Consider the following 115070-nt stretch of genomic DNA (forward strand, 5'->3'; position numbering starts at 1 on the left):
TGCATCTTCCGCCGTACCCGATATAGAAAATTTATCGGAAGTAACATTTGAAGGTATGGGATTGATTCTTAGGACTGGGGGGGTGGTATCCGGTGGCAATGTGGGAGCAACGGTGGGGGTCTCGGGTATCGGAGCTCCGAATGCATACACGTACCCATCCCGTGCTGTGGCAAATAACATGTTATCCGATAGGGCCAGGGCGATTACCCCGCTTCCTATCATATATTTATCCATTAATGTCCCATCTGCCGCATCCAGAGCATATACTGTCCCGTCTTTTGATCCTGCATATACTATTCCCTGCGTTACTACGGGAGACGATTCGACCCGGTCAGAAGTCTTAAATTTCCAGAGCCAGTCCCCGTTGTCGGCATTCAGCGCATAAAATGTATTATCATTCGATCCTACATATACAGAATTCTCAAGAACAGCAGGTGAGGATCTGACCCAATCATTTGTTTTCTTGCTCCATTTCAATTCTCCGCTGCTGGAATCTATGGCGTAAATGTTATTATCGTTTGATCCCACATACAAAACGCCGTTCATTACAGAAGGTGAAGAAAAGACACTTCCACCCGTCTTGTATTTCCACCTGAGATTATTTCCAGCATCCAGAGCATATATGTTATTATCATTTGAACCGACGTAGAGTAACCCCTGGGCTATTGCAGGTGAGGATTCAACAAAGCCTTGAGTTGAATATTTCCACTTTAAACTTCCATTAATAATGTAAATTGCATAGATGTTCCTGTCAAAGCCGCCATAAAGAATATTATTATAGGAAATTGGCGGTGAAGCAGAGCTGCTTCCTGTATTATATTTCCATTTAAGGTTCCCGCTATAATCCAGAGCATAAATATAATTGTCAAAAGAAGGTGCGAATACGATTCCATTCCTGGCTGCCGGGGTATAAATCTTTCCAAGACCTGGATATTTCCATTTCAATTTTCCCGATGCTGCGTTTATCGCGTACAGATTGTTGTCATCAGATCCTGCGAACAGGGTCCCGGAATCAATTATCGGCGCAGAGATATCAGAATCCCCTATTTCATATTTCCACCTTAATTCAAGGGGGACAGTTTGACCTTCCGAATATCCACTGTGCTGCAGGTCCCCACCAACATTCTGCCATTTGCCAGAAGAATTATAAGAAGAGAGGAGTATAAAAATTAATATCAAAACTGAAGGCCATTTTCGCATGATTTTACTACATCATATCCTATTTTAAAACTATGCACGCAGGCATGCAGTCTTTAATAATTAAATCTATCAGGCAGCGGAATAGCTCAAATCTTTGGATTGTATTTATTCGAGTATTGTAGTATAACATTTATAACAACCTTGCAGATTTATAGTACATGCAATAAAGTATATGTAATTATGATTATGCTCATTATTATTAGTATCATAATTATTTTAATCATTTTAAAAATCGTTAACTATAAATACCGGAATACAGTATACTAATTATACCCAAATTAAACCCAAATTTGGAGTAATGGATAGGATAGGAGTAAAAGCAAAAAAATGATGCAGACGTATTCTGTTCTTGAATTACTGCTTTGGGAAGATGGGCTATATTAACAATAGATAGGAAGGATGAAAAAAATATGAATGCAAAATTTAGTTTAGCCTTAATTGCGTTAGTTGGAGTAGGCGTGTTCGCTCTGCCATCCACGATGGCATTGTTCGCAGGGCAGCACTCATTCTACAACATCGACGCAACAGGCAATCAGGTACCGTGTCAGAAATGCCACGGTGACGTGAAAGCAGAATTGAGCAGTGGAGCTTCAGCGACCACAGGCACCCCAGGACCCCACGCAAATTTCAAATGCGAATATTGCCACAGGGCTGAGGCAGGCGCAGCAAGCGGTGACGATGCATCAGCAGAGATCAGTTATAGGGCAGTGGCCCCGGATACTGGGAGTATTAAACTCGTAACTACAGTGCAGAATTTCGAGAGAGGGAACTTCCCCAAGAATATCACTTATAGGACTGGCATGACCGTGGACAACTGGAATGCGACACCTTCAGATATACAAAATCTGGACGGCTCAAATTTCAATGACCAGTTAGCATACCGGGATAACAGTGCTAAGTACAGGGGCAGCCTGACCACCTTTGGTACCAATGGTGTAAAATACAGCTATTCCGGCTCCTCTGAAGTAGGACTTCGGCCTAACGGAGTGCCGAAAGATACACAACTGACGACGCAGAACACGGCGTTCAATCCAAGAGCGGTAAATTTCACTGGAGTGACGACTGCAAACTATGATTTCGCAGGTTCAAGAGAAGTCACACCGGGTTCACAGTACCATGCAGCATCTCTCGTCTCATGCCTGGAATGCCATGGCGGAGAAAAGGAAACGGGTATTGCAGGATACGAGATCGAAAGCGGACCTCCCTATAAACACGAGTCATGGCTACTTAACGGCGAAGGCGGAAGCAGCTGCAATGACTGCCACTATGGTGGAAGTGCACTGAGGGAGCGGAATCTCGCTGCAGGTGGATTCGGCTTGACCCCATATGGCAACGACACCGGCGCAATAGAAGCCCATAATGCCTTCGTGAAGACGGATGACGGCCTTGACAGGTTCGGCTACGGCGCATCCAATGGCGCATGCATCGCATGCCATACGCACGTTGCAGTGGACATCACCTTCCAGAAGGGCTACACGCTATCCTTTGACGCAATCGAGAACTCAGGTACATACAGCGTTGGCAACTTCGCTGTCGGAGGACAGGTCAATGTCGAAATATACGGCAATGGCTCAGGCCAGACATTCGCAACCGGCAACAAGACCTATACCTGGACGCCAAGCAGTACGCTGTATCTTAATGGAAACAGTACACAGGTCAGCGGTCTAAATGGAGATAATAACGACACTGCAGCAGCTTTAACATCCCCGTAAATGAAATGGGTAACCCCCATTTCTCTTTTTCTTTTTTAGTTGCATTTACTTGATTTATCGATACTCTTCTAATTATCACGATTAAAAATTCTTGATGCTTTTCATCCGGTGTAAACTTTATATACTTTAGTAACAAATATTACTTTTGTGATAGGATGAAAGTAGTGAGAATAGAGGATACGGATAAGATCCACTTTGATAATCTCAAAGCGGATTTCAAGAACCGATTTTCGAAAGAGCCAGACTGTGATGTGAAAGAGGTCAGCACATTAAAGGATTCATGTTTTTTGAATATTCTTCTTGAGGTCTGGAGAATGACCCCGTATGAAGAAGCTGTTAGGAAACTTTCAGAATCTCAGGTGTTCAATAATTATAAAAAGTGAATGTGAATGAATAAAAACGCTGTATATCCCTGCCTTGTCTTAATCTCCGTTTTACTTACCGCAGGGGCCGTAAGTGCGGATATTCCGCCAGGGCATAAACCTATCCCATGCTTTGGATGTCATGCAGAGACGCTGAACGCTGATTACGGACCTGGTGAATGCGGGAACTGCCATGATTACATTCTGGGGGAAGGAGGAGGCTTCAATGTGCCTCTTCTGCAATCCCAGCATAACCCGAACATCTGTACAGCATGCCATATGGGGAATACACTGGTCAATGCAAGCGCAAGAGACATTTTCCACAACGGTCATAACGCAGTAGAATGCAAACAGTGCCATGAGACAGGGAACTCCACGATTGTGAAAATCCAGGGAATTGAAGAAAAAGGATATCCCTGCGTGGCATGCCATGGCAATCAGATTCATTCGATACATATAAAGAACCTGGATAAGATCTGCTCTATATGTCACGGTTCATGGGCAAAAGACAAGGTTTATGCAGGCAACTCTGCCTCTTCTCCATCGAACAATTCTCAAAAGAACCTCGAAAAATTCACCATATTCGATCTTATAAAAAACTTATTTAATGCTATATTTGGAATGATATAAATGCACCAGGAAAAAAACTTTAAATACAAAATTTTACTGCTGATACTTTCAGTATATGGATAGGAGCGAATGTAAATGGATAAGAAAAAAATCTTAAAATACACAGTGGTAGTGCTGTTGATACTTTCGGTATCAGGGTATTACCTATACCAGCATGCTTTAGATATCGGCCTGGAAAAACCAGCACTTGTACTGACGGTCTCTACGAATCTGACAGATAAGGGTACCCCAATAATCAACAATGTCACATTCGAGGAATCCAGTGTGATGTTCTTCTATAAGAGAGCGGATACGCCTGCGAATTTCCCGGAAATAGACGCTAACGCCCGAATCAATAAGCTTGCCGCAATTCCTGCGAGCTTTTGGGCTTCAATTCATCGCCCAAGCGAAGGCGTGTATACCCTGAGGATGTTCTTCAGGGACGGTATGGAACCTAAAAAAGGCGATGTCCTGATCATACCGATCCGCCTTGTAAGCCATACGGGAGCCATCCAGTACAAAACAACAGCTTTCTATTGCTGGAGTTGTGAGGAATGAGATGAAACTGATGTGGGTATTGCTTGCGCTGGGCGGGATTTCATTATGGGTTATTCCCAATACCCTTTCCCTCTTCAGCGGAGGGCATGCCTACTATAACATTGATGCCAATGGTTCACAGGTCCCATGCCAGAAATGCCATGGGGATATCCAGATAGAGATCCATACGGGCTCCATACATTCCAATTTTACATGTGCCGACTGCCACCGCGTCCAGAATGGCGTACAGTACGCAAGCGGCGACGATGCATACGAGCGGCTCATATATATCAACGTGACCGGGCCGACGAACATAGGGAACAGGGTTCTTGCAACAACGCTGGGGAATTTCCAGAGAGGTAATTTCCCAAAATCAATAATCGGTGAAACTATGATCGACCAGTGGGCAGTCTCCGGAAATGACGAGGTGCAGTTCCGGGATGCAAATAATCAATATGCTGGCGCCATGACACCCGGCGAAACAGGCATATTATACAACTACGCATATGCAGAAGAGATAAGCACGTATTTTAATGGAACACCAAAAGACACAGACCTTTTCACCCAACAAAATATGCTTGACCCAAGATTGATTACTGTGAACCCGAACCGTTTGGGTTCGGACGATCTCATAGGCGCGGGGTCCAGAGTGGTTACACCCGGGACATTGGCCCATGCAGCATCGACTATCCTGTGCGAAGAGTGTCACTCAGATTATCTGGCCAAAATGCCTGACAATATACATGAAGCTTTCATCAAGTATGGTATGGAACACGATACAAACGAAAACTGCATCGCATGCCACACTTCAACAGCCGTATCAATTAACTGGACCCGTCCGAGCACACTGGGCATTGAAACAGGCTCTGATGGCTACAATATCACAATCAAGAAGACCTACTCGGCTTTCAATGAAAAACTTGAAACTTTTGGAAATAAGGAAGGTAATGTTTTCGCAGTATCGAATGTGACAATAATATAAATATTCAAGTGCTAATTATTTAAAAAATGTATAATAATAGAAATAAATTGTGTTCGATTGTATGAAAAGAATTATCGTATTAATATTCACGCTAATGCTATTGTCGCAGACCGCATCAGCTCTGGGCGAGTTCAGGTTTGATTTTGCAACTTCGGTCGCTGGGGTTAGTAACTACACAAAGCACTGGTCAAATACCTATCCTCCCGATCCAAAAGCGGACATTATAATTTATTCAGCGGCCTATAATATGTCCTACAAACGCATATCAGCTGTCACGTTCCTCTATACCGTCTATGATCCGTATGACAATGTCGTGAGCGTGCAAACGATAGACTCTTTCAAGCGCGGTTATGACCCGAATGTGGTTTATTATAATCTGCATCCCGGATCCGACTGGATAGAGGGGATATATAAACTCAACATCGTTGTGTACGACAGGATCGACCGTGAGGCATACGATGAGAAGATCACCAAAGATCCTTTTGGTATTGGCATGAATCCTGATGCGTATAAAACATTCTATGAGACGGGTGCTAATGCGCAAGATATGGGCATTCTTCTGGGTCGAGGGAATCCGGTAGCTCAGGCGGTACTTAATTTCAAAATAGACAAATCGGTCACTATCTATCCACCGGACAGGTTCCTCCTTCATGATGTGAGGTTCGTCGATGACAACAATGAGCGTATACTCGGTGAGAAACTCAACATAGAGGTAAAGCTCGATAATAATTACAAAGATGAGGGTACTGTCAAACTGGCAATGCTGGTGGATAATAATCTTGTTTCCACGCAGGAAGTCACGGCTAAAGGACAAACAACCACAACGGTCAACTTCGATGCCAAAGCAGGTAAGGTCGGCACCTTCAAATTACACTTCGGGGCAGATACTCCTGATGTAAAATATCAGAACGCGGAGTTAACCTTCACAATCAAGAACGAGACAGATACAACCAGGTTGGATACCCCCAGGATCACCATTACAGGAATGAACGTTAACAAAGAGTTCGTACCTATTGGTGAAAACGTAATTGTATCTGTAGGCGCGATAAATAACGGTCAAGCCGGAAGCAAAACGATTACCGTTTATTCGAATAAAGTACCCGTTGGATCGGCGCAATTGCAGCTCCAGAGTCTTGAAGAAAAAACAGTAGAGATCCCCATAGATTTGAAAAACATGGGGATAAATAAGATCACCGTATCGGATGCGCCTCAACTTTTCAGGAACGTATTCGTGCAGGAGGCAGACGCATCGGCGATTAAGGGGAATCAAGTCCTAAACCGGGTTACTGAAAGCCCCTTGAAAGTTTCGATGGTAGTTGTGTTCCTTGTTTTTGCAGGGACCCTTTACTATATGAGGAATAAGTTAAAGGAAGAAGAATCCCCGCCGAAAATCCCCGTCGAAGCGGTTAAGGAAAATCATCCAAGCAAAGTGGTTTTAGATGACACGATAATGAAAAGAGCGTCCTATTTGAGAGAGAAGCTGTCTGACAGGATGAGGGCAGTAATGAAAAATAAACCGCGCCCCTGACCCGATATGAAAGAAATAGACTATACAATACCCCTGATCGTTTCATTGATTAGCTTAGTATTGCTTTCGGTCTTTTACCTCTACAAAACAGAAAACGGTACATTGATGCGCATATTTTCATCCTGGGTCATGAAGACAAGATACAGTCCTGCCAAGTACCAGAAAGATACACGCGGGCAGGATTCTATTCTGCTGGTTGTATTGACCATATTGATCTTTGCATTTGCTCTGAAAATTATCTCTTTTGCTGTGGTCATATCGGATTCCATGCGACCAGAGTTCCAAAGAGGCGATATCGTCCTTACTCAAACCATATTCAAAGATCCCCAGAAAGGAGATATTGTCACCTTCAAGGCAAGCGGCGTCCAGAATCCCATCACCCACAGGGTTGTTAATGTTCAGCAGGATATCGTGACAACGAAAGGTGATAATAATCCTCTTGTCGATGATTATGGGACTACCAGGCAAGACGTTCTTGCAAAAGCCGTCGTAGTGGGCAGTCATCCTCTCGTGATAAAGGGTGTAGGTTCTTTATTCATTCTGGACTTTTCCAAAGAAGGTAAACTCAATAAATTCGGCGACCAGTTCACCTTCCTCCAGCAGGTGTTTGTAACTATAAGAACATGGGGATACGTCATTACAATAATAGCCTTCAGTGCGTTGATAATGTCTATGATGGGGAGTAAGAGATGAACCGGAAATTATACTTGCTGGTGATACTGGCAATTATTATAACCACATTGAGCCAGACATTTTCCTTTATTAGCGGAGACCATCAGTTCTACGAGACAGTACAGGATAAATGCGTGAAATGCCACGGCGATATCAAAGTCCAGTTATCCACATCAGCCAACCATTCGCAATTCTCCTGCACGAGCTGCCATACCCAGTCGGCAACTAACCATACAAATACGGTACCTAAGTGCGAATATTGCCATACGATCACGCAATTGAATGATACGCTTGAAGCACACCCTGATTTCTTGTCTCTGGGTTCACAAGGCTGCATAGCCTGCCACACAACCTACAACGTTCTTGTGAACTATTCCCGGCCGGAGTATATTGACTATGACATTACAAGCGATAATGGAAATTGGATTGTCTCTAATTTTACGACAATTGGAACGCTGAACCTTTCTTATAACACATTGAGACAGGGCGGGACCCATAACGAGAAAAGTGTATCATGCAAAGACTGCCATAAAGACATCTTCGATTCGATTTCCGTGAAAGGTCATGCGGTAGTCCTTGATAAGAATGGGATGCAAGTGCCCAGTCATAGTACGAGCAACTCCCCGAACCTGGAAGAATGGTGCCTGACCTGCCATAGCCCGAATGATACCAGGTTCCCAACACAGCAGCATGCTGCGCGCAAAACCACGTGTGACGAATGCCATGAAGCTTATAATTTAGCGCCCCATCCCGGCAATTTCTATGCAAATATCAAGACAGTTCCGCATTTATATCGGAGCCTCGTTTGCATATCATGTAAATCTGTGGGATGGCAGGTACCCAACGCAACTTTACATTTCAAGGTGCGTGAAGAGCCTTATTTCGACGTGGTGGTGACATAGAATGAAAGATAAAATTGCGGTTTTTAGCGCCATTCTGTTGGGCCTGGTCGTAGGATTATTCGCCACCATATCGCTCATAATCGATGCGTTCATTGTTGATAACTTATTAGGAACGATCATAGATCTCATAGTAATAGGTTTTTCTTACATGACAGCCTGGATTGGTATCCGGTATGTCCTGATGGAGAAAATTGCGCGGGATAAAATGGACCGGGAATGGGATTATAAAATACAGCCACTGGCCAATCTGATGACTGACACGATCGGACGTTTTAATGCGATGGAACTTGAAATCATGAAGACCAATCGCAAAGTGGAAACAGCTCTTGATTATGTGACAAAAATGCAGGATATGGATGCCTCATCTGTTTATATTCTTCCGGGTGCATCCTTTAAATTCATAACCAAAGTCCTTGTGCTGATAATCTTTACGTTCTCGGCATTGATTTATGTGGCCCAATATCCTCTGGGATTTGTTCATTACTTCATTCTGGTCATCTACTTATTATGGTGGGCACTATTCACTTCAGAATATCATCTCTTTGATAACAAAACAGCGTGGATATGGGCTCTGGCACCCATAATGATTATTCCGGTCGGGGGAATTATCCTTGATGCCACACTTGGAATAAACAACATGGTTGGCATACTCTTCTTCTTCATGTTCATCTACGCTTATTCCTATTACACGTGGACGACGTCAGTGACCATTGGATTCAAACTCTTCGACATCCAAAAGATCAAGGATTATTTGATCAAGAAGATCGAATCTGAGATACAGCAGGAGAAGGTGGAGCGGAAGATAAACAGGAAATGGATCGATGTAGGGATTCTTGCATCTATTGTGATCGCGGGAGCGGTTGCAGTATGGATCTTTCTGTAATGGCTGGCATAGACAAATATCACGAAACTATTTCATAAACGGGTTGCTACGCCAGACCCCCGGATGCGTCGCTTTCAGCAGGCATATTGCTCTTTTCATTGTTACATATCCGGGTTCAACAGTAGCTCAAGGAGAATATCACTAGGCAGATTTGGATGCATTTTGTCACATAGATGAATTTAATATGGCGATGATGGATGGTGGTTCAAGACCTTTTTAATAAGCTTGTCATCAGCACTTGTTCTTAAATCACTGGAAGCCATACGGGAATCAGGAAATCAGGAGTGCATATTTAAGTCAAGTGATAGCCCTTAAAGATTAAGAATCCTGGCAGAGGATTCGTTAGCCGAAATTGCTATTATAACCAGACTCAAATCAAATCCCGGTTCTTTCACCGTTCCCGGTTCTTTCACTGTTTCCATTTCAATTTCTGCGCCTATGCTTGCTGATGGTTCTGGTGATATATATTTGCGACTGTACACGAAATCCACATATGACAGATAGTTTCATTGCTGAGTGAATAGAAGAACAAAAGGTAGATTAATATTCAGGTTAATATAATGGCTGGCTGCTCTGAGGTATATGGTGACAGGGCATGCGATAAGATTGAGGATGGAAAAATGTTAAATGCAAATCTATCGGTGCATGAGGAGCGATAGTATGAATCGACCAAACGCTCTTCCGATCAGACAGGAACCAAAAATGAAAAGCTTTCAACTGATCTGGAAAGTGTTTCTGTTCATCGGCGCTTTGCTTGTAATAATGCTTCCTTCAGGTATTGCTGGAAGCATCGCTGCAGCCCAAAATCAGGATGTGGTGTATGACGATAAGATTGCTGAGCAATGGGCTAATGGCACATGGGACTGCGCCAGCGGCGGTTCGCCTGAATATAATCTCTCGCAATCTGAGGTTGTCCACAGCGGCAACTACGCCATCGAGGTCAACCATTCCAGCCCTTACTGTCAAGGTGGATGGGGCGCCCTTGATTTAGATAGAAGAAATGAACAATGGACTGCTCTCTACTGGATGTATCCCAATCAGTATAAGAACCTCTCCTTCTACTTCAATCCCGGACACAGCCTCGATAATCTGGGTGCACTGAGCATCACTGCAGACAACGGCTATACTGTGAGGTTAATAGACTACATCAATGGAACAGCAAGTCCAGATACCTGGTATCACATCAATATCCCCCTTGAAGATTTCAATCGGGGAAACAAGTTTTTCAGGATTGTTTTCTGGTTTACCTCATCTGGCAATCTCCACTACTATCTCGATGATATCTCCCTGGAATGGATAGATGACCCGAATCCGCCTCTGATTTCCAATGTATCGGTCACAAATATTACCTGGAAAAGCGCTGAGGTCAGATGGCAGACTGATGAATATACCAATTCTACCCTTTACTCTGTCGCAGGGGATAACAATTTTTCTTATGAAGAGACGGACTATACCAGAGAGCATAAGATCATACTAACAAATCTTACCCCAAGTACCACCTATCGTGTCCACATCATTTCCAGGGATCACCAGGCCAATGCTTCTGTCTCTGCGAACATTGCAGAGAATTATAGTGAATTTACCACCGCCCCTCCGGATGTAATACCTCCAGTGATAAGCAATGTGTGGGTTTCAGATATTAAATCAGATCGTGCATCAATTTACTGGACGACCGACGAACCTGCAGATTCAAGAGTTTATTATGGTGAAAATAATTATAGCGCCAATAAGACAGATGACAGCCTTACCACCAGCCATCGCGTTGTTATAACTGGACTCAAACTGCTGAATTCGTATCAATATAAGGTAGCTTCCCAGGATGAATCAAGGAACCTCGCTGCTTATGAAGAAACTCCACCGATGAATTTCACAACCACCGCTTATCCAGCAGCCACGCTGCAGGTAAATGCTGCCAATAAGACCCGTCCATTCAGCAGGAATATCCTGGGGGCTGGTCTTGGCAACTGGGCTTTTTGGTGGGGAAGACCATATCCAAATGATTCGCTAAAATTGCGGGAGCTGACCAAACTTATCAAACCGGGAGTTTTGAGATATGCAGGAGGTCTTGCGTCCAACAGTGTCACCTGGGACAGGAATAACACGCAACATTACGCGGCGGGATTTTACGATAAGAATGGCGTATTAACCTGGGGCCAACGCCAATACTATAATCCTGGGGATCCTTTAACGGTCGGATATGACCGCTGCAATGGTACAACGCCCATCAGGGTAGAAAATGCCTACGATAAGGGTTACCAGAAAGATGAGATCGATGCCTTGGCAGCCTTTGCAAAATACGTGGGGGCAGATGTAATGATTGAAGTAGATATTAGCACCTGTGACCCTGAACTCTGGGCTGATATGCTTAACTACACAAATGTTGAGAATAATTATAATTTCAAATACTGGGAACTTGGGAATGAACTGGATCTTGAGAAAGCAGCTGGAAAACCCGTGCCTTTTGGTTCGGAATATGTTTCCAGGTTTAAGAAATACTCCAAGGCATTAAAGGCCGTGGATAATAGCATTCTCATCACTGGTCCGACCACGGCATCGTATTATAATGAATCTTACTTCCGGGCATACATAGATTTCATCGATCCCCTTACATTGGATCCGGAAATCCAGCAGAACAAATCCCTGGATGTTCTAAGTTATCACTATTACCCGCTATGGAACCATGACGGAGGTGTGAAAAGTTATGAGGATATGTTTGCCTTTGACTCTCGTAAGGAAATGGATTCCGACGCAAGGGACAAGAGGGAACTTTTGGATAATCGCAATCTTACAAATACCAGGATCGCTATCTCGGAGTTCAATTCCATGGCAGCCGATCTGGCAACCTCTTATACATTTAACCATGCCAATGCTCTCTATATGGCTGATACACTGGCAAGGCAGGCAAATAGCGGCGCAGATATGATCATGCACTGGGAACTTTATGATCAGCCCTACGACTCTACAGGAAAATTAGATACAAGTTACGGGCTGCTCAATTACAATGGATCCTCTATCAGCATAGGTTACCCGCCGTCAAGAGAAATAACTATAGAAGACAAGTTCTTCCCCATGCCTGTTTATTACACGTATTTCATGTATGCCCAGTTTTTTGGAGACATGCTGGTGCGATCCTCCAGTTCCATGGAGGATAACCTCTCGATCTGGGCAAGTACTGATTCCGCCCAGCCAAATACCTTAAAACTGATGGTCGTCAATCTGGCTGACGAATCTGTTAATGCCACCTTAAACTTAAGTGGTTTTCACCAGACAGGCGGCAGATACTTCGAGATGACTAACGATGACTTTGTGACTGCTCCAGATAAAGCAAAGGTTTTTGGTGGAACGAAAATCAACGGTCTGGAAATTAACAGCAGTTCTGCACAGAGCATTATCGACTCGGCACAAAGGATCATTGATTCTGGTAGACCTGTGAGCGACATGGGAAATTCTTTCAACCATGTTTTCCCGGCCTATTCTGCCACTGTCATCGTGCTTAACACTACTGCTTCACAAATCCAGGGTGTCACAAATCTCAGCAATGTAAGCTATGCCAGCAATTATATCAACTGGACATGGACTGACCCTGCAGACCCGGATTTCGATAAAGTAATGGTATATCTTAATGGAAATTTCCAGAGGAATGTAACCAAAGGTACGCAGTATTACAATGCCACTGTGGCACCAGGAACATACACCATCGGCACAAGAACAGTGGATACTAATGGAAATATTAATGCTACCATGGTGACGCATACTGCAACCACGGTACTCCCATCGATAAGGTTCATTAACGGCACTGTGATGGACAGTGTCAATAAAACGGGAATCGCTGGTGTGAGTGTATCAACCAATACCAGCCTCTCAACAACGACTAATTCGACAGGGTTCTATTCGTTTGCAGTTGCTGAAGGCACATACAGCCTTACGGCAACTTTTGATATATCATATTATACGAATAGCACAATTGTCTCAACGATTGGAAGCGCTGTTGTGGTGAAGGATATTGAACTGGTAAAGAAGCCCACCGGAACTATCACTGGTAGTGTTACAAGTACTTAGTTAAATATTTTTTACGTCCCAGATCTATGATGGTGCGCAGTATTGCATTATAAAGGCGCAACTACTCCAAGATTTTGATATTAAACTTTAATATATATTTCTCAAAACTTCTTGGGAATAGTCACTATAATGCCAGTGCACTTCCAGTGACTCTTCCGCAAAAATCATCGACATACCGGGGCTGAACTCCTACACTCACATGATCTTCTATTGCCTTATCGGATAGTGATTTGTGAAGTTTAAGAAAACGTGCGAAATCTGACTTTGAAAAATCCTGGGTATGGTACGGAGCGCTTTTTTGAAAAGCGCTATGGGCCCGCTGCGATTTGAACGCAGGACCTCTCGGTTATCAGCCGAGCGCTCCAACCTGGCTAAGCTACGGGCCCGAACCAACGCCAATATAACGGCATCTAATTTAAATCTTGTCTTTAAGCATATGGAAAATTGAAAAAGTCGTTCTAAAAAGGTTGAAATAATCGATACCTTTATCTAAGTTTATGCACTATGCAACTCACCTTACTGGGCCGGTAGATCAGGGGTAGATCGCTCCCTTGGCATGGGAGAGGCCTCGGGTTCAATTCCCGACCGGTCCATGTTTTTTTTCATCATTGTTTTTCCCGACCTTTAGCCTTATATTAGTAGACAACAATATCGACAGGAACATAATAAGCGGTACTGAAGTGATTTATTTTGTGGCGGAATATTCTCGCGGACGAAGGAAGGAATATCGCGAAACAGGCAGAAAAAGCCCATGAAGCAGGAGATTACAGTCATGCGAGGGAACTCTATCTAAAAGCAGCCACAAAATTCAGGAATGCGGTTGAGATTACAGAGGATTTCAATGAAATCGGGATATTAAGAACCCTTGAGAATAGTATGAAAATCTCTGCGCAGAAACTCGATGCGGAAATAAGGTTCGCCTCAACCGATAAACTCCAGATTATAGCTGCAAAAGCAGAGGAACCCAAAACAAGTGTGAACGATATTAAAGAGTTCCTAGAAGGCACCGGGATAAGCGAGCAGGTCTTTGAAGCAGTATTGAACGTAGCGCGTGAGATCGGAATTGAAGGGAGAGAAGGCCATGCCATAGGCACAGCGTTTATTGTGGGCGATTCAGAGAACGTCATGGCTAAATCCCGACAGCTTGTATTGAATCCATTTGAGGGGCACAGAAGGGAAAAAAGATTGATCACCGACCCTGAAAATAGGGGCAACCTAAAAGAATTCGCACAGCTGGACGGCGTTTTCGTAATTTCAGGGGACGGAGCGGTTGAAGCCGGGGGGCGGTATATTACCATCGATACCGCGATGGTAAAAATCGCAAGAGGTCTTGGGACCCGGCATTCATCAGTTGCAGCCATTACAGCGGTGACACGGGCTATAGGCGTTGTGGTCTCGCAGAGCGGCGGGGTTATCAGGGTATTCAAGGATGGAAAGATGGCTGCAACAGTTAAACCTTAGAAACATTCATGTTATATATTGACCTTTGAGTGGAAAGGATGCTCAAAGATGGTAGATATCCGACCTTTTAAAGCAACAATACTTAATCCGGAGTTGGAAATCGATAAGCTTGTCTGCCCGGTCTATGACACAATAGACGCTGCCCAGTACCAGAGATTTGCCCGTGAGAAAAATAATATCATCCATGTGACATCGAGAAGAAAGGACATGGAAAGGGATGAATTCATAGAACATGCAAAAAAGAACCTGGACCGTTTTGTAGATTCTGGGATTCTCGTAGAAAGAGAAAAACCCGCTTTTTATATATATGGGATCATGTACACACTCCAGCCTGAAAGCCTTGACCAGCTCCCTGAAAACGAGAGGAGAAGCCAGTATTTTGCTTTTGGATTGGTATGCCTTGCAAGGGTCGAAGAGCTCGGCAAAGGGAACATAGCAGGGCATGAGAATATCTTTGCCGTGAATACAAATGAGAGATACAGGCTAATGAAAGCAGCCATGATGAACTTCTCACCGGTCGCAGCTGAGTACAGCATGCCTGACCACGGGTTGAACAATCTATTTGAAGAATATTTGGGGTTCAGGCGCCCGAAGTTAATAATGAATCCTTTAAGAATGCCGCTTGTAGACGTTACTCTCAACGGCAGCCGGCATTTGCTATGGGAGATCACGGATGATGCTTTCATAGAAAAAATAATAAAGATGGTGTCCGGGCTAAAGCTCCTCATACTCGATGGGCATCACAGGTACACCGCTTCCTATACGATGCGGGAAAAGGATGGCATTGATTATACCCTGATGATGCTGATGGAGGGAGGAGACAGGGCTTTACTTTTACTGCCATGGCATAGAGCTGTCCGGAATTTCAGTGCCCAGAGCCTTGAACGCAAAATAAGGGAGAAATTTGAGATAATGCTGGAGAGCGATAGAAACGATGAAGTGTTCTATTTAAAACTGAGGGAGCGCAAAAACGAATATGATATCAGGCTTGGCATGTATGACGGAAAAAAGTTCAGCATAATCGGGGCTGATGAAAAAGCGGTGAAGAAACTTTCCGATATGCGCGGTGAGGTCATCGGACTTGACCTGATAGTCCTTCATGACTGGTTGATCAACCCTGTAATAAGGGGAAAGCCTGAGGAAGATGTTTCATTTAATGCAAGTCCGGGTGAAGCCATAGCCAGGGTGGATAAGAAAGAATTTGACGTGGCTTTCCTCTTGAACCCATTCTCAAAAAAGGATGTTGAGAGAAAAGCATTTGTTGAGCGCAAGAATTTTCCCCAGAAATCCACGCTTTTCCTGCCAAAAGTTGCCGAAGGGATCGTGATGAGGAAGATAAAATAAAAAATAACTGATTATTTCTTTTCCTTTATTATCATCTTCACGATCGCGAATATCACAAGAGCGATTATTGTGAAATCGATAAGCGCCCCGACAAAATCGCCAATCATGAACTTTATATCGCCGATGTTAAGTGTCGCTGATCTCCAATCACCGCCCGGGATCACAGCCCCGATAATGGGCATGATCAGGTCGGTAACAAGCGCTGTTACAAGTTTTGTGACGGCTGCGCCCACTACAAACGCAATAGCAAGCCCGATGATTCCGTACTTATTTAAAAAATCCATGAATTCCTGAATAAAAGACTTTTTTACTTCAGAATTTTTTACTTCAGCCATAAGTTTTCACTCCTCCCTATGCAATTTTGATTCTATGTTATATGAATTTATCTTACGGTGAACTCAGTAATTGTTCTGCCTTCATTATTATGAAATTTTTCTTGTTTGCATAGACAACCTTGAACCCAAATTCTTCTGCGATCCAATCAAATGTACGCATACAAAAGAAGCATATATGTGTGGGATCGCTTTTATACCACCATTCCCCAAAATTCCCGGCGTTGTCATGAAATAATGTCATTACCGCAAGAAATCCGCCAGCAGCCAGAAGTGATTTAATTTTTTTTATCTCCGCTTTTCCGTTCCTGAAATGCTCGAACACTTCTGTCGATATCACGAGGTCGTACTTTTTTTCCGGGTATTCCGGAAAGAAATACGGGTCGTAGAAATCGCAATCAAAACCATCCCTTTTCATCAATTCTGCCAGGACTGGCTCTGGACCGCAACCGTAATCCAGAACTGATCGGATACCTGGACAATACTGTTTTATAAGGTCTATCTTCTGCAAAAACATCCCGACATATCCTTCATTCGAAAGTGTGTTCTCATGAAGCCTGTAACGCGCCCTCTCATCCTCGGGGGAAAGATGGAAACAATCCGGTACAAAAATCAGCCCGCATACCGGGCATTGCAGATAATTGCGCTTCTGGTGCTTCTCAGCAGGGTTTGAAAATTCGAGAGGAAGAACAGAGTTGCCTTCACAGAGAATACATTTTTGAGGCATACAGGGATCAGCCTATATACCGGAGATCCTCGTCTGATGAAACCGGAGTCTTGCCTTCTTCCATCTCCCGCAGTTTAGCCACTATCTTTTCCATCTCTGAAGCACGCGCTTCAAGAGCAGCCATATCCACCTCTATGTCGAGAATTTTGCAGAGGACTTTCAATACTGCCTGGGCACTTTTCGGGTCGACAAGGTAGCCTGAGGTCACACCCATCAAGCAGGCGGCGTCTATGCCCCGAAGCGCACCTAAACCCAGAAGCAATCCCGAAGCCCCAACGATACCCCCGCCTGGTTCGTTCGCCCTGAATTCAATGCCGTATTCTTTGAGTTCCTTCACGAGTTCGATGTTATTAGCGGCCCCGAGGACCGATTCGGTCTCAACAAGCTGACCAACGCCGTAGCCTCCGAGCGCGTATATCCTCTTTACCTTGAATTCTTCCACAATATCCAGGAAAGCACCGCATAGCTCATAATGCCCTTCGTTCGATGTGCTCTGATGATCTCCAACCAATATCAATAAATCATTTTTACCTTTTGATTTATAGGCATATACCTCATTCCTGACAAGCCTGATAGTCCCATCTTCTTCGACTATTACCTGAGGGGGGAAATGCGGCGAGTATATCTCCATAATCTTTTTTGCTCCGAGTTCCGCCACCATATGCTCGGCAACCAGTTTTCCGACATGCCCGACCCCGGGCAACCCTTCTACAAGAACTGGATTCTTAAGTCGAGGTTTTTTGAACCTAAAAATAATTGTTTCTTTCATTCTTGCCTCTTGGCTAACCGCCTGTATTTTCCGTATCTGTCTTCAAGAGAAAATCTCGCAGGCTGGGAATATTTTGTCTGCAGGCCGCATATGGGGCATACTTCTTTGAGTGTATATCTTCCACACGCGCATTTTCTTATTTTCGATACCATAAATTTGCGGCATTAGTATCAGGTGTTTTCCGGAGTATACCTGTGGAACTCTCCCGTCCCATCTGACTTTTCGATAATATCAATAGCGGATTGCGCGGATTTTTTCAGGATGCCTTCAGCCTTTTTGTAGTCGGGGGCTACCACATGTATCCTGTACCTGGGCGCTCCCGTATAGCTGATCTCGACACTTATGTCTTCCCCATTGACGTTCCCGGCCGCTTTCAGTGCCTTCTTTATATGTTCTATCCCATCAGGCAGAGAACATGTGAGGTCTATATACCCGGCGATTTCCACCTGCGGCTTTTTCAGGTTCTCCTCGGCAACCTTTCTGATCATTTCGGCGATTTCTTTACCGATGCCGATTTCTGTCAGGGGCGAGATGCCATTTCTAGATTTTTCAAAAGCTGAAAAAACGTTGCCAAACTTTTCATAGATCAGTTTTATCAATCCATCCAGGTCTTCCTGGTTTGTCTTTGTGATCTTTGCAACGTATTGTATCCATTTCTCCGCTTTTTGTTCGTTCTTCCAGAGGCGGATCTTTTCCCGGCGCTGGTGTTCATTTACGTCCTTGAGCGAAAGGTCGATGTGATGTTTGCTCTCATCCACATAAAGGACTTTGCAGACTATCTTCTGGCCCTCCCTCACGTGGTCCCTTATGTACTTGACCCAGCCTGAAGCGACTTCCGAGATATGTATCAGGCCTTCCTTATGCCCGTATTCATCAAGTTCTACGAAAGCTCCAAAATCCGTGACCTTTTTGACAGTACAGACTACAAGGTCACTTTCCTCAGGCCATCCGCTCCTCTCCATTTTACTCCAGTACTTCTATTATCTGGGTTTTAACAAAGGCCTTGCCGCCAGTTGGTTCGGCTATGGTCCTTCCGCACACAAGACAGCTTACCGTTGTGCTTGCGCATCCGAAAATGACCTGTTCATTCTCGCAATCATTGCATTTGACTTTTAAAAACCTGCTTCTCGGTTCCATATTCAGCTCTCCACTAATTCAAATTTCCCTGCTCTGAAGCATTTGCTTTTGAGATGTGCCTTTTTACATGTAGAACATCTGTATCTCAGGTTCACACGTTTTGTTGGCTTATCCCCTCCGGGCACTTTTGAGAACTTACCCGAATTGCCAATGCCTGTATGTCTGTATTTTTGCCTCGTTATTCTGGTTAACGTGGAAGCCTGTCCTTTTTTCACCCTTTCCACCACATGCGGCGTATGGGTCCTGCAAACAGGACAGTATGTATTGAATTTCTTTGGTATTTTCACGATGATCACCTTTTAACCGGGATTTGGACGGCTGCTTTGCGATTGATCAATGCTTTAGCGTTCACTGCCGATAGAACAGCAATATCTTCTTTTGCTAAAGTATAATTGCGTCCGTCTACTCCGACAAATGTCGGAATGTCTTTCAGCAACCGCACCACAATGTACTCCTTGCTTATATCCTTTTTGCCTTCAGTATCGCCTTTTACTTCAATGACGCTTCTTATTTCATTAGTTGTCTCTGCGTTCTTTTTTTCCACCGGTGCGTCTTCCTTTGAAGTTATATCCTTTGTTTTTCCCAGGATCTTTTCAGAAAGTTCCCCGCGCCATCCGGTCATCACTTCAAGCAGCCTGTTATAGAATATACGCTCCTCCAGCGTCATCGATTCAAGGTCCTGCTTTTCCTTCTGCTTCGAAGATGCGCGAAGCGACGCTTCTGTGATTATTTTTTTTGTTCTCCTTTCGATAATATGATCTATGACTTTCCGCGCGGTCTTCAGTTCATCCTCGATGATCTCATATTTTGTGCCGTATTTATCCGCAATTTTATGTTTTTCTTCCTCAAGTTCCTGGATCTGCTTTCCAACTTTAGAATAAAAATCCTTTTCAAGGGGAACGAGTTTTGATTTTCGCTCTTCCCTGAGGATATCGTTGAGGTTTATTCTTGCTTGGTCAGGCATATTCTGCTGCTCCGCGGCACATGAGGTATATCGCCGCATATTCAGGCAGGGTGTTGATACCTTCTGTCACTGTAAAGCTTTTTCCTTTCATCTCCACGCAGGAGTTCTGCGGCTTAAGCGGGGATAAAATCTCTATTTTGGTTTCCTTTTCGCTGAAAACCACAGCGTCGTTCAAAGGCTCGAATTTCTCAAATCCATCAAGCGTGAGCGGAACAACACGCATTCCCGACCCGCCGTGCAGCGAGGTGGGCATTCGGATGAGACGTTTGACGTCGGCGGTGACGGGTTCGTCTGTATGAGCGCTTCCTAAATTAATACTGTTTTCTTCGATAGCTTTTTGGACGATCGCATCAAAAATATACGAATCACCGATAATACCTTTATTTTCTATATTCTCCATAGCTTCAGGATTCTGCGCAATCTCTCTCAGGTCTTTTAGTTTGGAGATGGCTTCGGACCTGAAATCCCATAGATCGTTCATTATCAGAATATCTCGAACTATATTGGTGGAAATACCGACCTCACCTGCCATTTTTTGCAGGCCGATTTTTCGGTTCTCATTTTTCATGTTGACAATACGTGTCTTGATATCTTCTGGAACCTTATATGCTGAAACCAGACTGGATTTATAGTGTTTAATTAAACCTATGATCTCATTTTCCGCCTCGGTCTCATCTTTGATTGAAATAGCCTCCAGGAATTGAATTATGTATCGGCTGATACGTTTTCCCCAACCGAACCCACCAGGAACCTCATCAAAAGAATTTATTTTCCTGGGGGATTCCAGTTCTTTTTTCCTGAATTTTCCAGAGTCGTAGACTTTATGTTCTGCTGATTTGAATAAAAAGCCAACGGTCAATCCCGTGCCGCTGACATAATCCACTATCTCCCTCCGTTCCGCACTCTCAAGCGACAGCACCTTCGGGTCGCGCACATGTATGTGGTACCCGCGCCCTCCTGAGAACACAATGCTCGTATTATCCTGTGAAAATCCAAAATCCTCAAGAAGAAAATCAAGGAGCTTTTTCGTTTCAGTTTTCACATTGGAAAGCATCTCTGCATACGACCTTGCTTTCATCGGCAGATGGTCTGCATCAAGGTCAAATATAAGATCTGCCCCCTGCCACTGCTTTTCCTTCATGGTCGCAGCGCCCGGGAACTGGTAATATGCCGCCGAATGATATACATGCGCCGGAACCATGGCCCTGAGATACTCAAGCGTCTCGTCCTCACCTGAAAAAGCCTTGTGACGCCGCATCACCACCTCAGGCAGCTCATCAAAGAAGATAAAACCCCATTCCCGCCGCGTAAAATCGGTAGGCAGAACAAGGCTTGCATTTCTGTAATAATCCCCGAACCTTTTCCGAAGATGCTGTTTTGTCCTGAAGTTCATGAGATTTTGCTTATTGTTTTCTACCCATAAAACCGTAATGTATTTCAGGCCTGTGAAATATCCTTGAGTGTGTACCGTGTTAATGCGAACGATTTTAACCTTGACCATACGCTCTCATGCGGCCAGGTTTTCAGGTGGGAAAAAAAGGAAGATTGCTGGGTGGGTGTTGTCAATGGCGCGGTTGTCAGGGTAAAACAGAAAGGCGGAGAACTTATAATCAATTCCTCACTGGGCGCGGAATTTATCAGGCATTACTTCAGGCTTGACGATGACATGGAGCGCATATATTCTGAAATCAACAAAGATAAGGAAATGGATTCATTGATCCAGAAATACAGGGGGCTGCACCTCATTCGCCAGGATCCGTGGGAATGCCTTGTATCGTATATATGTTCGAGCAATAATACGATCAAAAACATCACGAATTCCATGAGGCGCATGTGCGAATGCTTTGGCATGGAGATTGAGAAAGGTTATTATTCGTTCCCGACCCCCCAGGCGCTTGCAGAAACAGAACAGTGTGACATGGAACAGTGCAGGATGGGTTTTCGCGCTCCCCGGGTACTTGAGGTTGCATCCATGATAACAAAAGGTGAATTTGACCTGTGTGGGATAAAAGACCTCTCCTACGACAAAGGGCGCACGGAACTTGTGAAAATAAAGGGCGTGGGGAACAAGATAGCGGATTGCGTGCTGCTCTTTGCCTTCGGGAAACTTGAATCCTTTCCTGTGGATACGCATATCGAACAGATCATGGACAGGTTCTACGGCGAAAATTTCAGGAACGCAAAGAAAAGCAAGAAGAGGGAGGCGATAGCTGAGTTCGCGCACAGATATTTTGGGAGATACTGCGGGTATGCTCAGGAATATTTGTATATGGAGGATATCGGGTAATTATGAAATCGAAGCTTTATATCACAAAAAGTCGAAGTGATATTTGATGGAAAAAGTTGATATTAAAACTTTGAAAGATTTGAAGAAGTTGAAGATCGGGGAGACCTATGAGGTTCATGAGTGGGGAATTGAACCGGAGATAATCGAAGAAAGAGATGCAAAACTGCTAATCAAGAACAAGCAGATTGAGATTCCGGTGAGCAGAGCAGTATACCGGAAACTGAAAGGTAAAAGGATTGTTTTCAAAGTACGGTGATATAGCTTTTTGCTCTTCAGAGGTTTTTTAATTAAGAACCATAAACCTTTTATCCGACCCTTTCTTTTTAGAACACCATGGTGAGTTTCGAAGAGATTGAAGAGGTCTACAAAAGGCTTGAGGGTAAACTCAAACCTGAAGAATTCAAGGCAAAGGTGGAAGAAAAAGTCACGATGATGAACGGCCTGTGCGACTCAAAGACCGCGGCGATGCTGGTCGCAAGCGAGATGGGGGTCAATGAGACCGTCGATATCAAGGATATGACGGCTGACAGGGGCAATGTGGTCTTCATGGCAAAGGTGCTATCTGTGAGCGACATCCGCGAGTTCTCGCGCGATAATGACACTGTCGGGCGCGTGGTCAACCTGACCCTCGCTGATGGCACGGGCTCCATTAAGGCCGCGCTGTGGGACGAGGCGGCCGACCTTGTCAAGATAGGAGATATAAAAGTCGGCCAGAGCCTCAAAGTGAAAGGATATATTAAAGGGGGGCAGAGGGGTCTTGAGGTCAACGTGGGCAGGGGTGGGGTGGTGGAGCATGTGGATAAAGAGGTCAGCGTGAGCCTGAAACCCCTGAAGATCAATGAGGTCAAAGCCGGAATGAACGGCCTGAACATTGCAGGCAAGATAGTAGACCTTGGAAGTGTGAGAACGTTCCAGCGCAAGGACGGGATCGCGGGAAAAGTAAGGAATATCACTATCGGGGATTCGACTGGCAAGATAAGAGTGACGCTCTGGGACGGAAAAGCTGATCCTCTTGATTTCAAGGTCGGGGATTCTGTGGAGCTGATGAACGCTTACTCCCGTGAGAACACGTTCAGCAACCAGACCGAACTGCAATTAGGATCGGGCGGGAGCATGGTGCACAGCAGTATTGTTGTTGATTATTCTGAAACCCTTACGCCCATAGCTGATATCGGGATAAACTCTGCCTACAGCGTAGCTGGGCATGTCTCCGGGCTTGATGAGATTCGGGAGTTCGATCGCTCCGATGGCACTAAGAGCAAGGTCGCCAACATCTATGTCTCCGATGACACGGGGCGCATAAAAGTGGCGCTGTGGGGCGAACACGCCGACCTTGTCAAAGAAATGGACATCGGGAGCGAGATACGCATCATCGATGCATATGCGAAGTCTGGAAGGAACGAAGAGGTTGAACTCAGTGCAGGCTCCCGGACACGCGTTCAGGTAATGCGCAAATGAACAATAATTATACAGATAGTATTACTTTCACCCCGCTCCGGGAAGGTATATAATATCGCGTGATGATTAAAAATATGATAATTGTGCACCAAACAACAAATAAAACGTGCACTGGAGAAAGAATATGGCAGAAAGAAAGGGATTAGAAGATCTACCGGGCGTTGGGCCCGCGACAGCAGAGAAACTCAAAGAGGCAGGTTATGGCTCGATCGAAGCTATAGCAGTGTCGTCATCCTCAGAACTTGCAAGCATTGCAGAGATCGGGGAATCGACCGCGCAGAAGATCATAAACGCGGCGCGGCTGGCAGCTGATGTTGGGGGGTTTGAGACTGGCGACCTGGTGCTTGAGCGGCGAAAACTCGTGGGCAAGCTCAGCTTCGGCACGAAAGCTTTTGACGACCTGATGGGCGGGGGCGTAGAGACCCAGGCAATAACCGAATTCTACGGCGAGTTCGGCTCAGGAAAGACGCAGGTGGGCCATCAGATGGCTGTTAACGTGCAATTGCCCACCAGTGAAGGTGGGCTTGGAGGTTCTGTGATAATCATCGATACGGAGAACACCTTCCGGCCTGAGAGAATAACCCAGATGGTAAAGGGGTTATCTGCAAAAAAAGGCGTGGACTACGATCCCGAAGAGTTCCTGAAAAACATCCATGTTGCAAAGGCATACAATTCAAATCATCAGATATTACTTGTAGATACCGCAATGGAGCTTGCGAACAAATTAAAGGATTCGGATAAACCCGTGCGTTTGCTGATCGTTGATTCTCTCACGGCGCATTTCAGGGCAGAGTATGTTGGCCGGGGAACGCTGGCAGACAGGCAGCAGAAGCTCAACAAGCACATGCACGAGTTGATGAAGTTCGGAAGCCTCTACAACGCTGCCATCCTTGTGACCAACCAGGTGATGTCAAAACCCGATGCGTTCTTCGGCGACCCCACAAAACCCATAGGGGGGCATATCGTGGGACATACGGCAACATTCAGGCTGTACCTTCGCAAATCCAAGGGAGAAAAGAGGATAGCGAGGCTTGTGGACTCACCCAACCTGCCTGAGGGAGAGGCTATATTCTCGGTCACCATGGAAGGGCTTAAGGATTAAAAGCTACATTATGGAGGTAAAAACCGCAGATAAACGCAGATGAACGCAGATTTATAGCGACGCATCTGGGTTTATCAGGTTATTCCGGTTAGTGTTCATAAATTGCCGAAATCTAAGAAATATGCTATAGCTATGTTGTTTTTCTTAAGGCTCTGAGGTTATGGAATTCAATGCAATCGTGGTGGACGTGGATGGGACGATTACCTACAGCGACAGGAGCATCGATTGCCGGGCAGTCGAGGCGCTGCGAAGTCTTCATGTGCCCGTTGTGATCGCCACCGGGAACATCCTGTGTTTTGCACGTGCGGTCGCGAAGCTCGTTGGAACGGGGGGCATCGTGATAGCTGAGAACGGCGGTGTTGTTGAATGCGGCATCGTAGAATCCGATACCTCACACATGAAGGAGTGTGAGGAAGCGTTTGAGTTACTGAAGGAACATTTTGACCTTGAGAGGCTTGACCCTGAATATAGGAAAACGGAGATCGGGTTGCGGCGGAATTTTGATGTGAGGGAAGCAAGGTTGCTTCTGAAGGATTATCCTGAAGTGGAGATCGTGGATACGGGTTTTGCTGCGCATATCAAGAGCAGGATGATAAACAAAGGCACAGGGTTAAAGCGAATCGCTGAACTGATGGGACTGGATGCGAAGGATTTTGTGGCCATCGGGGATTCGCCCAACGACATCGAAATGCTGAAAGCTTCGGGATTCGGCGTGGCTGTTGGGAATGCGCATCCTGCGGTGAAGAAGGTTGCGGATATGGTCACGGAGGAGGAGCACGGGGCAGGGGTGGCGGAGGCGGTGGGGTATTTGAGGGAGAGAGGAAGGATAAGATAAAATGGGAACAATTGACAAAGAAGAGATATTATTTTATATCACAAAAGAAACAATACAGTACGAAGCGATGAGGAAGATAGGCAGATATCTAACCGATGAAGAATTAGATGTAGCCAAAAAAGGACTAGAATGGGGTCTGATGACCGATATTGATACAGTTTACAATACTATTTTGTTTGAAATGATACAAACGCAATAATTATGAAAAAGATTTGCACAAAATTACATTTGGGCGATTGCAAAGAAGTTTTAAAAACGCTTGATAGTAATTCAATTGACCTGGTTTTCACTTCACCGCCTTATGCTGACCGCAGAATACATACATATGGTGGTGTTAAGCCAGAGAATTATGTTGAATGGTTTTTGCCTATCAGCGAACAACTTTTAAGAGTTCTTAAACCTGATGGAACTTTCATTTTAAATATTAAAGAAAAAGCCGAAAATGGCGAGAGACATACTTACGTCTTGGAATTGATTTTAACATTGCGAAAACAGGGCTGGCTATGGACGGAAGAACTTATCTGGCACAAAAGAAATTGTTATCCCGGTAAATGGCCTAATCGTTTTCGTGATTCCTGGGAAAGACTTTTACAATTTAATAAAACTAAAAAATTCAAAATGTATCAAGAAGAAGTTATGGTCCCTATTGGCGATTGGGCAAAAGACAGATTAAAACGTTTAAGTGAAGTAGATAAAATTAGAGATAATGCAAAAAATGGTAGTGGCTTTGGTAAAAATGTTTCGAATTGGCTAAATAGAGATAAAGCTTATCCAACAAATGTCTTACATTTAGCTACTGAATGCAATAATAAAAATCATAGTGCAGTTTTTCCAGAAGCTTTACCAGAATGGTTTATTAAATTATTCACTAAAGAAGATGATACCGTTTTAGACCCTTTCATGGGTTCAGGAACAACTATTGTTGTAGCACAGAGGATGAGACGGAATTCCATAGGCATAGATATTTTGCCTGAATATTTCGAGATAGTTAAAAATAAAATAAGTCCAGTTCAATATTACTTAGTTGAAGAAAAAGGAATTTATGAAACAAATAAATATGAACGATGTTCAGAAATATGTTGAAGAGAACATCGGAACTTTCCATTCAAAAAGGTTACAAAATCTTGAAAAACTCAAATTAAAGCGTGTCTTACAAAGAAAAAATCCGTATCTTTTTAAAGCTAAAAATATTTTAACTGCTCAAGATTTAGTACAAAATCTTCTTGATGCTTACTTATCTTCTCAGGAAGAGACAATTTTTGGAGATTTTCTTGAAGGTCTTGCAATTTTTATTTGCAGTAGGATTTATGATGGGAATAAGTCGGCAGCTGAGGGGATCGATTTAGAGTTCAGTAAAGATGGGATAAAATATCTCGTAACGATAAAATCAGGACCAAATTGGGGAAATAGTGGTCAAATCAAAGATATGAAGAAATCTTTCATTAAAGCGATAAAAATTCTAAATACCAATAATCCTAAAATTCATGTTGTTGCTGTGAATGGTTGTTGTTACGGACGATCGAAACAAATAGAAAAAGATGGCTATCGAAAACTATGTGGTCAAAGATTTTGGGAATTTATTTCAGGAAATGAAAACCTGTATACAGAAATAATAGAACCTCTTGGACATAAAGCAAAAGAAAAGAATGAAGATTTTTTAAAAGCCTATTCAAAATTAATTAATAAATTTACGTTTGAATTTGGAAGAGATTTTTGTTTAGATGGAGAAATAAATTGGGACGCTTTGGTAAAATTCAATTCATCAATTCAAAAGCCAAAATAAAAGAGCAATAGATACCAAAAACCTCCTCGAAAATCTATCTCCTCATTCCATATTTACCAACTCACACTGATGACCACCGAACCACTCTCCCTTGCAAAATATCTCGCTTCATCCCGCGCCGAGTTCGCGCTCTCCGAGATGAACCTGTACCTCAGCAGGAAATACGAAGAAAAAAAACTCTATGAGATCTTAAAGCCACACTTTTATGACCTCGATCTCTTTTGTGATGCAAGTTTTAAATGCTCGAAAATCGTTAAGCGCCCGCTCCCTGCTGACGAGCAGGTTATCAGAGAATTGGAGCGCTCCTTCAAATCACCTCGCCTTCCGGCGCGCATCGAGAAACTCATAGAATCCCATATCGAGCGCTCCTGCGGGAAAAACTGGCACAAGGGAGAAACGGCGCGGCTTATCCGCGAGAACATCGTGAAGCAGAAAGAAGAATACTGGAAAGGTGCATCGCAATATCCGAAGATCAGGATAATATCCTACCTGCTTTATCATTTCCCGGTTTACTTCTGTCAGTTCCAGTATCTGCTGCTTGACCTGTTGAAGAACGGGCTGCTTACCACAAAAATGAGCATCCTGGATGCAGGCTCAGGCCCGGGCACGATCACCCTGAGTACTATCGATTTTTTTGAGAAATTGCTTGACATTTACTCAAAGAAAAATATTGATGTGAAAATGAACATCAGGTTCGATTCCATCGAGAAAACTGAAGAAAACATCGATTGCTATAACGAACTTACTTCGGATTATCTCTCAAATATCGGGAACGCCAATATCTCCATGAACGAACCGATCCATGCGCCTCTTGAAACCGCAAAGCTCCAGGAAGATTTCGACCTGATTGTATTCTCAAATGTCCTTGCCGAGATGAAAATGTCCCCTGTAGAGCGCGCGAATGTTGTGGGAAGAATTGCACAGGGAAGCAGCACAACGATCATCATCGAACCTGCCGACCTTGTTAATTCAAAGGCCCTGCGCATTACCCAGCATGCCCTCGTTAAGAAAGGCTTCACAATCGTCAGCCCCTGCACGCTCATCTGGGGCATGGGCTGCAGCGGCGAGAACTGCTGGAGCTTCCAGGAAACCGGGAATATCCAGGTGCCCGGGTTCATGAAAAAAATAGCGGACACAGAGGAGCAGTACAGGTACATAAACACCGACATGAAGTTCTCATCCGTGATCCTCCGAAAAGACGGGATGGAAAAGCGCACCTACAAAGCAAAAGGGAAATTCGTGCGCCTCTCGAACCTGAAAAAACATATCGAAAAAAGGATCAATGTGGTTGCCTCAGTGATGTCGGGAAACCTCGGGGATGAGAAAAACCTTATGTTCAAGGTATGCGATGCCACCACTTCCATTCCAAGCTATGCCGTGCTTCCCTCCTACCACATCAATGAAAACAATAAAAAGCTCCTGGAGGCAGGATACGGCGACATCGTGGAGATATTCGGCACCCTTGTCAGGGAGAACAAGGAATTTTCTTCCTACAATCTCCTTATCACGCGAAACACCACAGTCATGCCTGTGGAATGATCATTTTTTAGAATGTGGTTATTTTATATAATCAAAGAAAAGAGTATTATGGAGTGATTATTATTGCCGAAGACCGTTACAGGTACATGTCCATCAGGCAGTTGCAGGATATTGTGGACGAACTGAAAGAGGAAGCAAAACATAACCCCGAGTGTGACGCTGAGCATCAAATAGCCTACAAAGCTCTGCAGGACAAGATCCGGGAAAGGGACAGGCATAGACCAAAATGCATCCCCACCCGATTCGAACACGAACTTGACCTGATGGAAGAGTTCTGAATACATATTGAATTGATGATGCCGGAAAAAATCGACCCTGAGATCGTAAGGCTTTTCCCCTCTGAAAAAAGCGGTGCAGTCGAGCGAGGATTGTGGAGGATCCCGCTCTATTTTGACAAAAGCTTCGGGAGGAACCGCGGATGCATCCGCTTGCGCCGATACATAGTCCACATGGCAGAGACGGGCGAGATAAAAGAAGCGATGATGGATAAGACCAATGAGATTTACGAGGAATTCCTGAAACTATTTAAAAAATACCCTGCCGATAAGGAAACAAACGAGCGACGCAAGGAACAGCTGGATAAATATATGATGGAATTCGTGGATGAGGTAACAGAACTGATAGCCGAGGGAGATTCAACCCGTGTTCATTGATTATCTCCCTTCGAAGAACAGAACCTCATCGGCATCTACCACCGTGGCTTCACCCAGCTCACAGCATTCGGAGCGGCGCACCCTTGCAGTTCCTTTCATCTCCAGCTGGAGGCGCGCCATCTGCACCTCGGCCTCCTCATAGAACTCCTCGGTTTTCTGGATCATCCTGTGCATTGAAACCTGTTTTTCGCGTATCTTTGCGATCACGCCGGCCGTTCCCGGCCTCACGTCCTCCTGGCTTGTCGATGTCAGGAAGATCACATCCCCTGCCTCCGTCTCGATCGCGGAAAGAAAATTATGGGGACTCCTGATCTCGATAGTTTTTACCTTATTATGTTCAAGCTCCCTTAAGACATAGGGGGATATTCCGCTCAGAACGATATATTTCATGGCATCACCCGTACATAGGGAACTCTTTCTTGGGGAGCGAAGGCGTTTCAGAGGTCTTGACCTGTTCAGCGAGTTTGGAAAGTTCAAGCTCTATTTGTTCTGCCTGGCTCAACAACTTTTCAGTATCGATAGATAAATCGAAAATTTTGTTAATAACTTTCAGGACCTCCACCGCCGCCCTTGGATCCGGGTTTGGTCCCGGGGTCTCTCCCAGCAGGCTCACGGCAGGAAGGTTTCGCAGGAAACATTCCGTCATTATGCTGCCAGAAATGCCTGAAATGGTGCCCACCTGGAATATTTCGGTCTTGTCCTTGATCTTTTCAAGCATCTCGGCGCTTGTTGCCCCGCCGAAAACCCGTCTCTCACCTGTCGTGGTGGCTATCCCGGCAATCGAAAGAATGCTTCTTGCCTTAATTGATTGCATCCAGTCGATAAGCGCTTTACTGATGTCATATGAAGCTGTGGGGTGTATGGGAATATCGGAGATCAGGACAACGATATTATTTTTTGCTGACTCGTATATCCGCACAGGCAGTGTGATGATCCCATTAAAAAGCACTGCAAGAGGCGGGAAGTACCTGGAATCGACAGAGCCAACGTATTTCATCTCAAGCTCTTCGATAATGTGCTGGCAGGTTATGTTCCCCACGAGACCGATTCCCGGAAAACCTGCAATGACCAATGGATTCTTTGATTTCAGAGGCTCATTTATGATTTTAACGAATTGCTGTTCTGCCGGGTCCAATGCCATTATTCCACCTGGTTACTAATTAGGGTTGGGATTAATAAAAGCATCGATGTGAACTTGACTTTTATAATTATTCTCCTTTATTCCACGATTATTCCCGCATATCCTACGACAGCGGATGCATCCCCTGTTGTATCGCCGCTGGTACTGTATTTTAGCAACGTGGCTTTCTTCGCCCCCAGGTTCTTTGTAGCAGCAAGCATTGCTGCGATCGGACCATATCCGCAAACAGTGGCATTGCGTTCGAACAGTCTTCCGTAAAAACCCGGTATGTCCAGGTTCAGAATGGATTCGATAAAATATCTGTCGTTTTCCCGGGCTATTTTATCGGGTCTATAGTGCGTGAAGTCGCTTGACGCAATTATCACGACTTTCCCGGCGACGTTGCGTATCGCTTCAGCAAGTTCCATGCCTACATCAAGCGCAGTCTCCTCATCCTGCATTCCCATGCAGATGGGGACTATCTTGAAATCGGAGAACCGGTATTGAAGGAAAGGTAGCTGTACTTCGATCGAATGCTCATGCCTGTGAGCAGTCTCATCGATGTCTATTATCTTTTTAGGAAGGGCCTTGATGAAATCTGCATCGGATTTTACTTCACCCAGGGGAGTGCTCCAGGTTTCACCCGAAACCGCTACAGGTGAGCCGTATCCTGTATGGTTTGGCCCCAGAAGGACAAAAGTATCGGCTTTCGGAAGCGCAGAATACACGTAGGCAGCCGTATTTCCCGAGTATATGTAACCCGCATGGGGTACAACTGCCCCGAGAACCGCTCTTTCAAGAGATGGTAATCCGGCAAAGCATCTGCTGAGGTTCCCATTCAAGTCGTTTTTACTGCCCGGATAGAACTGCCCGGAAACAGCCGGATTTCTCATACTTTTTTATAATTCAGCCTCGAAATCTGCCACCGTGTAATTCATCGTATCTCCTCTCTCTTCCAGCGTCTTTTTTGCAAGCAGCCAGTAGATCAGGGCCAGGGCTTTCCTTCCTTTATTGTTGGTCGGTATGACAAGTTCCACGTTGGATGTGGAGTTATTGGTGTCGCAAAGGGCTATGACCGGTATACCCACATTGACCGCTTCATTGACAGCCTGCATATCCCCGCTCGGGTCTGTGACTATGAGAATATCTGGCTCTATGTATATATGTAGTTTCGGGTTTGTCAAACTTCCAGGAATAAACCTTCCTGTGATGACTTTTGTGCCAACCGCCTTCGCGAACATTTCCGACGGATAGTGGCCATATTGCCTGGCCGACACGATCAGTATTCTTTGCGGGTCGTATTTTGCAAGCATTTTTGCAGCAAGCCTTATTCTCTGGTCTGTTGCCTGTATATCAAGCACATATAAACCATCCGTCCTCACGCGATACACAAAACGCATCATTTCTTTTGTCTTCTGCTGCGTGCCGATATGAATTCCTGCGGTGAGATACTCATCCTGGGGAATTATTGACTCATAACCCGTATCCTGTTTAACATCCTGTTTAAAATCGATAACGTCTTCCATTCTTTCCACCTTTAATCTGATGATTTCTGTTTCTTCTCTTCTTTCATTGTTCTTTTAACCGTAATCGGGATCACTCCCTTCTCCAGTTCCAGCATAGCAATATCTATAGGCTCTTTCCTGTCCACATCTATCAATACAGGAGCGCCCATGGAGATCTGAAGCGCCCGAGCGCCTATAATCCTGGCAAGCTCATAGCGTGTATACTTAACCTTAATCACCTAATCACCTCAAAACAAATCTGCTAAAGTTCAGTAAATGCAAGTTTATACTCATCCAATTTTTTTCTCAGAGTCCCTCTGAGAGTGGTTCATTGTTCTCTTCCATGCCATGTCCTGAGAAATGGGGTTGCTGAGATTTGAACTCAGGTCACGGCGTCCCGAACGCCATAGGATGGACCAGGCTACCCTACAACCCCTCCTCACTGGTACGGTGCAAGCAGGTCCACCAGCTCAACGTGAGTCAGCAGCATCCGCCTGCAGCAGTAGCGTTCGATTCCAAGGTCATCGAGTACTTTGCCTGGTTCTTCGGTCTGGATTCGCTTCTTGTACTCATCCCATACGCTTGATATGACTTTCCCGCATGTAAAGCATCGTACCGGTATCATGTCTCACCTGTATGATTTCTGTCTTCTCTTTCTGGCACCTCGACCGCCGAATTTCTTGGGCAGTTTATAGCGTGTATCGTTCACGAGCAAACTTCTATCATACTGAGCCAATGCATCTCTGAGCGCCGTATCATTGGTCCAGTCTACAAGACCTCTTGCGATGGCCGTGCGCACAGCGCCAGCCTGCCCGAAGATTCCGCCTCCGTGTACATTGACATCGATATCCACAGTCGGCATAACGCTCCCTGCAAATTCAAGAGGCTCTGACATCTTCAGCCTGACAAGTTCAGGCTCCACGATCTCAAGCGGCTTATTATTGATTCTTATCCGCCCTTTGCCTTCCCGCAGGGTTGCACGGGCTATTGCGGTTTTCCTTTTTCCTGATGAGTTGACGATTTTCATGTATAGCTCCTAAAATTTTGACCCTAATCTTCTGCTCAGGTCGCCAAGTACAGTGTAATTACTTGTGCTGAGGCGTGTTATGCTTGCATTTTCTATAGTGGTCGCCTGTTCTTTGGCGAGTTCTGGAGGTACTCCGATATAAACCCTCAGCCGGTTATATGCATCCCTTCCGGTCATTTTCGTGTGGGGGATCATCCCGCGTATTGTTCTTGCCACTATCTGTTCAGGTCTTCGCGGGAAACGCGGCCCGAATTCACGTGATCCGCGTGCGGCGTATTTTTTGTACCGCTCGAATGTAGTGTCCTTAATGCCTGAAATTATCGCTTTCTCCGCATTGATGATATTGATCTCTTCGCCGTTTAGCAATCGCTTGGCAACATTACTTGCCATTCTTCCCAGAATAAGATTTTTTGCGTCAATTACTACCATATTTTCACCCCATTATCTTTACTCTGGAACCTTCCGGGTTCTTTGCCATAAGCTCTTCGATGGTAAGACAGGACCCGCCTGCAGCCGTTATCTTGTTCCTTGCGCCCCCGCTGAAACCCAACGCTGCAACTGTTATCTGGTGATCCAGTTCTCCCGCTCCCAGGACTTTTCCGGGGACAAGTATGAGATCCTTTTCTTTCGTATACCTGTTGATCCTGCTGAGGTTGACTGCTCTCTGATTGCGTGTCGGGCCTTCAAGCCGCACAGCAATGTCGCGCCAGAGAGGTACTTCATTATCCCTGGACTGCTTTTTCAGGCCTGATATCAGGCCTAATAGTTGTATGTTCGTCTTGTAATTATTTTTCATTCTTTTCCTCCGTAAGACCTTTCCGGGTCCGACTCACGCAAACCGATATTTCGGTATTGGGGATATGCTAACATACCCTTGTTCAATTGAACCTTTTTTAGAGGTTTTGATGCGTTCGGATCGTTTCGATCCATACGCCACAGGCGGATGCCTGCTACGGTTTGTTTAGAATCATAAAAAGATGATTCAACCGCCTCCAGATAACTTTCATATTACATAAATGTAACGTACATAGAACAGGGTAAGGTAACTTCTTTATACATCAAGCTCACTTTAAAAATTATGCCTTTAAAACATGCCGGAAGCATGATCCGTGCGCTTGAGACTGACCCGGGCACAAAAGCATCCATGTTCAAATCCTTCGCGCGAAGGCTGGAACTCTTCGGAAATGATATTTATTTCTTCAACGAACCTTTCACCCCGGTCTCGCTGACCGGCACCCATTGCTCTCTTACATGCAGGCATTGCAACTCGTATTACCTGCGCCACATGCTGGATGGCTCAAATGGAAAATTGCAATTTCAGGGATCTCTGCTGGCAGGTAAGGGCGCAAAAGGGATCCTTTTAAGCGGAGGGAGTGAAGCGGATGGAAGTGTCCCAGCATACCTGTTCGCTGATACCGTCCGGAAACTCAAAAAGAGCACAAAACTCAAGATCAGCGCGCATACCGGCATCGTGAACCGTGAGCAAGCAGGGGCGCTTTCCGGATTCCTCGACATGGCTCTCGTGGACGTTCTGGGCGACGACGAGACCATTCACGATATCCTTGGCCTCGATGCCAATGTTATGGATTACGAGAGAACCCTAAAAGAGCTTTCTTCTGCCGGTATCCCCCTTGCCCCTCACATCATTGTGGGCCTGCATAACGGCCAGCTGAAAGGGGAGTTCAAAGCCCTTGAAATGGCGAAAGAATTCGATCCTGAGGTGGTAGTGATCGTGATATTTATTCCCACAAAAGGAACAGACATGGAGGGAACTGCGCCTCCGGCACTTGAGGACGTGGTCAAAGTGATCGCGAAGGCGCGGGAGATGTTCGATATCCCGCTTTCATTGAGCTGCGTGCGCCCCGGAGGCAGGTACCGCTCCGCACTTGACAAGTACGCCATCCTGAGCGGGATTGACAGGATAGCAGTGCCTTCGAGGAGCGCCTTCACAATAAGCAAGGAACTTGGATTGAATATCGTTGAAATCCCGAAAATGTGCTGTTCCTATAGCGTTTTACGATGAAAAAGATAGCGAGCCGCGAGGATATAGATATTTTTGCACCCCATAATTCAAGGTTTTCCTTCCTGAAAAGCCCGTACGCAGCCCATAAGACATTCAGTGCCGTGGATATTTATTACGGTGATTTCGGCAGCGAAGCCCTTTCCCCAGTTGATGGCAAAATTATTGACATCCGCAGTTTCGATACGCCCACGCCTTTTAAGAACCGGGATTCCAAAGAATATGTCATGGCCCTGGAACAGGGAGGACATGTAATTAAAATACTTCATATAAAACCCGACGTATCGATTGGAATGGAGATCTCAAAGGGAGATAAAATAGGGACATTCGTACGCAACGGTTACTTCATTTTCTGGAACGACCCCGTGATGCATGTCGAGGTCCGCAAGTCCGGGGATTATCTGCGCGCTTCGAACGATTTGCCGCTTACTCCGTATATCGAATGGGAAGATCTTCCTTCATCAAAATCACTCGAACTCGTATGCCGGGTTGAAAAAATTCTTGATAACTACTCACTCCTTTGCGCACCTTACGATACATGCGGCAATGTCATGGGATTTGCCATGTGTGGAGGATTCATTGACGGCTATATTTCCTCAGATCACGATGAAGGATTTTTTGGCATCGTCAATCCACAGGGATTTCTTAATCCTCAGGTGTCAGAGCTTGAGATCACAAGTGGTGGAAAGGAAATTAAATGCAGCGGCATCTCTTTCTGCCTCTCTTTGACCCAACCGCGGATCAAGGTGATACCGAAGAAATACGGTGATAAACCTTTTTCGCCGGATGAAGAGGTTCGCATCAGGATCAAAGTTTTGTAATGATCGGTTTCTTCCGAAGCCTCGTCCTCAACACATCCGCAGCGCTGCTCAGATCGGTATCATAGAGGTCTTTTATCTTCGAATTGTACAGGAACGTATATATTTTTTTCAGCTTTGCCTCGTTCCTGTCCTTCAATACCGTATTCTCAGGCGCTAAAATGGCATCAAAATCATGGTTTGCCAGTATGAATTCCCTCAAATGGTCCGCTGTCTTCATTTCAGGTAAAATCCGCAGCATCCAGATTATGGGCGGACCCCTGGTCTTTCGTTGCTTCGGGCCGTCGTGGATGTACAGCCCGAACCGCAGGTCTTTTTTTTCAAGGATAGCTGTCAGGGTCATAGCCCCTGCCCCGCTGCATACCTCCACCTTCTCGCTCAGGACGGCGTAACCCATTTCCGCCAATTCTTCTTTTGCGAACTGCAGAAGCGAGAGTTCGTATTCCTGCTCGGGAACGTCCCAGTAATCGCTCATGACATCCAGCAGGTATCGATGGATATTTATACCTATCTTCAAATCTAACGCACCATGAAGGCCTACGAATTCGAATTCCCGGAAGACAGGTATTACCTGAAAAACCATGTGTGGCTAAAGCCTGTGAACGGGGAGATCCAGATAGGCATTACAGAACTCGGGCAGTCCCTCTCCAAAGGGATAGTGCATATCGACCTTCCTGAAGTGGGTGAATCAATAAAAAAGGATGATATGCTTCTTGCTTATGAGACCATAAAAGCCGTATCGCAGATCTCCGTGCCTTTTGATGCCGAAGTCACGGAAGTGAACGAGAAGCTCTGGGATGACCCGAATATCATTAACGCCGATCCGTACAATGAATGGCTCGTGAAAATAAAAGCCAGGTTCAGCGAGCGCTCACTTATGAACGTGAAAGATGCCGTGGAATTCTATACGAAATTGATAGCCAGAGAGCGGGAACGATACGCGGGTACCTGAAATGCGCAAAGACCTTCTGGAACGATTATCAAATGCCCATGGCGTTTCAGGTTATGAGGGAAATGTAAGGAAGATCATAGAAAATGAGGTCAGACCTTACGCAGATGAGATCAGGATAGACAGAATGGGGAATCTCATAGCCACGAAATCCGGAGGGAACCCTGTGGTGATGCTGGCTGCTCACATGGACGAGATAGGCCTGATGGTAAAATACATCGATGAGAAAGGTTTCGCGTTCTTCGCAAAAACAGGGGGCTGGTTTGACCAGACGCTCCTCAACAAGAGAATGGTTTTGCACACAGAAAACGGTCCTGTTTACGGGGTAATCGGCGGAAAGCCCCCTCATGCTATGAAAGAGGAGGAAAAGAAGAAGCCGGTGAAGGTTGAGGATATGTTCATCGATGTGGGAGCAAGGGACAGGGATGATGCGGAAAAGCTCGGTGTGAAAATAGGGACACCTGTAATGCCTGATATGGAATTCAGGACGCTTGGGAATGGCATGGTCACGGGCAAGGCTCTGGATAACCGCGGGGGCTGTGCTGCGCTGATAGAAGCCATGCGGCGGATGGGGGAAGTGAAGGCCACGGTCCATGCTGTTTTCACAGTACAGGAAGAGGTGGGGCTGAAAGGCGCGCGGACATCAGCTTTCGGGCTGAACCCTGATGTTGCACTGGCGGTGGATGTGACATTTGCCGGCGACCATCCCGGTATAGAGAAGAAAGATTCCACACTTGAAATAGGAAAAGGCCCGGCAATAACGGTCAGTGATGCTTCAGGAGAGGGGATAATAGTACCTGAAGCTGTACTGAAATGGTTGAAGGGAACGGCGGAATCGAATAATATCCCATATCAGCTCAAGGTTGGAGCAGGTGGAACAACAGACGCCTCTATAATACACCTGTCGCGCGAAGGCATACCCACAGGCGTCATCAGCACGCCATCGAGGTACATCCATACACCTGTAACTGTAATGAATATGGACGATCTTGAAAACAGCACGCAGCTTATAACTCATGCAGTAGGAGCTGTGGGGAAATTTTTTTAGTGACATTTAAAAACAAATGTTAAAAATAACAGGTGAATGGATGGCAGTGACCGATACAATTGGTGTTGGTAGTTATCCTATTGTGGAATATATTACCTTAACACGGGATTAAGGTGAATTGTAGTTACATTTATACTTTTATACTTATTTGAACTCTCCATCAAACCAGTTATCCTAATATATATATTTCACAGAGGTTAATATCTCATCTCTAATTTGTCAAGTTTTTTCTCATATTCTCTATTGCTTTTTCAACAAGATCTACTACAAATTTATTGCCTTTATCACCTTTATTTTTCTCAATACTCAAAAGCTTACTTAACGGAGTTTCTAATGATTCTAAGACTGTTCTGAGTCCATTTTTCGCAGCACTTGCTTCGATATTATAGAATGATGCAGCTAATACTGGTAAACCAAGTAATTTATTTTTATCCACTATGTCTAGAATTTCTGTTAGTTCATTTATTGCTGATATTGTTGCATTTTCTCGCTTTTTGTTTGCAGTAGTAAAACCATTTTTGAACAGTACTTTGATTATTTCTATAATAATGTAATCATTTTCTTCCTTTTCAGCATGTTTTACAACGTTGTGCAAATGTTCAATAATATGCTCGATTATTTTCTTATCTTCATCACCCTTAAAATCATCTTTTTCAAAAATTTTATTAGTATGGTATCCAATCACATTCAATCCCTCTATTGCAGTCTCGGAATCATAATTCTTCAAAGAACTATGCACAATATCAATGACTGGCTGGATCGGATCTTTATCCTTGTTAACATAAGATTGAATATTGTAACCTTCAAACTTGTTGTTATTTAAGGCAAATAAAATATTCTCTTTGGTTATATCTTCTGATAAAATTCCCATTATCTTTGATGGTTTAAGCAAATCAAGAGTTTTCCGTAAGTAGGGGATTAAAGTGATGAATGCAATAGCACCAAAAGAATAAGATAAATAAATATATTTTTCAATGCTTTCTAAATTGCCCGTTTTAATCATTTCTAAAACAAACAAACCAAAAACAATAGACCATATATATATTATTATAAGTACCCAGAAGTCTGGATTCTTGAATTTGAATATATCTATAATTCTTGTTGAATACGATGATGCTGAATGTTGTACAGCAACTAATGTTAATGATATAACTATAGCAACTATTGAAGCTTCACATTGTACTAATGCACTGAGCATATAACGTGAGCTGTCATCATCAGTATGTACGAAAAAAGTTATTAAAATATATGTTAACACAAGAATAATTATCAAAAACATTATCAAATAATAACAGAGCTGTACAAACCAAATTTTATAATTAAAAGGTAAATATTCTTTAATTCGAAAAAACCATAATCTGCTTATACCTACCAAAAATCCAAAAAAATAGCCTAAAACAAATATTAATAAAATTGTTATTAAAATTTCTTGTAAATAATTTCTTTCAAATTTCATTCGAGGTAACAACAGTCGATATAATAATATAGATATCGAAAAGTGACATTAAATAAAAATCCCATCCTAGAAAAAATGCCAGTGAAGAAAAATTCAAAACCTCTGATTAGAAAAATTACACTTCTTTACAAAGAAGCTGTATTTCTATTCATAATAATACCTATAAGGTATAAACTCGTATTTTGTTTCATTTATAATATTTACTTTAAAAGTAGTTACAGTTACTAAAGGCTTTGTAACTTCTATAGTTTGATATCCAGAACCGGAAGATATAGAATAAATTATACTTTGGTTTCCTTTGTTAACTGTCGAATATTCTAATCTTATTGATGCAAGTAGTTGGTATTTACCATTTTTTGACAAATTGTATTTCTTATCTAGCTCGGAGTTGTCAAATTGTTCAACAATTTCTGTCCCAGGTAATAGATAGTCATCTACATTGTGCATTGATAAAGCCGAGAATGGTATTGGTATGAATACTGGATCATAAACAAATGGTCCAAGCCCAATACCTATTCGATCTATTTTGGCTGGCAATTTACCTATGTTTTTAGTACGAAACTTTAACGTTCCACTTGGAGAATCTGTACAAATTTCAAGATCATTACTACAAGGTTCAATAGAAATCCATGGTCGTGCATCAAGTTCATATAATGCATTATATTTTTGTGTTAAATTGGCTATTTGGTCATCAGATTTTGATAGCTCATAAGTATAATTTGCCAAATGTTGGGTATATTTGGCAACATCGGTTGTAGCTATATACAACCCATATGTAGCTACAACTAACATAAGGGTGGCTACGACTAACATAAAATTGGCTATGACTAACATCCAATCATTTAATTTCATGTTACCTCTTTCATCAGATTTCGTATTAAACATATCTAATTATTGTGAAATAATATTAAAGTTAACTTAATTTGATAGTAGTAGGATTTCTATGTTTGGATTGAGAGAACTGCATATAATTTTTGTAATATTCATTTTTTAGGCTCGCTTCAATTTACCAACACAAATTGAAAAGGATAACAACAAAAGTTATATACGACTATGTAATAACCAAAGGTCACGGAGAAAAATTATGGTAGAGATAGAGGGATATAATCTTCCTGATGAGTTGTATTACACCAAGGATCACACCTGGGCAAGAATCGAGGATAATGGCACGGTAACAGTAGGCATGGATGCATTTGGCGCAAAAGCCGCTGGCAACATCGAGTTTATAGACCTTCCCATGGAAGATGATGAATTCGAGGGCGGCGATGCGTTCGGCTCGCTGGAATCTGCCAAATGGGTTGGAGGCCTCCTTATGCCCGTAGGCGGGAAGGTCACCGGGGTCAATGAAACCATTGAAGATGACCTGGGACTCCTCTCAAAAGACCCTTATGGGGAAGGTTGGCTGATCAAGGTCAAGCCCTCCAATCTCAAAGAGGACACAAAGGCCCTCATTCACGGCAATGATGTGGGGCCGTGGCTCAAGAAAGAGATCGAAACCAGGAAGAAAAAATAACTACCAGTTCTCATTTTCTTCTTTGAACTTATAATCGACAACTTCGAGCTTTACCTGCTCCCCCTTATTATTATAGCACGTCCAGCTTGTCACATCATAAGGCGCCCCTGCGATGATATGAAACATACCTTTCTGGTCAAAGAGTTCCAGGTCTGCCTTTGAAGGTCTTCTGTTCCCCGAGGGGTGGCTGTGCACCGTCCCTATTGTGTGTATGTTTGGAAGCATGAATAATTGCATCACTGCACTTTCATCGCTTGACTCTGTTCCCGGGACGATGACCACGTCTGTAATGATGTCCCCGGTTGCAGAAAGCATGCCTGCGAACTCCCTGGGAGCGGAGGATTTGCTCACTTCCAGAATGAACAATAAAGTGTCTCTTGCGATTTTCATCCTGATCCCGTTATAATCCTTCTGAATGTAAAAATCTGTGCATTATGTTTTAAGCTACCGCAGGGATGCAATTACCAGCATGGTCAGAGCATGCAAGTTCCGACTCCGCTGCATGGCAGTTAATTATAAGTATCATTATTATCTTATATAATATCCTATGAATAAGACTAAACGCACTATCAGAGAGTTTTTTCCTTTTCTTGCATTCGCGATAGGTGCGCTGCTCAGAACCATCAGCTTATTATTTGAGCAAAATATTAATTCTGCATTCCTTGGCGCTATAACATTGATGTGCATGTCTGCGCTCATGATCCTGTTCTATTTTATTTCAAGATAGCAATACGAATATTTTTAAAATCAGAAGCCCTAAGGATACAGAAAGACTGACAGGGTTTCATGATAAAGAGCTTGAAGGATATACCACGGATCGGAGAAAAAACCGCACGCCGTTTTATTGAACATTTCGGCTCCGAAAAACTGGCGCTGGATGCCATAATTAATGGAGATGTGGCAAGTTTGTGCGAAATTGAGGGACTGACCGAAAAATCTGCCATATCCCTGGTCCTTGAAACATATGCGATAAGCGAAGGCGTGGGCGCCAGGGATTTTCTCAAGACAAAAGAGGCTTATGAAATATATGAGCGTCTCCTGGAATTGATTTCCGGATTTGCCCACACGGGATATGCGAAAACCAAATTACACCTGTATATCCCTTATCCTTCCTCCAAAAAAGACAGGATCAAAGGAATGCAGGAAGAGATATCAAAGGTCATCCAACTTACTGGGGGGGTGGATGAACAGGAAATCGCCGGATATCTTTCCCGTGTAAAACCCATAAGAACGGATTTCAATATACCGATGATCAGGGACAGGGTAATACTCGCGTCCACTCCTGAAGAATTCGAGGCCGCAAAGAGTTTTCCGGTCCCGGTCCATCATGTCGCTGATGCGAGGGAAGCAGCGGACGTAGCCGGCGGATATTCACATGCCATTCTGAGCACTGGTTTTGCGGGAATTGATTTCCCAGAACACATCGAGATCGATTTCATTGACATCAAAAGGGCGGAGATCTGGCAGGTTGCGCCCGAAAAGGAACTCGCGTTCTTTGCCAGGAATCTTGATTCAATAAGCTCTGGATGTTCTGTTGTCAGGATCATCAGGCAGCACCACCCGGATTTCTGTTCTGGAATAACGGATGGGGAAATAGAACGGCTTAACCTTGGCCTGTCAAAAATATCAAAAGATTCGGATTTGAAAAGCGGTGTGGACAATGAAGTGGACAGGCTCAGAGCGATATACAGCAGCCTGAACGAGACCATAACGAGCGTGGAGAAAAGAGCCAATCTCGAATTCGGTTCCCTCATTGAAAATAGCTCTGTCACTGTCAAGGGTTTCGATATACTGACCGCTATCGACGGAGGTGTCAACCGGCTTTTTGAGAAAGAGATAAGAGAAAAATATAACACAGTAGTAAGCAATGCCGCCCGAACATTATCGGCGGAGCTTAAGCTATCTGCGATGGAATCACAGTTCGTTAATAATTTTTTCCCTGAAGAACCTGCTCACCCGATCAAAGTAAACTCTCGCGGGGTGGAAGAGCTGAGAAACCACCTGCTTCGCACCATCAATTCCCGAAAACTGGCTATCTTAAGGGACAATGCGAAAGAGCTTTCAAAATTCAAAGAGACAGCGAACACAATAGTCCGTGCAGTTCTTGACTTTGATAGCGGTTACACAGTTGCTTGCTTTGCCCGGAGATTCGATCTGAATATACCCCAGATCCAGGACAAAAAAGGTATTGGTTTTATAGGAGGCACCAACCTTTTCCTTGATGCTCCTCTTCCCATCAACTACTCGTTGGGTTCCTCACGTTTCAATGAAGGGTTACACAGACTCAAGGACGCCCGGATAGTATTATTAAGCGGTGTGAATTCGGGAGGAAAGACCTCCACGATCGATCTTCTGGCGCAAATAGTGATACTCGCACATATGGGATTTCCAGTGCCTGCAAAAAAATGCAGCCTTGGTCTTGTGGATGAATTTTTCTATTTTGGAAAATCCAAAGGTACGATGGATGCAGGCGCTTTTGAGAGCACCATCAAAGATTTCGCCACAGTGGCTACTGGCAGGAGCAAGATCGTCCTGGCCGATGAGATCGAATCCATAACAGAGCCTGGGGCGTCCGCAAAGATCATATCAGGAATTCTTGAAGAGCTTGATGACAATAATGGAATGGGCGTATTTGTAAGCCATCTGGCAGAGTCGATACTCGAAAACACAACCTGTGAAATTCGTGTTGACGGCATCGAAGCAAAAGGTCTGGATGAGCACCTGAACCTTATTGTGGACAGGAATCCCAGGTATAATTACCTTGCCCGCAGCACTCCTGAACTGATCGTGGAACGGCTGGCGCGGAAAAATATGGACAACGAGTTCTATAGCAGGCTTTTAAAGAAGTTCAAATGATTTTCTCATAGCATTAAACAGGAGTGGTTGATTCCTTTCTCCTTCACTTTCTCGATAACTCTTTCCGCCATTCCCCCGGATGCGAAAATAACCACATCAAAACCCCTGAGCGCTGCAAGCATTCCAGACTGGATCACGTCAAATTCAAAATCGCACTTCATCTCCATCTTCTTAATCAATACTTTTGCAGATGTCCCCATCGCGCCGATCTTTTGATTCCTCCTGCTGTCAAGAATATCACGCACCTTATCGGCATCTGCAGCCCTCGTTCCTCCTTCCACAATCCCGGGAACCCTGATCACAGTAATACTTCCTGCCAGCTGCGTCAAATCGCCATGCACATCCTTCACCGCAATATCATCGCCCGCTTTGCCGTCGATTATCGCCGTTCCCCTTATTCCGTTTGAACCTTTGTCCGCGACAAGCATCCCATCTTTAATACGGAGGAAGATTTCATCACCTGCGAGAACATCGCATCCGGCTATCGCGCACCTGATGGTCAGGACCTTTGTATCCACGGATTCCATAAAATCGACAACTGAGAGAGGCATTTCTCCTCTGGAGATCCCTCGCGCGCGAAATTCCCGGAATGTCTGAACTATGACAGGATGTCTCAGCCCGGCCTCGGCTACCAGTCTTTCATCTGCAAAAATGTGTCTCGGCGCTCCTGACCTGAAAACTTTTCCCCTATTAAGTACATATACGCGATCAGACCATGATGCAGCGAGGTCAGAATCGTGTGTCGATATAATGATGGTTTTCCCTTCGTTGTTCAATTCATCCAGGAGCTCCATTGTATCCATAACTCCATGCATATCAAGTCCCGATGTTGGCTCGTCGAGCACAAGAATATCGGGCTCCATTGCAACCACCCCGGCAATGGCCACCCTCTTCTTCTGCCCCGCGCTCAAATTCGCGGGATTCTTCTTCGCGAGGTCTTCTATATCAAACCTGTGCAGCACCCATGAAACCCTGTTTTTTACCTCGCCAGGCCCTAGACGGAGATTTTTAGGGCCGAAAGCGATATCGTCAAACACGGTCGGTGCAAATAACTGGCTGTCCGGGTCCTGGAATACGAGACCCACGCGCTTCCTGATACTCTCGATGTTATTTTTGTTGATATTTTCCCCGAATACCTCTACTTCCCCGCGTGTGGGTTTGATCAAACCGTTAAAATGATGAAATAGCGTGGTTTTCCCGCTCCCGTTTGGACCGAGCACCGCAACTTTTTCACCGGGGCTGACTTCAAAATTCACTCCCGATAATGCAACAGTCCCATCCGAATAAGCATATTCAAGTTCAATGGTTTTTATCGCCGCCGTGATCATAAGAACCTGTCAAAAAATACCAGACAAATTATGCCTGAAGATAAGAGAATTCCAAAAATCGTATTTCTTCTGCTTAACGGCTGGATGTCGCAAGGGTATTGAAGCATCGGGCTCCATGCACGCGAGACCATGGCCCTGTAAACCTCTTCTCCTCTTGAAAATGCGCGCGTGATTAGCATTCCGATAATCGATGCTGTGTTGTGCATTCTATTTGTAAAGCCTGCGCATCCCGAGCATCTTGATTCCTGCGCTAATTTCAGGAGTCTTCCTTCTTCTGAAAAAGTCCTGACATAGCGCAACATAAAGCCGGATATCTCGATCATGGTCCCGGGAACCCTGAACCAGCGCATACTTTCTAGCAGTTCATTCTCCGAAGTTTTGCTTATCAAAAGTATGAGGATCGAAGTGGAGGCAATTACCTTTGTAAAAATAATGAAACCGTATTCCAGCCCTTCTGCGTAGAATGAAATGATTCCAATATCGATCACGTTCTTCCCGTAATTTAAACCCTGGACTGCAATAATAAATAGGGCCATTACGACTGGAAAAATGAGCTTTTTGCTGTAATCCCGAATTATCCCGAGTTTCAGGGCAATAGCAACGCACGATATTGATATTATGACTGGAAAGTACCAGTGTCTCATCAATGTGATCGCGATTATCAGGAGAAACGATACAAGGATATTGACTCTGGGATCTTTTCTGCTGCCCGATCCAGGAGCTAATATCTTATTTTTCCGAATGTATCTTCCTGCTATCATTGAAATAAAAAAAGCTATCGTAACTGCAAGCCCGTTTAAAGGGTCACGGGTGAGCCATTCCAGCATCAGGGCTTCCCCCTCAATTCTGTCCAGAAATATCCAGTGACCAGTCCTCCTGTTATTCCAACGAATACGAAACCAAGAGGTTCACCAAGGCGGGACATGAGCCTCACTCCGATTCCAGTTACGTACGCTGATGGTGCTGCAAGTGATTCTACACTGCCATCGGTCCCGCTCATATTTCCTCCTTTCAAATAGCCGAAATAAGCACCTGCAGCGATCACGGAAGCAATTATTATCATTAAAGCCAGAGCGGTTTTTGTGAACCTGTCAATCCGGGAGCCATCGCCGGAAAGGACTTCAGCCCTTGTCTCAAATACGTATTTTATTACATAGGCCGTGAAAGCGAATTCGGAAATCGAAAGCGGAAGTTGCGTGGGAATAAAACCCATGGAGTACAATTTCCAGAAGTGGAACACGTTATCAGGATTCAGGGAGAGGGCAAGCTCAAGGGCTGTGGTTACGTAGGTGAGAATGCTGCCCACAAGCCCTGCCATTCCTGCTGAGAACCATAATGGAGAGATATTTTTCAGTATTCGATAAACAAAGTAACCTCCAAAAGCCCCCACCACGCCCATTGAAAAAGTGTTCGCGCCTATGGTAGTAAGCCCCCCGTGACCTATGAATGCCTGAAAGAAGAGGGCGATGGCACTTATTACCACTGTGGCGAACGGGCCTATGATTATTGAGGCGAGAGGTGTTCCAACAGGATGGGATGATGAACCGGTCACAGGTACGGGAATGTGCCATACCGAGATGACGAAGACGACGGCACCTATCAGTGAGATTCGCGGTAGGTACGAAGGGTCAGCAGCGATGCGTTTGTTGATCATGCGCAATCCCAGCGCGATGAAAATCGCAGAGATAATGAACCAGAAAACAATCCACTGCGGCTCCAGGATCCCGTCTGAGATATGCATATTCACCACTAAATCAACTAAACTTGATTTCACTAAAGTTTACTTGATATAAATATGTGATGGTTGAAAAAACAAAAGTTTATCATAGTTCTGATTCCATGATTCGTCAATGCATGTAATTCTTGCTACTCCTCCTGAATACAGACGACTGACCACACCGGCACAGGTACTCGGTCCTCCTATCGGTCTCCTGTATATGGCCTCCTATGCCAGGCATTACGGATATTTAACCAGAGCAAAAGCCACACTTTCGGTCTTTGATGCTTTTACACGGCATATGGAAAGTGAGAGATTCGTAAAGGAATTGGTCGCAAAGAAACCTGATGTGCTTGGAGTCTCGGTAACCTCGCGGATGTTCCCTGTGACCATGAAAAGCCTGGAAAAAATACATGACGCCTTACCTGAAACAAAGATCGTTCTGGGGGGAATGCACCCGACCTTCATGGCTGAAAAAATAGTGAAGGCATTCCCTTTTGTGGACTGCGTTATTAAAGGCGAGGCGGAGCGTTCCTTCTCAGAACTTCTGGTCTCTTATTCGAATAACGATACTGACGTTTCGCGTATCAAAGGAATAACGGCTGTAAGGAACGGCAGGGTTATTGATAGTGACCCGGAAGTGATAATGAATATAGATGAAATCCCATTCCCGGCGCGGGATCTTGTAGAGGGTGTGAGCTATGGATATACCTGGAATGGTTTAGATCTTACGTTCGGTAAATTCACTTCAATCGTTACAGGGAGGGGATGTCCATTTGCGTGTAAATTCTGTACTAACTGGAAGTTCTCTGACAGGCAACTGAGAACCAGATCCATAGGAAACGTGGTAGATGAGCTTGAACTGCTGGAATCCCAGGGTTACAGGTCATGCGTAATACTGGATGACGTCTTTACAGCAGATAGGGATCGGGTCAAGGAGATGTGTGAGGAGATCAAGAGAAGAGATATCGATATTGTGCTTTACTGCGAAGGGAGGGTGGATTCGGCAGACCCTCAAATGTTCAGGAGCATGAAAGAAGCGGGTTTTTCATCCATATTGTTCGGTATCGAGAGCGGATCGCAAGAAATACTTGATTTTTATCAGAAGCACACCACCCCGGATCAGGCAAAAACAGCCGTGGCTAATGCAAAAGCAGCCGGTCTTACCGTGATCGGGGCTTTCATTATCGGAGCGCCGGTAGAAAATGCCGGGAAACTGGATGAAACACTTGCACATATATCCGAACTTGACCTCAATGCCATCGAGATCAATGCGCTGGGGTTGGCGCCCTGGGACCCGCTGTATATTGAGGCAGAACGCAACGGGAAAGTAGGAAGCAATGATTGGATGAGAGACCACCTCGTATCGGATTATTATGATAACCTGACGAAGGTGGAAATGGCAAAATGGGTGGAGAAAGCATATTACGCGTTCTTCAGGGCAGGTTTTTACTCCGATCTTGGAAAAATCAAGTGGTTCATTAACACCCGCGATGGCAGAAATGCGATAATAAAGAACCTCATGAACCCGTACTTATGGCGGCTTATTCTGGAGCGGGGGAAGGCTAGGCATAAGATAGAGGAGATAATGATGTCCGGGATTGAAGAAAAATTGTTTGGTTCAACGGAACGATAAAAGCATGAGAAAATGTGCATGGGAGGGAACATCTGAAATCCGAAGGGATCAAGGATGCATTTTTTCAAAACATTATTAACTATTTCATCATTAATATAATAAGCAGTAGACCGACCAACCTATTTATACCTTAAGAACAAATGTTATTATTACCTTAAATTCAAAAATAAGGCATCAAAAATCAAGATTGAATTGCCACTATAATGCAGCACTGTGGGGGTGCCATATGCCTGATTATGATGTGATTGTTGTAGGAGGAGGAATTTCCGGCCTTTTGTCTGCGCTGACTCTGGGAAAGAAAGGAAACAGCATCCTTCTTCTCGAAAAAGCAGACGCTCTTGGCGGAAACTGCAGGACATACGAACCTGAAGATTGTCCTGGCTGGCGTGTTGATACTGGCATCCATGCAATAACGGATCTCATTTATGGTCCGCTGAATCAATTGAAGCACTATTTCGATCCCGGAAAATTTCCCACATTCAGAAAGCATAAGGACTACTACCTTCGCAAAAAAAACGGACTGGAAAGATTTCCATCAACGCTCCCGGGCTTCTTGAAAATGGATGCACTTCCGGCAAAAGACAAGCTGATCCTTGCAGGAGATCTCCTGAATACGGTGATATCGCGTGCCGTTTTTGGGGAAAAACAAAGGGCTGTGTACGATGTCATATCAAGGCATCGGCTCAGCAGGAAAACAATGCAGTTCGTGGACGCGCTTTCTTATCTGTTGAGCGGCCTTTCGATGGAAAAGACGTCGGTATCCCGGCTTCTGGAAGGGTGCGGATTTGGCTCTTGCGGTAGGAGAGGAATAATCAGACGGATCGCTGAAATGATGAAGCTTTTCAATAATTCCGGATACCGCTCGCAGGGCTATCCTCTCGGCGGCATACAATCGATAACAGATGGCGTAATCACATCGTTTCCGAAGAACGTGGAGTGTCATACAGGAGAAGAAGTTCGAAAGATTGAAAAGGACGAAGGCGGTTTTTGCGTTTCGACATCGGAAGGAGATTATGTTTCCAACAAAGTTGTCTATTCCGGAGAGGTAAAAAAGCTACCTGGTATCATCGAGATGCCAGTGGAATGGAGCCAGCAGGTAAAACAACTGGAGCAGGCAACGGCAATGACGATCTGGCTCGGTCTCAAGGAACCTATGCCGGAGTTCAATTATAACGGTTCGGAAGTGTTTTGCGACGTCTGTGATACTGATAAAGAACTGTTCTACTGGCTCATGCCTGTGCCAGAGCTTGCGCCGCGCAATAAAGGTCTTGTGGGAGTGAGTACGATAATAGACCCGAAAAAATGCCATGATTCGGAGGAAAAACTTCTCAACACAATATTCTCTCTTGTGCCTGCAGTAGAGAAGAATATTGAGATGATACATACGCAGGTAATGGCCCCTGAGAAAGCAGCTGTTTCTCTCAATTATTTCCCTTCGATCAAAACCCCGGTTGATGGCCTGTATGTTGTGGGAACAGATACCGATATGCGAAGCATGGGCATAACCCGTGCAGGATACTCGGTGCTTGAGCTGTTAAAATCATTATGAGATGAGTGAATTCAAAAATCACGAACTCTGGAACGAATTCCAGGGCCACAGGTAGTTACTTTAATTATTGCCCAGGAAGATTGTCAATTAGCAGCATTGAATATTTTTGTATAATATATTGGCGGGTAAACAAGGAAGAGGATCGCTCACTCGTTGAACTTCTTGTAAAGGCGATTTGCAGCGATCTGGAAGATCAGGATGAAGATCACCAGCACCACGATATCCAGCAGTGGTGAAAAAAGCGACTTACCGGTATACGCGTACTCGATCATGTCATTTCCATAGGTAAGGGGGGATATCAGTGCGATCTCCTGACCGATCTGCGGCATGGCTGATATCGGGATAAAGACGCCTGAGATAAAGATAAGCGGTAGCCTGACCGTGTTGAGCATTGACATAACCTCTCCCACGTTCTCGGTGGGGTATGCCGCAAACAGTGTCCCAATCGTCGCGAAACAGAACGCCGTTAGTATCATGGCAATTACAAGAAACGGTGCATGTACAATAGGCGTACTGAACATGATGATACCGATGGCAAGCGGGAGACACGCGATGCCGAGACTGTAGAGAAATCCGCTCAGGCTCTCACCGGACACCAGCGAATACAGCGAGATCGGTGCCGAGAGCAGGCGGTCAAAGGTTTTTACCCGCCGTTCAATGGGTATCGAGACCGGCTCTATTGACGAGGCCGAGAATAGTAAGGTGATCGAGATCAGCCCCGGGATCAGGGTACCAGGCGGGGCGTTCTTCCCGATGGCAAAGGCCAGGAACATGAAGAGCGGGAAGAGGATGCCGGAAACGATGATGTTGGGTTTGAGGTAGTATATCCGCATATCTTTTCTGGCGATCGCCCATGCAGCGGACAACTCTCGGGAAAGACGTTTTGCAAAGCCCTCATGATCAGTCGATAGCATGGACTGCACCCCCTGTCCTCTGCAGGCCGGTCAACCGGATGAACACATCCTCGAGGCTCGGGCCAAGAGTCGTGATACTGATCACTTTGAGGTTATGGGTGCGGGAATAAGCCATAACCGCATCGATAACTTCAGATGGATCATGAGTATAGAGCTTAAACTTGTCACCTGCCTTCTTTGCGTCATTTACCATGGGTAAGCGTCGCAGCTCGTCCAGCTGATCAGCAGAACTGTGGTTAAACGATAACTCGATCGACTGCACACTCTGGATCGTCTTTTTCAAAGATTCCGGGGCGTCGATAGCTGCGATATTTCCTTTATTGATGATCGCGACCCGGTCACACATAACATTTGCCTCCTCAATATTGTGGGTCGTTAAAAAAACCGTGACCCCGTCGCGGACCAGATCCGTGACCACGTCCCGGATAATGAGGTTGCTCTGTACATCGAGCCCTGAAGTGGGTTCATCCAGGAACAGCAGGCGCGGGCTGTTGACGAGCCCCATTGCGAGCGTCAGCCGTCGCTTCATCCCCTTGGAAAACCCGTGCACTTTATCATTGCGCCGTTCGTGTAACCCGAATATCTTGAGTAACTCGGTCGTCTTTTTTTCCCGCTCTTTTCGTGCAACATGGTAGAGTTCAGCGGAAAATATCATGTTCTGCCATGCAGTCAGGTCATCGTACACGTTGGAATTCTCGGATACAATGCCCATGGACTGCCGTGCAGCAATCGTGTCGTGCTCAATATCATGGCCAAAAATGGATGCCGTCCCGGAGGTCGGGCTTGAGATCCCGGTCAGAATACGGATGGTAGTGGTCTTGCCTGCACCATTGGGACCCAAAAACCCAAAAGTCTCTCCCTCGCCAACAGAGAAAGTTATATCATTGAGCGCGGTGAGAGGGCCGAATTTTTTGATGAGATGAGATACTTCAATTGCCTGCATGTATTCCAGACATATCGATACGAATATATCAATTAGTTGCCTGAGAAACTATGATCAAATCCTTCTGGATTTAGGTCGAGAACTTGAATTTTTACTTTTTATTGATTCGAGCATAAAAAACTATATTTTCAGTCTTGGACTCTGCCGTGAATCGCGATGCATCGGCATGGATGCTCGATGGCACTTGAAATGAGTGGCTTTCCTGGCGGCATTCCGCGTTTAGCGGTCTTATTGTAATCTACCGCTCCATGAGAGCATGAGAAAATATGTATCCTCTGCAGTAAAATAAAAAGTAACGATCAGTCAAACGCTGAAGCGCTTACCTCTGTGGAAAAATTTTCTTCATTTTCATTGAGCATCGATTCCATCTGTGTCAAGTTGCCCTCGACTTCCGATACATAACTTGCAGGGAGTATCTCTCCCGGAGCTTTGGTCGATAAATTTTGTTCTTTTTTATCAACACATCCTGAAACCAAAGCGACGATCAGAAGCAATATGAATAAATAAATAGCCTTCATGTTGTTACACCCCCGCCTGTGCGCCTTGAATAAGCCGGTTTGTTTCCCCGAAGAACTCCCTCAGTTCGGCTATTGCATCTTTGAGTCTCTGGGTGTCTTGTTGTTGCTCTCTTACCTGCCTGATGAAATCCTGCGCGTTCCTGATATCTATTACCATTCCAGCTGAGTCAAACCCGGAATGATCCCTGAAGAGGTCAATGGTCTTATTATGGGTCTCTTTTGCCTGGTTCATAAGATTATTGAAATCCGATGCAATGCCGGCAAGTTTAGACGTATCCTTTCCATTCTCATTCAGCTTCTTCATTAATATCTCCATTCTGACAGAGGCGTCATCAGTTCTTGCAAAGAATGTATTCATATTGTTGTTGACCCCTATCCCTTTGTAGTAGCGTTTTTCAAGCTCGAATTTTTCTTTTATATCCTTAAGATCGCGATTAATATCCTCTATAGCCTGTTTATCTGAAGCCTGCTGAACTCTTGTCCTGATCTGTTCCAGTTCCATTAAATGTTTGTCCAGGGTGGCGGAAGCGTCAAATGGAAGGGCTTCACCGTTCCCGGTGAATTTTGCATCACATTTAAGAAGGTCGATATCCGCAATAAAAAGGTCTATTCTTCTCTCAAAGAATTCTTTCACTACTAATTGTAATTTATCCCCTTGAAGCTTTAATTCATCTCCTCTTCTCTTAAGCTCATCTTTTTTAGCATTTTTTTCTTCCTTGGTGAGCGATTGCTTTATGGATTCAAAGGCTTCCAATTCAGCCTTGAACTGCTCCTTCTTTGGTTCGAATTCTGCTTGGGCGACTTTAAGTTTGTCCTCGGCTTCCCTGAATGTGGTTATTGCAGTTTCGAATTTTTCCCCGGGCTCTTTGCATGTTATTGTAGGTGTTGCTGTTGGTGATATTGTTGGTGTTATTGTTGCAGTTATTGTTGGTGTTATTGTTGGTTTGGAATCCCCATCTAAAACAACAACGTGAATATAATCCCAATCCACATAGGAACCGGCGCCATTCCAAAGGTTCATGTCTATAATTGCCCTTTGTGTTGCCGTTACTGGCTTAGTAAGTAAGGCCGAAAAAGCAGTAGTATAGTTGATACCATCATTGCTGACCCGCACAGTTATCTTCTCACCATTCCTTGTAATTTCATACCAGTAACTTTCTCTAACCCAGCCATCGGTTCCGATTGAAGAAGGTGCACCGCTGAATTTTGCTACACTCACGCCATTACTAACAAGTTCCATGGTAAGGACGTTACTTTTATACCACCAATCCACACCGCGATAGATAGAGAGGTAATCATTTGTACCTTCTCCAAAAGCAATCCAGAAGCTCTGCCCCTGGGCACCGGTAGAACTGCCTCCGTTATGAGCGTGCAGGTTATAATCTACCTTTGTTCTTAAGGTCCAATTTTCCCCATCGAAGGGACGAATAAGTGTTAGGCTCGGTCTCCACGCCCCGGATGTTAGATAGTTATTTCTCCAACCGCCCATAGATCCCTGCGAACCTTCAAGGTAATACCTCAAGTACCCCGGGTTATCGGTTAAGGAATATCTTCCAAGCCCAGGAACTTTTTCTACCACCTGCATAGAAGAATCTAACAACTTGTTGTTAAAATCGTCTTCAAAGCCTTTCGTCGTGTCTGCTATAACTGGCGTTACGTATGTACCATTAAATCCTATGCTTCCTCCTGCTGAAAGCGTCCTGGTCTCAGACGGCGGCACATCGTAGCCCATTACGGTTCCATACGTTATCGTATAAGTACCGGCAGGCGCATTAGCTGTATTCCATGAGGGCGCATCTGTACTCCATGAGCCCATGCTTCCAGAATAAGACGAGGCGCCTGTGAGCGTGAAGGTTGCGCCTGCGAGGTTGGTTGATACGGTTATGGAGCCTGTTGTTGGTGGAGGTGTTGGACGTATTGGCGGTGTAGTATCTAGTATTATACTTGTGGTTTTTGTAATAGAACAGATCCCTATTTTTGCAGTAACTGTTACGGTATTTTTGCCTTCCGATAATGAAATGCTTCTTGAAAATGTATTTGTACTTGCATCAATATTTGCTGCTAATCCATTAACAGTTACTTCAAGACCACTTATACCAGTTCCACTCTTACAACCACTTGCCATTCCTGATCCACTTATCATTTGAGTGGAAATATTAGTTGGTGATTTTACTGGATTGATGTTCATGGTTATTGTTGGTGTTTGACCAGAACCACTTCCATCGCCAGAACCAGCGGATGCCGACATGCTCATCGTTACGATAACAATAAGAATTACTGTAATTATCTTATTTTTGATATCTATCATATTTTAGCCTTCTTGCAAAATCCGATGTTTTGATCAGGTTATAATGTTCATATATAACTCTTCACTATATAATAATTATCATTATAATGATGTTACTTTGAAAGATAACAAGAGACAACCGCATGCATATTTTTGAGGTGCTTCATTCGGTTTCCTTGCCAAGCATCCTCTAAACCTTCTTTGAAATGTTGTTCTGCTCGTACTCCTTAGGGCTGAAGATCGATAATTACTGCGCCTTCTTTCTCACGGTCAAGAAACTTAGGATTTTAAGAGGTTGTTACGAGAATTCATAGTCTTTCGAGAGCATGAGAATGGAGCATGATTGCAGCACAATATACCCCGTACGGTGTACGAGGCCTGAATATAGTGCTTTTAGCCTAATAGCCGTTTTATTCTCACAATTATGAAGATAAACAGCTAAATCCTGTGACGACAAAGTCATCAAATTTGATGTGAAGCGTTTCCACGGACGAAATATACCCTTACTTCCTCTTCTTACCCTCGTGCATCTTCTTGATCTCATCCTCAGCCGCCTGCATTTTAGCTTTGTTCTCCTCGTATATCTTGGAGATGTTCTCCATTGCCCGCTCAAGTCTCTTTTTGAGAACCACCAGTTCCTGTGTCGAGAGATTGTAGTTGGGGGTGTTCTCGATCCACAGCTGCTCTATGTCTATGAGGGCATTGAGGGCAGCCTTTGTCCTGTTGACGGTGTTCTCATCCATGAGGTGCTATAAGACTTTTGTTAAATTAAAGTTTGCACATGACATTATCATTTTTGACTTCATGAAATAAATTACCGATATTAACTGCAGATGTATAACAAACCTTAAACATAGGAATGAAAGAAGAAATATTAGAGATAGAAACGAAACATCTTGCCCAATCTGTTCTACGATTTGGCATTTCAGATATCCAACCACCTCATTTGAATTCTTCCGCTCGATAATAGTCCTGAGGTGATACAATCTTCCAAGAATCCTGTGATATTCTCTATTTCTTTAAGTTTAAGTATAAAATTATAAAAGCTTATCAAAAACATGCGCATGATAATATATGTAATGATTTAGAAAGATTTATGGGTTGTGAGCGCAATTCATAGAATAGCGTGTGTGGGTTACACAACGCTAATGGTGGTATCCCCACAAAAGTGAGTGGTTAAGGGGATTGTTAAGAATGGAGTGACATTCTCCCCGATCTCTTTAATTAAAACCATGCTTTAAGAAATCCGAGATGCATGGGGATTTGCCCGCAGGGGTGGTGTGGTGAATGCATCAGGCGCAGAATGTGATGCGCAATGGCACAGGCGAAGAAAGCCTTGCCAAGATACATAAACCATAGGAGGTATAAGAAATGAAAAAAATAGAGAACAAAGCGCTATTGAAGTTAGGAGTTGTAGCAATGCTCCTTATCTTGGGTATGGCGCTTGTAGAGGCAATGGCACTGAACTCGGTGCTCACCCCTGTAACTTGGACCTTCGCCACTGGAGGAGATGTCAACGTTTTTGACCCGAACGGTACGGCGAAAATCACGGTCTGGAATACAACTTCCCACGTTAAACTGTTGAAACTAGATTTGGAACCATTCTCTCCAAAATCATTTAATTTCACAGCTCCGCCGGGTAATTTGACCATCTGCCTCGTAGATGAGCAAAATAAAGAAACGCCACCCATGCCACCCGGAAGAGATGCCTGGATACTCAACTCAACAGGCACTTTTGGTCCTTTCCCTGGCGCTGGATTATGTAAACCCTCCGAGCATGAGGATGATCAAGGGGACCAGCAAGGGGACCAGCAAGGGGACCAGCATGGGAACCAGCATGGGAACCAGCATGGGAAGTGATGAAAGGCCCCAACAAAAACTCAGTAAAGTTTGAGAGGGAGCAAATCCCTCTTTTGATTTTTTATAAACTTGTTATTTCTTAAAATGAGAAAAAACAAGTTAAAATTTTGGAAGTTTAAGTATAAAATTATAAAAGCTTATCAAAAACATGCGCATGATAATATACGTTATGATTTAGAAAGATTTATGTGTTGTGAGCGCAATTCATAGAATAGCGTGTGTGGGTTACACAACGCCAATGGTGGTATCCCCACAAAAGTGAGTGGTTAAGGGGATTGTTAAGAATGAAGTGACATTCTCCCCGATCTCTTTAAATTAAAACCACGCTTTGAAAAATCCGAGATGCATGGGGGTTTGCCCGCAGGGGTGGTGTGGTAAATGCATCAGGCGCAGAATGTGATGCGCAATGGCACAGGGCAAGCCACAGGCGAGCCTTGTAAAAAGATAAACCATAGGAGGTAAATGATATGAAAATAGATAAAAAGCTGGCAGTAATAATGCTGGCAGGAATAGTGGTGGCTTCGGCATTTATGGCCGCAGCAGAGGCAAAACCGCCAAAACCAATGGAGGTGAAAGTAACATGCCCACCTGAGGGGCCAACAGTAACAATTGATCTTACTGCCGGCATTTCTGCAGATGCAGCCGGCTGCATGGTCAAAGTAGATAATCTCGCCCCATCTGATCCGTTTGATGCTGCTATCCTCTTGCCGGCCGATACAACGGACCTTCGTATTAAATTGGATCCAGCCGTCGTCATCATAAATGATGTGGATGGGGACAACGAATATATGGTAGAGGGCGATGCAGTAGGGCCTGACTTAGTAACATACAACGATGCCGCAGGAAATGACAAACTGGACTTCAAGGGCAAGAAGACCAGCGTCAATACACTGACCATAGTTGGGGCCGCCGGAGGCGGGAACAATGACTACAAAGCCGATAATATTGGCATTGATCCCAGCAGCGGTATGTTCGGCTTCAGCTATCTGCCTGGCGACGGGACGGATAAGATCAAGATAAATTAAATCACCAGCACATCAGGTTTGAGAGGGAGCAATCCCTCTTTTATTTTTTATAAATTTGTTACTCTTAAAATGGGATGGCTTGTTAAAATTTGGTTATCCTGTGAGCTTCATATCTCAGCTTATAAAAATGTTAGCATCAAGAGGATGATGAGCTTGGAAATGCGGCCATAGAAGTTCTCGAAGGAGTGGAGATTAAATCAGCCGGTCATAATTTCGGCAAAGGTGAAGATGAGGCACCGGAGCTGCTGACAGACGCGGATTTGCTGATTTCAGATGGTATAAGATTTGTAAAAAGGCATTCCAAAAATGAAAATATAAGCTTCAGTATTATATTATTTAGAATTTACTTGAGAAAAAGATCATAACAAAAAGACATTTTCTCAACGCCATTAATGTTTATGAAAAGGGAATGGCAAGAGAACCTTATCTACCTTGTAGCCAAAAAATATGCTTGAATAGGGGATCAAATCAAATGCTCCGCGATCCCCTCAGAGATCACGTGGTCGCAGTATATGCATCTCAGTTCCACAGGCTTCTTATTCACGGCAAACTTTGAAACAACCGGTTCATTCGTATTGGAAATACAGTTAGGATTTGAACATTTCACAATACCCTCGATACGCTCCGGGAGATCGACCCTGTATTTCTCGATAACCTCGAAATCGCGGATGATATTGATTGTGGCATTCGGCGCTATCAGCGATATCCTGTCCACTTCCTCCTCTTCAAGCTCCCTGTCCTCTACTTTGACGATATCCTTGAATCCCAGAAACCCGCTGGGCACATTCATGGCAGCGCTTACGACCGCAGTAGTAGTGCCAGATATCCCGAGTATTCGCAGCACATTGAGCGCCTGACCCGCCGTGATATGATCAATCACCGTTCCGTGCTTTATCCTACGTACACGCATCTCTTTTTTTGATGACCCGGAAAAAGAATTCAAATCTCCGGTTTCCTCAAGGTCAGTCATGCTGCCTCAAGCGCCATTGCCAGGAGCGCCATACGAACAGGCACACCGTAAAAGGACTGCTCAAAATACCGCGCATATTTTGTCCTGTCCACTTCCGGGTCGATCTCATCTATACGGGGCAGTGGATGCATTACTATAAGATCATCACGGGCTTTCTTCAGAAGCTCTTCTGTTACCCTGTATATTCCCGCCACTTTCTGATACTCAGCCGAGTCTGGGAAGCGTTCTTTCTGTATCCTGGTTACATACAGCACATCCACATCCCCGATCACATCCTCGATGTTCGTAGTCTCACTGACTACTGCACCCTGCTTTTTCAGGTCCTTTTTGATAACATCGGGCATCTGGAGCTGTTTAGGCGAGATAAGTGTCATGTCGGCGTGATACAGGGAAAGAGCATAAGCGAGTGAATGGACCGTTCTTCCGTATTTCAGGTCTCCCACGAGCGCTATCTTGAGCCCCTGAAGATTGCTCTCGCGCATGATAGTGTAAAGGTCAAGCAGAGTCTGGGTGGGATGATGCCCTGCCCCGTCTCCCGCATTGATTATCGGCACTTTTGAATACTCGGAAGCCATCCGGGCCGCGCCTTCCCTGGGATGGCGCAATATGATAGCGTCTGCATAATTCCCTATCACCCTTATGGTATCAGCGAGATTTTCTCCCTTGGCCACCGAACTTGACTCTATCGACCCCATGTCAATGACCTCCCCGCCGAGCCTCTTCATTGCAGTATCAAAGGATAATCTTGTGCGTGTGCTCGGTTCATAGAAAAGCGTGGCAAGAATCTTTCCTGATAGCAGATCGGATTTTTTACCTTTTGCAAATGGCTCGAATTCCTTTGCCCTGTTCAGAATGAAATCGATCTCATCTCTTGAAAAATCCCTCATTGAGATGATATGACGCAACATCACCTTTAATAAGTGATATTCTGATTTAAATTTATTGTACCCTCAAATACCCTCTCTGCGCTCCCCTCCATTAATGCTGCTTCATTCGTCAGGCTGATTCTCAATTCCCCCCCCTTTGTATTCACCTTGACCTTATCATCTGTCTTGCCAAGCCTGTGGGCCATTGCCGCACTGGCTACCGAACCCGTTCCGCAGCTGAAAGTTTCAGCCTCCACTCCGCGCTCATAAGTGCGAATGGTGATCTCATCGCGCGAATCCACATGCACGAAATTCACATTCGTCCCCTTCGGGAAAATGGGGTCGTAGCGTATCTCCGGCGCTTTTGAGATCAGCTGGTCGTCAAGCGAATCCACGAAAATTACCGCATGCGGGACACCTGTATTGACAGCCGAGACATCGAACCCGTGCATCTTGGACAAAAGGAACTCGCCTTTCCCTTTTGCCGGGATCTTTTCCCTGGCGAACTGGGGTTTGCCCATGTCCACGGTGATCCATGTTCTATCCTCAGTCCGCGAACTTATGGAAAGCACCCCACAAACGGTTTCAACTGTTGCCCTCTCTTTGATATACCCTTCATCCAGCGCATATTTCACAAGACATCGTATGCCATTTCCGCACATCTCGGCCTCTGTCCCATCTGAATTGAATATTCGCATCCTGAGGTCGGCTTTATCCGAGCTTCCAAGATACAGGACACCATCTCCCCCTATCCCGAATCTGCGATTGCAGTATATCTGTGCAAAAACTGCCTTTTCAGAAACGATCTCTCCATCGTATTCGTCTATCAGAATGAAATCGTTCCCGTTGCCATGAAGTTTTGTGAAATGGATCATATCACTTGGGTTTTTCTTTCTTCAAGGCGGAAGATATCATGGAGCCGGCTGTCTTCACAACCATGTATGCCCCGCCCACTATCAATACCGCCGGGGCAGAAACTATACCTGCAGCAACAGTTATTCCCGCGCCTGCAAGCAAAGCCATGTCATGGTTCGTAAGGAAACGGGAAACCTTGTCAAGTGTTGAGGGTTCGATATCCACCGAGTCCGTTTCTAGCACGATGTCCCCTTTCTGGAATACCTTTATCCAGCCGCTTTCCTCTGAAACCAGTACCGCCGTGATTGAATCATCGAATAAAGTTATACCTTTTGCAGCAGCATGTTTTGTTCCAAAACCGAGAAGTGTTTCTGATCTCAATATCCTTGAACCATATGCTACCAATTCCCCATGAGGTGTAAAGATCACGGCTCCGTCAAGAGTAGCCAGCTTTTCCACAACAGAATCCATTCCTCTGGTGAGGAGATTATCGGCAAACTGTAACTGGGGATAATGCGGCCTGTAATTACCCTGGATCTTTTCCCTGTCCGCAATGACAAAAAGAGCGCCCTGTTTTTCCTTGGCGAGGGCCTTTGAGATATTAAGGATAACCCGCATTACCTCAGGCTTAATATCCTTATTCTTGTCAACATTATCCATTGGTATCTACAGGTAATCAAGATATGTTATAAGTTTTGGTGAGGGTATTTTCCACAGGTTTTCTCAGACCTTGAATTCAATTCAACTTGATCCCCGTAATACTCGAAATATTGTTCTCCTGCATTGCCACGCCTACTGTCCTCCTGGCAGCCTCTATCATCGGCTTTCTGAGCGAAACCACAATGAACTGGGCTTTCGCCGCGGATTTCTGGATTCGCCTGGCCACCCTTTCCGCATTCACGCCATCAAGGAACATATCTATCTCGTCAAATGCATAGAAAGGAGCGGGTCTATATTGCTGGATTGCAAAAAGAAGCGACAAAGCGGTCAGGCTTTTCTCTCCCCCTGACATTGCCTCAAGGCGCTGCAGGGTTTTTTCCGATGGTCGGGCCTTTATCGTCATCCCGCCTGAAAATGGCTCGTCGGGCTTTTCAAGGAAAAGTTCACCGCTTCCATCGGACAGCTCCGCAAAGACCTGTTTGAATTGTTCATTCACTCCCTTGAAGCTGTTCATGAACGCCTCCTTTTTCATCTCTTCGCATTTCTTGATGCGCACCAGTATCTCTTCTCTCTCATGGAACAGGATATCGCGCCGTGATTTTAGGTCCTTCTGCCTGTTGTCAACCTCATTGTACTCATCGATCGCCCTCATGTTAACAGGTTCAAGCTTCTCCATCGCCCGCGTGAGCGCCGAGATCCTGGAAGCGATGGATTCAGATGACGGTATCTCTTCATCCCGGTTCAAGCCTCGCTCCGCGATCTCATTATCAAGGCCGATGATCTGCTCGGTGAGCGCATCTTTTGTTGAGGTCAGGGCAAGAATGTTCCTTTCCAGTTCGTTCAACAGCCTCTGGACATCCTCAAGCCTTTCTTTAAGCGATGAATATTCTTTTTGAACCTGTTCCCGATTATTTTGAAGTTCAAGGAGTTCGCCTCCGAGCTCTTTTTCCCTGATCTTCTTCAAGTTCAGGTCGGATTCCAGTGTTCTGGCCAGCTCTCGCTGGGCATTTATCTTATCCCTGATAACACCCTTCTTAGCGTCGAGAAGAGAAAGCCGCTCCTTTGTCTCATTTATTTTCTCCAGGGCATATTTCCTGTCAAGTGTTATGGCATTTAACCCTGCTTCGATATCCCGCAGCCTTGATTCAAATCGGTCGATCTCTTCCTCTATCCGGGATGCCTTGGCACCCAGCTCCGGGACTTCCGAGCCTTTCAGGAGCGCTTCGATCTTGCTGATTTCCTCTAATATTGTATTGATCACTGCATCCTTTTCGCGCTTTTGTTCCTCGATGCCATCCATCTGCTTCTTTATCTCGATGCGGGAATCCTCGATTTCCTTGATCTGTTTTCTTCTGGTTTCCATTATTTCTGCAAGCCTCGTTCCTCTGCTCTTGATCTCTACCATCTGCAGTTCAAGCTTCGTTATTTCATTATCGTAGTTCCTCAATTCGGTCTTGATCTCCTCAAGATGCCCTTCGAGTTTTTCGAATTTGGATACGGCGGACTTACGCCTCCCCTCGTATTCCGCTATCTGCTCAGCTATCTTCTTCAGGTTTTCCTCCTCCCCGCTTGCAAAAGTGAGCTTAGACCTGATAGTACCTCCCGTCATTGCACCGGCTTTCTCTATCAGTTCGCCGTCAAGCGTGACCAGCCGTTTCCCACCCATCATCTTCCTTGCGGTTGTCAGATGGTCTGTTACTAAAGTATCGCGGAAAACGTACCAGAATGCAGGGTCAAGCTTCTTATCAAAATCAACAAGGTTGATGGCGTAATCAATGACACCTTCCTTTTCCTTTTTTGAAAGGGGCTGAATTGCCTCCATTTTATTGAGAGGCAAGAACGTCACTCTGCCAAGACGTCTTTCTTTCAAATATGTAATAGCCCTGGCAGCGTCCTCATCATTATCCACCACTACTGCCTGCATCCTTGATCCCGCCGCGATCTCAAGGGCTGTGGCATATTCTTTATCAACTTTCCCAAGTTCTGCTATCGTACCGTAGATTCCCGGGAGCTCCTTGTTTTTCTTTGCGCGAAGTATCGAATCGACCGGCTCGCTGTAGCTCATATCTTTTGCCATCTTGATACGCGCTTCTGATTTGGCATACTCCTGCTGGAACGTCCGGAGCTGGCTCTCCAGGTCGCTTATCACGCTTTTGATCTGCACCCTGTTTTTCTCAAGATCAAATATGTCCTTCGCAATTTCCCGCTTTTTCGCATTTATCTCTTCTACTTGCGTTTTTACATTACCGGCATCAAAATCAGCGGATTGTATCCTGGACAGGGAATCTTCTATCTCAAGTTCCATATCCCGTGCTTCTGATGACTTCCGCCGTATCGCATCAAGCAGCCTGTCCTCCTCGCGCATGAGTTCATTCTTGCCGGTTTTGAGGGATTCGAGTTCTGCTTTTCGCTCAGCAAGCTTATCCCGGGTTTCGACAAATTGAGCATCGACTTCTGCAATCCTGCTCTTTACCACCAGAAGCTGTGTATTTTTGTCGTTAAGCTCATTTGAGAGCGTTTCAATTCTTAGGTTTTCTTCATTCAATTTGGTGTCATGTTCTGCTACCCTTCCCTGGGTTGAATCTACTTCCAGGAAGGATTTTCTTCGCTGGGATTCGATATCATTTATTTCGTTTTCCGCAAGTTCTATGGTGCCGAAGCAGCGGGATATCTCACCCTTGATGGATTCGATGTCTTTCCTGAGGGCGATCTGTTCGCCTTCACCTTTCTGCATTATAGCGGAATTCAGGTTAGCGAGTTTTTCTTCGATCCCACTGAGCTCGTTCCTGCGCTCTTCCACCAGTTTTACAAGTTCCTCTCTCCTCGTCTCCTTATCACGCATCTCTCCCGTGATTTTCTCCTGTTCGTTCCTTGCATCTTTGAGCTTCGCCAGCAGAACGTATCCCTCATATTTTCGTTTCTCGTCCCTGAGAGATTGGTATTTCAAAGCCTGGTCGCGTTCCTGCTGGAGCCTGGCCAGCTGGTCATACACTTCTGCCAGTATGATATCCACGCGTTCTATGCGCTCCCTGACGATCTCAAGCTCGTTCATGGCCTGGTCTTTTTTCTCATCAAATTCTGCCACACCTGCTATCTCATCGATTATCTTCCGTCTCTCTGTGGCGGTCATCTCTATGATCCGTGTGACATCCCCCTGCATCACAACGTTGTAACCTTCAGGCGTTATTTTGGCCCGGGAGAGATGGTTATGAATATCCGTCAGGCTGACTGGCGTATCATTAAAATAATAGTAACTGTAATATCCAGTTTCGGTCTGCCTCACTTTGCGCGTAATTACGATCTCATCAGAATCCACCGGCATCTCGCGGTCGGTATTATCAAAACGGATCGTGACCTGGGCATAATCTTTTCTCCCCTTATCGGCATTGTATATAAGGTCTGTGAGTTTCTCGGCCCTCATCACCCTTGAATTTGAAAGACCGAGGGCGAAAAGGATACCGTCGATAATATTGGATTTGCCGCTTCCGTTTGGTCCTGAAATAGTGGTGAAATCATCAAAAAAAGGGATTTTTACTTTTTTACCGAAGGATTTGAAGTTTTGAAGTTCTATCTCTTTGATATGCAATATTTACCTCTTTTTAGGAGTTTCAAATATTACCACACCTTCCTTCACGCTTTCACTTTTCCTGACCTCTTGCCTTTTTAAAGGTTTTTCTTCCGGCTTATTCTCCGATCTGGCCGGTACGTCATCTGCTTCTATGATAGCCTGCTGTTTTCTCTTATCTTTGGGCACGTAATTCTCAGCGATTATGTACTCGCCTTTTGGCCTTGGCTTCTCCAGAGGCTTTACCTCTTCCCTGGGTTTTGTCTCTTTGGGCTTCGGCTCTTCCCTAACCGCGGGCGGTTTTTTGGGCTTGAGTTCCTGGAGTATGGATTTCTGGTCAAGAAGCTCTTTCATGACACCATCATAAGAGCTGTTAAGTTCCATGAGACGCCTTTCTATCCGTTCCATCCTTTTTTCAGCTTCCCGGAGAACATCTGTCTCGGACTTTCGCTGTTCAAGCACTGAGTCCCTGAGGGATTTATTCATCTCTATGATCTCACTCGCCTTTTCACCAAATTTTTGCCTGAGATCATCCAGAGTGGATTCCCGAAGCTTGATCTTATCAGTGAACCTTTTTTCCATTTCAGCGATGATGGATTCCCGCCAGGATTCCTGCATCTTTTCTATCTCCAAGTCCCGGGCCGCCAGTTTTTGCTCAAGCCTCTCAATTATAATATCCCTTTCAGTGCTCATCTTTTCCCTCATTCTCTAAACAGTGGAAGCAGTCAAATAGATTTTGGTAGATCTGACTTTTTCATATTAGTCATATCCTATTAAGTTAAATATTTTATGGGGACAATCGTTTCCTGTCCCGCGGGAACAGCACGACCTCGCGGATATTCTCGATATCCAGCATTGTCATGAGAAGCCGTTCCGCTCCCAGGCCCCAGCCCGCATGCGGCGGCATGCCGAACTTGAATGCCTTGAGATAGAACTCGAACCCGTCGGGGTTCAGCCCCTGATCCGTTATCCTGCTGCGCAGCAGTTCGTACGAATGCACACGCTGTGCTCCCGAAGAGAGTTCCATGCGCGGATGCATCATATCGAACGCCCTGCAAATCTCAGGCTTATTCTCGTATGGCATTGCGTAGAAGGGCTTTATTTTTGTAGGCCAATCTACGATGAAATAATGCTCTCCTATCGCCTTTCCGATGGAGTGCTCGGATTCTGTACTCAGGTCATCACCCCATTCTATTTGTTCACCATTCTCCCGGGCTATGTTTATTGCCTCTTCATATGTTATACGCCTGAATGGGGTTTTTGGGATTTTCAGCTCCACACCGAGTTTTTCCAGATAATTTGCACCGTTCTTTGCAACGCCGGTATAAACATAATTGACAAGGTTTTCAAGTATGACCATCACATCCTCGTTATCAAGAAAACTCGCCTCGATATCGATCGAGGTGGCCTCATTCAAATGCTTTCGCGTATCGTGTTCTTCAGCCCTGAATATGGGGCCAATCTCGAATACGCGGTCAAGTCCGCCGGACATCATAAGCTGCTTGAACAACTGCGGGCTCTGGTTCAGAAAAGCCTCGCGTTCAAAATACGTTATCGGAAAAAGGGCGGTCCCTCCCTCGGTAGCGGTGGCAACCACCTTGGGGGTCGTAATCTCAACAAATCCTTCCCGTTCAAGGAACTCCCTTATGCTCTTCAGAATAAGGTGCCTTATCCTGAAGATCGCCTGGGTAGACGCACGCCGCATATCCATGAACCTCGCATCCAGCCTTGTATCAAGATCGGCATCCACTTTACCCGTGGTGTCCATGGGCAGCGGTGAATCCGCTTTACCAAGTACCTTCACATCGGTCGGGACAAGTTCATACCCATTAGGTGCCTTTGCCTCTTTTTTGACATTTCCAGTGACAGCAACCACCGACTCGCGGGAGATGTTCCGTACGATTTCTAAAACGTTCTTGTCTATGGTTTTCTTGAATAATGTGACCTGTACAAGCCCTTCCCTGTCCCTTACTACCAGAAAAGTGATCCCGCCAAGATCGCGTATCTCATGCGCCCAGCCGCAAATAGTGACTGTTCTTCCGTTCATTTCTGGTGTTATCTGAGTTGAGTAATGAGTTCTTATCATGACTATCTTCGCTCTTAATTGAGTAATTCTATTATTAATCTATTGTATGAAGATTGCAATCCATATTCAGAAGCTCCAGAACAGTATGACTTTGAATATTCCAAATGCTGGATCAATTTAAAAAAAGTGAATTACCTCTACTCGATTATATATTCCACCTGAACTGACAGCGTCACCATGGACTCACCTGGCAGGACCGGAGTTGCTGCTTTTTCTGCTAATACCGTCGTCTGGAATAATGGTTGCGGAAATCCACCCTCGCTTATCGAAGTGGCCCTGACGCTGACAATCCTGACATTCAGGCTCTCTGCAAGTTTTTTGGCCTTATCTCCAGCATCCTTTACCGCATTGACCAGCAGGTCATCCCGGGCTTGTTTCTGCTTTTCTTCTGATACCATAAAAGATATCCCGCTGACCTGGTTAGCCCCGGAATTCACCGATTTATCCACTATATCCCCAAGTTTATCAAGCATCTGGGTGGTTACCTGGACATTATTTGAGGCAGTATATCCCACAATCCCTTGTGTAATGCCATCCCTGCTATAGTTGTATACAGGCTGGACCGAAAGAAACGTTGTTCTGATCTCCTTATCCGCCAGCCCCAGATTTTTCAGCGCGCTTATTACGGCATTCATCAGAACAGCATTTTTTTCTGAAGCTTCACTTGCATCTTTTCCCTGGGTCTGGACGCCGATACTTAGGGAAGCCGTATCGGGAATTACAAATGTGGATGCCGAGCCAGAAACGGAAAGAGTATGATCTTCCTTCTGCGATACGGACGATTTTCCCCCGCCTGCCATAAAGGCGTACAAGCTAGCCGCTGTTAGCACAAGGGCTATTGAGAGTATAACTATGAATAAATAGATTCTATTATCGGATATTTCTTTCATATGAACCAACCCTGCTCCAGGGAGCAAAGTAATGTTGGTTCTTATAGGAGATAAACTTTATTTTCCAAATATCTCGTTTTTTCCTTTATCATTTATCTTCATTTTTTCCAAGGTTCTCGGGCGTCTCACCGATCTCAACCAGAACTTCTGCCGCCCTCTTCCTTACTGCAACGTCTCCTCCCTTCAGAGCCTTGATCAAGGGCCCAACCACCGGTTCTCCTATTTTCACCAGGGCTGCGGCTGCTTCCTCCCTCACATATTCATTCCTGTCTTTCAGGGCCAATATCAATGCTTCAACTGCTGGTTCTCCTATCTTTACCAGAGCCGAAGCCGCATCCTCCCGTACATATTCATTCCCATCCTTCAAAGCCGCTATCAAAGGTTCTACGGCAGGTTCGCCTATCTTTACAAGAGCTCCTGTCGATCTCCATCTGACATCCCAGTCCTCATCCTTCAGGGCGGAAATCAAAGGTTCTACCGCAGGTTCTCCTATCCTTACAAGCGCCTCGGCCGCTTCCTCCCGGATATCCGGGAAAATATCCCTTAAACAGAGAATGAGCGGTTCCACACTCTTTTTATCTCCAATCTTCCCGAGAGCTTCTACTGCTTTCTTCCGAACTTCAAGGTCACCATCCTTCAATGAATGAACAAGAGGTTCTATTGCCCTTTTATTGCCTATTTCCCCAAGAGCTTCTGCTGCTCTCTTTCTGACATACTCATTCCCATCCTTCAAAGCCATAATAAGAGATCCCACTGTTCTCTTATCTTCAATTTTTACTAGCGCATCTCCTGCCAAATCCCTTACATACTCGCTCCCATCTCTCAGGGCAGATATCAGGGGTTCCAACGCCCGTTTATCCCCTATCTTTCCAAGGGCTTCGGCCGCTTCCTCCCTTACATACTCGCTCCCATCCTTTAAGACAGATATCAGGGGCTCTACTGCTCTTTTATCCCCTATCTTCCCGAGAGCTTTTGACGCTTCCTCCCTGACATACTCGCTTTCATCTTTCAGGGCTGCGATCAGAGGTTCAACTGCTCTTTTATCACCTATGCTTCCAAGGGCCTCTACCGCTCTCCATCGAACATGTTTACTCGTATCTTTTAAAGCCGCAATGAGGGGTTCTACCGCCCTTCTATCCCCTATCTCCCCCAGAACTTCTGAAGTTCTTTTTCGAATATGGCAATTTTTATCCTTTAATGCCTGACTTAGGGATTCCACTGCTCTTTTGTCGCCAATATTGCCCAGAGCCCCAACCGCTTTCATTCGAACTTGCTCGTTCTTATTCTTCAGCGCCTCCATAAGTCCTTTTACATCACTTTTGGCCTCCATTCTTTCCACATCATGCTTAAAAAAATCAAGTAATCCCATTTATACGCACCCCTGAACAACCATCTTTTTTAAAATAACCACATATCATATACATTGATAACATCCCATATCTAACGACCTACTTCCTACGAGCGACCTCTTAAATTTAAGTATAACTTCTTGCTATATAAATTAATCAGTTTTCAAAAATAAAAATTAATATAATAATAATTATTATGAAACAAATTATAGTAAGAATTTCAATTGCGGTCTGGCCTTGATTCAAGCCTGGTTCCTGAGAGGATCTTTGAAATCCGATAGACGCTTGGGTAGAAATGTATATAACTCATTAAAGAATTTATTGTAGCCTGAGGGAAATGATTATGGATCCGAAAATTAAAAGCTATCTTCCTTTAATTATCATATTCTTTGTACTTGGAGTGGTAGCAGGATATTTATTGCATCAACCGGCAACAATAGAAAAACCCATTTATATAAACCAAACTATCGAAACAACAGTCGAAAAGACCGTAACTGCAACAGCCACACCTGCTTCAACGGCAATAATGACCCCAACACCAACGCTTACCGAAACACCTCAACCTGTTCCTGATTTTACTGTGAAGATCTGGAACCCGGATACGGATAATCCTACGTACACCATACAGCTGCGGAACCAGAAGGTTGACCCTAACACACTTTCCATAAACACGGGAGATACGGTTCTGATCAGGATAACCGATTTTTCAGTGTTCTCTCCAATGGAACTTATCATAAATTCTTCATACACGCAGAACCTCGGCACGAGCGGCGCAGTGGTCGTGACTTTCAATAATAAGGGGCTATACAGTCTGGACGCGATCATTCCCTCAGGCGATCCTAACGTGTTTCCGCGAATATACGGGCATGGAATGATAACCGTAAATTAGGAAAAATATCTCAGTGCACCCAGCGCGTTCACGACCTGCGGTTCAACAGGGATCGTGATTTTTTTCCCGATGATCTCCCTCAGGGCCGAAACCATTCCTTTATTTTTTACAGTTCCGCCAATCAGGACGATATGTTCGGTTTCAGGAACCATATATGAAATCCTCCGCGCGAACGCATAATGCATCCCTGCGATCACTTCTTCTTTTGAGTAGCCCGCTACAAGTTGCGAGATCATCTCTGAAATTGCGAAAACTCCGCACGTGTTATTAATATCAGGGATGCGCTCTGCTTGAAAGTGCAGCGAACCCAGGTCATCCAGCTCAATTTTAAAATAATTTGCCACGAATTCAAGGAATGCGCCCGTACCTGCGCTGCATTTGTCATTGATCACAAAGTTATTCCTTTTTATGTCTATGACTTTGGTATCCTGCCCGCCTATATCGACGATTACATCTGCTTCAGGATAATAATGGCGCACGCCGTAAATGGCGGCGGTTATTTCCGTCACCGATGCTCGATGCGGGACGGAGTTCCTGAAATAACCCGTTGAAACGATTTCGTCTTTATCCATCCCGCTCACAAGGTCCTTCCAGTTGTGCGTACCCGTTATGGCGTATTTGATATCGCCATTCTCTATCCGGACGATTTTTGCAGTCGTACTTCCCACATCAAGCCCTATCATAATTTCTCAAGCATCTCCCTGAATGCTTCAAGCCGCAGTCTTACCTGTTCCGGGGTATTACCCGGAAGGTCCCCCTGTATGGTCAATACGGGATAGTCCAGTTCTGCTCTTAAAATCTCATCCTCAAGCACATGATGGCATGCGAACTGGGTGTAATGTACAACTCCATCCACTTTTCTTTTTTCCAGTTCTTTTTGGAGAAAATCTATCCTGAAATCAAGCGGTCTTGCAAACGTATAATCGCAATAATCGAGCGCAATCTCACCAATATCATTTCCCCCATGCCTTACGAACTCATAGGGAAGTTCATCAAAAACGATGGAAATACCAAGTGTTTCTGCAATTTCATGAAAATCATGGTATATCGGGGGCACTCCCAGCAGTGCCACCCGGTTATTTTGCTGGATTGTTGTTTTGTCCGCCGATTCGATAACTCTTCTAAACTTATTTAGATCACCTGAAAGGTCGCTAAAAGAAATCAAGATGTTAAAAGCGTCTTTTGATGCGATCTTTCCCCTGCATCTTTTCGAATCGATCTCTTTCCCCAGTTTCTTAAGTCCTGCAATATCTTTTAATTTTTCGGGAGACTCCATGCCTCCAAGAAACCCTGTAAGCCTGTTCAATTGCGATTCCATGAATACGGGATCACCGTCGAACGGGTAGAAGAAAAAGTGCGTCGGTATTCCGCTCATCGCCACTTTCTGACCGTCCACAAGGGCATTATGGCAGTCACCTCCTGCCACCACTATAAGGGAGTCAATAGCGGTCTCTCTATTGACCAGCATCTCTTTCCATATCGCTGTCCATGCGCACAACTTGTTTTTCGGGTGTTTTCTGGATTCTGGAATGACATTATTGACATCCAGCGGTTCGTTGCCGGATGCAAATATCAATTCAGGAGGAACAAGTGCGGTTATTCCGATTTTTGGCACATGCATCCCCATTGTATACAGGTATTTATTCCTTTGTATTAAATATCTTTATAATGTGGCGAAAGATTTAGCGTGTGGCATTCTTTTTGACATATCGTGTGGGCAGACTCCATCCAGATATGATGTGCATGTATTTTTAAGATTTATACATAAAATATATAATTACTCTTGTACAATTAGTATTGCCATGGAAGATCAGATATATTCAGACCCTGTCCATAATCTGAATTGCAGGCTGCGTTTTACCTGCGGTGCGATGCATTGCTCAGGAGGATTCTTAAACGCAGAATTTTCAAACCCGGATCATCCCTCGTGCTATATCGAGAAGTTCAAACGCTATCAGCCGGAGAATGAGCTATGGTACAATAAAAGCTGGGAGGAGGTCAACAGGATCACCTGGAGAGAAGTCCTTGGTCTCCAAGAATCCTGGATATATGCTCTGCTTCTCATTATAATTATTGTTTTTATATTTATGGTAATGATATTAATAAAATTATTATTCAAGTTTTAACTAATATTATTGATTTCCTGCCTTAATTCCCCAAGTGTTGATTTGCGCTCAGCGAACGCATTATGCCGGTGGATACTTTCCTCGTTGATCTGCTTTATGGTGATGATCGAATCGTCCGGTAAATTTTGGAATTCCATTACGACCTTTTGCGCCATCGTGCGCACGCAATCTTCCACGAATTTGGGGTTCTTATGTGACCGTTCCACGATCGCGGCCTCATCTGACCTCTTTAATAGTTCAAACATCTGGGAACTCATTGAGTTCTCTATTATATTGATGATTTTTTCCAGGGAGACAAAGTTGCTGTCATGAACTTCGATTGAAATAATTCCCCGCCCTCTCTGGTTGTGCGTGGGCATGGGTACTCGGGCCAGAAACTTTTTGATGATCTCGCCTTCCACACCTAGAGACCTTAATTCATTCTTTGCTTTATCCCGCATGATTTCCTGGGCGCAGGGGCATGCAGTAATGCCAAGAACTTCGGCACCCACCAGTTTTCTTATAGTCAGGTTTTCGCCCCTGGTCGCTTTGGATTCCGCGAAAATATTCACCACTTCCTGACATTTTATTTTCGTGGCGGGGGTTTCTCTCTTTATGACATATTCACTTCTCATCCTGACCTCGGCGTTAAGTGCATATTCATGCCGGTCAATAAGCCTCTTTGCAACTTCGCCGCATAAGTCCTCTATCTCATAAACCGGCGCTGCGATCATTTCTTCAAGCACTGCATCTATCGCCTCAAAATTCCTGGATAGATTGGCGCCTTTGCGGTCGGAGGGTAAGTCAACAAAAATATCGAAGGTTGATACAAGCACGATAGGACGTTTATCCTTCCGTGCTACTTCAACGAGTTTCTTCACATCCGTTACCCCAACCCTTGTCAGAGTGAGGGGGATCTCGGGCCGATTTGCCTGGATATCGGGAAGATGTATGACGGGAAGTTCCATTTAATTAATTTCTCCAAAACAATTGTTCCAAACTCTCAATATTAAAGATGTTTTTTAATACCTGATTGTATTAAACTGTTGCTATTTGGTCTTAATAGAAATCTAATTGATATATCATTCTGCTCACATCATTCCCCTGACGATTTATCATAATTTGAAAATAGCATAACATATAAGCACATCAAAATACATAATTATACTTAAGGGAGGAAATTAGCATGGAAACCAGGATGCCGGTAAAAGAGATAATGACAAGAGACGTTGCTACGATAGAGATAAAAAGCGACGTACCAGTTTTGGCCGCAAAATTGCTTGAGCTTGACGTCGGCAGTCTTATCGTGACAGACAAAAATCGTCCTGTGGGAATAGTCACGGAGCGTGATATTGTAAGGAAGATCGTGTCCAGGAACATCAAACCAGGGGAAATTTCCATAAAGGAACTGATGACAACCCCGCTCATAACCATACCTGCTACTGAAGACGTCACAGAAGCCATGCGCAAGATGATGAAAATGCAGATCCGGCGGTTACCGGTGGTCGAAGGTGGAAAACTGGTGGGTATCGTGACGGACATAGATCTGATCGCGGTCTCAGCCGAAATGGGGGATATATTTTCAGACCTAATAAAGATGCACCGGGAAAAGATGTTTACAATGGAAACTCCTCAGACGGCTATTAAAGGCATCTGCGAGGAGTGCGGATACATTTTTGATAACCTGATGCTAGTGGATGGGAAAGTTCTCTGTGAAAGTTGCAGAGAAACTTTGGTTTAAATAACATATATATACACGGTAAAAGGAGTAAGTTCTATGAAAGTGGAAGAGGTAATGACAAGGAACCCTGTTTTTCTGCGCGACTCCGATTTCATGACCCACGCCCGCCAGGTGATGAGGGACCAGCATAAACGGACAATACCTGTCGTGGACAGCAAGAATAGGGTGATCGGGATACTGACGGAAAAGGATCTCCTGAATATATATTCTACAAGATCCAACGTTACGGTGGAAGGTTTTGCATCTGAATTCCCTGATGTTTACCCTGGGATGGAAATGATGCAAGCTGCAAAACTCATGATAGACGCAGGATTGGGACGTGTTCCTGTGTTAAAATCAGGGCAGGAGAAGACCATAGCAGGAATATTGAGTATTGTGGATATATTCAGGAACTTGAAACTGGATAAAATTCCGGCTAACAAGACCACAGAAAAAACGGTCATGGATATAATGGTCAAGGATGTGAAGACATGTTCTCCCAAAGACAGTATAGCTAAAGTATGGTTGAACATGAAAACATCGGGTTTCTCAGGATATCCGGTGGTAAGAGATGGTCAGGTGGTGGGAATGATAACAAGACGCAATATTATCAATGCAGGTTACGCAAGGATAGAGAGAGAAGATGACCACGGGACGAAATCAACCATGTCCCCGCCGGTTGAAAAAATCATGAGCACACCAGTGTATTCATTATCGCCAGAGACCACTTTAAAGGAAGCTATACAGGCATTCCTGAAGCTTGATGTTGGAAGGCTTTCAGTGGTGGATAATGGGAAACTGACCGGTATAATTGACAGAAGCGACATAATCAGAGCATTTATTTAATGGTGTTATATGAAAAATCAAAAGAGCACTGTAGCAAGAAAAGAGGTTCGAGATGGATATAACAAGAATATGAAACCTCTTGATTTCAAGTCCAGAATTTCCGAACATCCCGGAGATGTGATGTCCATCGCATCAAAGGACGTGGTGACCATTCCTCCAACAATGCCGATAATAGATGCGGTCAAATCCATGTCCGTTAACGGGTTCAGGAGGCTTCCAGTAGCGGATGCTGGTACGAATCGTCTCAAAGGGATCGTGACCTCCCAGGACATTGTGGATTTTCTTGGGGGTGGCCTGAGACACCTGATAGTAAAGAACAGGTTCAAAGGGAATCTCCTCGCAGCCATTAACGTAAGTATAAGTGAGATCATGGAAGAGAACGTTGTATGTCTGAATGAAAAGGATTCACTCAAGGATGCTTTCAATACCATGTTGAAGAAGAATGTCGGCGGGATACCTATCACGGATGACGATAGCGTAGTGAAAGGCATAATCACAGAAAGGGATTTTGTCTTTCTGGCCTCCGATATTATCACAGGAAAGTCGGTTGGAGAATATATGAGCAAGAATATCATCACAGCTCCACCCGACATGACCATTGCAACAGCAACAAAATCTATGATCAACAATGGTTTCAGGAGGCTTCCTATTATTCGGGATAACGTCCTTATCGGCATAATAACCGCCTCCGATATTCTGCGTTTCCTTGGTAGCGGCGAGATTTTTGAGCGTCTCGTCACCGGGAACGCTGGAGAAGTCTTCGAAGTTCCTATCCGTACCCTAATAAGGAGAGATGTCATTTTCACACGATCGGATGTGGATATAGGGGAAGCTGCGAGCATGATGCTCGGGAAAAATGTTGGCTCGCTTCCAGTTCTTGAGGGAGGCGAATTGAAAGGGATCATAACAGAACGCGATATTGTCAGGGCAATAGCGCAATAGAGGCACATTTATGAAAATCAAAGAAATAATGAGTTCACCGGTATACGTGGTATCGCCTGAAGAGAATGTAGCCAGGGCAAGGAACCTGATGCTTCGCCATAAGATCGGAAAACTGGTGATCGTCGAGGATAACAAGCCCATCGGGATCGTGACCAAGAAAGATATCAGTCGAAGGCTTGATCAGGCAGAACCGCAATGGCGCCGAAGACCCATAGACCACATTCCCATTCGAAAGGTCATGACAGAAAGCCTTATCACGATTTTTCCAGACGCCACGCCAAAGCAACTCGCTGAACTGATGATCGAGAATAATATCAGCGGATTGCCTGTGGTAAATGTCAGGAACGAAGTGATCGGGATCGTTACAAAATGGGATTTGATACGATATTTTTCAGAACTGGAATTGGATTTAACGGTACAGGATTTGAAAATAGAACCTGCGATCACTGTTCACAGGCACCATACCATCAGCCATATACTTTACGAACTTGATACAAATTCGACCGACAGGGCAGTAGTTCTTGAAGATAATGATAAGCCAGTGGGGATCATTACGAGTTCGAACCTGACGTTCACGGAAATGAAGGGAAAAACCGGCGACCTTCCCCATAAAGAAATAAAAATGACTCGCAAGGAAAGCTCCGCAGGAAGGAAACAGTACAGGTATGTTAAAGACATGCCTCTTGTCGCGGAAGACATAATGTCCTGCCCTCTACTGACCGTCAATATGGATGATCCGGCAACGCAGGCTGCGGGCATTATGGTAAAAGAAAGAATAAACGGTCTGCCTGTGCTAAATAACGGATTCATGGGGATACTGACCGGGGATAATATAATAAAGACAATAATGACGCTTTAAGGTGAGAACATGAAAGTAAAAGACATAATGACAGACCCTATTATTGTGCATAAAGCCGACACAATTTCGCATGCCATGGATTTGATGGAAAAACACGATACACGAAGGCTTCTTGTTGTCAATGGAAGCGATATCCTGGGTGTGATAACTATGCGAAGCATAGCCCGGAAGCTTGGAACATGGAAGAAGTCAAATCTTCCTGCCTCGTCCCTGCATGTCGCAACCGCTACTACTGATCTATTCTCAAAGGTACTTCCCGATACCAGCATAGAGGATGCGATAGCATTGATGGACAGGAAAGGTGGGATTCTCATTGTTACAGACAATGGAAAGATCCAGGGGTGGGTAACGCCTCATGAGATCCTGAAAAATGCAAAAGCCGCCATAAAGGGTTATGCGGCCGAGATAATGAAGGACCCGATATCTGTAAGTCCGGCCGAAAGGGTAGCGCATGCACGGCGCCTGATGCTGGACAATGACATAGGAAGGGTTCCCGTTATTAAAAATAACGATGTTGTGGGAATTGTTACGGAAAGGGATCTGGCAAGAGGAATGATGAGTTTCAGATCGCTTGTACCTGATAACCAGCAGGATGAGAGGATCCGGAACCTTATAGTGTCAGACATCATGACACAGAATGTGAAATCAGTCCGTACAAATACGCCCATATCGGAGGTTATCACGTTGATCCTGAATGATAACATAGGTGGTGTCCCAGTTCTTAACCTGAAGGACGAGATGGTGGGCATCATAAGCAGGAGGGCGATTATCAGACATCTGGCGGTAAAAGGATGAGACGGGATGTCTCTTCAGAACTGATCAATAAACTGGATATCGCAAAAATCTCGAAGCTGACGGGTATACCCGAATACAGGATCACTGGCGCAATACAGAGAAAGACGTTACAGTATATTAAATCAAAGCTTGAGCTTTTCAGGTTCGATAAGCCTATCTCAACAGTCGAAGGTGGCACTTCCATATTCCTTGAGCCCTTTGATATAATCCGGGGTTTTCCTAAAATATCCCGCACACTGATGCTGTATCCGGGTATTGCCAGGCATTTCTCTTCCTGCAAGAAGGTATTTGTGGAAGAGAAGATGAACGGCTACAATGTTCGCGTTGCCACGATTGGGGATCATATTGTCGGGCTGACGCGAGGAGGTTTTGTATGTCCTTATACGACCGAGAAGGCACGGGAATTACTAAATCGGGAATTTTTTCTGGATAATCCCGGTCTCGTGCTATGCGGAGAGATGGTAGGTCCGGACAGTCCATATGTTCCAAAATCATTCTACGATATAGAGTCACTCGAGTTTTTCGCATTCGATATACGTGATAAGATATCGGGGAATCCCATGCCTGTATTGAAGCGCCGCAAGCTCCTGGAGGAATACGGTGTCCAATCTGTCAGGCTTTTCGGGGAATACGATGTGGAAAATGCACATATCGATATAGCGAAGATCATTAAGGAATTTGGGAACTCGCTGCATGAAGGGGTTGTCATAAAAGACCCGGAAATGGCTCTGCCCGCTGTAAAATATACGAGTTCGCTCAGCAACTGTGCTGACCTGAAGTATGCTTTTGAATTTTACAACGACTATGGGAGGGACTTTTTCTTTGCAAGGGTATGCAGGGAAGCCTTCCAGTCCCTGGAATGGGATGAGGATGAACAAAGAAGACAGGAACGGTGCCTGAGGCTTGGTGAAAGCATACTTTTACCCATGATCAAGACCATCAAAAATAAGAAAGAAGGCGAGAGGATTTATGAGACTGTCCAGATAAGAGTTAAAAACCTGGATATTGCTAGGGAATTTGAGGATCATCTGAGGCTGCTTGGGGTGGATGCTGTTTTTGAAAAGCCTGAAAAGATCGGCGATGAATATCTTATCAAGATAAGGAAGATGTATCCAAGCACCAATGATAAAACTGAATCAATTCTGAGCGGGCAGCTGTGGAGTTGAGGCTGCTAAAAACTGTCCGGACGCACCAATATTTATATCACTCCTCAATCACTCTGTTATCTCATGGACATCCAGAAAATCCGCCGCGATTTCCCGGCGCTTTCGAAAAAATGGAACGGGAAGTATCCCATTTATTTTGATAATGCCTGCATGACCATGAAGCCAGGGCAGGTCATGGATGCCATGAACGAATATTATAATGAGTATCCTGTTTGCGGTGGGCGCTCCCTTCACAGGATGGCAAAGAGAGTGGATGAGAAGGTTACCTGGGCGCGTGACAAGTTCCAGAAATTCCTTGGAGCAGAGCGCCCTGAAGAGATCATATTCACGAGAAACACCACTGAAGGCTTGAATCTTGTCGCAAATTGCCTCGATTTCAAAGAAGGTGATATTGTCATCACGACCGACAGGGAACACAATTCAAACCTCATTCCCTGGCAGGTCCAGACCCACAGGAAGGGAATAAGGCACATTGTGGTATACTCAAATCCGGATAATACCTTTGATCTTCGCGGGTTCGAAGAAACAATGAATAAAACCAGGAATGTCCGGCTGGTCAGCATGGTACATACTTCGAACCTGGACGGCTATACAATCCCGGCCAAGGAGATAATAAAGATCGCCCACGACCACGGGGCCATTGTGATGCTGGACGGCGCCCAGAGCGCACCCCATAAACCGGTGGATGTCAGAGGGCTTGATGTTGATTTTTTTGCGCTTTCGGTACATAAAATGCTGGGGCCTTCTGGTATGGGCGTGCTGTACGGGAAATATGATTTGCTTGAAGAGATAGCGCCTTTCATTGTGGGTGGTGACACGGTGAGCGATACAACCTACGAAGGCGCTAAATTCTTGCCTCCTCCCGAAAAATTCGAAGCGGGACTTCAGAATTACGCAGGCATAATAGGCTCGGGAGCGGCTGTGGATTATCTTGCGAATGTCGGGCTTTCAAATATTGTAAAGCATGAGGAGGTATTGAACAGGATCATTACCGATGGGATAAAGGACATAGATGGATTGAAAATCATAGGCCCGCAGGACCCTCGACAGAGAAGCGGCATCATTTCGTTCACAGTGGAGTTCCCGAAAGGTGGGGATGCCCATGACATTGCAATAGTACTGGATGAGACGGAGAACATGGCTGTGAGGTCTGGAGCATTCTGCGTGCATTCGTGGTTCAATTACAGGAAATGTGAGGCTGCGGTGCGAGCTTCGCTTTATTTGTATAATACGGAAGATGAGGCAAAAAAATTTGTCGACGCCCTTCGAAAGATAATAAGCTTATTCAATCCCTGAGATGGGTCGTATATCGGTGATGAAGGAAATAAAACAAAAAATCTATATACCATGAATTTATTTAAGGTTTCAGCCTTTGCAGCAAAAAAGATACCACCACTCCTCAACCCACCTTCTTTTTTCTTCCTGCAAGGGCTCACTTTTTTTTATGTGTTTAAATGGTTTTACCCAAACTTCACCCAAAGCTTATTCAATGTCGACGGAAGGGCAATTTCCAATTCATTAAATTTTCGTATTAGATTTTACAGAAAGATCATAAATGCCATTTCAAATCCATATGTTGTTGATTTGAAGCGAATTACTTATTTTAGCAGCAGCGAATAAAACCTACAAATGGAACAAGAAAACGTCGGAGAAGCATTTGCGCCCTCCCATATTTCAGGCATTTTCGTTATCGACATTAAAAAAGATGCCGGGCATTCAGGTTCTACAGGCTGCGGTATCTGCCTTGAGGCCGGGGCAATAACGAAAGTATGCGCTTCGGAAAAAATGACATTGAGGATCAATGATGTTGTGAGCGAAGCACCCACCACATTTTCCGCGATCAGGCTCCTTACCTCGCAGCCTGTGCTTGTAGAAACCCGTCTAAATGTACCCATAGGCTGCGGCTTCGGGGCAAGCGGTTCAGGGGCATTGAGCACGGCACTGGCGTTAAATGAAGCATTGTCAATGAACCTGGCACTGAATGAGTTAGCCCGTGCAGCCCATATAGCCGAGGTCATGAACAGGACAGGTCTTGGTGACGTTACCGGGCAGACTTTCGGTGGAATCGTCATCAGGAAAAAGGCAGGGGCACCATCCAGCGCTAATATCGACAGGATCCCCTGCAAAGACATACCGATTTCCTGGGTGAGCTTTGGAGAGATCCCCACCAAATCCATTCTATCCGATAAACTGAAAAAGAAGGCCATCAATAAAGCCGGGAAATCCAGGCTTAAGGAACTCTTGAAAAGACCCACGCTTGAGAATTTTTTCCAGCAGTCATGCGCCTTTGCAGAGGATATCGAACTCATGGGAGCTAAAGTGAAGGATGCCATAGAAGCCGTAAGAGCGGCAGGCGGGTTTGCAAGCCAGGCCATGCTTGGGAACATGGTTTTTGCCATCAACGACAAAGGCGCACTATCAGAATTCGGGGAAGTTCATGAAAGCAGGATAAGCCATGCGGGAGCGCATCTTGTATGATCCCCAAAAGCCATCCAAGGTATGAATCCCTGATGACGCGGGAGTTGATAGTCGCGGGCGTTGAAAAAGGCATAACGAGCGTTCACGGGCTAATAGCGCAGGGGCGGGGGGAAGCTTTTGATTATCTCATCGGTGAAAGGACCGGAAGAAGTGCGCTGAAGGCTGAAAAAGCAGCAGCAGCAATGCTGCTTCTTGCAGAAAAACCCGTGATTTCAGTCAACGGGAATGTTGCTGCACTTGTTCCGGAAGACATCATAAAATTAAGCGGTTTCGTTAATGCTCCTCTTGAGGTGAATTTATTTCACCGCACTGAAGAAAGGGTGAATAAGATCATCGAACACCTGCGCTCCCTCGGGGCAAAAAGAATATGCACAAAAAGCGATGGTTTGATACCAGGTCTTGAACATGAAAGGGCAAAGGTGGATCTCGATGGCATATTCAGTGCGGACGTCGTACTTGTACCCCTTGAGGACGGCGATAGATGCAAAGCCCTTGTGGATATGGGGAAATCAGTGATTGCCATAGACCTGAACCCGCTTTCAAGGACTGCACAGACGGCTCATATAACTATTGTGGATAACATAACCCGTGCGATACCGAACATATCAAAATTCGTGAAAGAGAACAGATCATCGGATAAAAATGAGCTGCATAAAATGGTCAATGAATTCGATAACAGGAAAAATCTGGCTCATTCAATAGATGAGATTATTGCTCATCTTCGTTCTCTTCAACAACCAAGTCTGAAATAATCTCTTCCAGCTCTTTCTTTCTCTTCTTGCTCGATGACTCCACAGTCCCATCTGCTTCAACCACAGATACCATGACATTGAACCGTTCCCCTGCTGCGACATCGGCAGAGGACAGTATCGCAGTCGGCTCATTCGACGGCGGGATCCATGGATTCGCAAGGACCTCCCACTCCTGGAGGGTGGGTGTATATGAATGAATAACCTCAATTTTTCCTTCTTTTGTATGCTTATAGGCTCGGTAAAGTGACCTGTTCTGCCTGAAGCCCACATAAATCTCAAGTAGCGTGACACCAATCAGCGAATTTATGTGCTTTCCTACGACTAGGTCGCTGATTATCTTTTCCCCATTGTCGGTGTGGAGTACGAGGAACCCGCTCTCCTTGTTCTCGTTATTCGAGATCTCTATCATTCTTGCCAGGCATTCTGGAAGGGTCAAGTCTTTTGTCGGGATTATCCTGTCAAAATCCTTTATCGTCCTTGATATCTGGTCTTCATCATAATCAGCCACACCTTCACGGTTTATGATATCAGTAACTTTCGCTCCCTGGATACCCCACAGGTTCGATTCTATCCCATATTTCTTTTCTTTCTCCAAAAGTGACGACAAACGCTCTTTTGCGTCAAGGTGCCTCGCAAGTCTCCTTTTCACGAGCTCTTCGTCGCTGGCTACAAGCTCGATGGCTTTCGGGACAACGCCCAGTTCTTTTGTCAAAATCGTTATCTGCCTGATAAGTTCAGGCTCACCGAGTTCCATAACATCAAAAATGTTCTCAATAAGTAATCTCAACTGGTCGTAGACTGAGACCTCGACAAATATTGGCTCGTCGCCTTCGAATATTGGAAGCTTCCTTTTTTCGTAGAGTTCGTTTTTCATCTTCCCCACAAAATCCTTCCTGATAAGCACGACTGGCTGGGCTGAACGCGCCCTCCCTTCAAAATAAGCACCCACGTTCTCTGAAAGAAGCTTGATAGCAAGGGTGGTTTTTCCACCTCCCTGCGGCCCGGTCAATATTAGAATGGGATGTTTTTCCAATTCTTTTGAGAGGATCCTGACAGATTCTTCCTTTGTGTGGACCGAAGTATCCAGAATTTCCATCAATAATTTCCTAAAAAAGTTAGAACGGAATCCACGTATGCCCCGCAGGGCATACGTGTGTGCGCCCTCCAGAGGCGTGACTCTGGGCTTTAATCCATTCCTTCCATTCCGCCCATGCCTCCCATTCCACCTGGCATTCCTCCCGGTGGCATTCCTCCGCCCGGTGCTGACTTGCTTGACAGCACATCGTCTATGCGCAGGATCATGGTTGCTGCTTCTGTGGCCGAATCGATGGCCTGCGTCTTTACACGCAGCGGTTCAACGACCCCTTCCTTCATCATATCCACAACTTTGCCTGTGAACACATTAAGACCCGCTGTCTTATTGCCCTTCTCATGCTCGCTTCGCATCTCGGCGATCATATTGATCGGGTCAAGGCCGGCATTTTCTGCCAGGGACCGCGGGATAACTTCAAGCGCTTCGGCGAATTTTGTGACAGCAAGCTGTTCCCGTCCTGATAGCGTGGCTGCATATTCACGCAGTCTCAATGCGAGCTCAATCTCCGGAGAGCCTCCACCAGCTACTAGCTTCTCATCCTCGATCGCTACACCTACAACGCGCAGCGCATCATGTAGTGCGCGCTCGGCTTCATCCACCACATGCTCAGTCCCGCCGTGCAGGATAATCGAAACCGATCTGGGATTGTGGCATTCCGTGACAAAGGTCATTGCCTCATCGCCGATCTTCTTCTCTTCGACAACTCCTGCCTTTCCAAGGTCCGCCGGGTCTATTTCCTTGAGACTTGTGAGAATCTTTGCGCCTGTTGCGCGGGCGAGTTTCTCCATATCGCTCTTCTTGACACGCCGTGCCGCATATATGCCTGCTTTTGCAAGATAATGCTGGGCTATGTCATCAATTCCTTTCTGGACAAAGACAACATTGGCCCCGCAATCAATGACTTTGGTGACCATGTCATGTATCATCTGCTCTTCCTGGTCAAGGAATAACTGGAGCTGGTCGGGTGACTTTATCTGGATCTCTGCATCAACTTCGGTCTTCTTGATCTCCAGCGCTTCATTGAGGAGGAGTATCTTTGCTTTGGTGATTTTCTTTGGCATGTTGGTGTGCACGCGCTCCTTGTCTATCACCATGCCTTTGATCAGTTCCGATGCCTCGATGCTGCCGCCAACTTTCTTCTCGACTTTGATATCATCAACATCTACCGTGCGCTTACCGTTCTCGGTATTGACCACGGATAAAACTGCGCTAACGGTCAGGTTTGCGAACACGTCCTTGTGAGCTTCCGCCCCTTTCCCGGTTATTGCGGTGGCTGCTATCTTATATAACAGATCCTTCCTTTCAGCGCTCACCTTTACGGCAAGGGTCTGCAGGATCTCCTTTGCTTTTATTGATGCAAGCCTGTACCCGTTCGCAATCACCGTGGGATGAACGTTCTGCTCCAGCAGTTCTTCTGCGTTCTTCAGGAATTCGCCTGCAAGAACCGCCGCCGTGGTCGTGCCGTCCCCGACCTCATCGTCCTGGGTCTTTGCGACCTCCACGATCATTTTGGCTGCCGGGTGTTCGATGTCCATCTCCTTGAGGATGGTCGCACCGTCGTTCGTGATCACAATGTCCCCGAGAGAATCCACGAGCATCTTATCCATGCCCTTTGGTCCAAGGGTGGTCCTTACCGCTGCCGCTACTGCTTTAGCGGCCATGATATTGTTGTTCTGAGCTTCTCTTCCTTTCGTTCTCTGACTGCCTTCTCTTAAAATAAAGATTGGCTGTCCTCCTAATTGTCCTGCCATAGGTAACCTCCGATATGATTTATTTTTATTCTTTAATAGAATGTACAAATTTCGCTTGTACTGGGCGTTCTGATTGTTTGTGGTTCTATATAAGATTTGCTGTAAGCAGAATATATAAAATTTTTTACATATAATACAAAAGTTAAATGGAAAGAGCGAATATTAAGGACCTGCAAAAAAGTTTGATGTTTGGCAAATCCTTTGCGTACTTTGCGCCCTCTGCGGTGAAAAATCCTGCACCGCAAAGCACGCAAAGAGCCCAAAGTTACTTTATGCGAGATTTAACACTAAAAGATTTTACACACACAATTTTACAAAAACCTTATTATCTATAATGTGTATGTAGCCGTTCAACGCCAAGGTGGCGGAGAGGCTACGCAATCGCCTGCAGAGCGATTCCATTCCGGTTCGAGTCCGGACCTTGGCTTACAGACAAATAGTTTTTCTGCCATTTACAATTTCAATTCCTGTGCTTTCTCCCACATATCTTCGAAGTGCTCTTTCATTTCCGCAGCCAGTTTCTTGTCCCTCACATGCACGATGGCAAATAGTTCTTCTTTCTTTACAGGGCTGCTGATTTTCAGGTTTATCCTATCGTCATCGATCACATCGAATAGGGTTGAGGTGAACGTTGTTGTTCTGCAGTGTAGGTTTTTGCCAAGATATTTGAATATCTTCTGTCCTGTTTCATCCCTGGACTCTTCTGCATAATTGACACTCCTATCTATCAGCATCCTGAACTTCACTCCTCTTTCCAGAGCTCTCAGCAGTGCTTTTTTAGTATCGCTTTTTTCCGGATTCATAGATGGAAGATACTTTGAGAACTCAGGGTAACCTACAGTCAGGCACATTTCTTCATTCACCTGGTTGATCTGCTCTATAATAATATCAATTGTTTCTTCGGAACCCAGGGCAGCCGTCCAAAACTGTTTGTTCTGCGGCGATTGCTTTATTCCCAGAAGTTCCTTTTCAAGTTCTTCCACCATCTCTCCAATCTCCTGTGATGTCTGCTCAAGTTTAAAACGCTGGGCATCAAGAAGGTATTTTAATGAAGTTCCCGGCTCAACAGCTGCAAACTTGCGCGGTCTTGTTTCCTGGGAACGTACGATCCTTTTATCCTGAAGAGAGCTGAGAATTCCATATATCCGTCCCAGAGGAACACCAGAAGTTGAGGATATAAGATTGGCATCGGCAGAGCCCAGACGAAGAAGGGTTAGATAAACATCTGATTCGTATTTTGTGAGCCCGAAGCTTCTGAATTTTTCCAGCATCCAGATGGTCTTAGTCCGGCACTGTATATAAAATTATCTGAAATAAACCTATTATCCAGTTGTTTTCAGAGTGAAATCTTTATAAGAAGACAGGAGTAATTAGGTTAACTTTATAGAGATAAAATGGACCCCCTGCAAAAAGGACTGGTAAGACTTGCTGAAATTCAGAGAAAACACGCAAAATTACTAGCTGTATTCGTAATTATTTTTACAATTGTATTGGGGATTGGACTTAAGGATCTTACAATCAACTCCGATTTCAGGACAGAGATGCCAAGACAACTTCCCATATTTGCGCTCAATGACCGCATTTCGGATAAATTCGGGGGGCAGGATACAGTAATCGTAGCTGTGCAGATCGACGATTCGGTTGATCTGAAAAGTGCGGTCCGTGACATCAGAGACCCCAGGGTGATACAATCCCTTATTTTCTTAGACGGGGAGCTAAGAAATGAGCCAACAGTAACCAGCGTTGCTTCGCCTGCAAGTTTTTTCAGGGGAAAAGGGACAGTTACACCGGAAGAGATTACGCAGACCCTTAGCAACCCGCAAACCAATGCTTTTTTCAGCCGGAATTACAGGATGACCCTCATGTCTGTCACTGCAGATATCGGCTCGGGTGAGGGACAGATACAGAATTTTGATGAGCTTATCCAGAAGCGCATCGATTATACGCCAAAGCCGCCAGGTGTGAAGTTTGGCATAACAGGCGGCCCGATTCTCAGAATGACCATTTTCGATCTCCTGAGAAGCGATGCTGTTTTTACGCTGATTGTTGCCGCAGTTATTATACTAATATTGCTTTTCGTAATGGAGCGATCATATACGCAGGGTATTCTGATATTTGCTCCATTGTCGCTTGGATTGATCTGGACTATGGGCACACTGGGCTGGCTCGGGATACCGCTTTCGGTGGCGACCGTTGGCTTAAGTTCGATGCTACTGGGTCTTGGTGTTGAATACGGCGTGTTCATGTTGAGCAGGTATAATGAAGAAAGGGCCAAAAGGAATAGCCAGCTCGATTCCCTGAGAACCACTGTAAGGGGTATAGGCTCGGCCATAATCGGTTCAGGGCTTACTGTTATAGTGGGTTTCGGGGTGCTTGCACTCGCTACCGTGCCCATGATGCAGCACCTTGGCGAGACCCTTGCGCTTGGTATAGCGTTCTGTCTTCTTGCCGCTCTTTTTGTCAGTCCAGTCTTCATACTGCTGGAAGAAGACTATGAATACTGGAGCACGCACAGGAAACTTGAGAAACTGGCTGCCAAAAAAGAAGAACACGTCCTGAGGGGCAGGTAACATGACAAATAAAATAATCGAATCATATTCGGGATTAATCACAAGATTCCCCGTCTTGGTTCTGATAATCATGCTTGTGGTATCGGTATTTGCTATCCATATGGCAGGCACAATCCAGACAAAGAAATCCGATACCAAGTCAATGATTCCGCAGAACGTGGAAGCCATAAGCACCCTGAACAGCATCGAGAACGAATTCGGAAGCACGAATATAGTCTCCTTTGCAATTGAAATTGACCCTTCATATAAAGGGTCGAATGAGGTGCGGGATGTTAGAGACCCGAGGGTGATACTGTATATGGATCAGCTCTCAATGCTGGCTCTCCATACTGATAACGTGATAGATGTCACAAGCTCTGCCTCGGTTCTGAGAGGCGTCAATGGCGGGCGGCTGCCTCAATCAACCAGGGATATACAGGAGCTTACAAATAAGAACGGGCTTCTTGATAGGTATATCAGCAAGGATTATACCATGGCTCTAGTCACCATTCGCACCACTGATGATGTGGACCTTTCCAAACTCGAGCCCGAATTTGAGAAAATACTTATTGAAGTTCCCAAACCGCCCGGAATTACGGCAAGCCTCGGAGGGAGCGTGATGGAAAGCCAGAAAATGCAGCAGGCTATCGCGCCCGATATGGCAAAAACCTCGACCTATTCGCTTGTAGGTATCCTGATAATCGTGCTGGTTCTCTTCCGTTCGATAAAATACGGCTTCACTCCTATGACCACCATAATATTCGGAACCCTGTGGACTATGGGCTATGTCGGGCTTATAGGAATGGGACTGAGTTCCACGACATCGGGTGTCACATCCATGATAATGGGCATCGGTATAGATTTCGGGATACAGCTTGTTACAAGGTACAGGCTTGAACTGCAAAACCTGCCCACGTTGAAGGAGCATCACCCGCATCTCAAGCTTGGACACAGGGAAGCAATGGAAGTGACACTTAACAATGTGATAACCCCCATGTTGACCACGACGCTTGCAGCCCTGATAGGTTTCCAGGCTATGTCCCTGGGGAGATTGACTTTCCTGGGTGACATGGGAAAAATGATGAGCTATGGGGTTGCTGCAAGCATGATCGCAGCTATAACCATAGTGCCTGCAATTATTCTAATAATCGATACAATGAATATAAAAAATACATATGAAAAATTAATGAACAAATTTGAGGTAAGAATATGAAAACCAAAATATTGGAGCAAAGTATAGGACTCACTATATTGATAATCTTCCTGTCGATAATAATCGGCCCTGTTTTAGGGGCACCCATCATGGGAGCGCAGGGAAGCAAAATTCAGGCAAATTTCATGAGCCAGGATCCCGACCCTGCAGATGCCGGGAAGGATCTGGATTTAAGATGGCAGGTTGTCAATACCCTTACAAGTCCAGCGGAGAGTCTGAAATTCCATCTTGATGCCAATTATCCTTTTTTATTTGAAGCAGGGGATAGTCCTGATCAGGACCTTGGAGCATCGGCAGGGACGAACGACAACCAAATTTTCTATGTTCTCCACTACAAACTCAGGGTGGCTGATAATGCCATCAAGGGAACTTATAATGTAACGCTGAGCTGGGACACAGGACAAGGCTGGACTAAGAAGGATTTCCCGATATACATCGACCCTAAAAGGGCGGATTTCGTAGTCGGAGCGCTTGTCACATCCCCTGAGAAGCTCATAGCAGATACGATGCAGGCAAAGCTGTCGGTGGATATTAACAACATCGGGAAAGGCAATGCCGAGAATGTAAAAGCAAAACTTTTCCTGCCTCCGGGTTTCAATTCCAGTTACAGTTATTCGGACGAGGATAGCCTTGGCATAATTACAGAAGGTGGGAGTAAAACGGCAACCTTCTACGCTGACGTTGATGAAAATATCAAGGAAGGGGACTATAATGCCAGACTTGAAGTCACATATAAGGATGAAAATGATGAGAACAATTCATACAGGACAAAGACCCTTGACCTTGACATACCCATCAAGCCAGCCCCGTATCTAATCGTGGAATCTGTGAAAACAGTTCCGGAAAACCTGACATCCGGAAATAAAGCCGAGGTTCATATCAGGGTCAAAAATACCGGGAATAAAAAAGCGGAATCAGTGTCTTTGCGTATATTCCAGGATGCCTCCCAGCCCTTCGTATTCGAAGGAAAATCGGATTTCGTGGGAAAACTTGAGCCGGGTGAAAGCGGCGAAGCCGTGCTAAGATTCACCGTCGATGGAACTGCGGTGGCAAAGACGTATCTCGTTGATACGGAATTAAGAGGGATTGATGAAACAAACGAAGTGGTGATATTCAGCCGCACACTGCCGCTGACAGTTGTTCCTGGACCGAAAAGTTCACCGTTAAGCTCTGCTGGCATGCTGGTCGGTTTTGTGGTTATTGGTGCTGTAGTGGCGACTTATTATGTGAAAAGTAAAAAGAGTCTATAATCCCAGCTCAAATCCAATTATTGGATGTTCAAGCCCGAAGTTCGAGATCACTCCGGGGTGGATCTCCCCGAACACCCCGGCGTTCTTACCTTTTATAATTATATCTGCGCGTCTTCCCTCTATGAATGCCGGATCATTGGACTCCGCAACCTCATAATCGATGCGCCTTTCCCTCATCACAGCATCAACTGCCGCCTGGATCTCGGAAAAATTCGCCTGCGGGTGGATGGCAACGCCGCCGAGATGCTGCTCAGTCTTACAATGCACAACCACCTCGCCCACCTCAAATATACGCTGCGGAAGTTCACGGTGTCTGTTTATTGAAAGTATCTCAAGAAGGTTGGGCAGGATAGTAGGGCGAACGATGGTATGATCCTCGCTTATAGGATAGAGAATGTGCGTGATCCCCTCTGCCTTTCCCCTCCGCATCTTTTCGAACTGCATGTGCTCATTTGTAAGAGTGAAAGGCATGACCTCAAAATAACCAAGCCCCACCATTATCTCACGTATCAGATCCTTGAGCCTTGAAACCGGATGGGCTTTGCCTGTTGTCGAAGTCAACGGGAGTTCCGGTTTGATCTTATCAAAACCATAAGCTATCGCAATATCTTCAATCAGGTCCCAGTTATGCAGGATATCAGAGCGGTAAGCAGGAACGCGTACTTCGATCGACTTGCCCGACGCTTCTGCCCCGTATCTCATCTTTTCAAGACATTGGATAATTTCTTCCTTTGTGAGTTTGAATCCAAGAAGTTCTTCGACTTCCGTACTATTTATTTTCATGAGCTTTGTCTCAAGCCGGGGGGTCCGTACATTACCATCAATAAGCACGGATTCAATTCTCCCTCCGCGCTCCGCCAGCGATGCAACCACTATATTCAGTGCAATACTTACCGAAGGGTCAAGACCAGTGACTTCTATGAACAGGTCCGAAGTCCCTTCTGTCACCTTTGTGAGTTCCCCATTGATTATAGGTGGGAAAGATAAAACGTTGTCCTCTGCATCGAGGATAAGGGGATATTTGTCAAATTTTTCAAGGATGTTCGCGAATTTGATTCCTTTCGGGTGCTTTTCCAGGATCTCCCTCATTGTCATTGGGTCGCTAAAGTCAAGTGGTACGAAACTATAATGAGGGTCCTGCGCAATATACCTGAAAGGGGTTTTGATCTTTGCCAGGTCATGCACGCCTATGGAGACTTTTTTCCGGTTCCTGCCAACTGCCCAGTGGAGCGATTCCTGAAGCGCCATCAGGGATTCAATGCTCCTGGAGTTGAAGCGCATGCCCCGTACCACGGCGCAGGCGAGGTATGGGCGGATTTTTTCAATCTCTTTGTCTTTTGTTATCTTGATGTCAGACGGCATAACCTTGAATTCCCTGATCCCTGTCTCCATGCCAAGGAAACCTTTTAGTGCTCGCGCCACTCCTTCTGTACTGTAAAGGTCAGGTCTGTTCGGGAAGAACTCGATATCAACGTGGTCTTCCTCTATGCGCTCGATATCGCATCCCATCATGGGAATGCGTTCGATCAGGGTATCTTTATCCACTCCAGAAAGTTCTTCAAGGTCATCATAATACAGCGTAATAACAGGCATTGTAATCGCCTGAAAAAGGTGTGGAAGATATATTAATCATTCTGTTCGTCGAAATCCAACTGATGGCAGAGCTTTAGTTTAAAAACCAGATTGTATAAGCGTTCAACTACCTATTTTTTCTCTGCCTTCTCTTTATGTACTTTATTTCTCAGGCTTCTGTATACCGTTATAATCGTCACCAGAGACCCTATTGTCGTCCCTATGATCACAAGAGGCTTGGCGTAGGTGTCAAGCCACTCGCTTACTGTTTTCTCTTTCACATAGATATTTAACGGCTCAGAATATTTCGTATAATTGTTAAAATTCACATCTTTGTAATCCGCTTTTGCGGCATCGAACGAGCATAAACCCGGCGAATTCAGGTTCACGATGTAGGTAATGACCTTTTGTTCATCGGGCTGCAGATCGCCACTCCAGTTGTTGTTACCCTGAGAAACTGCGGCGCATGCTGGTATCGGATCTGTCAGAGAAATGTTTATTGCCTCTGATGAACCATCATTTTTCACTTTCAGGGTTATAACTGCACCTTCATCCACCTGGGCTGTAGATTTATCAACGTTCTTTTCTATGGTCAGGTGTGGTTCATGCATGGGTTTTGAAGAAACAAGAACCCTGACCTCATCGGAAAACTTTGAAAACTTATTCCCCGCGGAATCAGCAAAGGTTATTCGGGAAGGGTTAAATATGCATAATCCGGCTTTCGTAGCGCTGACCTCATAATCCAGTATCCTGCTCTCACTGCTTTCCAGTTCGCCGGACCATGACATTGTTCCATTCACGAGCACGGCACAGTCAGGTAGAGAGTCATTCAGATTCACATTGAAAGCTTTGATAGTGCCGCTGTTTTTAATTTTGATTATGATATCTATTTTCTCGTCTGCTGCAATGGATGAACTTGACACTTCTTTTGTGATGGTCACATCGGGAGGAGTAATTACGAAAGCTGTGTATCGAGCGATGATATTTGTTTGGTTGCCTGCTGATATACTTACTGTCTGGTTCTCAGGGCTTTCGTATCCTTCCACATTACCGAATGAGACCAGATACACGCCTACCGGATAAGATGCATTGTAGTAAAGGCCGCTTCCCACTACCTGGTTATCTAAATAGATTGCTCCATCTACCGGTATGGTTATTATTTTCAAAAAGCCCGACGCATTGACCTGCGTTATAGGGAATGTGTTATTGTCTGTAACTGTTAAATTATTCTCGGCAGAAGCTATCGATAACACAGATAATAAAATCAAAAAAATCAGACTCGCCTTTAGGTAGACCACTCTCCATATTATACATATAAATTTACATAAACTTATGGTATGATGGAAATTTGTACATGCTTCATGGCACAGTCTGATAAATGAGCATGGGATTTAGCTCATTTCACTTCATATCAAACTTTTCGAACCGCTCTTTCTTTGCCCTGCATATCGGACAAAGGTCAGGGGGCTCTTCCCGCGCGCAGAGATATCCGCATACGGTGCACCTGTAAACTTCGGTCATTTCTTTTCCTCCTGCTCCTTTTTGTTCTAAAATGCTTGGATAACCTTTCTCATAATACTCCTGCGAGCGCCGCTCCATGACATATCCTTGCTTCCTGATAATGTATTCTTCTAACTCCTAAATCAAATCTTCTATGATGCCAATACAATTACATCAATTTCACTTTTCAAGCGTTCAAAAGCTGAATCTGTAGTTACTATCAGTGCTTCTTCTCGTTTTGCAATTGCTGCCAATAATAAATCAGCTGCCCCGAGTCCCCCGTATCTACTCCCAATTTCTATGGCTTGCCTGTGTATTTCTTCGTTTTCGTAGATTACCTGCCAGGATGATTTAAGAATCATTTCCAAAACATTAAAAGCCACTCCAATACCTTCATTCTTGGCAATCCATACAAGATGCTCGGTCAGGATTACACGCGGAATCGATAGCTGCGTTCCAGCTTCGACGTCTGAAAAACATTTCTTAATTGTTTGGATGGTAGGATGATATGAAATCTTCTGTATGGCAGGGTCGTTGATGTTCCGCCATATCTGATAGATATTGGTGTCAAAAGCGTACTTCATTCCTCCCCCGGCATATCCTTTTTGCCTGCTTTGTCGATGTTCCGCTCAAATATCAGGGATTTTTTGAGCGTACCTTTTGTCACTTTTTCAAGCTGAAGATTGAAAACGCTTGTTTTTTGTTTGGTAAGTATAAGAGTGTGATTTTTTACCCCAAGGATTAACTTATCATGAGGATGTATGCCGATTTCTTCACGGATTTTCTCAGGTATTAATATCCTTCCATTGGCATCTACCTCGGCAATTTCGACTTCGGAACTCATATTATGGATATTATGACTGGCGGGTATATAAATAAATGGTGCAGTCGGCATTATCTCTGGATAAGATAATGCTGCTGAACATCGGCGCCGCCTGTGAGGTGATGGGAGGGTGGGTTTTAGAAGAGGTCTGTTGCAGGTTCTAATCTTTGGTTATAAGTCGCCAGATTATCTTTTAAGATGATGGGAATCAAGGCGGTGTGATATAAACAAAACCTCCACGTACTTTTTTAACTGGCGTTCCATCAAGTTTTTCGAAATCTCCAATCTCTCGAGGAGTTCTCAACCTTTCGAATTTAGATATTTTAATCCAGGTAGAACTTGGATCATGTTTCCCACCATCTGAAAAATATCCATTAAAGCACTGTTGCCTGAAAGGAGGAATAAATTGATGTTCATTTTTCATTTCTTTTAATCTATCCCTGCTTATCACCCACTCCACTTTGCACTTCCACTCGACATTCCCAGAAATGGTGGTATAAACATACCCATCAAAAGGTCCTTTCAACTCTGTTCTTTTTGCCGCAGAATCCCAATAAACAGCGCCCTTTTTTCTTAGGAACCTTAGATTTTCTTCTACATCAGCCTCTTCACGAGGCATACCTGGCCCAGCCTCATTTAGATTGGCTGGCCATAAAATCGCATTTGTATATCTTCCCCCTTCAATTTATGCACATTACGTCATCTCAAACTTTTCGAACCTCTCCTTCTTTGCCCTGCATATCGGACAAAGGTCAGGGGGCTCTTCCCGCGCGCAGAGATATCCGCATACGGTGCACCTGTAAACTTCGGCCATTTCATTTCCTCCTGCTCCTTCTTGTTCTGCCATAGCCGGATAGCCTTTCTCATAATATTCCTGCGGCCTCCGCTCCGGAATGGGATTGCGCGGCTTCTTACCTGCGATCCAGTCATCGCTCACATAAAGAACGCACAGGCAGCAGCCATACTCCACGATATCGGCATCGCGGTAGTTGCACGGGCAGACGATATCCATATCATCTGCAAGGACACCGCCTGCCATCCTGCAGGGACACGATGGGTATCCGTACCTGTGGATATTCTCCCACAGGCCATCGAGGACATCATCAAGTTCCTGCTGGACAGGGTTGAACTGGTAGCCCTCCTCTTCCGCGATCTTTTTCATTTCATCGAACATGTCATCAATATTTCTCATAACCCGAGTGCCTCTTTCAATTCATCCTCGTAGAACCCCACGATCACTTTTTTCCCGATCACGATCGTAGGAAAACGCAAGCCACCGCTGAGTTTCATTACCTCTGCACGGATTTCATCCCTCTCTTTGCCATCCAATTTATCCACGTCCACATAGTCATAATCAATCCCGTGTTCTTTCAAAAATCGCTTTGTAGCCCTGCAATGCATGCAGGTGCTAAGCGTGTAGAGTTTTGCTTTTATCTTTTTCATGGTCCGTGCATCTCCTTATGTTCCTCGGTAACAGCATGATGCTCTTCCGGCAATTCAATTTCGCATACTTCCGGTGCGCCTTTTTCATTATAGTGCAGGTTCCATTTCTTGCAGACCCACATCTGGAGCGTCTTTATGTCTTCCTCGCTCATGTGCCTGAACCTGCCCTGCATCATGATATAATCTTTAACTGATTTCATTTTCCCTGGTTTATAGGTGATCCTTTTCTCACCGTTCTCAACTTCGTACAAAGTCCACATCCCGCTCTCAACCGCGCGCTTTGTGACTTCCACGGTCTTGGAAGGGTCCATCTTCCATCCAGGAATGCATGGCGTGAACATGTGGAGGAAGCGGAAGCCTTTGATATCCTTAGCCTTCTCGACCTTCCTTATGAAATCAAGAGGATGGCCGATGGAAAGCGTTGCATAATATGGTATCTCATGTGCTACCACGATATCACCAAGGTTTTTCTTGAAACGCCTGTTCCCCTGGATCTTGCTGCCTACCGGGGTGGTCGTGGTCCACGCGCCGAACGGCGTCCCTCCGCTTCGCTGTATCCCTGTGTTCATGTACGCCTCGTTATCAAGACATATGTAAAGCACATCATCATTGCGCTCCGCCGCTCCTGACATACTCTGCAGGCCTATGTCATATGTCCCGCCGTCACCGGCAAACCCGACAGTAATGACTTTTTTTCCTTTTTGCTCAAATGCCGCCTGCATGCCCGTCAGGCATGCGCCTGTGTTCTCAAATGCCGTGTGGAAAAAAGGCACTTTCCATGCACCGTACGGGAATGTGGTACCGAACACAACTGCACAACTTGCGGGGACATACACAGATGTCTCCTTTCCAAGAACCCGAATTGCATTCCGGATGGACATCGCGACCCCGCATCCGGGACAGGCTGTATGGCCCGCTGTGAACAGGTTTTCATCAGAGAGTGTCTTGATCGTTATCAAAGGCTCTCACCTCGCGTGTTATGCCAGTTCACGGGCTTCACTTTTTCACCCTTCGCCGCTTTCAGGGTTATCTCGAACATATCCCTTATCTGCTCCTTAGTCACATCCCTTCCTCCGAGGCCCGCAAGATGATTAACGATCGGTATCGACATACCATAAAGAGCAGAGCGCACCTCGTTGCATGCAGGTCCTCCGCCATGGTATGATATCGAACGATCGAAAACTCCGGCAGCGCTTACGTTTGACAGCGCTTCCCTCAATTCCTCATTTGGAAATGGCCTGAAGAACCTTAGCTTGATGAGTCCGGCTTTTTTCCCTTCTTTCCTTAACTCATCCACCACTTCGCGCGACGTACTTGTGACAGTGCCCATGGTGATCAATGCTACCTCTGCATCATCCATCCGGTATTTTTCGATCATGCCGCCATAATTTCTTCCAAATACTTTCGCAAATTCATCGTTTATCTCCCCGATCACTTTTTTTGCGGATTCAACAGCACCTGCGGTCTGCCTGCGCAGTTCCATTATGTACTCGGCTGGCATGAACGTCCCTATCATCGCCGGTCTTTTCGGATCAAGGATAATATCGGGTGTATAGGCAGGCAAAAATGAATCCACATCCTGCTGCGCCGGGACATCCACGGGTTCGACCGTATGGGTGAGCACAAAACCATCAAGGCAAGGCATTACAGGAAGCAGTACGCGTTTATCCTCGGCTATCCTGTAGGACTGGATTACCATGTCCAGAGCCTCCTGGTTATCTTCTACATAAACCTGGAGCCATCCCGAATCACGCGCCCCCATGGAATCATTATATTCACACCAGATGCCGGGCGGACCGCCAAGAGTGCGGCTGGCATTCGCCATCACGACCGGAAGCCGCAGGGGCGCTGTAGCATAAAGCATCTCGTGCATGAAGGCAAGCCCCTGGGAAGAAGTTGCCGTGAACACCCTTGCCCCGGCTGCAGAAGCAGCAGCAGCCGCGCTCATAACGCTGTGCTCGGATTCCATAGTGAGAAATTTTGCGTCCAGTTCCCCATCATTCACAAAATCCGCGATATGTTCGATGATGAGCGTCTGCGGTGTGATCGGATATGCCGGCACTACCTCTACGCGGCAGAGTTTTGCGCCCAGAGCGACAGCATGGTCGCCCGTGATGACTTTCATCATACCCTCGCCCTCACCATTTTTATTGCGTCCACCGGGCATTCATTGGCGCACACGCCGCATCCTTTGCAGTAATCATAATTGGTCATGAGGTCTCCCCTGTCGGAGATGCGCACGATGGTCCCTTCTGGGCAATAGAACCAGCACAAAAGGCACATGGTGCATTTTTCTTTATCGCGCAGCGGGCGGAACGTTGCCCAGCCCATGACCTTGTTCTCGATAAAACTCCCAGGGCCTATAAGCCCGGCGTCTGTTTTTCCCTCAATGAGGGCGCCACCTACAGGGAGATCCTGGTACGCTGGAAGCCATTGCTTTTTCGGTTCAAGTTTCTTAATCCCCTTGCTTTTCCCTGTAACAGTTCTTTCATACGCTGTCCTTGCTGCAAGGGCGTTCCTCTCCCCGACCTTTTCACCGAGTTTTTCACCAAACCTTCTCTTGATAGCCTCCTCCAGCGATTCGAGCTTGATAATCCCCGTCACTTTCGCAAATGCACCGAGGATGGCAGTGTTGGTTATAGGGGCTTTCAGTATCTCAAGCGCCACAGAGGTCGCATTTACCGCCCCCGTTTGAATACTGACACCGAGGTCTATGTCCTCCGGTCTATCCTTCGAATTTATGACTACCGAGCCCCCGGGTTTCAGACCCGATACGACATCTATGGTATCAAGAAGGGAATCGTCAAGAACTACGACGCAATCCGGAGAATATACCTGCGTTTTGCTGAATATCTTTTTGGCGTCTATTCTCGTAAATGCAAGAACAGGCGCGCCCCGTCTTTCCGCTCCGAAAAAAGGAAAAGCTACCGCATAATTCCCTTCGATTACGGCTGCCTCAGCAAGCGCCTGGGCAGCCATGACGGCACCCTGCCCTCCCCTGCCGTGAAAGCGCACTTCAAACATGCACTCTTACTCACATGCACCCGGCATTAAGATATTGCCGCATTCCTGGCAAACGAATCTTGGCAGACCTTTCTTCAGTACCTTGACTGGCGCCGGGTATCCCCCCTGCCATATCGGCAGATCGATCCTGTGAGCATGTTCCATGCAAAGTCCCTTTCCGCACATTATACAAAGGGCAACAGCTTCCTCAGTAGACCCCTGGTCTGCACATTCATAGCATTTCAACATAACAATCACCAGTTCTCCTTTAAGGCTTCATGACACGGCTGGCAGAGTATCCTTTTCATTTTCTCGATATCCTTTTCAAGTCTCACAGGATAATCTCCTTTCCATACAGGCGTTTCTTCGTAGATCGCGTGATCCATGCATACGCCCATTCCGCAAACGATACATGCAGCCACAGCATCAACATCTTTACCCATTTTAGCGCACAAATAACATTTCAAATCATTCACTCTCCTCTTCACTTGCCATAAGTCCTTCACTTATCAACAGGTCGCTCCTGACAGCATGGGTCTCCTCAATCCTCTGGCTCAATTCGTAGCGAATCACTTTAGCCAGTTCATTCAGGTTACCCCTCGAACATGTCTCGCCCCTGGTTATGCCGCTTACAATAGCGACCACAGTGCCTTCTGTTTCTGGGTTTTTCGGTCTTATGTATTTTGTCTTTATCCCCGCTTTTGCAAAATCCTCATAATCGATAGGATATTCACAGGCTATGACGGCAGGTATGTTGACATATTTCAGTATCTTCTTGGTTTTTAATACTATGTGGGAATTAACATTACCCATGTGTATCAGCACAAGTTTGTGCCTGGCTATCTGCTCTATCTCCTTCGCCGTCAGCCCGAATGAAGCACCATAACCTTTTGAAGCTGTGGTGCTCCCAACTTCGTCCATGGGAACCCCTGCCCCAGCCTCGAGCACCAGAACGCTTACCTGGATTCCCTCCCTTCGAAGCCCGTAGGTGATCTCACACACCGGTTTGGTGATATGCCTCCGCCCCGGCGTCATAGCGATCGCAACAACATCTGGCCTTGCTGCCTCGGACAGGGTACCGCGCTGGGCAATGCCGCCCCCGCGCCCAAGTCCCATGGCTTCCCTGCAATCGACCAGCTGTGTATCCCTTCCAATCATTTCTTTATACCGAGCGTGGTTTCCCACGTATCTGCATGGCCTTCCTCATCAGAGAGGATTTCTTCGAGCATGAGTCTTGTTGTGGGGTCACCCTCCTGGATCGCAAGCTTGATATGCTCTTTATATTGGTTGATCGCCCCGTTCTCTTTTGCGAGGTCATCCTGGATCATTTTCTTTAGATCCCCGCCTTCTACGATCGGTGATGGTTTCTTCGTCGGGGTCCCGCCGAGGTACACTATGCGTTCACCCAGCTTTTCAGCGTGCTTCATCTCATCCTTGGCCGTCGATTTGAATATCTCAAGTATTGCGGCACTCTCCATCCCCTCCCCCTCATAATGGTGCTTCATATACTGTATTATTGCGCTCAACTCATCTTCCCGATCTTTGTTCAATGCGTCAATTATTTTGTTGCTCATAACTCCTCCCTGTTGTTAGTTCATTGATAATCAATGAATACTAAAGTATTTTAACCTTTTTTAGTTACCTCGGTCTTCTGCCGGGGGTACAACCATGGCCACCGTGCCCTTCTTTACCCTGCAGCATGTTCAGGGCTTTCCTGCACGATGCCACGCCCGGGGCTCCTGATGTTATGAAAATGACATTCATCGTTTCCATAATCTCTTCCTTCGTGGCGCCGTGGTTCAAAGCGCTCCTCATCTGTGATTCGCAGCATACATCGCATCTCTGCGATGCCATAACCGCAAGTGACATCAGAACTTTAACCTTTGCTGGGAGGGCACCATCCTCCTGTATCCCGTCATCGCATTTCTTGTAATGCTCGAACAATTCCGGATTCATCTCCTCCATCATGTTCATGATCTCAGGGGTGAATCCCATCTTACCGTCGATGCTTTCGATTACTTTCTTTGGTTCCATTATTATTTTCTCCCATATTATCATTGTTCATTATTGATTTAATCCTTTTCCTAAATTCGAAAGGATCTCACTTATTCCTGTCTTGTGCCTTTTTTCGTCTTGCATCGACTGCTCAAAAAAATGGGATGCCTCTTTATTACCCTCTGCCTTCGCAATTATTGCGGCCTCTGCCTTGTCTTTTTCTGCCCTTATTTCACCCGCCAGCATCGCCACCAGGTTCGTTCTTGTATCCTTCACCTTGCCAAGAAGGTTTGCAAACTCAGCGGCATGCGCAGCTTCGTCCATTGCCACATCGAATAGATAGGATGCTATTTCAAGATGTCCTTCCTGTTCTGCCTTACGGGACATCGCGATATACAGGGCGATATCGTTGGATTCCGAGTCGAAGGTCTTTTCCATTATATCTACAGTTTGCATGTTGCCACCTCCACTATCTTTTTTAAGGCATCCTCTGCCTCCACCGCGAGCCCATTCAGTTCATCATAACCCGAAAGAGAACTTGCCGTGCTCAATGCAACCGTGGGTCTGTACAGCGAGATCTTCGTTTTCCCTTTGTCAGCATATACCACTATCTTGCAGGGAAGGATGAGACCTGCCTGCTTGTTTATCGAAAGCCCCCTGTGGGCAAGAACCGGATTGCAGACATCCATTATAATATAATCGTCGTATTCTATTTTGAGTTTCTCTGCCAGGATCTTTCTTACATCGATCACGCTCAACACTCCCCATTTGTTGTCCATCAGATCTTTTGTAAGCTTTTCCACGGCGGATTTTACACTCAATTTTGATTCTCTTGTGTAATCAATCATCACTTCCATCTCCGTATGCATGTATGTGATTCATAGACAATAAACAATATGGTTTTAAGAACAAAATATCGGTCTTACTGAAAACTATTTGAAAAGAGTAATATACCCTGAACAATAATATAATACTAAGTGCAATCCAGAAAATATTACAATGGAGGGCTTTCCGGTTAAGCGAATAGCCCTTGTCACCGACGAGTTCCCGGTGTACCACTCGATCATTGAAGAGACACGTTCCCGAAGGCTGAACATACTGGTACTTACCCCTGCGCAATCAATACCGCCCGGTGTGGATGCTATCATTACTACCGAAGATGAAGCCCTTTCTATCGATTTCCGCCGTGACAGAATCGTGATCGCTGACGGCAGGCCACAGGCAACAGTCGATAAAGCGGTTTCCCTGCTGTTCGATGAGGATTTTGAGAGCATTGTGATCGGGATCGACCCCGGGAAATATCCCGGATTAGCAGTGCTCGGGAACAACAAGGCCATCTCGGTCCACCATGTATCCGTAGGCGAGGTGTGCCCTCTCATAAAGCAGATAATGCGGGAACACAAAGATAAGAAAATAATTGTCAGGATAGGACACGGCGCAAGGCTTGTCCGCAGCAGGATCGTTAACGACATACTTGACCTCGGGCTGCATGTCGAAATGGTGGATGAGACCGGAACAACCCCTCACCTCGGCAAAGGTGTGCACGGTAAGGTTATTTCCGATATAATTGCTGCCATAAATATCGCAAAGATCCAGGGAAAAACTGTAGGGAAACAGTTCATCGAGCCTTCACAGGGTGAAGTGAGGGTCATTCAGGAACACAGCCGGGAATATTCCAACGGGCGCATGACCATTCCTAGGCTACTCGCCCGGGCTGTCGCAAAAGGGGAAATGACCCTGGACGAAGCCGTAGAAAAACATAACGGATATTAGTTTACAGATTTTAAGACACGCACCATCAAATTCTTGCTTCAATCTGCATCTGGCGTTATTTTGGTGCCGGCTTATGAAAACGGGTATCTGTTGTTGGTACCTGATTCAATAAATCAGGATATGACAAAAAAATTAAAATATTCGAATGAATGGAATGTGTCGGGGGCTATTATACTTCGATAATTCCTATTGCGAACTTTCAGCCGATCTTACGGAAAGTTTTGCTCCGATAGTCGCTATGGCTATCGCCCCCACGACTGTTGAAAGCAGGAACTGCCGCCCATTACTGATGACAGGATAACTGGCCAGCGCCTCACTGATAACGAGGATATAAGTGCTTCCAGCCCAGAATAAAATCCCGGCTGCGATTATGAAGAACGGATGAGCCCAGTGTTTCCCGATTGTCTCATTGCTCAATCGCATGTCCACTATCTTCCCGGAACTGATAAGTACCCCTGAAAGGACATACCACCATATGGATGCATTGACATAGCCCATGAGCAGTATCAAAATGCCCGACCATATCCCTTGGCTGTAATAAGCCCAGAGTTCAATCGCCCCCTGTATGGTTCCTATTATAGAGAGTATTATAGCTGCCAGGTACATGACGAACGTGATCTTCGCGCCATTGAGAGAATTCATCATAGATGCATAGAAGTCGCTCACTGCGTCATCAAGACCTGTACCCCGGAAAAGCATGTAGACACCAATCGCTCCTGTGATGAAAATGACCGCAGCTTCGGGGTGCCCTGCATATAATGAAATGGCGTATATCATGAACGCAAGGCCTATAGGCATGAAAAATGTATGCGAGATCTTCGGGTCGTTAAAAGCCTGTTTGATTATATAATATGTGCTTTCCAGGTTCTCGTGCTGCTTTACTATGATCCTCCGTACGGAATCCACTTTTATCCTGGACTGGATGATGGGCATGACCGATTCGTCCTCTGCGCCATCAGAAACAAGGATAGCCCGTTCCGGTTTTAGCTGCTCAAGCACTCTATCAAGTTGTTCGGATATTTTCCTGTCAGCAGCAACTCCAACTTTCTTGTCCCCTGCTATGGAAACTATTTCCACATCATTTTTTTCAGAAACCAGCCTATCATATACGTTTATCCCGCCGAAAATGGTGTTGGTGTCGGAATCTTCAGGATCGCTCGACCCAAGTTTAACGGCAGCCTCAATGTTGGCAGCCCTGCCTATTATAGGGCTTACTACGCCTGCTTTTTCCCCCAGGTCATTGTCCCTGTCAATACAGATGATCAGTATCCTCATTCTATTCTAATATCCTCATATTTCTATAAATAACTTCGGAATCCCCGCATATTAGCCCTCAGTAAGTAATACTTCCAATCCTGTGCATTGATTATCGCCGCAGCTTTGATGTTTTCAGACATCGTTCTCCATGCATGTACCGGGAATGCAGGAATAACTCTCACAGAAATTATATATCTAATGAGTCCTCATATTTTCAAGTATATCATATTGAATACGCCAGGGGGTTGAAAATGAGGATCGTTGAAAATATGATTCGGGGCATATGATAACTAAAAGGGACATTAAATGGATCATTTCCGTATTGATCCTTCTGGGCATGGTATATGCAGCTGCAGGACACCTGTTTGAAACCCACATCAATGATATCAAAGCAATAGCACTAATGCCCACTGGAACCTCAACGAGCACGGCAACATCTATGGCCCCGGCAACTTTTACTGCCATAGCAGTTACGGGAGATTCTACAGCTACTTTTACAGCAACGGCTACCTCTACAACCACAGCGACATCCACGGCCACAGCAACTTCTACGGGTACAGCAACTTCCACTGCCACAGGGACTTCCACGGCAACTGCAACTTCCACTGCCACAGGGACCTCCACGGCAACTGCAACCTCTACTGCCACAGGGACCTCCACGGCAACTGCAACCTCCACTGCCACAGCAACTTCTACGGGTACAGCGACTTCTACAACCACGGCAACATCTACGGCCAATGCAACTGCTACAACCACAGCAAATTCTACCGCCAATGCAACTGCCGCACCATCGCAAACAGGCTCACCTGCCATAATTGACTCCACTCCATTTATGCGGCCGGTATCTGATATTGTGGGCGCATCGCGAACCTTCAGTATCACCCTCAACCAGACCGTAAGTGTTACCTGGTACATCAATGGAAATCAGGTTCAATCCAATGAAGATGTGACAGAGGCAAGCTATACCAACACCAGTGCAGCCGAGGGCACCTGGTTTATAAGAGCTGCAGCAGGCAATGATAATGGCACGGTTTCGGAAGAATGGACATGGATCGTAATTACACCGCAGGAGAAAGCACCTGCAATAACGGCATTTGCCCCTGGAGAATCGCCTGTCCTTGATATCGAGGGAGCCTCAAGATCTTTCAATATTACCTACGACCAGACTGTAAATGTGGCCTGGTACATCAACGGAATTCCGGTTCAATCCAATGAAGATGTGACCTCTTCAAGCTATACCAACGCCAGCGCAGTTTTCGGCACATGGATTGTGAACGCTACAGCAACCAACGATAACGGTACAGTTTCGAAAGAGTGGACCTGGGTGGTGAAAGATATAACACCTCCTGCCAATGTTTCCAATTTGACAGCGACAGGCACAGGTCAAACTTATATAAACTGGACGTGGGAAAATCCCCCGGATATAGATTTTGACGGAACCAGAATTTTAATAGATGGGAACTTCAAAACCGATCTTCCAAGAACATCAAACGATTACAGTGCTACCGGATTGGCGCCAGGTACTTCTCATAGTATTACCGTGATCGCCTTCGATATTGCGCAAAACAATGCAACACAACCCTGGCCTGAGAATATGAGTACAACATTGCCAAATACCATTCCAGGAGACAATGTCATACCTCTGGGATTGCCATCTGGAGTAATTGCAATTTTCAGCAGGGTTACAGATCAGGGTAACACCGTGATATCAACTACCCAAACATCGCCATTAGCTCCGGGCTTCCAGCCACTTGGGAATTATGTGGATATAAGTACATCGGCAAATTTCACAGGTAATGTAACAATTACCCTGAATTATACGACACCTCCGGAAGGATATAACGGGAGCAATGTACGCCTGTACCATTTGAACAATGCAGTATGGGAAGACATAACTGAAAATCTTGATACAGACCATAATACCGTCACCGGGGAAGCTACAAGTCTGTCTCTTTTCGTCGCCGGGATCTATCCACCGCCTAAAATAGACGTGATTCAAGAACCTCCGAGCCTGGAAATCACGGTAAAAGATTCGTTATCATTCAATATCAGTGTTGACCAGACAACAAATGTGAACTGGACAGTTAATGGGGAGACCTCCCAAGGCCCTTTTTTGGTCCAGGCAGGAGGAAATTCCAATTTCACTTTCGCTTCAGCTACCAGGGGAAATTATTCAATAATAGTGGAGGCGAGCAATACTAATGGAACTGACACGAGATCATGGAATGTGACCGTCCATCCTGAATTCTTCTTCAAGGGGAACCGCATCTGGGACGGCAGTAAACCGGATGAGTTCTCACTCACATACACCTGGGACCCCATGAGCTTCTCAGGCTTCTACTATGATGTCAATGATGACGTGGGTGATGAGAGTATCACGATGAGCCTGAATGGCTACAGCGATAGAACCATAAACACTGGCAAGCTCGTGTACACCACATCCCCTCAAGAGGTAAGCTTTGGCTACTCAGGTTTTGGCAGCTTTGAGGTCATAGGTTTCATGGCAGAGAAGTATTTTGCCGCCTATACATCCAACAGCAATCCTCCAAATCCAACTACAGGCATCGGGTTGAAAAGCGTGCTTGCCCAGGGTCACCTCCACAGGGTACTCATCGATGACGATACAAGGCGCACCATATCCCTGGGAGGCACACTCACTCTGCAGGACGGTTATGTCCTGAAGGCAAAAGATATTGACATGAGCGCAAGGACCATGCTTATCTCCCTGTTAAAAGACGGAAATGAGGTGGATTCAACTCCTCTTTCAGCGGGCCAGACCTATGTTTATACAAAGACAGTGGGGGGTGTAACAGACCTTCCTTTAATACTGGTCAGATTTGACAGTGTATTCTCAGGTACAGAAGTGCAAGCCGCATTCTTGCAGGGATTGTTCCAAATATCCGAAAGCTATGATACAGTTAATACCGGAAATGATTTTGGAGTGATGGAAGTCAGAAGTGTAAGCTTTAACAAAATAGAGATGAGAAATAATGCAGATGTAAGTCTAGATCAGGGAAGCACAGTGGATCTGATGGGAGATATGAAAATAGCAGTGGCGGATAACAGCAATGCGGTCCGATTTGCCCTCTCTGTTGAAAAAACAGGCAGCTTTGAGGTAAGGAGCAGTATCTATAGAGAGGATGCCCCGATTGATGAATGGACCCCTTACAACTTCGGGTTGAACATAGGTAAGACCAGTGTCGGTTTTTATTATGACCTGGACGAAGGCATAGGTAATGAGAGCCTGCGGCTTGCAGAACCATTGGATGGCAGCCGAACCATAAATGATGCGGGACTGGTATATACAACTACGCCGGAGGACGTAAGCTTTGGTTACTCCGGTTTTGGAAGCTATGAAGTCATAGGTTTCATGGCAGAGAAGTATTTCGCGGCCTATACCGCCAGCAGCAACCCCCCTGATCCAACCACAGGAATCGTTGCGAAGAGCGCGCTTTCTCAGGGCCAACTTCACAAGGTACTGATCGATGATGATACCAAGCGCACCATTTCTGTGGGAGGCACACTTGCTCTGCAGGAGGGTTATGTCTTGAAGGCAAAAGATATTGACATGAGTGCAAGAACTATGCTTATCTCATTATTAAAAGATGGGAACGAGGTAGATTCCACGCCCCTTTCCGCCGGTCAGACCTATGTGTACGTAAAGAGAGTTGGGGCAGTGTCAGACCTTCCTATAATAATGGCGAGGTTTGACAGCGTATTCTCAGGTACGGAAGTGCAGGCTGCGTTCTTGCAGGGATTGTTCCAGGTATCCGAAAACTACGCGACCATCAATACTGGCAATGAATTCGGTATGATGGAAGTCAGAAGCGTAAGCAATGATAACATAGAGATGAGTAACGTCGGGAGTATCGGCCTGGATAATGGTGCAAATGAAGTGCTCATGGGAAATATTAACCTGAGAGTTGGTGATACGACTGATAATTCTCTGCGATTTTACTTTGCTGTTGATGTGACTCCTGAGACGGTGGCAAATCAGCTCGTAATAGACTCCCCGGCCCAGGCCACTGCAGGCGATACTGTCGGAATAAAGGTCACCGCGGGCGGAGAATTAATTGAGGGCGCATCCCTGACAATTGATTCTTCCGAGATCGGGCAAACGGACAGTAATGGTGTTCTTAATTATACTTTTTCCAGAAACATGAAAGGCACCTACAACTTAACTGGAACCAAGCTTGGCTACCAGGAAGACATTAAAAGCATAAACGTGCTGGAGTATATAGAGCGCAGGCTGAGTATAGATGCTCCTGCTACGGCGAATCAGCTTGATACGATAGTCATAAAAGTCACATCCAATAGCACAGTCATTAGCAATGCGACTGTGCAATATGATAATACAACCATTGGCTCGACCGATGGTAATGGTACCCTGAACTACACACTGGAAACAAGCGGCACGCACGCAATAACAGCTTCAAAAAATGGTTATATCACCGTAGAAAAGGAAATTGACGTCAGGGCACCCTTTTCTCAGTATGAGGCCCTTGATATCAATATCACTCCCAATACGGTTTTTACAGATGACGAGGCTGTGATCAAATCCAATATCACAAATGCAGGTACCAAAAAAGATACACTTCCTGTGGAGCTTATAGTCAATGGAACTGCCGTGGATAACAGGTCTGTTACTCTCGCCCCCGGGGAGATAGAGGAAGTCAATTTCACACTAAAGGAAGCTGTGGCGGCGAACTATACTCTTGAGATCCTCGGACAAAAAGAGCTATTTCAAGTCAAAGAAAGGCCTTTTACTTCGAACTTGATCCTGATCGCGGCAATAGCTACAATTTTGGGGGTGATTGCCATCTACCTGTGGACTGCGAAAAATAAGATAACCCTCGAGTTAATAAAAAGGAAATTGAAGTTTGGAAAGGATTGAGTCACATCGCTTGAAGTCCGGCGGTGTGTCCTGGTTCCTCCAGATCGCCTTCTCTTTTTCAGCTACCTTAACCAGCCCCGCCTGTAGAAAACATATAATGCCAGGAGCATTATGGAAAGCTCAAGGAAGAATATCTCTGATAGCCTGACCGGATATGGACTGTCTATCAGGTTCTCCCCAAAGAGCCCGCTTATGATTGAAGGTATGAGTCCGAGGCTTGTTATCACCGCTAGTATCCTCATTACCCTGTTTAACCCGACGGATACTGTATTTATGCGAAGATCGATCAACGATATCAGATTGTCCCTGATGGTGTCAGATGTCTCAGAAAGGTAAACTGATTCATCAAAGAGAATGCCGAAGAGGGAAGGATATTCATCCTTCAAGCCGGGCAACATTTTTCTCGTTCTAACAGCCCCCAGCACCTGCCTAAAATGCAAGAGGTTGCTGTGGATTTTCTGGATCTCCCTCTTAAAGTAGAACGATCTCTCAAGGAACGGATGCATCTGACCTACGGGTAGTTCTTCCAGTGCCGTTATGTCTTGCTCCATTGACCGCACGATCTCTTCATAATCACTGATTTTTCTGCTGAAGATCGAGTATAGAATTCTGACAATAAAATCCTCATCCTTCACCGACAGGCCATCATTTATCAGATCAAATAGCTCGCTTTTGTTATTGGAAATGGTGACGATGTAGTTGTCGGCCCATGCAATGAGCATATTATTTCTCAGGATTTGTACGGTTTTGGTATCCGCATCTTCTGATCGCAGTTTATAGTCCCTGATGAAGATAGTGGTGAGGTTCTTGAAGAAATCGATCTTTGGGTAGGATTCCTTGATTATTTTGCTTTCCAGCACAACCCCTGGGATTTTGAGCGTGTCACTCAAAAAACCAATATCGAGCTCCGAAACCTCCTGAAGGTCGATCCAGATATGCCCCGGGGCAGCAATATAACGGGCAATATCTTCCTTTGCTGCACCTTTTATGATCCTGCCATCCTCGAGGATGTTGATTTTCATCTGTGAGACAAGCGGAGTAACCTTCTCCATTGGTCTTACCGGGATCGCCCTTTTGACTGTCCTGCCAGCAACAGCAAATATCCTAGCAACCCGCAACAACGGAAAGATCCTTCCTATTCCTCCCAGCGGTATCCGCGGAATGAAATTCGTGGCAGCAAGGATAGCGATCAGAAGGTCTATGATGTGCCACGGCTCAGTAGCATATGCCTTCCTCGAATCTGCTACGTACAGCTTTAAGAAGTACTCCAGAATGAATATCACAAGGATAGCATCTCTAACTGCCCTGAACAAAGCCAGCATGAACTGCGAGAAAGTAAATAAGGCGGGCAAAAAAATAACCGGGATCAGTATCAGTGCAAGCACTATCATCAGGTGATCGGTCAGTATCTGATAAACCGGTTCCCTAAGTTTGGCACGCAGGGATTGCATAATGTTTGTTTTATATGTCTTATAAGAAATACTCTTGGTAAGGAAATGATAGATCAAAGGTCTATAGCCATTTCTCATGACGGTAAATCCTATTCTAGGCAGCCTTGAACAAGTCACAAGCTAATTTGTGTTAAACTGAAATGCTTTAATCCCTCCATACCCGGGATGTTTATTTAAGCGAAGCTGCCAATATGGGGATAGGAGTAAGACGGAGTAGAATTTATGGGTTTTCTTGGAACCAGGGCAAGTTCGTTCTCGGATATGGTTCTGATTGCCCAGACAGCAGCTTTCCTGATACTTTTTTCAGGTCTTGTATATGTAAGAAAGAAAAATTTTTCAAATCATGATAAAATGGCCAAGATTGCGGTCCTTATAAGCAGCCTATCTTTCGTATGGATGGGCTATTCTCTCATTTCCAATTTTCTGACACTTGCATCTATGACTTTTATGGGTTTGCTTATTGTTTCCCATGTGATCATAGGGTTATTAGCGCTATTCATGGGCATATTCCTGATATTGGATGAGATAAAAAAGACAGAAGCCTCCATGAGAATTATTTTTGTTTCATGGACTGCAGCAGTTCTTTTAGGTGTTATATTGTATATTATGTATCTAGCTTAAGCCTGCTATAGATATTTAAAATCCAATCAAATGGCAAGAATTAAATACGATGCTATCGAATTTATTATATTAAGAGTGGAGGGAATATGGCAATAGGTGATTTGAACAAGAAGTTTGGCTGGATATGGCTATTGATAGGCCCATTAATGGGCTTGTATATTACCAGCCGTATGGTCGGCCTGGGAGCGGCATATTCAGCTGCGACAAAAGAAGTAATGATCGCCGGGCAAAATGTGACGCTGTACATGGGAGAACCGGGTATGAGAGTAGTAAATCGACTTCTTCATGTTCATAGCGGCCTTCTGGCTATCCTGAACATAGTTTATGGACTCAGTATTGACAATGTCAACCTGTCGGATAAAACCAAGAGGCTGGGCAGCATACTTGCAGTTGCGGGGGCAATTCTTGTAACTCTTGCGTTCTACTTCCTCCTGATTACATCGTTGAGGGCTCTTGCGGTTCCTTTCAGAACATTGGGGGGTATAAGCCTAGTAATTGCAGTCGTGATAATAGCCGTGGGGCAGCTTAAAAAATAGATTCCTGAAGTCACCGCTGGCACTCAGGTGATGATGACCAGGGTTGATCTGTTGCAGGCTTTTTACAAGGGTAGCACACCTATCTTATGAATAGCCTCCACCAGTGGATCCCTCTCATCAATAGCAATACAACGCCGACGCTCTTGATAATCTTCGCCGCTGAGATCACTATCATGAACTTCTTTGATTCATAATTTTCAATTCCTGCGACCATGGGGGCAAGATCACCCACAAAAGGGATCCAGGGGGAAACGAGAAGCAGCGTCACCCCGTATTTGCGAAAGTGCATCTGCATTTTTTCTTCCCGTTCTTTGTTATGAAACGGGATTATTTTCTGAAGCTCATATTTTCCCAGGAGATAACCCAGTAATGCTCCTGTTATCGATCCTACAATTAATGTAACTATAATTATTGCCGGATTTATCCCTACACGAAGTAACTCCACTATGACAAATTCTGTGGGTATCGGGATGATGGAAGAAATAATGCTGACCGCTAAAAGTCCCATCGTTCCGTAGGCGGCGAATAATTCGAATAGTACCATTCTTGACCCCTATTTTGTTTTCTGAACTATAAACATAATCGTACAACGCCAAATTCACTGCTTTTAAATAGATCTCGGGCCGAAGTTCCACTTCACGGCGCTCCTGATGCACAGTATAGAAGTGTCCCTCAGGCTGATATTTGAACTTTACGGGCGTTAAGACCTTCCCAGTATAGTCCTGAAATGGTTCATCCTTTTTTCCCACCTCTCGCTCGTGCCCACCTCAGCATGGCATTTCGTGCACTCGTCCGTGTGGCAGGAACTGCATGTTACCCCCCTTGGTATATGGATAGTTATGAGATTTCCTTTGCTTGGCAAGAGCGGATCGGGATAATCATGGCAATTGTTGCAGGATATGTTCCCATTGATATAGACGGGTTTTGTAGGACTTGTTCCGTGGCATTTCTCGCATGTAACGTTCTTATTAATGGGGTGCACCTCATGCGATATCTTATGGCAGATAAGGCAGTAAGCACCACCGTTTACGTGGGGCGTTACTGTCAATGCCTGGGGGATGGATGGTTTTCCCGACATATGGCAGCCCTCGCAGACACCTTTGGATACCAATACGGTGAAGTTGCCGCCCTGCTGCATATCTTTTCTCTGGGCGCTGCCATTTGTTGTTTCCGGTTGAACCGATATGCGCCTTTCCTGGTTTACACGACCTTCCTGGATTATGAATAACAATATCAACAGGAAGGCAGCCGTGAATATTATCAGCAATAGCCTATACCTTGTTTTCATTGTCACGACCTGTTCAGCAAATGTAGATTAGAGTCCGCTACTGCTCCCTGGATATCATGCGGCAGTCCGGGGGTGCCGAAGATGAAATGAGCCATCTCAAGGGCCGTGGTGGGAATAAAATAATGTCCCGTTGCCCCCAGGGCCGGCATATCACCCGGAGAAAAGCGGGATGTCTTCAATTCACTGTTCGGTTGTTCCATCAGTAGCTAATTCCTCTAAGCATGTATAAGAAAAATATGATTTTTGATCTGTTAATAATATGCGGTTGTAGTCTGCTCCTGGATTACTCATCCTGCTATTATCATTTTATGACTTATTATTAATGTAATTATCGGTTCAGGCTGCCAGGGCTCTAACAGAGGGCTTAACCAGAATTTTAAGTGTTAACATATACTTAGTGAGTAGATAAAGAAAAGATATTTTAAGCCTGAAGGTTATGCTTATCACAATGAACCCGCCCCTTGTATCCATCATAATCCCCTGTATGAACGAGGAGATGACCATAGGAACCTGCATCCGGAAAGCATGGTCAAGCCTGAAGCAGGAGGGACTGGAAGGAGAAATAATAGTATCGGACAATTCCACAGATAATTCCGGTGAGATCGCGAAAAAATCGGGTGCCAGAGTCGTAACTCCCGCTAATAAAGGGTATGGGAATGCATTTTTGGTGGGTTTCAGGCACGCAAGGGGTAAATATTTTCTGTTAGCGGATGCCGATGATACTTATGACCTGATGGAAATGGCTAAGTTCCTGAAACCACTCCTATCCGGCGAAGCGGATTTCGTAATGGGGAACAGATTGAAGGGAGAGATCAAAAAGAACTCCATGCCCTGGCTTCACAGGTACATAGGCAATCCCGTACTTACAAGAGTCCTGAACATGCTCTTCAAGACACAATTGAGCGATGCCCATTGCGGTATGAGGGCAATTACAAAAGATGCGCTGGAAAAGCTGGATCTAAAGAGCGAGGGGATGGAATTCGCAAGCGAGATGATAATTGAAGCCGCGCGGAAAAAACTTCGGATAACCGAGGTGCCTATCAATTATTATCCGAGGAAGACACCTTCCAAGCTTCACTCGTGGGGTGACGGATGGCGGCATCTGCGGTTCATGATGCTTTACAATCCGACACCATTTCTTTCCATCCCGGGCTCGCTCCTATTTCTACTCGGCGGCTTTATGACATTCACTCTGGAATTGCGCGGGAACGTAGAAACAACAAGTTTGCATTCATTCATCCTGGGAAGCATGCTTGCAATTATCGGTACCCAGATGATAGCCACGGGCACCTATTTGAAAGTCTATGGGATAATTCATAACAAAATAGACAGGACGGGTCTGACCGCAATGCTCCTGGACTACCATTCTCTTGAGGTAGGGCTATTTATCGGTATAATCTTGTTCTTCGGGGGCATGGTTTCCGGTTCAAGTGTTCTTTTCAAATGGATATCTTCAGGTTACGGCTCGCTTTCGGAAGTGGGGAACGCGGTCATATCCATGGTGCTCGCGGCCCTTGGCATCCAGATAATCTTTTCCGCGCTCATAATCAGTATTTTTTTGCTGGATAATAAGGAAAACCAATGAAGATCGCCTTTGTATATGATGCTGTCTACCCATGGGTGAAAGGAGGGGCGGAAAAAAGGATATTCGAGATAGGCAAACGATGCGCCAAGCGGGGGAATGAAGTCCATGTCTTCGGGATAAAATGGTGGCAGGGCCCTTCTGTTATCAGGTACGAGAACATGATGCTGCACGGGGTATGCAGCCCGATGGAATTATACGTTAATGGCAGGCGGGATATTTCAGAGGCATTGATCTTCTCCCTGAAACTCTTGCCACACCTTATCATGGAGAAATTCGATGTGATCGATGTGAGCGCCTTCCCGTATTTTCCATGCTTTTCTGCAAAGCTTGTGTCCTTTGCCAGGAGAACTCCCATGACTGTAACCTGGCATGAGGTCTGGGGGGAATATTGGTATGAATACCTCGGACCCGGGGGTTTTTTCGGGAAGCTTGTTGAGAATATGGTTGCAAAATTGGCTGCCAGACCTATCGCTGTATCGGCATTGACCGGAAAGGGGCTTGAGTCGCTTGGAGTGAGAGGGAGAAAAATCCATATCGTGCCGAACGGCATCGACCTGAAAAGGATAAAAGAAATCATGCCTTCTCCTGATAAATGTGATCTGATATTTGTGGGGCGGCTTATCAGGGAGAAGAATGTGGATTTGATGCTTGAAGCAGTGGATCATCTGAGGATAACACTGCCGCACGTGCAGTGCCACGTTATTGGCGGGGGACCTGAGAAAGAGAGGCTTACAGGACTTGCAGCGAAGCTCGGGCTCCTTGATAATGTGAAATTCTTCGGGTTCATGGAGTATGATGAGTTAATCGCCAGGATAAAGTCCTCCGGGGTATTGGCGCTACCCTCCAGCCGCGAAGGATTCGGGATGGCAGTACTTGAGGCCTTTGCATGCGGAGTACCCGTTGTTACGGTGAAAGGTGAGAAGAACGCTGCATCTTCGCTTGTCGATGACGGTACTGGTTTTGTGGTGGACCTTGATGCAAGGGAGATCAGTGAGGCTGTTGCCAGGTTGATCAAAGACCCCATGCTACATGAAAGAATGGCTGCCTCTGCCATGGCGAGAGTGCAGGAATACGATTGGGACAGGATAGTCGAGCGGCTGACTTGCATTTATGATGATCTACTGCAATACCATTAAGGACATCAAGGATAATAAAATCAGGCAACCCTTATCAGATATGTTCAAGAAACTCCCCAATAGAATCACCGATCTGCTCGCTTCCAACAAAATCCCCTTACTGGTATTTTTAAGCTCCTTGTTCATACTTATCACTTTTGCGAGCACACGATTACTTTTTTCGGATGAAGGGGTGATACTGGACCAGTTTTATAATTTGATCCATGGCTCTATAGCCCTGAAAATCGCCAAAATAAATGTGACAAAAGGAGTTTTCATATCAGTAGGGGGCAGCCTCTACGGGAAATTTAGCTATTCGCTTATGATCTTATCTCTCCCTGCATACTATTTTCTAAAAGCAGTCAACTCGATCTATGGTGCGCATCTTTTCATATTGCAGCTTTGGGCTTTGAGCGGCGGATCCATTGTTTATCTTATTGCGAAAAACCACAAGTATGCGAGCGGAATAATGGCGTATTTCGTCCTGATATCTGCCAATCTGTATATCTTTAAGCCCATTTACTTCCCGAAATGGGGGGAAGTCCTCTCGATCGAATTCACCAATATCCTTATCACATCTTTTCTGGTCCTGATCGTTTATCTTTTATTCAGGGAACTTTTCAACAATAAAATTGCTCT

The 115070-nt window shown here is 45.3% G+C and carries 126 protein-coding genes and 4 tRNA genes (2 of these 130 cut by a window edge); 57 read left to right on the plus strand and 73 right to left on the minus strand.

Annotated features, from left to right (window positions below; genetic code table 11):
* Positions 1-1200 carry the 5' portion of a PQQ-binding-like beta-propeller repeat protein gene (locus O8C65_03590; protein ID MCZ7355993.1) on the minus strand. Its footprint begins 267 nt before the window's first position, so 1200 of the gene's 1467 nt are visible here — the first part of the coding sequence; the start codon lies at positions 1198-1200; its stop codon lies off the left edge, out of view.
* A gap of 410 nt (positions 1201-1610) precedes the next feature.
* Here O8C65_03590 and O8C65_03595 point away from each other — a divergent pair, with 410 nt between their 5' ends.
* The 9 genes from O8C65_03595 (at position 1611) to O8C65_03635 (ending at position 9387) form a co-directional block, all read left to right on the plus strand.
* Positions 1611-2912: a hypothetical protein gene (locus O8C65_03595; GenBank protein ID MCZ7355994.1), complete on the plus strand. Its 1302-nt coding sequence runs from the start codon at positions 1611-1613 to the stop codon at positions 2910-2912.
* A 155-nt stretch (positions 2913-3067) separates the two neighbouring features.
* Positions 3068-3295 carry a hypothetical protein gene (locus O8C65_03600; GenBank protein ID MCZ7355995.1) on the plus strand — a complete coding sequence of 76 codons (228 nt, stop codon included), beginning with the start codon at positions 3068-3070 and terminating at the stop codon, positions 3293-3295.
* A 6-nt stretch (positions 3296-3301) separates the two neighbouring features.
* The gene (locus O8C65_03605; GenBank protein ID MCZ7355996.1) at positions 3302-3904 is read left to right on the plus strand and encodes a hypothetical protein; all 603 of its coding nucleotides are present in this window, start codon (positions 3302-3304) and stop codon (positions 3902-3904) included.
* Between the two features lie 75 nt (positions 3905-3979).
* Positions 3980-4441, plus strand: a complete 462-nt coding sequence (locus tag O8C65_03610) for a hypothetical protein (GenBank protein MCZ7355997.1) — start codon at positions 3980-3982, stop codon at positions 4439-4441.
* Position 4442: 1 nt separating this feature from the next.
* Positions 4443-5402, plus strand: a complete 960-nt coding sequence (locus O8C65_03615) for a hypothetical protein (GenBank protein MCZ7355998.1) — start codon at positions 4443-4445, stop codon at positions 5400-5402.
* A 61-nt stretch (positions 5403-5463) separates the two neighbouring features.
* Entirely contained in the window at positions 5464-6930 is a 1467-nt protein-coding gene (locus tag O8C65_03620) for a hypothetical protein (GenBank protein ID MCZ7355999.1), read from the plus strand.
* A 6-nt stretch (positions 6931-6936) separates the two neighbouring features.
* Complete coding sequence (locus tag O8C65_03625) at positions 6937-7623, plus strand: signal peptidase I (protein MCZ7356000.1); 687 nt, start codon at positions 6937-6939, stop codon at positions 7621-7623.
* Positions 7620-8504, plus strand: a complete 885-nt coding sequence (locus O8C65_03630; GenBank protein ID MCZ7356001.1) for a cytochrome c3 family protein — start codon at positions 7620-7622, stop codon at positions 8502-8504. The genes O8C65_03625 and O8C65_03630 overlap by 4 nt, the downstream gene beginning before the upstream one ends.
* A 1-nt stretch (position 8505) precedes the next feature.
* Positions 8506-9387: a hypothetical protein gene (locus O8C65_03635; protein ID MCZ7356002.1), complete on the plus strand. Its 882-nt coding sequence runs from the start codon at positions 8506-8508 to the stop codon at positions 9385-9387.
* 311 nt (positions 9388-9698) lie between these two features.
* Here O8C65_03635 and O8C65_03640 read toward each other — a convergent pair whose 3' ends face one another.
* Complete coding sequence (locus O8C65_03640; protein ID MCZ7356003.1) at positions 9699-9869, minus strand: hypothetical protein; 171 nt, start codon at positions 9867-9869, stop codon at positions 9699-9701.
* Between the two features lie 178 nt (positions 9870-10047).
* Here O8C65_03640 and O8C65_03645 point away from each other — a divergent pair, with 178 nt between their 5' ends.
* Entirely contained in the window at positions 10048-13446 is a 3399-nt protein-coding gene (locus O8C65_03645; protein MCZ7356004.1) for a hypothetical protein, read from the plus strand.
* A 311-nt stretch (positions 13447-13757) separates the two neighbouring features.
* On the opposite strand, the gene O8C65_03650 is transcribed toward O8C65_03645, so the two are convergent.
* Positions 13758-13832: transfer RNA gene (locus O8C65_03650), tRNA-Ile, on the minus strand.
* A 135-nt stretch (positions 13833-13967) separates the two neighbouring features.
* Between O8C65_03650 and O8C65_03655 the strand changes: the two genes are divergently transcribed.
* The 3 genes from O8C65_03655 (at position 13968) to O8C65_03665 (ending at position 16251) form a co-directional block, all read left to right on the plus strand.
* Positions 13968-14039, plus strand: a tRNA-Ala gene (locus O8C65_03655).
* Positions 14040-14136: 97 nt separating this feature from the next.
* Complete coding sequence (locus tag O8C65_03660) at positions 14137-14907, plus strand: diadenylate cyclase (GenBank protein ID MCZ7356005.1); 771 nt, start codon at positions 14137-14139, stop codon at positions 14905-14907.
* Between the two features lie 48 nt (positions 14908-14955).
* Positions 14956-16251, plus strand: coding sequence for a DUF1015 domain-containing protein (locus O8C65_03665; GenBank protein ID MCZ7356006.1), 1296 nt, complete (start codon positions 14956-14958; stop codon positions 16249-16251).
* Between the two features lie 11 nt (positions 16252-16262).
* Here the strand turns inward: O8C65_03665 and O8C65_03670 are convergent, their stop codons facing one another.
* The 9 genes from O8C65_03670 to O8C65_03710 are packed head-to-tail and all read right to left on the minus strand — an operon-like array spanning position 16263 to position 21681.
* Complete coding sequence (locus O8C65_03670; GenBank protein ID MCZ7356007.1) at positions 16263-16586, minus strand: MscL family protein; 324 nt, start codon at positions 16584-16586, stop codon at positions 16263-16265.
* A 52-nt stretch (positions 16587-16638) separates the two neighbouring features.
* Positions 16639-17310 carry a class I SAM-dependent methyltransferase gene (locus O8C65_03675; protein ID MCZ7356008.1) on the minus strand — a complete coding sequence of 224 codons (672 nt, stop codon included), beginning with the start codon at positions 17308-17310 and terminating at the stop codon, positions 16639-16641.
* A 7-nt stretch (positions 17311-17317) separates the two neighbouring features.
* Positions 17318-18079, minus strand: a complete 762-nt coding sequence (locus O8C65_03680; GenBank protein MCZ7356009.1) for a proteasome assembly chaperone family protein — start codon at positions 18077-18079, stop codon at positions 17318-17320.
* Positions 18076-18231, minus strand: a complete 156-nt coding sequence (locus O8C65_03685; GenBank protein MCZ7356010.1) for an RNA-protein complex protein Nop10 — start codon at positions 18229-18231, stop codon at positions 18076-18078. The genes O8C65_03680 and O8C65_03685 overlap by 4 nt, the downstream gene beginning before the upstream one ends.
* 18 nt (positions 18232-18249) lie before the next feature.
* On the minus strand, positions 18250-19041 hold the full coding sequence (locus O8C65_03690; protein ID MCZ7356011.1) for a translation initiation factor IF-2 subunit alpha: 792 nt from the start codon (positions 19039-19041) through the stop codon (positions 18250-18252).
* A gap of 1 nt (position 19042) precedes the next feature.
* Positions 19043-19216 (minus strand): 30S ribosomal protein S27e, encoded by a 174-nt coding sequence (locus O8C65_03695; GenBank protein MCZ7356012.1) that lies wholly within the window; start codon positions 19214-19216, stop codon positions 19043-19045.
* A gap of 2 nt (positions 19217-19218) precedes the next feature.
* Positions 19219-19503, minus strand: a complete 285-nt coding sequence (locus O8C65_03700; GenBank protein ID MCZ7356013.1) for a 50S ribosomal protein L44e — start codon at positions 19501-19503, stop codon at positions 19219-19221.
* 5 nt (positions 19504-19508) lie between these two features.
* A complete protein-coding gene (locus O8C65_03705; GenBank protein ID MCZ7356014.1) occupies positions 19509-20180 on the minus strand; it encodes a hypothetical protein in 672 nt (223 codons plus the stop codon).
* Complete coding sequence (locus O8C65_03710; protein ID MCZ7356015.1) at positions 20173-21681, minus strand: DNA primase small subunit PriS; 1509 nt, start codon at positions 21679-21681, stop codon at positions 20173-20175. Before O8C65_03710 ends, O8C65_03705 begins: the two co-directional genes overlap by 8 nt.
* On the opposite strand from O8C65_03710, the gene O8C65_03715 reads away from it, so the two are divergent.
* The 11 genes from O8C65_03715 to O8C65_03765 all read left to right on the plus strand — a co-directional run bounded on the left by O8C65_03715 (position 21643) and on the right by O8C65_03765 (position 29837).
* On the plus strand, positions 21643-22467 hold the full coding sequence (locus O8C65_03715) for a DNA glycosylase (GenBank protein MCZ7356016.1): 825 nt from the start codon (positions 21643-21645) through the stop codon (positions 22465-22467). The two genes, O8C65_03710 and O8C65_03715, sit on opposite strands and share 39 nt — an antisense overlap.
* Positions 22468-22513: 46 nt before the next feature.
* Positions 22514-22723 carry a hypothetical protein gene (locus tag O8C65_03720; GenBank protein MCZ7356017.1) on the plus strand — a complete coding sequence of 70 codons (210 nt, stop codon included), beginning with the start codon at positions 22514-22516 and terminating at the stop codon, positions 22721-22723.
* Between the two features lie 77 nt (positions 22724-22800).
* Positions 22801-23925, plus strand: a complete 1125-nt coding sequence (locus tag O8C65_03725) for an OB-fold nucleic acid binding domain-containing protein (GenBank protein MCZ7356018.1) — start codon at positions 22801-22803, stop codon at positions 23923-23925.
* Between the two features lie 124 nt (positions 23926-24049).
* Positions 24050-25027, plus strand: coding sequence for a DNA repair and recombination protein RadA (gene radA / locus O8C65_03730; GenBank protein MCZ7356019.1), 978 nt, complete (start codon positions 24050-24052; stop codon positions 25025-25027).
* 160 nt (positions 25028-25187) lie between these two features.
* Entirely contained in the window at positions 25188-25862 is a 675-nt protein-coding gene (locus tag O8C65_03735) for a phosphoglycolate phosphatase (GenBank protein MCZ7356020.1), read from the plus strand.
* A gap of 1 nt (position 25863) precedes the next feature.
* Positions 25864-26061, plus strand: a complete 198-nt coding sequence (locus O8C65_03740) for a hypothetical protein (protein ID MCZ7356021.1) — start codon at positions 25864-25866, stop codon at positions 26059-26061.
* 2 nt (positions 26062-26063) lie between these two features.
* The gene (locus tag O8C65_03745; protein ID MCZ7356022.1) at positions 26064-26945 is read left to right on the plus strand and encodes a site-specific DNA-methyltransferase; all 882 of its coding nucleotides are present in this window, start codon (positions 26064-26066) and stop codon (positions 26943-26945) included.
* Positions 26920-27645: a PmeII family type II restriction endonuclease gene (locus O8C65_03750; GenBank protein ID MCZ7356023.1), complete on the plus strand. Its 726-nt coding sequence runs from the start codon at positions 26920-26922 to the stop codon at positions 27643-27645. The genes O8C65_03745 and O8C65_03750 overlap by 26 nt, the downstream gene beginning before the upstream one ends.
* A gap of 69 nt (positions 27646-27714) precedes the next feature.
* Complete coding sequence (locus O8C65_03755; GenBank protein MCZ7356024.1) at positions 27715-29184, plus strand: hypothetical protein; 1470 nt, start codon at positions 27715-27717, stop codon at positions 29182-29184.
* A 53-nt stretch (positions 29185-29237) separates the two neighbouring features.
* Positions 29238-29462: a hypothetical protein gene (locus O8C65_03760; GenBank protein MCZ7356025.1), complete on the plus strand. Its 225-nt coding sequence runs from the start codon at positions 29238-29240 to the stop codon at positions 29460-29462.
* A gap of 15 nt (positions 29463-29477) precedes the next feature.
* Positions 29478-29837, plus strand: coding sequence for a hypothetical protein (locus O8C65_03765; GenBank protein ID MCZ7356026.1), 360 nt, complete (start codon positions 29478-29480; stop codon positions 29835-29837).
* On the opposite strand, the gene O8C65_03770 is transcribed toward O8C65_03765, so the two are convergent.
* From O8C65_03770 to O8C65_03815, 10 genes are all read right to left on the minus strand, one after another.
* Positions 29838-30227: a DUF473 domain-containing protein gene (locus O8C65_03770; GenBank protein MCZ7356027.1), complete on the minus strand. Its 390-nt coding sequence runs from the start codon at positions 30225-30227 to the stop codon at positions 29838-29840.
* Positions 30228-30231: 4 nt separating this feature from the next.
* A complete protein-coding gene (locus O8C65_03775; GenBank protein MCZ7356028.1) occupies positions 30232-30978 on the minus strand; it encodes a proteasome assembly chaperone family protein in 747 nt (248 codons plus the stop codon).
* A 77-nt stretch (positions 30979-31055) separates the two neighbouring features.
* Positions 31056-31850 (minus strand): MEMO1 family protein, encoded by a 795-nt coding sequence (locus O8C65_03780; GenBank protein ID MCZ7356029.1) that lies wholly within the window; start codon positions 31848-31850, stop codon positions 31056-31058.
* A gap of 6 nt (positions 31851-31856) precedes the next feature.
* Positions 31857-32483 (minus strand): 30S ribosomal protein S2, encoded by a 627-nt coding sequence (rpsB, locus tag O8C65_03785; GenBank protein MCZ7356030.1) that lies wholly within the window; start codon positions 32481-32483, stop codon positions 31857-31859.
* Positions 32484-32494: 11 nt separating this feature from the next.
* Positions 32495-32701, minus strand: coding sequence for a DNA-directed RNA polymerase subunit K (locus tag O8C65_03790; GenBank protein ID MCZ7356031.1), 207 nt, complete (start codon positions 32699-32701; stop codon positions 32495-32497).
* A 122-nt stretch (positions 32702-32823) separates the two neighbouring features.
* A tRNA-Pro gene (locus tag O8C65_03795) sits at positions 32824-32898 on the minus strand.
* 3 nt (positions 32899-32901) lie between these two features.
* Positions 32902-33087 (minus strand): DNA-directed RNA polymerase subunit N, encoded by a 186-nt coding sequence (locus O8C65_03800; protein MCZ7356032.1) that lies wholly within the window; start codon positions 33085-33087, stop codon positions 32902-32904.
* A gap of 3 nt (positions 33088-33090) precedes the next feature.
* Positions 33091-33489, minus strand: coding sequence for a 30S ribosomal protein S9 (locus tag O8C65_03805; protein ID MCZ7356033.1), 399 nt, complete (start codon positions 33487-33489; stop codon positions 33091-33093).
* Between the two features lie 9 nt (positions 33490-33498).
* Positions 33499-33918, minus strand: coding sequence for a 50S ribosomal protein L13 (locus O8C65_03810; protein MCZ7356034.1), 420 nt, complete (start codon positions 33916-33918; stop codon positions 33499-33501).
* Positions 33919-33922: 4 nt separating this feature from the next.
* Positions 33923-34285: a 50S ribosomal protein L18e gene (locus tag O8C65_03815; GenBank protein MCZ7356035.1), complete on the minus strand. Its 363-nt coding sequence runs from the start codon at positions 34283-34285 to the stop codon at positions 33923-33925.
* A 282-nt stretch (positions 34286-34567) separates the two neighbouring features.
* Between O8C65_03815 and O8C65_03820 the strand changes: the two genes are divergently transcribed.
* Both O8C65_03820 and O8C65_03825 read left to right on the plus strand, forming a co-directional pair.
* Entirely contained in the window at positions 34568-35512 is a 945-nt protein-coding gene (locus O8C65_03820; protein ID MCZ7356036.1) for a hypothetical protein, read from the plus strand.
* Positions 35509-36330, plus strand: coding sequence for a hypothetical protein (locus O8C65_03825; protein ID MCZ7356037.1), 822 nt, complete (start codon positions 35509-35511; stop codon positions 36328-36330). The genes O8C65_03820 and O8C65_03825 overlap by 4 nt, the downstream gene beginning before the upstream one ends.
* Here O8C65_03825 and O8C65_03830 read toward each other — a convergent pair.
* A complete protein-coding gene (locus O8C65_03830) occupies positions 36317-36802 on the minus strand; it encodes a hypothetical protein (protein ID MCZ7356038.1) in 486 nt (161 codons plus the stop codon). The genes O8C65_03825 and O8C65_03830 overlap by 14 nt on opposite strands.
* Positions 36803-36856: 54 nt before the next feature.
* Here O8C65_03830 and O8C65_03835 point away from each other — a divergent pair, with 54 nt between their 5' ends.
* Together O8C65_03835 and O8C65_03840 are read left to right on the plus strand one after the other, a co-directional pair.
* Positions 36857-37279, plus strand: coding sequence for a glycine cleavage system protein H (locus O8C65_03835; GenBank protein ID MCZ7356039.1), 423 nt, complete (start codon positions 36857-36859; stop codon positions 37277-37279).
* Position 37280: 1 nt separating this feature from the next.
* Positions 37281-38324, plus strand: a complete 1044-nt coding sequence (locus O8C65_03840) for a M42 family metallopeptidase (protein ID MCZ7356040.1) — start codon at positions 37281-37283, stop codon at positions 38322-38324.
* Positions 38325-38535: 211 nt separating this feature from the next.
* Here the strand turns inward: O8C65_03840 and O8C65_03845 are convergent, their stop codons facing one another.
* Complete coding sequence (locus O8C65_03845) at positions 38536-39780, minus strand: DUF2254 domain-containing protein (protein ID MCZ7356041.1); 1245 nt, start codon at positions 39778-39780, stop codon at positions 38536-38538.
* A 144-nt stretch (positions 39781-39924) separates the two neighbouring features.
* On the minus strand, positions 39925-40632 hold the full coding sequence (locus tag O8C65_03850; protein MCZ7356042.1) for a hypothetical protein: 708 nt from the start codon (positions 40630-40632) through the stop codon (positions 39925-39927).
* Positions 40633-40864: 232 nt separating this feature from the next.
* On the opposite strand from O8C65_03850, the gene O8C65_03855 reads away from it, so the two are divergent.
* Positions 40865-41293, plus strand: a complete 429-nt coding sequence (locus O8C65_03855; protein ID MCZ7356043.1) for a glycine cleavage system protein H — start codon at positions 40865-40867, stop codon at positions 41291-41293.
* Here O8C65_03855 and O8C65_03860 read toward each other — a convergent pair whose 3' ends face one another.
* Positions 41294-41683, minus strand: coding sequence for a Mov34/MPN/PAD-1 family protein (locus tag O8C65_03860; protein ID MCZ7356044.1), 390 nt, complete (start codon positions 41681-41683; stop codon positions 41294-41296). It lies immediately after the preceding gene.
* A gap of 157 nt (positions 41684-41840) precedes the next feature.
* Here O8C65_03860 and O8C65_03865 point away from each other — a divergent pair, with 157 nt between their 5' ends.
* Together O8C65_03865 and O8C65_03870 are read left to right on the plus strand one after the other, a co-directional pair.
* A complete protein-coding gene (locus O8C65_03865) occupies positions 41841-42020 on the plus strand; it encodes a hypothetical protein (GenBank protein MCZ7356045.1) in 180 nt (59 codons plus the stop codon).
* Between the two features lie 59 nt (positions 42021-42079).
* Complete coding sequence (locus tag O8C65_03870) at positions 42080-44149, plus strand: helix-hairpin-helix domain-containing protein (protein ID MCZ7356046.1); 2070 nt, start codon at positions 42080-42082, stop codon at positions 44147-44149.
* Between the two features lie 5 nt (positions 44150-44154).
* On the opposite strand, the gene O8C65_03875 is transcribed toward O8C65_03870, so the two are convergent.
* From O8C65_03875 to O8C65_03885, 3 genes are read right to left on the minus strand one after another with little or no spacing between them, the layout of a single operon-like run.
* Complete coding sequence (locus tag O8C65_03875; protein MCZ7356047.1) at positions 44155-45477, minus strand: ATP-binding cassette domain-containing protein; 1323 nt, start codon at positions 45475-45477, stop codon at positions 44155-44157.
* Positions 45474-46304 carry a cobalt ECF transporter T component CbiQ gene (gene cbiQ / locus O8C65_03880; GenBank protein ID MCZ7356048.1) on the minus strand — a complete coding sequence of 277 codons (831 nt, stop codon included), beginning with the start codon at positions 46302-46304 and terminating at the stop codon, positions 45474-45476. The genes O8C65_03875 and cbiQ overlap by 4 nt, the downstream gene beginning before the upstream one ends.
* Positions 46304-47218 carry an energy-coupling factor ABC transporter permease gene (locus O8C65_03885; GenBank protein ID MCZ7356049.1) on the minus strand — a complete coding sequence of 305 codons (915 nt, stop codon included), beginning with the start codon at positions 47216-47218 and terminating at the stop codon, positions 46304-46306. Before O8C65_03885 ends, cbiQ begins: the two co-directional genes overlap by 1 nt.
* Before the next feature lie 109 nt (positions 47219-47327).
* Here O8C65_03885 and O8C65_03890 point away from each other — a divergent pair, with 109 nt between their 5' ends.
* Both O8C65_03890 and O8C65_03895 read left to right on the plus strand, forming a co-directional pair.
* On the plus strand, positions 47328-48830 hold the full coding sequence (locus O8C65_03890; GenBank protein ID MCZ7356050.1) for a radical SAM protein: 1503 nt from the start codon (positions 47328-47330) through the stop codon (positions 48828-48830).
* Between the two features lie 226 nt (positions 48831-49056).
* Positions 49057-50379, plus strand: coding sequence for an NAD(P)/FAD-dependent oxidoreductase (locus O8C65_03895; protein ID MCZ7356051.1), 1323 nt, complete (start codon positions 49057-49059; stop codon positions 50377-50379).
* Positions 50380-50525: 146 nt separating this feature from the next.
* Here O8C65_03895 and O8C65_03900 read toward each other — a convergent pair whose 3' ends face one another.
* From O8C65_03900 to O8C65_03920, 5 genes are all read right to left on the minus strand, one after another.
* Positions 50526-51293 (minus strand): ABC transporter permease, encoded by a 768-nt coding sequence (locus O8C65_03900; protein MCZ7356052.1) that lies wholly within the window; start codon positions 51291-51293, stop codon positions 50526-50528.
* The gene (locus O8C65_03905; GenBank protein ID MCZ7356053.1) at positions 51280-52236 is read right to left on the minus strand and encodes an ATP-binding cassette domain-containing protein; all 957 of its coding nucleotides are present in this window, start codon (positions 52234-52236) and stop codon (positions 51280-51282) included. Before O8C65_03905 ends, O8C65_03900 begins: the two co-directional genes overlap by 14 nt.
* A gap of 299 nt (positions 52237-52535) precedes the next feature.
* Entirely contained in the window at positions 52536-52754 is a 219-nt protein-coding gene (locus tag O8C65_03910; GenBank protein ID MCZ7356054.1) for a hypothetical protein, read from the minus strand.
* Positions 52755-52758: 4 nt separating this feature from the next.
* Positions 52759-55062 (minus strand): hypothetical protein, encoded by a 2304-nt coding sequence (locus O8C65_03915; protein MCZ7356055.1) that lies wholly within the window; start codon positions 55060-55062, stop codon positions 52759-52761.
* Positions 55063-55544: 482 nt separating this feature from the next.
* Positions 55545-55784, minus strand: coding sequence for a hypothetical protein (locus O8C65_03920; GenBank protein ID MCZ7356056.1), 240 nt, complete (start codon positions 55782-55784; stop codon positions 55545-55547).
* 628 nt (positions 55785-56412) lie between these two features.
* Here O8C65_03920 and O8C65_03925 point away from each other — a divergent pair.
* Together O8C65_03925 and O8C65_03930 are read left to right on the plus strand one after the other, a co-directional pair.
* A complete protein-coding gene (locus O8C65_03925) occupies positions 56413-56901 on the plus strand; it encodes a hypothetical protein (protein ID MCZ7356057.1) in 489 nt (162 codons plus the stop codon).
* A gap of 467 nt (positions 56902-57368) precedes the next feature.
* Positions 57369-57926, plus strand: a complete 558-nt coding sequence (locus O8C65_03930) for a hypothetical protein (protein MCZ7356058.1) — start codon at positions 57369-57371, stop codon at positions 57924-57926.
* A gap of 463 nt (positions 57927-58389) precedes the next feature.
* Here the strand turns inward: O8C65_03930 and pyrI are convergent, their stop codons facing one another.
* From pyrI to O8C65_03975, 9 genes are all read right to left on the minus strand, one after another.
* Positions 58390-58896: an aspartate carbamoyltransferase regulatory subunit gene (gene pyrI / locus O8C65_03935; protein MCZ7356059.1), complete on the minus strand. Its 507-nt coding sequence runs from the start codon at positions 58894-58896 to the stop codon at positions 58390-58392.
* The gene (gene pyrB, locus O8C65_03940; GenBank protein MCZ7356060.1) at positions 58893-59804 is read right to left on the minus strand and encodes an aspartate carbamoyltransferase; all 912 of its coding nucleotides are present in this window, start codon (positions 59802-59804) and stop codon (positions 58893-58895) included. The genes pyrI and pyrB overlap by 4 nt, the downstream gene beginning before the upstream one ends.
* A gap of 5 nt (positions 59805-59809) precedes the next feature.
* On the minus strand, positions 59810-60637 hold the full coding sequence (dapF, locus tag O8C65_03945) for a diaminopimelate epimerase (GenBank protein ID MCZ7356061.1): 828 nt from the start codon (positions 60635-60637) through the stop codon (positions 59810-59812).
* Between the two features lies 1 nt (position 60638).
* Positions 60639-61277, minus strand: a complete 639-nt coding sequence (locus O8C65_03950) for a DNA integrity scanning protein DisA nucleotide-binding domain protein (protein MCZ7356062.1) — start codon at positions 61275-61277, stop codon at positions 60639-60641.
* A 76-nt stretch (positions 61278-61353) separates the two neighbouring features.
* Positions 61354-64863, minus strand: coding sequence for a chromosome segregation protein SMC (gene smc, locus O8C65_03955; GenBank protein ID MCZ7356063.1), 3510 nt, complete (start codon positions 64861-64863; stop codon positions 61354-61356).
* A 3-nt stretch (positions 64864-64866) separates the two neighbouring features.
* Positions 64867-65535, minus strand: coding sequence for a hypothetical protein (locus O8C65_03960; GenBank protein ID MCZ7356064.1), 669 nt, complete (start codon positions 65533-65535; stop codon positions 64867-64869).
* 94 nt (positions 65536-65629) lie between these two features.
* Complete coding sequence (aspS, locus tag O8C65_03965; GenBank protein ID MCZ7356065.1) at positions 65630-66928, minus strand: aspartate--tRNA(Asn) ligase; 1299 nt, start codon at positions 66926-66928, stop codon at positions 65630-65632.
* A gap of 137 nt (positions 66929-67065) precedes the next feature.
* Positions 67066-67818, minus strand: a complete 753-nt coding sequence (locus O8C65_03970; protein MCZ7356066.1) for an SIMPL domain-containing protein — start codon at positions 67816-67818, stop codon at positions 67066-67068.
* Positions 67819-67906: 88 nt separating this feature from the next.
* Complete coding sequence (locus tag O8C65_03975) at positions 67907-69187, minus strand: HEAT repeat domain-containing protein (protein MCZ7356067.1); 1281 nt, start codon at positions 69185-69187, stop codon at positions 67907-67909.
* Positions 69188-69510: 323 nt separating this feature from the next.
* Between O8C65_03975 and O8C65_03980 the strand changes: the two genes are divergently transcribed.
* On the plus strand, positions 69511-70056 hold the full coding sequence (locus O8C65_03980) for a hypothetical protein (protein ID MCZ7356068.1): 546 nt from the start codon (positions 69511-69513) through the stop codon (positions 70054-70056).
* Here the strand turns inward: O8C65_03980 and O8C65_03985 are convergent.
* Both O8C65_03985 and O8C65_03990 read right to left on the minus strand, forming a co-directional pair.
* Positions 70053-70739 carry an acyl-CoA dehydratase activase gene (locus O8C65_03985; protein MCZ7356069.1) on the minus strand — a complete coding sequence of 229 codons (687 nt, stop codon included), beginning with the start codon at positions 70737-70739 and terminating at the stop codon, positions 70053-70055. The genes O8C65_03980 and O8C65_03985 overlap by 4 nt on opposite strands.
* Positions 70736-71671 (minus strand): 2-hydroxyacyl-CoA dehydratase family protein, encoded by a 936-nt coding sequence (locus O8C65_03990; GenBank protein ID MCZ7356070.1) that lies wholly within the window; start codon positions 71669-71671, stop codon positions 70736-70738. Before O8C65_03990 ends, O8C65_03985 begins: the two co-directional genes overlap by 4 nt.
* A 187-nt stretch (positions 71672-71858) precedes the next feature.
* Between O8C65_03990 and O8C65_03995 the strand changes: the two genes are divergently transcribed.
* On the plus strand, positions 71859-72182 hold the full coding sequence (locus O8C65_03995; GenBank protein MCZ7356071.1) for a hypothetical protein: 324 nt from the start codon (positions 71859-71861) through the stop codon (positions 72180-72182).
* On the opposite strand, the gene mptA is transcribed toward O8C65_03995, so the two are convergent.
* On the minus strand, positions 72179-73129 hold the full coding sequence (gene mptA, locus O8C65_04000) for a GTP cyclohydrolase MptA (protein ID MCZ7356072.1): 951 nt from the start codon (positions 73127-73129) through the stop codon (positions 72179-72181). The two genes, O8C65_03995 and mptA, sit on opposite strands and share 4 nt — an antisense overlap.
* A 218-nt stretch (positions 73130-73347) precedes the next feature.
* On the opposite strand from mptA, the gene O8C65_04005 reads away from it, so the two are divergent.
* The 9 genes from O8C65_04005 (at position 73348) to O8C65_04045 (ending at position 81719) form a co-directional block, all read left to right on the plus strand.
* Positions 73348-73902 carry a CBS domain-containing protein gene (locus O8C65_04005; protein ID MCZ7356073.1) on the plus strand — a complete coding sequence of 185 codons (555 nt, stop codon included), beginning with the start codon at positions 73348-73350 and terminating at the stop codon, positions 73900-73902.
* Between the two features lie 36 nt (positions 73903-73938).
* Positions 73939-74727 (plus strand): CBS domain-containing protein, encoded by a 789-nt coding sequence (locus O8C65_04010; protein ID MCZ7356074.1) that lies wholly within the window; start codon positions 73939-73941, stop codon positions 74725-74727.
* Between the two features lie 9 nt (positions 74728-74736).
* A complete protein-coding gene (locus tag O8C65_04015) occupies positions 74737-75669 on the plus strand; it encodes a CBS domain-containing protein (GenBank protein ID MCZ7356075.1) in 933 nt (310 codons plus the stop codon).
* 10 nt (positions 75670-75679) lie between these two features.
* Complete coding sequence (locus O8C65_04020; GenBank protein ID MCZ7356076.1) at positions 75680-76528, plus strand: CBS domain-containing protein; 849 nt, start codon at positions 75680-75682, stop codon at positions 76526-76528.
* A gap of 9 nt (positions 76529-76537) precedes the next feature.
* Positions 76538-77323, plus strand: a complete 786-nt coding sequence (locus O8C65_04025) for a CBS domain-containing protein (protein ID MCZ7356077.1) — start codon at positions 76538-76540, stop codon at positions 77321-77323.
* Complete coding sequence (locus O8C65_04030; protein ID MCZ7356078.1) at positions 77320-78489, plus strand: RNA ligase; 1170 nt, start codon at positions 77320-77322, stop codon at positions 78487-78489. Before O8C65_04025 ends, O8C65_04030 begins: the two co-directional genes overlap by 4 nt.
* A 63-nt stretch (positions 78490-78552) precedes the next feature.
* Complete coding sequence (locus tag O8C65_04035; GenBank protein MCZ7356079.1) at positions 78553-79785, plus strand: cysteine desulfurase; 1233 nt, start codon at positions 78553-78555, stop codon at positions 79783-79785.
* A 333-nt stretch (positions 79786-80118) separates the two neighbouring features.
* A complete protein-coding gene (locus tag O8C65_04040; protein ID MCZ7356080.1) occupies positions 80119-80967 on the plus strand; it encodes a pantoate kinase in 849 nt (282 codons plus the stop codon).
* A complete protein-coding gene (locus tag O8C65_04045; GenBank protein ID MCZ7356081.1) occupies positions 80964-81719 on the plus strand; it encodes a 4-phosphopantoate--beta-alanine ligase in 756 nt (251 codons plus the stop codon). Before O8C65_04040 ends, O8C65_04045 begins: the two co-directional genes overlap by 4 nt.
* Here O8C65_04045 and O8C65_04050 read toward each other — a convergent pair.
* Both O8C65_04050 and thsB read right to left on the minus strand, forming a co-directional pair.
* Positions 81676-82815, minus strand: a complete 1140-nt coding sequence (locus O8C65_04050; protein MCZ7356082.1) for a hypothetical protein — start codon at positions 82813-82815, stop codon at positions 81676-81678. The two genes, O8C65_04045 and O8C65_04050, sit on opposite strands and share 44 nt — an antisense overlap.
* Positions 82816-82904: 89 nt before the next feature.
* Positions 82905-84563 carry a thermosome subunit beta gene (gene thsB / locus O8C65_04055; GenBank protein MCZ7356083.1) on the minus strand — a complete coding sequence of 553 codons (1659 nt, stop codon included), beginning with the start codon at positions 84561-84563 and terminating at the stop codon, positions 82905-82907.
* 355 nt (positions 84564-84918) lie between these two features.
* Here thsB and O8C65_04060 point away from each other — a divergent pair.
* Positions 84919-84990 (plus strand) — tRNA-Cys (locus tag O8C65_04060).
* Positions 84991-85015: 25 nt separating this feature from the next.
* Here O8C65_04060 and O8C65_04065 read toward each other — a convergent pair.
* Complete coding sequence (locus O8C65_04065) at positions 85016-85834, minus strand: hypothetical protein (protein ID MCZ7356084.1); 819 nt, start codon at positions 85832-85834, stop codon at positions 85016-85018.
* A gap of 123 nt (positions 85835-85957) precedes the next feature.
* Here O8C65_04065 and O8C65_04070 point away from each other — a divergent pair, with 123 nt between their 5' ends.
* Genes O8C65_04070 through O8C65_04080 form a run of 3 tightly spaced genes read left to right on the plus strand, consistent with a single transcriptional unit; the run spans position 85958 to position 89575 of the window.
* A complete protein-coding gene (locus O8C65_04070) occupies positions 85958-87133 on the plus strand; it encodes an MMPL family transporter (GenBank protein MCZ7356085.1) in 1176 nt (391 codons plus the stop codon).
* A gap of 1 nt (position 87134) precedes the next feature.
* Positions 87135-88325, plus strand: a complete 1191-nt coding sequence (locus tag O8C65_04075) for an MMPL family transporter (protein MCZ7356086.1) — start codon at positions 87135-87137, stop codon at positions 88323-88325.
* Complete coding sequence (locus O8C65_04080; GenBank protein MCZ7356087.1) at positions 88322-89575, plus strand: hypothetical protein; 1254 nt, start codon at positions 88322-88324, stop codon at positions 89573-89575. The genes O8C65_04075 and O8C65_04080 overlap by 4 nt, the downstream gene beginning before the upstream one ends.
* On the opposite strand, the gene pheT is transcribed toward O8C65_04080, so the two are convergent.
* The 18 genes from pheT to O8C65_04170 form a co-directional block, all read right to left on the minus strand.
* The gene (gene pheT / locus O8C65_04085) at positions 89570-91168 is read right to left on the minus strand and encodes a phenylalanine--tRNA ligase subunit beta (GenBank protein MCZ7356088.1); all 1599 of its coding nucleotides are present in this window, start codon (positions 91166-91168) and stop codon (positions 89570-89572) included. The two genes, O8C65_04080 and pheT, sit on opposite strands and share 6 nt — an antisense overlap.
* Positions 91169-91278: 110 nt before the next feature.
* Positions 91279-92445, minus strand: a complete 1167-nt coding sequence (locus O8C65_04090) for a hypothetical protein (protein ID MCZ7356089.1) — start codon at positions 92443-92445, stop codon at positions 91279-91281.
* A gap of 103 nt (positions 92446-92548) precedes the next feature.
* The gene (locus O8C65_04095) at positions 92549-92746 is read right to left on the minus strand and encodes a hypothetical protein (GenBank protein MCZ7356090.1); all 198 of its coding nucleotides are present in this window, start codon (positions 92744-92746) and stop codon (positions 92549-92551) included.
* Positions 92747-92799: 53 nt separating this feature from the next.
* On the minus strand, positions 92800-93231 hold the full coding sequence (locus O8C65_04100) for a PIN domain-containing protein (GenBank protein ID MCZ7356091.1): 432 nt from the start codon (positions 93229-93231) through the stop codon (positions 92800-92802).
* Entirely contained in the window at positions 93228-93491 is a 264-nt protein-coding gene (locus O8C65_04105; protein ID MCZ7356092.1) for a hypothetical protein, read from the minus strand. The genes O8C65_04100 and O8C65_04105 overlap by 4 nt, the downstream gene beginning before the upstream one ends.
* Before the next feature lie 187 nt (positions 93492-93678).
* Complete coding sequence (locus O8C65_04110) at positions 93679-94089, minus strand: hypothetical protein (protein ID MCZ7356093.1); 411 nt, start codon at positions 94087-94089, stop codon at positions 93679-93681.
* Positions 94090-94164: 75 nt separating this feature from the next.
* Positions 94165-94662 carry a ferredoxin:glutaredoxin reductase gene (locus tag O8C65_04115; protein ID MCZ7356094.1) on the minus strand — a complete coding sequence of 166 codons (498 nt, stop codon included), beginning with the start codon at positions 94660-94662 and terminating at the stop codon, positions 94165-94167.
* A complete protein-coding gene (locus tag O8C65_04120; protein MCZ7356095.1) occupies positions 94659-94913 on the minus strand; it encodes a glutaredoxin family protein in 255 nt (84 codons plus the stop codon). The genes O8C65_04115 and O8C65_04120 overlap by 4 nt, the downstream gene beginning before the upstream one ends.
* Positions 94910-95872 carry a thiamine pyrophosphate-dependent enzyme gene (locus O8C65_04125; protein MCZ7356096.1) on the minus strand — a complete coding sequence of 321 codons (963 nt, stop codon included), beginning with the start codon at positions 95870-95872 and terminating at the stop codon, positions 94910-94912. The genes O8C65_04120 and O8C65_04125 overlap by 4 nt, the downstream gene beginning before the upstream one ends.
* The gene (gene porA / locus O8C65_04130) at positions 95869-97041 is read right to left on the minus strand and encodes a pyruvate ferredoxin oxidoreductase (GenBank protein ID MCZ7356097.1); all 1173 of its coding nucleotides are present in this window, start codon (positions 97039-97041) and stop codon (positions 95869-95871) included. The genes O8C65_04125 and porA overlap by 4 nt, the downstream gene beginning before the upstream one ends.
* Entirely contained in the window at positions 97038-97937 is a 900-nt protein-coding gene (locus tag O8C65_04135; protein MCZ7356098.1) for a pyruvate ferredoxin oxidoreductase subunit gamma, read from the minus strand. The genes porA and O8C65_04135 overlap by 4 nt, the downstream gene beginning before the upstream one ends.
* A gap of 6 nt (positions 97938-97943) precedes the next feature.
* Positions 97944-98165: a DUF2180 family protein gene (locus tag O8C65_04140; GenBank protein ID MCZ7356099.1), complete on the minus strand. Its 222-nt coding sequence runs from the start codon at positions 98163-98165 to the stop codon at positions 97944-97946.
* 5 nt (positions 98166-98170) lie between these two features.
* Positions 98171-98383, minus strand: coding sequence for a DUF2180 family protein (locus O8C65_04145; GenBank protein ID MCZ7356100.1), 213 nt, complete (start codon positions 98381-98383; stop codon positions 98171-98173).
* A 1-nt stretch (position 98384) separates the two neighbouring features.
* Entirely contained in the window at positions 98385-99074 is a 690-nt protein-coding gene (gene mcrC / locus O8C65_04150; protein MCZ7356101.1) for a methyl-coenzyme M reductase I operon protein C, read from the minus strand.
* Entirely contained in the window at positions 99071-99490 is a 420-nt protein-coding gene (locus O8C65_04155) for a ferritin-like domain-containing protein (protein ID MCZ7356102.1), read from the minus strand. Before O8C65_04155 ends, mcrC begins: the two co-directional genes overlap by 4 nt.
* Positions 99491-99554: 64 nt before the next feature.
* Positions 99555-99953, minus strand: coding sequence for a carboxymuconolactone decarboxylase family protein (locus O8C65_04160; protein MCZ7356103.1), 399 nt, complete (start codon positions 99951-99953; stop codon positions 99555-99557).
* 27 nt (positions 99954-99980) lie between these two features.
* On the minus strand, positions 99981-100367 hold the full coding sequence (locus O8C65_04165; GenBank protein MCZ7356104.1) for a rubrerythrin family protein: 387 nt from the start codon (positions 100365-100367) through the stop codon (positions 99981-99983).
* A complete protein-coding gene (locus O8C65_04170) occupies positions 100355-100780 on the minus strand; it encodes a DUF302 domain-containing protein (GenBank protein ID MCZ7356105.1) in 426 nt (141 codons plus the stop codon). Before O8C65_04170 ends, O8C65_04165 begins: the two co-directional genes overlap by 13 nt.
* 130 nt (positions 100781-100910) lie before the next feature.
* Here O8C65_04170 and O8C65_04175 point away from each other — a divergent pair, with 130 nt between their 5' ends.
* Positions 100911-101684, plus strand: coding sequence for a hypothetical protein (locus O8C65_04175; GenBank protein ID MCZ7356106.1), 774 nt, complete (start codon positions 100911-100913; stop codon positions 101682-101684).
* Positions 101685-101870: 186 nt separating this feature from the next.
* On the opposite strand, the gene O8C65_04180 is transcribed toward O8C65_04175, so the two are convergent.
* Positions 101871-102959, minus strand: coding sequence for a DUF373 family protein (locus O8C65_04180; protein MCZ7356107.1), 1089 nt, complete (start codon positions 102957-102959; stop codon positions 101871-101873).
* Between the two features lie 177 nt (positions 102960-103136).
* Entirely contained in the window at positions 103137-103754 is a 618-nt protein-coding gene (locus O8C65_04185; protein MCZ7356108.1) for a hypothetical protein, read from the minus strand.
* Between the two features lie 19 nt (positions 103755-103773).
* Between O8C65_04185 and O8C65_04190 the strand changes: the two genes are divergently transcribed.
* Positions 103774-107835 carry an S-layer protein domain-containing protein gene (locus O8C65_04190; GenBank protein MCZ7356109.1) on the plus strand — a complete coding sequence of 1354 codons (4062 nt, stop codon included), beginning with the start codon at positions 103774-103776 and terminating at the stop codon, positions 107833-107835.
* Positions 107836-107897: 62 nt separating this feature from the next.
* Here O8C65_04190 and O8C65_04195 read toward each other — a convergent pair whose 3' ends face one another.
* Positions 107898-109286 carry an ion transporter gene (locus tag O8C65_04195; GenBank protein ID MCZ7356110.1) on the minus strand — a complete coding sequence of 463 codons (1389 nt, stop codon included), beginning with the start codon at positions 109284-109286 and terminating at the stop codon, positions 107898-107900.
* 222 nt (positions 109287-109508) lie between these two features.
* On the opposite strand from O8C65_04195, the gene O8C65_04200 reads away from it, so the two are divergent.
* Both O8C65_04200 and O8C65_04205 read left to right on the plus strand, forming a co-directional pair.
* Complete coding sequence (locus O8C65_04200; GenBank protein MCZ7356111.1) at positions 109509-109907, plus strand: hypothetical protein; 399 nt, start codon at positions 109509-109511, stop codon at positions 109905-109907.
* Between the two features lie 86 nt (positions 109908-109993).
* A complete protein-coding gene (locus O8C65_04205; GenBank protein MCZ7356112.1) occupies positions 109994-110443 on the plus strand; it encodes a hypothetical protein in 450 nt (149 codons plus the stop codon).
* A gap of 79 nt (positions 110444-110522) precedes the next feature.
* Here O8C65_04205 and O8C65_04210 read toward each other — a convergent pair whose 3' ends face one another.
* From O8C65_04210 to O8C65_04220, 3 genes are all read right to left on the minus strand, one after another.
* Complete coding sequence (locus O8C65_04210; GenBank protein MCZ7356113.1) at positions 110523-110987, minus strand: VTT domain-containing protein; 465 nt, start codon at positions 110985-110987, stop codon at positions 110523-110525.
* 156 nt (positions 110988-111143) lie between these two features.
* Positions 111144-111731, minus strand: a complete 588-nt coding sequence (locus O8C65_04215; GenBank protein ID MCZ7356114.1) for a hypothetical protein — start codon at positions 111729-111731, stop codon at positions 111144-111146.
* 2 nt (positions 111732-111733) lie between these two features.
* A complete protein-coding gene (locus O8C65_04220; GenBank protein ID MCZ7356115.1) occupies positions 111734-111931 on the minus strand; it encodes a hypothetical protein in 198 nt (65 codons plus the stop codon).
* Between the two features lie 248 nt (positions 111932-112179).
* Here O8C65_04220 and O8C65_04225 point away from each other — a divergent pair, with 248 nt between their 5' ends.
* The 3 genes in view from O8C65_04225 to O8C65_04235 are tightly spaced (at most 40 nt apart) and all read left to right on the plus strand, a layout consistent with a single transcriptional unit that may run on beyond the window.
* On the plus strand, positions 112180-113316 hold the full coding sequence (locus tag O8C65_04225; protein ID MCZ7356116.1) for a glycosyltransferase: 1137 nt from the start codon (positions 112180-112182) through the stop codon (positions 113314-113316).
* A complete protein-coding gene (locus tag O8C65_04230) occupies positions 113313-114452 on the plus strand; it encodes a glycosyltransferase family 4 protein (protein ID MCZ7356117.1) in 1140 nt (379 codons plus the stop codon). Before O8C65_04225 ends, O8C65_04230 begins: the two co-directional genes overlap by 4 nt.
* 40 nt (positions 114453-114492) lie before the next feature.
* Positions 114493-115070, plus strand: partial view of a glycosyltransferase family 39 protein gene (locus tag O8C65_04235; protein MCZ7356118.1) — the 5' portion only. 1186 nt of this gene lie beyond the right edge of the window; 578 of the gene's 1764 nt are visible here — the first part of the coding sequence; the start codon lies at positions 114493-114495; its stop codon lies off the right edge, out of view.

Origin of the sequence: Candidatus Methanoperedens sp. (assembly GCA_027460535.1) — an archaeon.
Classification (GTDB): Archaea; Halobacteriota; Methanosarcinia; order Methanosarcinales; family Methanoperedenaceae; genus Methanoperedens.

Coding starts and splice junctions, on each gene's coding strand:
- mptA (MCZ7356072.1), bottom strand. CDS start 73,129: ATGGAACTTCCCGTCATACATCTTCCCGATATCCAGGCAAATCGGCCC.
- O8C65_03915 (MCZ7356055.1), bottom strand. CDS start 55,062: ATGATAGATATCAAAAATAAGATAATTACAGTAATTCTTATTGTTATC.
- O8C65_03610 (MCZ7355997.1), top strand. CDS start 3,980: ATGGATAAGAAAAAAATCTTAAAATACACAGTGGTAGTGCTGTTGATA.
- O8C65_03805 (MCZ7356033.1), bottom strand. CDS start 33,489: ATGAAAATCGTCAACTCATCAGGAAAAAGGAAAACCGCAATAGCCCGT.
- O8C65_04170 (MCZ7356105.1), bottom strand. CDS start 100,780: ATGCATACGGAGATGGAAGTGATGATTGATTACACAAGAGAATCAAAA.
- O8C65_03720 (MCZ7356017.1), top strand. CDS start 22,514: ATGGAAAAAGTTGATATTAAAACTTTGAAAGATTTGAAGAAGTTGAAG.
- O8C65_03620 (MCZ7355999.1), top strand. CDS start 5,464: ATGAAAAGAATTATCGTATTAATATTCACGCTAATGCTATTGTCGCAG.
- O8C65_04185 (MCZ7356108.1), bottom strand. CDS start 103,754: ATGGCAGGTGAGCCTGTTTGCGATGGTGCGGCAGTTGCATTGGCGGTA.
- O8C65_04110 (MCZ7356093.1), bottom strand. CDS start 94,089: ATGCCTCGTGAAGAGGCTGATGTAGAAGAAAATCTAAGGTTCCTAAGA.
- O8C65_03985 (MCZ7356069.1), bottom strand. CDS start 70,739: ATGATAGGGCTTGATGTGGGAAGTACGACTGCAAAAATCGTCCGGATA.
- O8C65_03755 (MCZ7356024.1), top strand. CDS start 27,715: ATGACCACCGAACCACTCTCCCTTGCAAAATATCTCGCTTCATCCCGC.
- O8C65_03995 (MCZ7356071.1), top strand. CDS start 71,859: ATGGAAGATCAGATATATTCAGACCCTGTCCATAATCTGAATTGCAGG.
- O8C65_04100 (MCZ7356091.1), bottom strand. CDS start 93,231: ATGAAGTACGCTTTTGACACCAATATCTATCAGATATGGCGGAACATC.
- O8C65_03920 (MCZ7356056.1), bottom strand. CDS start 55,784: ATGGATGAGAACACCGTCAACAGGACAAAGGCTGCCCTCAATGCCCTC.
- O8C65_04020 (MCZ7356076.1), top strand. CDS start 75,680: ATGAAAATCAAAGAAATAATGAGTTCACCGGTATACGTGGTATCGCCT.
- O8C65_04225 (MCZ7356116.1), top strand. CDS start 112,180: ATGAACCCGCCCCTTGTATCCATCATAATCCCCTGTATGAACGAGGAG.
- O8C65_03870 (MCZ7356046.1), top strand. CDS start 42,080: ATGATAAAGAGCTTGAAGGATATACCACGGATCGGAGAAAAAACCGCA.
- O8C65_03765 (MCZ7356026.1), top strand. CDS start 29,478: ATGATGCCGGAAAAAATCGACCCTGAGATCGTAAGGCTTTTCCCCTCT.
- O8C65_04075 (MCZ7356086.1), top strand. CDS start 87,135: ATGACAAATAAAATAATCGAATCATATTCGGGATTAATCACAAGATTC.
- O8C65_03595 (MCZ7355994.1), top strand. CDS start 1,611: ATGAATGCAAAATTTAGTTTAGCCTTAATTGCGTTAGTTGGAGTAGGC.
- O8C65_04165 (MCZ7356104.1), bottom strand. CDS start 100,367: ATGCAAACTGTAGATATAATGGAAAAGACCTTCGACTCGGAATCCAAC.
- O8C65_03885 (MCZ7356049.1), bottom strand. CDS start 47,218: ATGCATATCTCAGACGGGATCCTGGAGCCGCAGTGGATTGTTTTCTGG.
- O8C65_03695 (MCZ7356012.1), bottom strand. CDS start 19,216: ATGGAACCGAGAAGCAGGTTTTTAAAAGTCAAATGCAATGATTGCGAG.
- O8C65_03745 (MCZ7356022.1), top strand. CDS start 26,064: ATGAAAAAGATTTGCACAAAATTACATTTGGGCGATTGCAAAGAAGTT.
- O8C65_04010 (MCZ7356074.1), top strand. CDS start 73,939: ATGAAAGTGGAAGAGGTAATGACAAGGAACCCTGTTTTTCTGCGCGAC.
- O8C65_03810 (MCZ7356034.1), bottom strand. CDS start 33,918: ATGGTAGTAATTGACGCAAAAAATCTTATTCTGGGAAGAATGGCAAGT.
- O8C65_04005 (MCZ7356073.1), top strand. CDS start 73,348: ATGGAAACCAGGATGCCGGTAAAAGAGATAATGACAAGAGACGTTGCT.
- O8C65_04230 (MCZ7356117.1), top strand. CDS start 113,313: ATGAAGATCGCCTTTGTATATGATGCTGTCTACCCATGGGTGAAAGGA.
- O8C65_04215 (MCZ7356114.1), bottom strand. CDS start 111,731: ATGAAAACAAGGTATAGGCTATTGCTGATAATATTCACGGCTGCCTTC.
- O8C65_04155 (MCZ7356102.1), bottom strand. CDS start 99,490: ATGAGCAACAAAATAATTGACGCATTGAACAAAGATCGGGAAGATGAG.
- O8C65_03780 (MCZ7356029.1), bottom strand. CDS start 31,850: ATGAGAAATCCGGCTGTTTCCGGGCAGTTCTATCCGGGCAGTAAAAAC.
- O8C65_03865 (MCZ7356045.1), top strand. CDS start 41,841: ATGAATAAGACTAAACGCACTATCAGAGAGTTTTTTCCTTTTCTTGCA.
- pyrB (MCZ7356060.1), bottom strand. CDS start 59,804: ATGTTGCGTCATATCATCTCAATGAGGGATTTTTCAAGAGATGAGATC.
- O8C65_03705 (MCZ7356014.1), bottom strand. CDS start 20,180: ATGCCTGACCAAGCAAGAATAAACCTCAACGATATCCTCAGGGAAGAG.
- O8C65_03675 (MCZ7356008.1), bottom strand. CDS start 17,310: ATGCCTCAAAAATGTATTCTCTGTGAAGGCAACTCTGTTCTTCCTCTC.
- O8C65_04035 (MCZ7356079.1), top strand. CDS start 78,553: ATGGACATCCAGAAAATCCGCCGCGATTTCCCGGCGCTTTCGAAAAAA.
- O8C65_04140 (MCZ7356099.1), bottom strand. CDS start 98,165: ATGTTGAAATGCTATGAATGTGCAGACCAGGGGTCTACTGAGGAAGCT.
- O8C65_04195 (MCZ7356110.1), bottom strand. CDS start 109,286: ATGCAATCCCTGCGTGCCAAACTTAGGGAACCGGTTTATCAGATACTG.
- O8C65_04050 (MCZ7356082.1), bottom strand. CDS start 82,815: ATGGAAATTCTGGATACTTCGGTCCACACAAAGGAAGAATCTGTCAGG.
- O8C65_03605 (MCZ7355996.1), top strand. CDS start 3,302: ATGAATAAAAACGCTGTATATCCCTGCCTTGTCTTAATCTCCGTTTTA.
- O8C65_03900 (MCZ7356052.1), bottom strand. CDS start 51,293: ATGCTATCGACTGATCATGAGGGCTTTGCAAAACGTCTTTCCCGAGAG.
- O8C65_03820 (MCZ7356036.1), top strand. CDS start 34,568: ATGCCTTTAAAACATGCCGGAAGCATGATCCGTGCGCTTGAGACTGAC.
- cbiQ (MCZ7356048.1), bottom strand. CDS start 46,304: ATGCTGGAATGGCTCACCCGTGACCCTTTAAACGGGCTTGCAGTTACG.
- O8C65_03840 (MCZ7356040.1), top strand. CDS start 37,281: ATGCGCAAAGACCTTCTGGAACGATTATCAAATGCCCATGGCGTTTCA.
- O8C65_04205 (MCZ7356112.1), top strand. CDS start 109,994: ATGGCAATAGGTGATTTGAACAAGAAGTTTGGCTGGATATGGCTATTG.
- O8C65_04190 (MCZ7356109.1), top strand. CDS start 103,774: ATGCGGCCGGTATCTGATATTGTGGGCGCATCGCGAACCTTCAGTATC.
- O8C65_03625 (MCZ7356000.1), top strand. CDS start 6,937: ATGAAAGAAATAGACTATACAATACCCCTGATCGTTTCATTGATTAGC.
- O8C65_03875 (MCZ7356047.1), bottom strand. CDS start 45,477: ATGATCACGGCGGCGATAAAAACCATTGAACTTGAATATGCTTATTCG.
- aspS (MCZ7356065.1), bottom strand. CDS start 66,928: ATGATAAGAACTCATTACTCAACTCAGATAACACCAGAAATGAACGGA.
- O8C65_03615 (MCZ7355998.1), top strand. CDS start 4,443: ATGAAACTGATGTGGGTATTGCTTGCGCTGGGCGGGATTTCATTATGG.
- O8C65_04180 (MCZ7356107.1), bottom strand. CDS start 102,959: ATGAGGATACTGATCATCTGTATTGACAGGGACAATGACCTGGGGGAA.
- O8C65_03690 (MCZ7356011.1), bottom strand. CDS start 19,041: ATGGAGAGGAGCGGATGGCCTGAGGAAAGTGACCTTGTAGTCTGTACT.
- O8C65_03850 (MCZ7356042.1), bottom strand. CDS start 40,632: ATGAAATTAAATGATTGGATGTTAGTCATAGCCAATTTTATGTTAGTC.
- O8C65_03670 (MCZ7356007.1), bottom strand. CDS start 16,586: ATGGCTGAAGTAAAAAATTCTGAAGTAAAAAAGTCTTTTATTCAGGAA.
- O8C65_04210 (MCZ7356113.1), bottom strand. CDS start 110,987: ATGGTACTATTCGAATTATTCGCCGCCTACGGAACGATGGGACTTTTA.
- O8C65_03815 (MCZ7356035.1), bottom strand. CDS start 34,285: ATGAAAAATAATTACAAGACGAACATACAACTATTAGGCCTGATATCA.
- O8C65_03825 (MCZ7356037.1), top strand. CDS start 35,509: ATGAAAAAGATAGCGAGCCGCGAGGATATAGATATTTTTGCACCCCAT.
- O8C65_03860 (MCZ7356044.1), bottom strand. CDS start 41,683: ATGAAAATCGCAAGAGACACTTTATTGTTCATTCTGGAAGTGAGCAAA.
- O8C65_03905 (MCZ7356053.1), bottom strand. CDS start 52,236: ATGCAGGCAATTGAAGTATCTCATCTCATCAAAAAATTCGGCCCTCTC.
- O8C65_03735 (MCZ7356020.1), top strand. CDS start 25,188: ATGGAATTCAATGCAATCGTGGTGGACGTGGATGGGACGATTACCTAC.
- dapF (MCZ7356061.1), bottom strand. CDS start 60,637: ATGATCCATTTCACAAAACTTCATGGCAACGGGAACGATTTCATTCTG.
- O8C65_04015 (MCZ7356075.1), top strand. CDS start 74,737: ATGAAAAATCAAAAGAGCACTGTAGCAAGAAAAGAGGTTCGAGATGGA.
- O8C65_04175 (MCZ7356106.1), top strand. CDS start 100,911: ATGGAGGGCTTTCCGGTTAAGCGAATAGCCCTTGTCACCGACGAGTTC.
- O8C65_03645 (MCZ7356004.1), top strand. CDS start 10,048: ATGAATCGACCAAACGCTCTTCCGATCAGACAGGAACCAAAAATGAAA.
- O8C65_04030 (MCZ7356078.1), top strand. CDS start 77,320: ATGAGACGGGATGTCTCTTCAGAACTGATCAATAAACTGGATATCGCA.
- O8C65_04200 (MCZ7356111.1), top strand. CDS start 109,509: ATGGGTTTTCTTGGAACCAGGGCAAGTTCGTTCTCGGATATGGTTCTG.
- O8C65_03960 (MCZ7356064.1), bottom strand. CDS start 65,535: ATGAGCACTGAAAGGGATATTATAATTGAGAGGCTTGAGCAAAAACTG.
- porA (MCZ7356097.1), bottom strand. CDS start 97,041: ATGATGAAAGTCATCACGGGCGACCATGCTGTCGCTCTGGGCGCAAAA.
- O8C65_04120 (MCZ7356095.1), bottom strand. CDS start 94,913: ATGAAAAAGATAAAAGCAAAACTCTACACGCTTAGCACCTGCATGCAT.
- O8C65_04220 (MCZ7356115.1), bottom strand. CDS start 111,931: ATGGAACAACCGAACAGTGAATTGAAGACATCCCGCTTTTCTCCGGGT.
- O8C65_03680 (MCZ7356009.1), bottom strand. CDS start 18,079: ATGAAAGAAACAATTATTTTTAGGTTCAAAAAACCTCGACTTAAGAAT.
- O8C65_03685 (MCZ7356010.1), bottom strand. CDS start 18,231: ATGGTATCGAAAATAAGAAAATGCGCGTGTGGAAGATATACACTCAAA.
- radA (MCZ7356019.1), top strand. CDS start 24,050: ATGGCAGAAAGAAAGGGATTAGAAGATCTACCGGGCGTTGGGCCCGCG.
- O8C65_04045 (MCZ7356081.1), top strand. CDS start 80,964: ATGATCCCCAAAAGCCATCCAAGGTATGAATCCCTGATGACGCGGGAG.
- O8C65_03845 (MCZ7356041.1), bottom strand. CDS start 39,780: ATGAAATTTGAAAGAAATTATTTACAAGAAATTTTAATAACAATTTTA.
- O8C65_03710 (MCZ7356015.1), bottom strand. CDS start 21,681: ATGGTCAAGGTTAAAATCGTTCGCATTAACACGGTACACACTCAAGGA.
- O8C65_03975 (MCZ7356067.1), bottom strand. CDS start 69,187: ATGGGATTACTTGATTTTTTTAAGCATGATGTGGAAAGAATGGAGGCC.
- O8C65_04040 (MCZ7356080.1), top strand. CDS start 80,119: ATGGAACAAGAAAACGTCGGAGAAGCATTTGCGCCCTCCCATATTTCA.
- pyrI (MCZ7356059.1), bottom strand. CDS start 58,896: ATGACTGACCTTGAGGAAACCGGAGATTTGAATTCTTTTTCCGGGTCA.
- O8C65_04115 (MCZ7356094.1), bottom strand. CDS start 94,662: ATGAGAAATATTGATGACATGTTCGATGAAATGAAAAAGATCGCGGAA.
- O8C65_03750 (MCZ7356023.1), top strand. CDS start 26,920: ATGAACGATGTTCAGAAATATGTTGAAGAGAACATCGGAACTTTCCAT.
- O8C65_03890 (MCZ7356050.1), top strand. CDS start 47,328: ATGCATGTAATTCTTGCTACTCCTCCTGAATACAGACGACTGACCACA.
- O8C65_03925 (MCZ7356057.1), top strand. CDS start 56,413: ATGAAAAAAATAGAGAACAAAGCGCTATTGAAGTTAGGAGTTGTAGCA.
- O8C65_04095 (MCZ7356090.1), bottom strand. CDS start 92,746: ATGGAGCGGCGCTCGCAGGAGTATTATGAGAAAGGTTATCCAAGCATT.
- O8C65_03775 (MCZ7356028.1), bottom strand. CDS start 30,978: ATGGCATTGGACCCGGCAGAACAGCAATTCGTTAAAATCATAAATGAG.
- O8C65_03740 (MCZ7356021.1), top strand. CDS start 25,864: ATGGGAACAATTGACAAAGAAGAGATATTATTTTATATCACAAAAGAA.
- O8C65_03895 (MCZ7356051.1), top strand. CDS start 49,057: ATGCCTGATTATGATGTGATTGTTGTAGGAGGAGGAATTTCCGGCCTT.
- O8C65_03770 (MCZ7356027.1), bottom strand. CDS start 30,227: ATGAAATATATCGTTCTGAGCGGAATATCCCCCTATGTCTTAAGGGAG.
- O8C65_03910 (MCZ7356054.1), bottom strand. CDS start 52,754: ATGAAGGCTATTTATTTATTCATATTGCTTCTGATCGTCGCTTTGGTT.
- O8C65_03635 (MCZ7356002.1), top strand. CDS start 8,506: ATGAAAGATAAAATTGCGGTTTTTAGCGCCATTCTGTTGGGCCTGGTC.
- O8C65_04135 (MCZ7356098.1), bottom strand. CDS start 97,937: ATGTTTGAAGTGCGCTTTCACGGCAGGGGAGGGCAGGGTGCCGTCATG.
- O8C65_03950 (MCZ7356062.1), bottom strand. CDS start 61,277: ATGGATAATGTTGACAAGAATAAGGATATTAAGCCTGAGGTAATGCGG.
- O8C65_03830 (MCZ7356038.1), bottom strand. CDS start 36,802: ATGAGCGATTACTGGGACGTTCCCGAGCAGGAATACGAACTCTCGCTT.
- mcrC (MCZ7356101.1), bottom strand. CDS start 99,074: ATGATTGGAAGGGATACACAGCTGGTCGATTGCAGGGAAGCCATGGGA.
- O8C65_04105 (MCZ7356092.1), bottom strand. CDS start 93,491: ATGAGTTCCGAAGTCGAAATTGCCGAGGTAGATGCCAATGGAAGGATA.
- O8C65_03800 (MCZ7356032.1), bottom strand. CDS start 33,087: ATGATACCGGTACGATGCTTTACATGCGGGAAAGTCATATCAAGCGTA.
- pheT (MCZ7356088.1), bottom strand. CDS start 91,168: ATGCCTGTTATTACGCTGTATTATGATGACCTTGAAGAACTTTCTGGA.
- O8C65_03970 (MCZ7356066.1), bottom strand. CDS start 67,818: ATGAAAGAAATATCCGATAATAGAATCTATTTATTCATAGTTATACTC.
- O8C65_03630 (MCZ7356001.1), top strand. CDS start 7,620: ATGAACCGGAAATTATACTTGCTGGTGATACTGGCAATTATTATAACC.
- O8C65_03835 (MCZ7356039.1), top strand. CDS start 36,857: ATGAAGGCCTACGAATTCGAATTCCCGGAAGACAGGTATTACCTGAAA.
- O8C65_03980 (MCZ7356068.1), top strand. CDS start 69,511: ATGGATCCGAAAATTAAAAGCTATCTTCCTTTAATTATCATATTCTTT.
- O8C65_04070 (MCZ7356085.1), top strand. CDS start 85,958: ATGGACCCCCTGCAAAAAGGACTGGTAAGACTTGCTGAAATTCAGAGA.
- O8C65_03930 (MCZ7356058.1), top strand. CDS start 57,369: ATGAAAATAGATAAAAAGCTGGCAGTAATAATGCTGGCAGGAATAGTG.
- rpsB (MCZ7356030.1), bottom strand. CDS start 32,483: ATGGAAGACGTTATCGATTTTAAACAGGATGTTAAACAGGATACGGGT.
- O8C65_04065 (MCZ7356084.1), bottom strand. CDS start 85,834: ATGCTGGAAAAATTCAGAAGCTTCGGGCTCACAAAATACGAATCAGAT.
- O8C65_04080 (MCZ7356087.1), top strand. CDS start 88,322: ATGAAAACCAAAATATTGGAGCAAAGTATAGGACTCACTATATTGATA.
- O8C65_03855 (MCZ7356043.1), top strand. CDS start 40,865: ATGGTAGAGATAGAGGGATATAATCTTCCTGATGAGTTGTATTACACC.
- thsB (MCZ7356083.1), bottom strand. CDS start 84,563: ATGGCAGGACAATTAGGAGGACAGCCAATCTTTATTTTAAGAGAAGGC.
- O8C65_03725 (MCZ7356018.1), top strand. CDS start 22,801: ATGGTGAGTTTCGAAGAGATTGAAGAGGTCTACAAAAGGCTTGAGGGT.
- O8C65_03665 (MCZ7356006.1), top strand. CDS start 14,956: ATGGTAGATATCCGACCTTTTAAAGCAACAATACTTAATCCGGAGTTG.
- O8C65_04025 (MCZ7356077.1), top strand. CDS start 76,538: ATGAAAGTAAAAGACATAATGACAGACCCTATTATTGTGCATAAAGCC.
- O8C65_03600 (MCZ7355995.1), top strand. CDS start 3,068: ATGAAAGTAGTGAGAATAGAGGATACGGATAAGATCCACTTTGATAAT.